The organism is Streptomyces sp. DSM 15324 (assembly GCF_001514285.1).
Classification (GTDB): Bacteria; Actinomycetota; Actinomycetes; order Streptomycetales; family Streptomycetaceae; genus Streptomyces.
This window is the reverse complement of sequence record NZ_KQ949027.1, coordinates 1-115,036: the sequence shown is the minus strand read 5'-3', so window position 1 is coordinate 115,036 and position 115,036 is coordinate 1. Positions and strand designations below refer to the sequence as shown.

The window sequence follows — 115,036 nt, the reverse complement described above, 5'->3', positions numbered from 1 at the left end:
ATCGCCCGCGGCCAGTTCACCGCGATCATGGGCCCCTCGGGGTCCGGCAAGTCCACACTGATGCACTGCCTCGCCGGTCTCGACACCGTGACGGGCGGTCAGATCTACCTGGACGACACCGAGATCACCGGCCTGAAGGACAAGAAGCTCACCCAGCTGCGCCGGGACCGGATCGGCTTCATCTTCCAGGCGTTCAACCTGCTGCCCACGCTCAACGCGATCGAGAACATCACGCTCCCCATGGACATCGCGGGCCGCAAGCCCGACAGGGAGTGGCTCGCGCGCGTGGTCGACACCGTCGGACTCTCCGACCGGCTCAAGCACCGGCCCACCCAGCTCTCCGGCGGCCAGCAGCAGCGTGTCGCCGTGGCGCGCGCCCTGGCGGCCCGCCCCGAGATCATCTTCGGTGACGAGCCGACCGGAAACCTCGACTCGCGCGCCGGCGCCGAGGTCCTGGGCTTCCTGCGCCGCTCCGTCGACGAGCTGGGCCAGACCATCGTGATGGTCACCCACGACCCGGTCGCGGCCTCCTACGCGGACCGCGTGCTGTACCTCGCCGACGGCCGGATCGTCGACGAGATGCTCAAGCCGACCGCGGACGCCGTCCTGGACCGCATGAAGGACTTCGACGCGCGGGGGCGTACGTCATGACCGTGATGAAGACCTCGATGCGCAACTTCTTCGCGCACAAGGGACGCATGGTCCTGTCGGCCGTCGCGGTCCTGCTCTCCGTCGCCTTCGTCTGCGGCACCCTGGTGTTCTCCGACACCATGAACACCACTTTCGACAAGCTGTTCGCCGCGACCTCCTCCGACGTCACGGTCAGCGCCAAGGACGCCTCGGACACCGGCCAGACCACCTCGGACAACGGCAGGCCGCCGGTCATGCCGGCCTCCGTGGTCAGCAAGGTGCGCGAGGCCAGGGGCGTGAAGACGGCCGAGGGGACCGTCTTCTCGACCTCGGTGACCGTCGTGGACGCCGACAAGGACAACCTCTCCCCGTCCAGCGGCGCCCCGACCATCGTCGGCAGCTGGAACGGCAACGACGCCCGCACCATGAAGATCACCTCCGGTACGGCGCCGAAGGGCTCCGGCCAGGTCATGGTCGACCAGGACACCGCCGACAAGCACCACCTGAAGCTCGGCGACGAGATCGGCGTCATCAGCGCGGTCGGCACGCACACCGCGCGGATCTCCGGCATCGCCGCCTTCCAGGTCACCAACCCCGGCGCCGCGATCTTCTACCTGGACACGAAGACCGCCCAGCAGACGCTGGTCGGCGAGCCGGACGTGTACACCAACGTCAACGTCACCGCCGCGGCCGGCGTCAGCGACGAGCAGCTGAAGAAGAACGTCACGGCGGAACTCGGCACGGCCGGCTACAAGGTGCAGACCGCCAAGGAGACGGCCGACGCCAACCGCGCGGACGTCGGCGACTTCCTGAACGTGATGAAGTACGCGATGCTCGGCTTCGCCGGGATCGCCTTCCTCGTCGGCATCTTCCTGATCATCAACACCTTCTCCATGCTGGTCGCCCAGCGCACCCGCGAGATCGGCCTGATGCGGGCCATCGGCTCCAGCCGCAGGCAGGTCAACCGCTCCGTCCTCGCCGAGGCCCTGCTGCTCGGTGTCGTCGGCTCGGTCCTCGGCGTCGGCGCCGGCATCGGTCTCGCCGTCGGCCTGATGAAGCTCATGGGCATGACGGGCATGAACCTCTCCACCGACGACCTGACGGTGGCCTGGACGACCCCGGTGGTCGGCCTCGCCCTCGGCGTGATCGTCACCGTCCTCGCGGCCTGGCTGCCCGCCCGCCGCGCCGGCAAGGTCTCCCCGATGGCCGCCCTGCGCGACGCGGGCGCCCCGGCCGACGCCAAGGCCGGTGCCGTACGGGCCGTCCTCGGCCTGCTGCTGACCGGCGCCGGCGGCTACGGCCTCTACCTGGCCTCCGCCGCCGACAAGGCCAAGGAGGGTTCCCTCTGGCTCGGCCTCGGCGTGGTGCTGTCCCTGATCGGCTTCGTCGTCATCGGTCCGCTGCTCGCCGGCGGTGTGGTCCGCGTCCTCGGCGCGGTCCTGCTGAGGGCCTTCGGCCCCGTCGGCCGCATGGCCGAACGCAACGCCCTGCGCAACCCGCGCCGCACCGGGGCCACCGGCGCCGCCCTGATGATCGGCCTCGCCCTCGTCGCCTGCCTGTCGGTCGTCGGCTCCTCGATGGTCGCCTCCGCGACCGACCAGCTCGACAAGACCGTCGGCACCGACTTCATCATCCAGAGCGACAACGGGCAGCTCATCACCCCGCAGGCCGTCCGCGCCGTCAAGGACGCCCCGGGCCTGGAGCGGGTCACCGAGTACAAGTGGACCAAGGCCGACTTCACCACGCCCGACGGCAAGACGCTCGACGGCACGGCCATCACCGCCGCCGACCCGAGCTACGCCACGGACCTGCGCACCGAGACGGTCGCCGGCAAGCTCGCCGACGCCTACGAGCCGGACTCGATGTCCGTCCACGAGACGTTCGCCAAGGACCACGACATCCACCTCGGGTCCAAGATCGCGGTGGCGTTCGACAACGGCTCCACGGCCCGCCTCACCGTCCGCGCGATCACCAGCAGTGACGTCGTCATCGACCAGGGCGCGATGTACACCTCCATCGCCACGATGAAGAAGTACGTCCCGGCCGACAAGCTCCCCCTCGACCAGCTGGTCTTCGCCTCGGCGAAGGACGGGCAGCAGGACGCCGCGTACACGTCCCTCAAGTCGGCCCTGCACGACTACCCCCAGTACGCCGTCCGTGACCAGACCGACTACAAGCAGGCCCTGAAGGACCAGATCGGCCAGCTCCTCAACCTGATCTACGGCCTCCTGGCGCTCGCGATCGTCGTCGCGATCCTCGGCGTGGTGAACACGCTGGCCCTGTCGGTGGTGGAACGCACCCGCGAGATCGGCCTGATGCGCGCCATCGGCCTCTCCCGCCGCCAGCTGCGCCGCATGATCCGCATGGAGTCGGTGGTCATCGCCCTCTTCGGCGCCCTCCTCGGTCTCGGTCTGGGCATGGGCTGGGGCGCCACCGCCCAGCAGCTCCTCGCCCTGGAGGGCCTGACCGTCCTCGAGATCCCGTGGCCGACCATCACCGGTGTCTTCATCGGCTCGGCCTTCGTGGGCCTGTTCGCGGCCCTGATCCCCGCCTTCCGCGCCGGCCGCATGAACGTCCTGAACGCGATCGCCACGGACTAGGCGGCGACAGCGACGGACCAGGCGGCGCTACGGGGGACACGACCCGGCACCGAGAAGTCACGGGGGGCTTCTCGGCGCCGGGTCGTCCGGCTGCGCGGTCCCGGCGCGGGCGACCCTCGTGCGCACCGGCCGGAACGCGCACCTCGTGCGCACCCCCTGGTGTCCGCACCCCGAGAAACCGGTACAGCGCACCCCGAGAAACCCGGTACGCGCCCCCTGAGAAACCCTGGTTGTCCACAGCCCCCGGCGAACCGCGGCGCCCCGTCGTACCCTGGACACCCCCGGCCCGTGACGCGTGTCGGGCCCTTCGCGTTGCCCACCCACCGACGAAAGCCGCCCCGAATGAGCCTGCACGGTCTGCTCGACGCCGTCGTCAAGGACACCGCCCTCGCCGAAGCGATCCCCGCGGCCGCAGACGGCAACCGCATGCACATCGACCTCGTCGGCCCCCCGGCGGCCCGCCCCTTCGCCATCGCCGCCCTGGCCCGCGAGACCGGCCGCACGGTCCTCGCCGTCACCGCCACCGGCCGGGAGGCCGAGGACCTGGCCGCCGCCCTGCGCTCCCTGCTCCCGCCCGACACGGTCGTGGAGTACCCCTCCTGGGAGACGCTTCCGCACGAACGCCTCAGCCCCCGCAGCGACACCGTGGGCCGCCGGCTCGCCGTCCTGCGCAGGCTGTCCCACCCGCGCCCGGACGACCCCGAGACCGGCCCCGTCTCCGTCGTGGTGGCACCGGTCCGCTCGGTGCTCCAGCCGCAGGTCAAGGGCCTCGGCGACCTGGAACCGGTGGCCCTGCGCACCGGCGGGCAGGCCGACCTGAACCAGACCGTCGCCGCCCTCGCCGCAGCGGCCTACGCGCGCGTGGAGCTCGTCGAGAAGCGCGGCGAGTTCGCCGTGCGCGGCGGCATCCTGGACGTGTTCCCGCCCACCGAGGAACACCCCCTGCGCATCGAGTTCTGGGGCGACGACATCGAGGAGATCCGCTACTTCAAGGTCGCCGACCAGCGCTCCCTCGAAGTCGCCGAGCACGGCCTGTGGGCCCCGCCCTGCCGTGAACTCCTGCTGACGGACGACGTCCGCGCGCGTGCGCGTGCCCTCGCCGAGCAGCACCCGGAACTCGGCGAACTCCTCCACAAGATCGCCGAGGGGATCGCGGTCGAGGGCATGGAGTCCCTAGCGCCCGTCCTCGTCGACGACATGGAGCTGCTGATCGACGTCCTGCCGAAGGGCGCCATGTCCGTCGTGTGCGACCCGGAGCGGGTCCGCACCCGGGCCGCCGACCTGGTGGCGACCTCGCAGGAGTTCCTCCAGGCGTCCTGGGCGGCCACGGCCGGCGGCGGTGAGGCGCCCATCGACGTCGGAGCGGCCTCCCTGTGGTCGATCGCGGACGTCCGCGAGCACGCGCGCGAGCGGGACATGATGTGGTGGTCGGTGTCGCCGTTCGCCGCCGACCTCGAACTGGAGGCTGACACCCTCCAGCTCGGCATGCACGCCCCCGAGACCTACCGCGGCGACACCGCGAAGGCCCTCGCCGACACCAAGGGGTGGCTCGCCGACGGCTGGCGCGTCGTCTTCGTCACCGAGGGCCAGGGCCCGGCGGCCCGCACGGTGGAGGTCCTCGGCGGCGAGGGCGTCGCCGCCCGCCTCGACACCGACCTCGCCTCGCTGAGCCCCTCCGTCGTCCAGGTGGCGTGCGGTTCCGTCGAGTACGGCTTCGTCGACCCGGCGCTGAAGCTGGTCGTCCTCACCGAGACCGACCTCTCGGGCCAGAAGGCAGCCGGCAAGGACGGCGCGCGCATGCCCGCGCGGCGCCGCAAGACGATCGACCCGCTCACCCTGGAGGCGGGCGACTACATCGTCCACGAGCAGCACGGCGTCGGCCGCTACATCGAGATGGTGCAGCGCACCGTGCAGGGCGCCACGCGCGAGTACCTGGTCGTGGAGTACGCCCCCGCCAAGCGCGGCCAGCCCGGCGACCGCCTCTACATCCCCACCGACCAGCTGGAGCAGATCACCAAGTACGTCGGCGGCGAGGCACCCACCCTGCACCGGCTCGGCGGCGCGGACTGGACGAAGACCAAGGCGCGTGCGAAGAAGGCCGTCAAGGAGATCGCGGCCGACCTGATCAAGCTGTACTCCGCGCGGATGGCCGCCCCCGGGCACGCCTTCGGCACGGACACGCCGTGGCAGCGCGAGCTGGAGGACGCGTTCCCGTACGCGGAGACCCCCGACCAGCTCACCACCATCGCCGAGGTCAAGGACGACATGGAGAAGACGGTCCCCATGGACCGCCTGATCTGCGGTGACGTCGGCTACGGCAAGACGGAGATCGCGGTCCGCGCCGCCTTCAAGGCCGTCCAGGACGGCAAGCAGGTCGCGGTCCTCGTCCCGACGACCCTGCTGGTCCAGCAGCACTTCGGGACGTTCAGCGAGCGGTACGCGCAGTTCCCGGTCAACGTCAGGGCGCTGTCCCGGTTCCAGACGGACACCGAGGCGAAGGCGGTCCTGGAGGGCCTGCGCGAGGGCGCGGTCGACGTCGTCATCGGCACCCACCGCCTGTTCTCCTCGGAGACGAAGTTCAAGGACCTCGGCCTGGTCATCGTCGACGAGGAGCAGCGCTTCGGTGTCGAGCACAAGGAGCAGCTGAAGAAGCTCCGCGCCAACGTCGACGTGCTGACCATGTCCGCGACCCCCATCCCGCGCACCCTGGAGATGGCGGTCACCGGCATCCGCGAGATGTCGACGATCACCACCCCGCCGGAGGAGCGCCACCCGGTGCTCACGTTCGTCGGCCCGTACGAGGAGAAGCAGATCGGCGCCGCCATCCGCCGTGAACTGCTGCGCGAGGGCCAGGTCTTCTACATCCACAACCGGGTCGAGTCGATCGACCGCGCGGCGGCCCGGCTGCGGGAGATCGTCCCCGAGGCGCGGATCGCCACCGCCCACGGCCAGATGTCCGAATCGGCCCTCGAACAGGTCGTCGTCGACTTCTGGGAGAAGAAGTTCGACGTGCTCGTCTCGACGACGATCGTCGAGTCCGGCATCGACATCTCCAACGCCAACACCCTGATCGTGGAGCGCGGCGACACCTTCGGCCTCTCCCAGCTGCACCAGCTGCGCGGCCGGGTGGGCCGTGGCCGTGAGCGCGGGTACGCGTACTTCCTGTACCCGCCGGAGAAGCCGCTGACGGAGACCGCGCACGAGCGGCTCGCCACGATCGCCCAGCACACCGAGATGGGCGCGGGCATGTACGTGGCGATGAAGGACCTGGAGATCCGGGGAGCCGGAAACCTGCTGGGCGGCGAGCAGTCCGGGCACATCGCGGGCGTCGGTTTCGATCTGTACGTCCGGATGGTCGGTGAGGCGGTCGCGGACTACCGGCGTCAGCTGGAGACCGGGGAGATCGAGGAGGAGCCGCCGCTCGAGGTCAAGATCGAGCTGCCGGTCGACGCGCACGTCCCGCACGACTACGCCCCCGGCGAGCGGTTGCGCCTGCAGGCCTACCGTGCCATCGCCTCGGCCACCTCCGAGGAGGACGTGAGGGCCGTACGCGAGGAACTCGTCGACCGCTACGGCAAGGTGCCCGAGCCGGTGGAGAACCTGCTCCTCGTCGCGGGGCTGCGCATGCTGGCCCGTGCGTGCGGGGTGGGCGAGATCGTCCTCCAGGGCACCAACATCCGCTTCGCGCCGGTGGAGTTGCGCGAGTCGCAGGAACTGCGGCTGAAGCGCCTGTACCCCGGCTCCGTCATCAAGCCGGCCGTCCACCAGATCCTCGTTCCCCGCCCGAAGACGGCGAAGGTCGGCGGCAAGCCGCTGGTCGGCCGGGAACTGCTGGGCTGGGTGGGGGAGTTCCTGGCGTCGGTGCTGGGGTCGTAGGCCGCCGGGACGTGCGGGAAGCCGCCCGCGGGAGGTGAGGCGGCGCGGACGGCTTCTCGTTTCAGGTGGTGTGCGGGTCCGGCCCGCGGGCCGGACGCTCTCCTCGCTGCCCGGCCCGGCCCCCACCGCACTGGTCGCTTCGGCAGCGGTCGCTGCGGCGATCGCGTCGGGCCCCGGGGAGGGCCGGGGTCACTGTCCCTCGGGCCGGTCGGGCCGTTCGCGGTCCATGCCGAGCGAGCCCTCGATCCTCTGCTGGGCTTCGTCGATCTGACCCTCGTACGTGTTGCCCGTCCTCTCGTTGACCTTCCGTTCGCCGGCGTCGGACATGTCCTTGGCCTTGTCCTGTGCCGCCCGGCTGTGCCTGAACCTGTCGAGGATGCCCATGCAGAGCTCCTTCCGGAGGTGACTCACCCTCGACGATATGCCGGGTGTGCGAGGTATGACCAGTTGAAGTCGTGGTGGTCTGGACCTCGCGAATGCCGCGGTGTACCCGATCGGTACGGTGTGCACCGACGCCCGCCGGGGAAACCGCCCCGTGCGGGGTGGCAGCGGGCAGGCAAGGGGAGGGGCGCGCGGGATGCGTCGGAGGGGTGGGGCGGCGACCGCCGCCATGCTGATGAGCGCGGTGGCCGTCATGGCGGTGGCCGGCTGTGACGGCCAGGGCGTCGGAGGGGGCCTCGGATCGGAGCCGGGTTCCGGTTCGGGGCCGAAGGCGGGCGGAGGGGCGGCCCTCACGGCCGCCGGGTCGCTCACCGTGAAGGGGCGCGCGCCCAAGACCGGCTACGCGCGGGACCGGTTCGGCGCCGCGTGGGCCGACACCGACTCCAACGGCTGTGACACGCGCGACGACATACTCAAGCGTGACCTGAAGGGGGTCAGGTTCACCGGCGGGGACTGCAAGGTGTCGTACGGCGTGCTGGAGTCGGATCCCTACTCCGGCAAGGACGTGACCTACCGGCGCGGTGCGAGCAAGGTCGACATCGACCACGTCGTCGCCCTGTCCGACGCCTGGCAGACGGGCGCGAAGTACTGGGACGCCGGCAAGCGGATAGCGCTCGCCAACGACCCGCTCAACCTCCTGGCCGTCGACGCGAGCACCAACCGTTCCAAGGGGGACGGGGACACCGCGACCTGGCTGCCGCCCAACAAGGCCTACCGGTGCACGTACGTCGCGGCGCAGGTGGCCGTCAAGAAGAAGTACGGGCTGTGGGTCACGGCGGCGGAGAAGTCCGCGATGCAGAAGGTCCTCACCTCCTGCCCCGGCCAGAAGCTCCCCACGGGCGGCAACCCCACGAAGGCGCCGGAGCGCTTCCACGCGGGCTGAGGCGGCGCGCCGGTGACGGTGTTCAGTGCCCTGCCGCGCGGCTGAGGGCCGCGGGAGCCGCCCCCGCGGGCGGGGCCGTACACACCTAGCGCCCGTACGGGTAGCCCTGCTGATACGGCTGCCCGTACACCGGCACGGGCGGTGCCGTCGGGGTCTTCTTGTCGAACACCCAGAAGAGCAGCAGCGCGGTCGCCACCAGCAGGGTCACGAACCAGGCGACGCCGAGGAACGCGTCACCGTCGTCGTTGTTGGAGGTCGCCGCCCACGGCAGTGTCACGCACTCGTACAGCACGAACGAGGCGCAGGCGCCCCAGTCGGAGGGGCGGCCGCGGCGCAGTGCCACATAGAGGAAGGGCACCCACACCAGGAAGCCCAGCGAGAACCATCCCAGGGCGGCCCAGGCCAGCCGCTGGAACCAGCCGCCCTCGAGCCGCTTCTGCGCACCCGTCGTTGTCGTCGCCATACTCATCCCGCCCCCAGGTCATCAGGGGGCAAGGGTAGGTCATCGCGGCCGGTTCCGGCCCTGCGCTCCCTTTACTGTGACATGAGCGAATCTTGTGGCTATGGGGAACAGGTGTTTCCCGATCGCGGGGGCGGCGCGCGTTACCGTGCGATCCGTTTGGTACGCACACACATACGCATCGACGATCGATCTCAGGAAAACGGGTGGGGTGGGGATGGCCGAGCACCGGCAGTCCAGGAAGCGCAGGTACATCACGTGGGGCGTGGCCGGGGCGGCCGTCGTCGCCGGTGCCGGGATCGCCGCCCAGCAGTCCATGGCGGCGACCACCTGGCCCGCGCAGAAGACCTATACGGGCCGCGCCTTCGACACGTGCACCGCGCCCTCCCTGTCCGCGATGAAGGCCTGGAAGACCGACGGCTTCTACGGCGCCGCCGCCGTCTACGTCGGCGGCAGGAACCGCGGCTGCAACCAGCCCAACCTCACCGCCTCCTGGGTCAAGTCGGTCGACTCCCTCGGCTGGAAGCTCATCCCGCTCTACGTCGGGGCCCAGCCGCCGTGCCAGACCGGCTCCAGCCCCGAGAAGATCACCGCCGCCACGGCCACCTCCCTGGGTGCCACGGACGCCGCGGACGCCGTCGCCAAGGCCTCCGCGCTCGGCATGAAGACCGGCAGCCCGATCTACCTCGACATGGAGGCGTACGACATCACGAACACGTCGTGCAACAACGCCGTGCTCGCGTACGTCCGCTCCTTCACCAAGACCCTGCGCGCCAAGACGTACCGCGCCGGCTACTACGGCTTCAGCAGCTCCAGCGCCAAGGCGATCGCCGACGCGACGGACAAGACGGACCTGCCGGGCAACCTGTGGTACGCGCTGTGGGACAAGACGAACACCACGACCACCGACTGGCCGTGGGGCGCCACGCAGTACACCGACCACAGCCGTGGCCACCAGTACCTGGTCAACAGCAAGGAGACCCGCGGCGGCTCCACCATCACCGTGGACCGCGACGCGTGGGACGCCCCGGTCGCCCTCGTGGGCTGACCCGGGGGCGGCGCGTCCCCGACGACGCACGCGCGCGTGAGCCACGCCCCGGTGACCGGGGGTGTCCTTCGACGCGGTGGGCGGCACCCGTGCGCGGGCGAACGTCAGCACGGCGGGCACCGGCGACGGCGTGCGCGCGGGAGTCGCCCACGCGATCGGCGACGCGGTGACCGCGGTACCGGGCTGATCCCTCGCACCGACGAGCGGGCCGGTCCGAGCGCGGCGGTGCCCGAAGTCCTGGTGAATCGTTGGTCGAATGGGTTGGCCCCAGGCGCCCCACTGCCTACCATCGATCACCGCAAGACTTTGTGCACCGTCGCACAATCTCCGACCGGGAGGTTCCCTTGCACCGCCGTCGCCGCCGCACCGCGTTCCTGCTGTCCGCCGCGATCGTGGCGGCCCCCCTCCTCACCGCCTGCGGGAACGACGCGCATCCCGGCGCGGCGGCCGTCGTCGGCGGTCAGCGGATCACCGTCGCCCAGCTCGAGAACCGGGTGAACGAGGTGCGCGAGGCCCAGCGGGCGGCCGTCCACGACGAGGCGCAGTACGCCCAGGTCCTCGCCCAGACGAGCACCCTCACCCGGGACACCCTGCACGGCATGGTCCTGGACGAGGTGCTGGACCGGGCTGCCGAGGACGCGGGCATCACCGTCACCCGTCGCGAGGTCCAGCAGGCGCGGGCCGGTCTGGAGGAGCAGGCGGGCGGCGCCCGGGGCCTGGAGACCTCCTGGCTCCAGCAGTACGGCGTCGCGCCCGAGCGCCTCGACGACAACCTCCGCCTCCAGGTGGAGGCCCAGAAGCTCGCCACCCGGCTCGGTACCACCACCGGTGACCCCGCGTTCTGGAGCGCGCTGTCGGTGACGTCGAAGAAGCTCGGCGTCGACCTCAACCCGCGCTACGGAACGTGGGACGTGCGCAAGGTCAGTCGCGTGGACGCGAAGACCCCCTGGGTCCGCGAGGTCACGGCGGCGGGCACGCAGCCGACCTGACCACAGGACGTATGACCACAGGACGTATGAAGGTGTGACCGTACGACGGTATGACCGGCCGCCCTGCCTGTGGACAACCGGGCGGAGCGGCCGGCGGCCGTGGGTTACGTTCGGTGTGTGAACGATGTGACCGCACCCACCGGCTCCGCGACGGGCCGAGTCGTCCTGCTGACCACCAGCCACCGGGTCGCCCCCGGCCTGCTGTCCTGGCCCGCCTGGCAGGCCCTGCGCGAGGCCGACCGGGTGCTGTGCGCCGACGGCGCCCACCCCCAGCTGCCGTATCTGCGCGAGGCGGGGATACAGGTGGAGGAGGCCTCCCCGACCGCCGAGGACCTGCTCACCTCCTGCGCGGGCGGACGCACGGTCGTGGTCGTCGCGACCGGCGAGGGCGAACCGGCCCTGACGGACGGACTGGCCCGGCTGGCCGGCTCCGGCCGGGTCGCGATGCCCGAGCTGGAACTGCTCCCCGCCTCCTACGACCTCCCCGGCGCCCGCCTCCTCGACCTGATCCAGGTGATGGACCGGATCCGCCGCGAGTGCCCCTGGTCCTCCCGGCAGACCCACCAGGGGCTCGCCAAGTACGGCATCGAGGAGGCGTACGAACTCGTCGAGGCCATCGAGGACGGCGACCGCGACGAGCTGCGCGAGGAACTGGGCGACGTCCTCCTCCAGGTCGTCTTCCACGCCCGGATAGCCGAGGAGGACGAGGACGCCCCCTTCTCCATCGACGACGTGGCCGCCACCATCGTCACCAAGCTCATCCACCGCCACCCGCACGTCTTCGGCGACGCCACGGCCACCACCCCGGAGGAGGTCAAGGCGCACTGGCTGCGCACGAAGGCGGTGGAGAAGCAGCGGGAGTCCGTCACGGACGGTATCCCCCTCCACCAGCCCGGCCTCGCCCTGGCCGCGAAGCTGTCGTCGAGGGTCCGCTCGGCCGGTCTCGACGTCCCCCTCCCCGCCGCCGAGGGCATCGGCTACCGGCTGCTCGCCCTCGCCGCAGGGGCGGAGGCGGAGGGTGTCGACCCGGAGGAGGCCCTGCGCGCGGCGGCCCGCGTCTACCGGGACGCGATCCGCGAGCGGGAGAAGCAGGAAGAGCGGTGAATCAGAAGGAGAAGCAGAAGCAGAGGGAGAAGAAGGAGAAGGCGCAGAGCGTGCACGCGAGGAGCAGGAAGCAGTGAGCAGCCGGCCCCACCCCCCGACCGTCCCGCCCGCCCCCGAGCTCTTCACCTGGGAGTTCGCCACTGACCCCTACCCGGCCTACGCCTGGCTGCGCGAGCACGCCCCCGTGCACCGGACCCGGCTGCCCAGCGGAGTGGAGGCCTGGCTGGTCACCCGGTACGCCGACGCGAAACAGGCCCTCGCCGACCAGCGGCTCTCCAAGAACCCCGCGCACCACGACGAGCCCGAGCACGCCAGGGGCCGGACCGGCATCCCGGGCGAGCGCAAGGCCGAGCTGATGACGCATCTGCTGAACATCGACCCGCCGGACCACACCCGGCTGCGGCGGCTGGTCAGCAAGGCGTTCACCCCGCGCCGGGTGGCCGAGTTCGCGCCCCGGGTGCAGGAGCTGACCGACGACCTCATCGACCGGTTCGCCGGCGCGGGCGAGGCCGATCTGATCCACGACTTCGCCTTCCCGCTCCCCATCTACGCGATCTGCGACCTCCTCGGCGTGCCCCGCGAGGACCAGGACGACTTCCGGGACTGGGCGGGCATGATGATCCGTCACGGCGGCGGACCCCGGGGCGGTGTCGCGCGGTCCGTGAAGAAGATGCGCGGCTACCTCCTGGAACTCATCCACCGCAAGCGCGCGGAGCTTCCCGAGCGGCCGGACCCCGGCGAGGACCTCCTCTCCGGTCTGATCCGCGCCTCCGACCACGGCGAGCACCTCACCGAGAACGAGGCCGCCGCGATGGCCTTCATCCTGCTCTTCGCCGGCTTCGAGACGACGGTCAACCTCATCGGCAACGGCACCTACGCCCTCCTCACCCACCCCGGCCAGCGGGAGCGGCTCCAGCGGTCCCTGGCACAGGGGGAGTGCGCCCTCCTGGAGACCGGCGTCGAGGAACTCCTGCGCTACGACGGCCCGGTCGAACTGGCCACCTGGCGCTTCGCCACCGAACCCCTCACCCTCGGCGGGCAGGACATCGCCCCCGGCGATCCCGTCCTCGTCGTCCTGGCCGCCGCCGACCGCGACCCCGCCCGCTTCACCGACCCCGACACCCTCGACCTCTCCCGCCGCGACAACCAGCACCTCGGGTACGGCCACGGCATCCACTACTGCCTGGGCGCCCCCCTTGCCCGGCTGGAGGGCCAGAGTGCCCTCGGCACCCTCCTCACCCGGCTGCCCGACCTCCGACTCGCGGCGGACCCGGCCGACTTGAGATGGCGCGGCGGGCTCATCATGCGCGGACTGCGCACCCTGCCGGTGGAGTTCACCGCGGTGCGGGGCCAGCAGGTGGACCACAGCGAGCTGACCTGAGGTCAGCCGCAGTGTGACCGTCCGATGGAGCAAAGGTGACCGACCCTCAAGTCTGTGATCTTCACGTGATCTGCGCGGCATTAACTTGTGACTACTGATCGTCTGCCGATACGTTCGGTCGTCAGCGCGGCGAACCCCTGTGCGCTCACGTCGTCCGTCGCGCCGGTCACTGCTGTCCAGAGAAAGGCCCTCGCATGCTCTCCGGGAACGGTCGGCACCGTCGCCCCCGTCAGGCTCCGGCCCTCCTCGTCGCGGCCGGAGTGACCGGCTCCGCCATCGCCCTCCCGCTCCTCGCCGCCAGCGGCGCGAGCGCGGCCGACGGCACGGTGTGGGACAAGGTGGCGCAGTGCGAGACCGGCGGCTCCTGGAGCGCCGACAAGGGTGGCGGCGAGTACGGCGGCCTGAGCCTCTCCCAGGAGGACTGGGAGACGTACGGCGGCCTCGACTACGCCCCCCACCCGGATCTGGCCAGCCGCAACCAGCAGATAGCCGTGGCCCAGCAGCTCCTGGCCAAGGAGGGCGTCGGCGCCTGGGGCACCTGCGGGCTGACGTCCGGGCTCACCCAGGTGAACGGCGCGGCGGACGGCGTGGACACCGGAGTGGCGGGCGACGAGTCCGACTCGCCCGTGTCATCCGGATTGTCCGACCTGTCCAAGGGGACGTCCGGCTCCGACGGCTCCGACGGGTCCGGCGACTCCGCCGCTGACGCCTCCACCCCCTCGGCCGATCCGTCCGCTTCAGCCTCGGAATCCCCTTCGTCCGCTTCCTCCTCCGAGGCGAACGACTCGGGCAAGTCCGACACTTCGGGTAAGTCCAAAGAGGACGCACAGGAGTCCGGCGGTCCGTCCACGGTCGAGCCGGAAGTGGACAACTCGGATAATTCGGTACAGGATGCCGGGACTTGGAGCCTGGTCGACACCAGCTCCCTCGGCTCCGGCCGGCATCGCGGCGCCACAGCCGACGAGGCCGCCACGGACGGCACCTCGACCGCCAGTGCCGGCCGGCATGCCGCCTCCACCTACACGGTCCGCGAGGGCGACACCCTCGCCTCCATCGCCGACTCCCTTGGCGTCGACGGCGGATGGCGCGCCCTTTACGCCGAGAACAAGGACCGTATCGGTGCCGACCCGGGCGCCATCATGCCCGGTCAGACCCTCGACACAGTGGTGCAATAAGGGCGGAACGCCCGTAAAAACACCGGGAGTTCACGTCCCACTTCGCGACGATTGTCCGGTTTGGTGAAAGTGTGGGATGAGTCTCAGAAGTCGTGATCGTCTTTGAAATTCCCGGGATGGGGTGTCTACGGTCAGGACCGCTCGGCAATCCGGGCCCCGGCCGCCGCAACGCCGAATCCTGCCAGTGGCGGCCCGGGAACAGTCGTCGCGTCAAGCGCCGTAGGCAGGAGCGGGGGACCCAAGGTAAGTGCCGGGCCCGGCGGTTGACCGCCGGAACCGGCTCGGGGTGAAGCCGCGCACCACGAGGTGCGCGGCCGGGCAACTCAACCGGCCCGAACCCGACAGCTCACCTCGCAGGCGTCGGTGAGGGGATGAACCATGCTGTTTTCCGGCAAGGGCAAGCACCGTCGTCCGTCCAAGGCCACCCGGGTCGCCGCTCTCGCGGGCGTCACCGGTGTCGCCATCGCCGCCCCGCTGATCGCGGCCGGCAGCGCCTCCGCCGCCACCGCCTCCGAGTGGGACGCGGTCGCCCAGTGCGAGTCGGGCGGCAACTGGTCCATCAACACCGGCAACGGGTACTACGGCGGCCTGCAGTTCTCGGCCTCCACCTGGGCCGCGTACGGCGGCACCGCCTACGCCGCCCGCGCCGACCTGGCCAGCAAGGAACAGCAGATCACCATCGGCGAGAAGGTCCTCGCGGGCCAGGGCAAGGGCGCCTGGCCGGTCTGCGGCACCGGCCTGTCCAGCACGCCGTACGGCGGCGGTTCCGGCTCCACCGGCTCCACCGGCTCCGGCAGCACCGGCTCCTCGTCGAGCTCCAGCAGCTCCAGCAGCTCCAGCAGCTCCAGCAGCTCGAACGGCTCGACCACCCGTTCCACCGAGCAGCAGACCGCCTCCCGCTCCGTCGAGCGCCCGGCCGCCTCCAAGACGGTCACCACCCCGACCGGCAAGAAGGTCAAGAAGGGCGACGGCGAGTACAAGGTCGTCAAGGGCGACTCCCTCAGCTCGATCGCCGAGAAGCACAAGGTCAAGGGCGGCTGGCAGAAGCTGTTCCAGCTCAACAAGGACATCGTCGAGGACGCGGACCTCATCTACCCGGGCCAGCAGCTGCACCTGAAGTGACACAGCCGCTGCCGTGCGGGGCCACAGGCCGCTCACATCGCGGCCCCGCACGCTGAGGACTCGTGAGGGTCACCCCCCGTCCCCGCGGGCTCCCCGCTCCGGTGCGTATTTCCCCCGTACGCACCGGAGCGGGGTTTTCTTTGCCCAGGTGTTCGTCTCTGCGCCACCCGTACACATTGTTCCGATGGGGAACAATGTGTACGGTCAGTTTGTCCACGGGGCGGTCGGTCGGCTGCCGCGGGCCCCGGGGCGGTTAGGCTCTAGGCGCAAGGCCCACCACAGGCCGCAAGGCCCCTGTGCCCCGCACAACCAGCGTCACATCCCAAGAAGGAGATGCTCGTGCCGTCCATCGACGTCGTCGTAGCCCGGGAAATCCTGGACTCCCGAGGCAACCCCACGGTCGAGGTCGAGGTCGGCCTCGACGACGGCAGCACGGGTCGTGCCGCCGTCCCGTCCGGCGCCTCCACCGGTGCCTTCGAGGCCATCGAGCTCCGTGACGGCGACCCCAACCGCTACCACGGCAAGGGTGTGGAGAAGGCCGTCCTCGCCGTCATCGAGCAGATCGGCCCGGAGCTCGTCGGCTACGACGCCACCGAGCAGCGCCTGATCGACCAGGCCATGTTCGACCTGGACGCCACCGACAACAAGGGCTCCCTCGGCGCCAACGCCATCCTCGGCGTCTCCCTCGCCGTCGCCCACGCCGCCTCCGAGGCCAGCGACCTCCCGCTCTTCCGCTACCTGGGCGGCCCCAACGCGCACCTGCTGCCGGTGCCGATGATGAACATCCTGAACGGCGGCTCGCACGCCGACTCCAACGTGGACATCCAGGAGTTCATGATCGCCCCCATCGGCGCGGAGTCCTTCTCCGAGGCCCTGCGCTGGGGCACCGAGGTCTACCACACCCTCAAGAAGGTCCTGAAGTCCAAGGGGCTGTCCACCGGCCTCGGCGACGAGGGCGGCTTCGCCCCGAACCTCGGCTCCAACCGCGAGGCCCTCGACCTCATCCTCGAGGCCATCAAGGAAGCCGGTTACCTCCCGGGCGAGCAGATCGCCCTCGCCCTCGACGTCGCCGCCTCCGAGTTCTACAAGGACGGCAAGTACCTCTTCGAGGGCAAGGACCGCTCCGCCGCCGAGATGACGGAGTACTACGAGGAGCTCGTCGCGGCCTACCCGCTCGTCTCCATCGAGGACCCGCTGTTCGAGGACGACTGGGCCGGCTGGAAGGTCATCACCGACCGCATCGGCGACAAGGTGCAGCTGGTCGGCGACGACCTGTTCGTCACCAACCCCGAGCGCCTCGCCCGCGGCATCGAGGAGGGCACCGCCAACGCCCTGCTCGTCAAGGTGAACCAGATCGGCTCGCTCACCGAGACCCTGGACGCCGTCGAGCTGGCCCAGCGCAACGGCTTCAAGTGCATGATGTCGCACCGCTCCGGCGAGACCGAGGACGTCACCATCGCCGACCTGGCCGTCGCCACCAACTGCGGCCAGATCAAGACCGGCGCCCCGGCCCGCTCCGAGCGCGTCGCCAAGTACAACCAGCTGCTGCGCATCGAGGAGATCCTCGACGACGCCGCGGTGTACGCCGGCCGCTCGGCCTTCCCGCGGTTCCGCTCCGCGAACCAGTAGCCAGGCACAGCCAGTCGGCAGAGCCGGCAGGCACAGTCAGTAGGCGAAGCGGCAGGCAGGACCCGTGGGCACAGGAGCGCGCAGTGCCCGAGGGCTGACCCGGCCCGGGTCAAGCGACAGCCAGTCGTACGTACGTCCCCGTACTCGGTCCCGTACCGTGTGCGGGGACGTACGCGCGTGTGAAAGGGGAGGCGCGAAGCCGATGGCCGCGAGGGACCGGGACCGTTTCTCCACCGCGACGAGACTGCGGGTGCTCGGCGAGCAGACCGCGGCCCGCGTCTACCGCTCCCAGACCAAGCGCCAGGCCCGCCGCTCCCGTCTGACCGGCCGCGCCGCGCTGCTCGCGCTGGTCCTGTGCACCCTGATCGTCGCTCTCGCCTACCCGATGCGGCAGTACGTCTCGCAGCGCGCGGACATCGCCGATCTGGAGCGGGAGAAGGCCGAGGCCACCCGACGGGTGGAACAGCTGCGCGACCTCAAGGCTCGCTGGCAGGACGACGCGTACGCCGAGCAGCAGATCCGGGAGCGCCTGCACTATGTGATGCCGGGGGAGACCGGCTTCATCGTGATCGACCCCGACGCGGTCAAGAAGGCCCGCGCCGACCTCGGGGCGGCCGACCGCCCCTGGTACTCCAACGTCTGGGACGGGGTCGACAAGTCCGACGCCTCCGACCAGTGAACCGACAGAGAGACAGTCCTCCAAGCATGGAAACGCCCCCGCCGACCACCCCGCGCACCGAGCCCACCGACGCCGACGTCGAGGCCTTCAAGCAGCAGCTCGGCCGCCCGCCGCGCGGACTGCGCGCGATCGCGCACCGCTGCCCGTGCGGTCAGCCGGACGTCGTCGAGACGGCGCCCCGGCTGCCCGATGGCACCCCCTTCCCGACGCTGTACTACCTGACGTGCCCCAAGGCGAACTCCGCGATCGGCACGCTCGAGGCGAACGGCGTGATGAAGGAGATGACGGAGCGGCTGCAGAGCGACCCGGAGCTCGCGGCCGCCTACCGCGCCGCCCACGAGGACTACGTCCGGCGCCGGGACGAGATCGAGGAGCTGAAGGGCTTCCCGAGCGCGGGCGGCATGCCGGACCGGGTGAAGTGCCTGCACGTGCTCGTGGCGCACTCCCTGGCGGCGGGCCCGGGGGTGAACCCGCTCGGCGACGAGGCGCTCGCCATGCTGCCGCAGTGGTGGGCCAAGGGGACGTGCGTCACCCTGCCCGGTGCGCCGTCCGGCGAGGGGTGGCAGGTGGAGACCTCCGAGGACGGCTCCGGTCACTTCGCCTTCAAGCCGGTGGACGGAGACGAGCGGTGACCCGTGTCGCCGCCATCGACTGCGGTACGAACTCCATCCGCCTCCTCGTCGCCGACGCCGACCCGGAGACGGGCGAACTGGTCGACCTCGACCGCCGTATGACGATCGTCCGCCTCGGCCAGGGCGTCGACCGCACCGGCCGGCTGGCGCCCGAGGCGCTGGAGCGGACCTTCGCCGCGTGCCGGGAGTACGCGGCGGTGATCAAGGAGCTGGGCGCGCAGCGGCTGCGGTTCGTCGCCACCTCCGCCTCCCGGGACGCCGAGAACCGCGACGAGTTCGTCCGGGGCGTGCTGGACATCCTGGGCGTCGAGCCCGAGGTCATCACGGGCGAGCAGGAGGCCGAGTTCTCCTTCACGGGCGCCACGAAGGAGCTCAAGGGCCGTACGGACCTCGCCCGCCCCTATCTGGTGGTGGACATCGGCGGCGGCTCCACGGAGTTCGTCGTCGGCGAGGAGCACGTACGGGCGGCCCGCTCGGTGGACGTCGGCTGTGTGCGGATGACCGAGCGGCACCTCGTGGTGGACGGCGAGGTCACCGACCCGCCGAGCGCGGAGCAGATCGCGGCGATGCGCGCCGACATCGAGGCGGCCCTGGACCTCGCCGAGGAGACCGTCCCGCTGCGCGAGGCGCACACGCTGGTGGGCCTCGCGGGCTCCGTGACGACGGTCTCGGCCATCGCGCAGGAGCTGCCCGCCTACGACTCGGTGGCCATCCACCACTCGCGCGTCTCCCACGCCGGGGTCCGGGAGATCACCGAGTGGCTGCTGCGCTCCACCCACGCCGAGCGCGCGGCGATCGGCTCGATGCACCCGGGCCGGGTGGACGTGATCGCGGCGGGCGCCCTCGTGCTGCTGTCGATCATGGAAAGGATCGGCGCGCGGGAGGTCGTGGTGAGCGAGCACGACATCCTCGACGGCATCGCGTGGTCGGTGGCGGGAGCCCCGGGGACCCTGTAGGGGGCACTCTGCTGAGCAGCCCGAATGACGTATGAGCGTGGCGGCGGGGTGCTCGTGGTGGCCCGAAACGGTTCTCCACGACACCCCTCCGGGAAAGTTCGTGAAGTTCTTCACAAGGAATTGGGCCCTGGTGGGCGCCCCATGAGGGCCGGTTGACCCTTCCGGGGGGCCAACACCCGTGTGAACGTGTTCAAAAGAGGCGCGCACGGACGTTTCGAGGAGGTCCGCCCCAGGGGTGTTTCCGACCCCTCACCCCACCCCCGGACACCCGGAGAGGCAGCTCACGCGGCATTGACAACGCCTCGCCCCGCCCGCTGGTTCCCCCTTGGCGCCATGATGTGGATCACGCGGGTCGCGGAGGATAGCACACACCCTCCACAAGCTTGTGAAGGGGCGCACGAGCGGCCCCCCTCGGGCGGGTGGATACTCGATGCCATGAGCACCACGGAGCGTCCCAGGATCCTCGTAGTAGGCGGTGGGTACGTAGGCCTGTACGCAGCTCGGCGCATCCTCAAGAAGATGCGCTACGGCGAGGCGACCGTCACGGTCGTCGACCCCCGGTCGTACATGACCTACCAGCCCTTCCTCCCCGAAACCGCCGCCGGCAACATCTCCCCGCGCCACGTCGTCGTCCCGCTGCGACGCGTGCTGCCCAAGGCGGAGGTCCTCACCGGCCGGGTCACCACCATCGACCAGGACCGCAAGGTGGCCACGATCTCCCCGCTGGTCGGTGAGGCGTACGAGCTGCCCTTCGACTACCTGGTGATCGCGCTCGGCGCGGTCTCCCGCACCTTCCCGATCCCCGGCCTCGCCGAGCAGGGCATCGGCATGAAGGGCGTCGAGGAGGCCATCGGCCTGCGCAACCACGTCCTCGAACAGCTCGACAAGGCCGACTCCACCACCGACGAGGAGATCCGCCGCAAGGCGCTCACCTTCGTCTTCATCGGCGGCGGCTTCGCCGGTGCGGAGACCATCGGTGAGGTCGAGGACATGGCCCGCGACGCGGCCAAGTACTACAAGACGGTGTCCCGCGAGGACATGCGGTTCATCCTCGTCGACGCCGCCGACAAGATCCTGCCCGAGGTCGGCCCCAAGCTCGGCCAGTACGGCAAGGAGCACCTCGAGGCCCGCGGCGTGGAGATCTACCTCTCCACCTCCATGGACTCCTGCGTCGACGGCCACGTCGTGCTGAAGAACGGCCTCGAGGTCGACTCCAACACCATCGTGTGGACCGCCGGCGTCAAGCCGAACCCGGTCCTGGCCCGCTACGGCCTTCCGCTCGGCCCCCGCGGTCACGTCGACACCGCCCCGACCCTCCAGGTCCAGGGCACCGACTACATCTGGGCCGCCGGCGACAACGCCCAGGTCCCCGACGTCGCCGCCCGCAAGGCCGGTGTCGAGAACGCCTGGTGCCCGCCGAACGCCCAGCACGCGCTGCGCCAGGCCAAGGTCCTCGGCGACAACGTGGTCTCCGGCATGCGGGGCTTCCCGCAGAAGGACTACGAGCACTCCAACAAGGGTGCGGTGGCCGGTCTCGGCCTTCACAAGGGCGTCGCGATGATCGTCATGGGCAAGATGAAGATCAAGCTCAAGGGCCGTCTCGCCTGGTACATGCACCGTGGCTACCACGGTCTGGCGATGCCGACCTGGAACCGCAAGATCCGCATCTTCGCCGACTGGACCCTCGGCATGTTCCTCAAGCGCGAGGTCGTCTCCCTCGGCGCGATGGAGAACCCCCGCGAGGAGTTCTACGAGGCCGCCAAGCCCGCCCCGGCCCCGGCCGCCGCCAAGCCGGAGAACGAGAAGGCCAAGGCCTCCTGATCTCCACCCCCTGAACGACCCGAAGGGGCCGCCCGCCATCCGTGGTGCGGGCGGCCCCTTCGGCCGTCCAGCCGTACCCGTGGCGTCCGCACCTCTTTTTGCCCGGACGTACCGGCCGCGCGGGACTGAACTCGGGCACCTTCCGTGTTTACGTGGAATCCGGACAGTCCGGGATCACCGTCACGGAGGTGTGCTCCATGGCCGATGCCGCGCCGCGGCTCCACGCGATCGTCGAACAGCTGCTGGGTGCCCCGCTCCCGATGCGCATCCGCGCCTGGGACGGTTCGCAGGCGGGTCCGCCCGGGGCGCCCGCGCTGGTCGTACGCAATCGCCGAGCCCTGCGCCGTATGGTGTTCAAGCCCGGTGAACTCGGCCTGGCCCGCGCCTGGGTCGCCGGGGACCTGGAGATCGAGGGCGACCTCTTCGTCGCCATGGACCTGCTCTCGGGGCTCGTCTGGGAGCGCGGCGACGACGCCCCCGGCCTCGTCCGGGCCCTGGGCGACCCCGGGTTCCGCGCGGCCGCCCTGGCGCTGCTGAAGATGGCCGGCCCTCCGCTGCCGCCCGCCCCGCCCCGCGAGGAGGTGCGCCGCACCCGGCACCGCCACACCCGCCGCACCGACCGACAGGCCATCAGCCACCACTACGACGTCGGCAACGACTTCTACGAGATCGTCCTCGGCCCGTCCATGGTGTACTCCTGCGCCTACTGGCCGGCCCCCGGCGCCACCCTCGAACAGGCCCAGCACGACAAGCTCGAACTCGTCTGCCGCAAACTCGCCCTGAAGCCGGATCAGCGTCTGCTCGACGTCGGCTGCGGCTGGGGGTCCATGGCCGTCCACGCGGCCCGCGAGCACGGCGTCCGGGTCGTCGGGATCACCCTCTCCCAGGAGCAGGCGGCCTACGCCCGCAAGCGCGTCGCCGACGCCGGCCTCACCGACCGGATCGAGATCCGGGTGCAGGACTACCGGGACGTCACCGACGGGCCGTACGACGCGATCTCCTCCATCGGCATGGCCGAGCACGTGGGCGCCGACAAGTACCTGGAGTACGCGAGCGACCTGTACGGCCTGCTCGCTCCCGGCGGGCGGCTCCTCAACCACCAGATCGCCCGCCGGCCCGAGCGCGACGAGGCCGCCTACGAACTCGACGGGTTCATCGACGCCTACGTCTTCCCGGACGGCGAACTGGCCCCGATCGGCACCACCGTGACCCAGCTCGAACGGGCCGGCTTCGAGGTCCGGGACGTGGAGTCCCTGCGCGAGCACTACGCCCTCACCCTGCGCCGCTGGGTGGCCCGCCTGGACGACGACTGGCGGCGCGCCGTACGGCTGAGCGGCGCCGGCCGGGCCCGGGTCTGGCGGCTGTACATGGCCGCCTGCGCCGTCGCCTTCGAACGCAACCGCATCGGCGTCAACCAGGTCCTCGCCGTCCGGCCCCCCGAGTCCGGGGAGTCGGGGATGCCCCTGCGCAGCCGCACCTGGAACTGAGCGCACGGGGACACAGGCGCACGGGGACACAGGCGCATGGGAACACAAGCGCACGGCGACATCGGCGCACGGCGGCATCAGCGCACCCGGACATGAAAAAGAGGGGCCCCGCGTCTCGTGACGCGGGGCCCCTTGCCGGTGCCGGCTACTCCGCCTTGATGGCCGCCAGCATGTTCAGCCGGGCCGCCCGCCGGGCCGGCCACAGCGCGGCGAGGACGCCCACCCCGGCGGCCAGCAGCAGGAACACGGCCATCCGGTCCCAGGGCAGGACGAGTTCGTACGTCGCCATCCTCGTGCCGAGCAGCTCACCGGCCGCCCAGCCGAAGAACACGCCCAGGCCGATGCCGAGCACACCGCCGAACAGGGAGATGACCAGGGACTCCAGCCGGACCATCCGCTTGACCGCGCGGCGGTCCAGGCCGATCGCCCGCAGCATGCCGATCTCCTGCGACCGCTCGAAGACCGACATCGCCAGCGTGTTGATGACACCGAGCACGGCGACGATCACCGCCATCGCGAGCAGGCCGTAGAGCATGTTCAGTATCAGGGTGAACATCTGAGCGATGGAGTCGGAGAGGTCCTGCTTGCTCTGCACCTTGACGCCCGGGTTGGAGCCGAGGGCCTTCTCCAGCCGGTCCTTGGCCGCGTCGGAGGCGCCGCCGGAGGTCTTCACCATGACCTGCATGTCGTCCGGGGAGTCCTGGTGCGGGGTGAGCGTCGCGGTGTCGAGCAGGATCCCGCGGAACAGCTCGTTGGCCCGGTAGACCCCGGAGACGGTCAGCCGCTGCTTCGCCCCGTCCTCGTACGCCACCTGGAACGCCGAACCGGCTTTCCAGCCGAACGACTTCGCGGTCTCCTCGTCGACGACGACCTTCGTGCCGCCCACCTCGAACCTGCCGTCGTCGACCGGCAGATCGGTCAGCTCGCCGAAGGCGGAGCCGTTCACGCCGGTGATGTTCTCGGTGCTGCCGTCGATCCGGGCCGGCGCGTTGCGCATCGGACTGCTGAGGGTCACGCCCCCGGCCGACGTCAGCTTCTTCTCGATGTCCGGGGAGAGCGGGTTGCCGTTCGCCATCGACACCACGTAGTCGGCGCGGATCGCCGAGGACGCCATCTTGTCGATCGACTTCTGCAGACTGCCCGCCATCACCGTCATCCCGGTGATCAGGGTGAGGCCGATCATCAGCGCCGAGGCGGTGGCGGCCGTACGGCGCGGATTGCGCACCGAGTTCTGCCGGGCCAGCCGGCCGGAGACCCCGAAGATCCTGAGGACCGGCGCGGCGGCCGCGATCAGCGGACGGGACAGCAGCGGGGTCAGGATGAACACACCGATGATGAGCAGGACCGCGCCGAAGCCCATCGGGGCCTGGCCGTCCGAGCCGTCCATCGTCGTCGCGTACAGGACGGTCGCCACGCCCGCCGCAGAGAACAGTGCGCCCAAGGTGTTGCGCAGCACCAGCGACTTGGTGGTCGCCTTGGCGTGCAGGCTGCTCATCGCGGCGACCGGCGGGATCTTCGCGGCGCGGCGGCCGGGCAGCCAGGCGGCCAGCACGGTGATGACCACACCGACGGCGAACGAGGCGGCGACCGTGCCCGCCGACACGATCAGCGGTCCGTCGGGGACGGACGCCCCAAGGGAGCCCATGAGGGTGCGCAGTCCGGCGCCGATGCCGATGCCGACCACCAGACCGGTCGCGCCGGCCACCAGGCCCACCACGAAGGCCTCGATCAGCACCGACCGGGTCACCTGGCGGCGCGAGGCGCCGACCGCGCGCAGCAGCGCCAGCTCCTTGGTGCGCTGGGCGACCAGCATGGTGAAGGTGTTGGCGATGATGAACGTGCCGACGAACAGCGCGATCCCGGCGAACACCAGCAGGCCCTGCTTGAGACCGCTCATCGAGGAGGCGATGAACTCGGCCTGCCGGTCGGCGAGCTGCCTGCCGGTCTCGGTGTCGACCCGGTCGCGCGGCAGCGCCGCGTCCAGGGCCCTGCGCAGCTCGGTCTGGGTGGTGCCGGCGGCGGCCTTCACGTCGATCTCGTCGTACGCGCCCGCCTTGCCGAACAGTTTCTGCGCCGTCGGGGTGTCGAACAGGGTGAGGCTGCCGCCGGCCGCGACATTGCCGTCGTCGGTCCGGAAGACGCCGGAGACGGTGGGCGTGAGCACCGGTCCGTCGACGGAGAGCCGCAGCCGGTCGCCGACCCGGTAGCCGGTGCGCTCGGCGGTCTTCCAGTCCAGGGCGACCTCGTCGGGGCCCTTCGGCGCCCTGCCCTCCGCGAGGGGGTAGCGGGGGTCGTCGGTGCCCCAGTAGTTGCCGCCCTGGGACTGGAAGCCGTCGCCGACGAGCTTGCCGTCCTTGTCGGCGACGGCGGTGAAGCCGGTGACGACCCCGATGGCGGACGCGGCGCCGGGCACCCGGGCGCTCTTCTCGCGCAGCGCCTCGGTCAGGTCGGGCGTCGCGACGATGCGGTCGCCGACGTCCGGCTGGGGCTGGGCGGTGACGGCCACGTCGACCTGGTCGAAGCCCTTGGCGGAGCTGTTCTGCAGGGCGTGGGAGAGGGTGTTGGTGAAGACGAGGGTCCCGGAGACGAAGGCCACGCCGAGCATCACGGCGAGCACGGTCATCAGGAGCCGGGTCTTGTGCGCGAGGACGTTGCGCAGGGCGGTGCGGAACATCAGCTGGTACGGCCCTTCGCGTCGAACTGCTTCATGAAGTCGAGGACCGTCTCCGCCGTCGGGCGGTACATCTCGTCGACGATCCGCCCGTCCGCGAGGAACACCACCCGGTCCGCGTACGCCGCGGCCACCGGGTCGTGGGTCACCATCACCACCGTCTGGCCCAGTTCCCGCACGGAGTTGCGCAGGAAGCCGAGGACCTCGGCGCCGGAGCGGGAGTCGAGGTTGCCGGTCGGCTCGTCGCCGAAGATGATCTCGGGCCGGGAGGCCAGGGCGCGGGCGACGGCGACGCGCTGCTGCTGTCCGCCGGAGAGCTGGGAGGGGCGGTGGTCCAGCCGGTCCTTCAGGCCCACCATCGCGATGACCGAGTCGAGCCACTCCTTGTCCGGTTTCCGCCCGGCGATGTCCATCGGGAGGGTGATGTTCTCCAGGGCGGTGAGCGTCGGCAGCAGGTTGAACGCCTGGAAGATGAACCCGATCTTGTCCCGGCGGAGCTTGGTGAGCTGCTTGTCCTTGAGCGAGCCGAGTTCCGTCTCGCCGATGCGCACCGAGCCGGAGGAGAAGGTGTCGAGGCCGGCGACGCAGTGCATGAGGGTGGACTTGCCGGACCCGGAGGGGCCCATGATCGCGGTGAACTCGGCCTGCCGGAAGTCGACGGAGACCCGGTCCAGGGCGACCACCTGGGTCTCGCCCTGCCCGTAGATCTTCGACAGGTCCGTGGCGCGTGCGGCCACGGCGGTGGACCGTTCGGCGAGGGGGCTGGTGGTCACGGGAACGCGCTCCTGTCGGGACGAGGGGTGTGGGGTCCTCGAGGACCTCAACCATCGTCGCGGGGCCCGGCGGCCCTGTAGTCAGTCGCTGTTCCGGTTCTGAAGGCAGACTCCGGTCGGACCGAGGACCGCCGTGTCATACCTGGGGATGACACCTGTCCCGGAGGGCGAGAGGCCTCGTCAGGAGGAGACGGATCGTCAAGAACCGGTGGAGCAACCTCGTTCGGGCGGTGAAATTCCGTCATTCCGCATGCGCAAGCGGTCGCCGCGCGCCAGGCTACTGGCAAGTGCGGATGGCGAGTTCCAGGTGCTGATGCTCCCTCAGACGTCAATAAAATAAGACAACATCGGTCCACTCTTCCGCTGTTCGGGGGACGGATCCCGATAGGGTCGGAAGCTCAACGCGGGGCCCAAGGCCTGCCCAGATGGTGGAATGCAGACACGGCGAGCTTAAACCTCGCTGCCCCTTCGCGGGCGTGCCGGTTCAAGTCCGGCTCTGGGCACTTCCTCGGTCACTTGGGGTGACCTGTGCATACGGTCGGTACAGGAAGGCGCGTGTCGGCGCCCCCTCCCGTTGACACCGGGTGCACCCGCGCGCAGACTCACCTGAGAAAAGTGAAGAAAATTTCACTGGACGAACAGATCGCCACTCCCCCTCCCCACCCTCATGTGATCCGCTGTCTGAAGGGAAGCCCGATGCGCACCACCGTCGGCATCATCGGCGCCGGCCCGGCCGGCCTCCTCCTCGCCCGCCTGCTGCACAACGCCGGCATCGACTCCGTCGTCCTGGAGAGCCGCGACCGGGCCTACGTCGAACACCGCCAGCGCGCCGGGATCCTGGAGCAGGGCACGGTGGACGTCCTGCGCGCGGCCGGCGCCGGGGAGCGCATGGACCGCGAGGGCCTGCGCCACGACGGCATCGAGCTGCGCTACGACAGAAAGCGCCACCGCGTCGACTTCCCCGCCCTCACCGGCGGCCGGTCCGTGACGGTCTACGCCCAGACCGAGGTGTGCAAGGACCTCATCGCCCTCCAGCTCAAGGAGGGCGGCCCGCTGCTCTTCGAGGCCGAGGCGCTGGCCGTGGAGGGCGCCGACAGCGACAGTCCGCGCGTGCGCTTCCGGCACGGGGGGGTCGAGGACGTCCTGGAGTGCGCGTACGTCGTCGGCTGCGACGGCTTCTGGGGGGTGGCCCGGAGCGCGATCCCGGCCGAACTGACCCGCGTCTTCGAACGGACGTACCCCTTCGGCTGGCTGGGCATCCTCGCCGACGTGCCGCCCTCGCACGACGAACTGGTCTACGCCCGCCACGACCGCGGCTTCGCTCTGCTGTCCATGCGCTCCCCGTCCGTCTCCCGCCTCTACCTCCAGGTGCCCGAGGGCACCGACGCCGACAGCTGGGGCGACGAGGAGATCTGGGACGAGCTGGAGCGCCGCTTCGAGACCGCGGACGGCTGGCGGCTGGAGCGCGGTCCGATCACCCAGAAGTCCGTCACCCCCATGCGGTCCTACGTCCACGAGCCGATGCGGTACGGCCGGCTCTTCCTCGCCGGGGACGCCGCCCACATCGTCCCGCCGACCGGAGCCAAGGGGCTGAATCTGGCCGTCGGGGACGTCGTCACGTTCGCGCGGGCCCTGGCGCACCGCGAGGAGACCGGATCGGACGAACTGCTCGACGCCTACTCGGCGACCTGTCTGGACCGGGTCTGGCAGGCCGAGCGGTTCTCGTACGACATGACGACCCTGCTGCACCGCGCACCGGGCGCCACCCCCTTCGAGGACCGGCTCCAGATCGCCCGGCTGGAGCGGATCGCCTCCTCGCGCGCCGCCGAGACCGACCTGGCGGAGGGGTACACCGGGTTCCCGTTCGGGTGAACGCGCGGCGACCTGGCGGCGGATCCGGGGCCGGTTGATCTCCGGCCGGTTCCGGGCATGTCCCAGCTTGGTCATGAAGGAGAGCCCGCCGTAGCGGGAATCCGCCCGCCGCGTAGCGTGTTGCGCAGCACGACGAGGGAAAGATCCTCCCCAAGCACTAGGGTCAATCCTTTGCCTACCTATTACTCTTGACGCCAAGGCCGCGCACGGCGGCCATGGAGGAGTGAAATGAGGAGCAGAAACCCGGTCTTCTCGCGACGGGGGTTCAGCCGCGACAACGGCTACGCGGGCTTCAACGCGACGCCGCAGGCCGGGGGACCCGCTGTCGGTACGCAGGCCAACCCGTACGCGCAGGGCAACCCGTACGCCCAGCAGGCGGGCAACCCCTACGCGCAGAACCCTTACGCCCAGCAGGTGGGCGCCCCGCCGCAGGCCCCGGTCACCCCGGGCGCCATGACCATGGACGACGTCGTCGCGCGCACCGCGACCACGCTCGGCGCCGTGGTCGTCACGGCGGTCCTGTCCTGGCTGCTGCTGCCCGTGGACGAGGCCAACCTCGGCAAGTCCTACGGCATCGGCGTCGTCGCCGGTCTGGCCGCGATGGTGCTGGCGTTCATCCAGTCCTTCAAGCGCCGCCCGGCCCCCGCGCTGATCCTGTCGTACGCCGCCCTCGAGGGCGTCTTCCTCGGCGTGATCTCGTCCGCGGTGTCGACGTACATCGCGGACGGCGTGGTCGCCCAGGCGGTCCTCGGCACCATGGCGGTCTTCGCCGGTGTGCTGGTGGCCTACAAGGCCGGCTGGATCCGCGTCAACCGCCGCTTCTACGGCTTCGTGATGGCCGCGGCGCTCGGCTTCGTCCTGCTGATGGCCGTGAACCTGCTGTTCACCGTCTTCGGCGGCGGCGACGGCCTCGGCTTCCGCAGCGGTGGCCTCGGTATCGTCTTCGGCATCATCGGCATCATCCTGGGTGCCTGCTTCCTCGCCCTGGACTTCAAGCAGGTCGAGGACGGCATCGCCTACGGCGCGCCGCGCGAGGAGGCCTGGCTCGCCGCCTTCGGCCTCACGATGACGCTGGTCTGGATCTACATGGAGTTCCTGCGACTCCTCGCCATCCTCAACCAGAGCGACTGAGCACGACCGCGGTCGTCACGGCCGTACGGCGAAAGGGCCCCGGGGTTCGCCCGGGGCCCTCTCTCATGTCCGGTGCGCGCTAGGCGAATTTGCGCGCGGCCCTCCTCAGCTCGTACTCGTGGATGATCGCCTTGGCGTGGCCGTACGCGAGGTTGTGCTCGTGGCGCAGCCAGCTGACCTTCTCCTCGAAGCGGAGAGCGGGGCCTTCGTCGACGGTGCGCAGCCAGTCGGAGACTTCACGGCCGGTGCAGTGGGGGATACGGGCGAGCATGTTGCGGTGGGTCTCCTCGGAGAGGACATGGGACATCGGCGCCTCCGGTTGCAAAGGGGATGTAAGCCGGTCCTTCAGGTCACGGTGCCTGAGCGTTCGCCCGTTGGCAACAGTGCGGGTACGGCGCGTACGCTCACGGCGTGGTGGATACGACGTCTCTGACCCGTGCGGTGGATCACTTCGCCGATCGTTTGCGTGCCGCTCCGCAGAGCCGCTTGCAGAGAGGGGCGGCGGCCGAGGCGCTGGGACTGGCCCGCGAGTTGGCCCGGTGGGCGCAGCGGATCGAGGAGCCCGGCGCGGAGCCCCGGGAGATGCCGGACGCGGGGATGTTCGCCGCCGCCGACCAGATCACCGTGGCCGTGCACGATCTGTCGGTCGTGCTGTCCGAGGACGCCCAGGTCGACGAGGCCGTGCGGTTGGTCGCGGAGGCGCAGAAGCGGGCGGGGGTCTGAGGCGCGGCGCGGTCCACCGCGCCCCGGGGCGGGTGCGGTCCGCGGCGCCTACAGGCTGGCGATGACCCGGTCCGCGAGGATGTAGACGTTCTCCTCGCCGCACGCGAACGTCAGGGTGTACGCGCCCGAGATGCCCGAGCCGCCGAGGAGGTACGGGGTCTCGCCCGCGGTGAGGGCGGCGGCGAGGCGGTCGGCCGTCTCGCGGTGGCCCGGCGTCATGCACAGGGTGGTGCCGTCGGCGAAGACGTAGACGTCGAGGGTGCCGAGCGGGCCCGGGCGCACGTCGGTCAGTTCGGTGCGGGACTCCGCCAGTTCCTCCAGGGCGGCGACCGTGCGCTCGTGGTCGTTCACGACCGGTGACTGGACCGGGACGAAGTCGGGGTGGGAGGGGTGACGGCGGCGGGCCGCGGCCAGTTCGGGGGAGTCCCCGGCGAACTCGTCGGCGTCCGCGGGCGGCTCGGTCACCGGCTCCAGCGGCTCCAGGCCCACGAAGTCGGACTGCCGGGGCAGGAACAGCTCGCTGTCCGGCAGGCCCAGCAGGGAGGGGGTTTCGGAGGCGTCACGGGTCTCCTGGGCGGCCCAGAAGGCGCGCGCCTCGGCCAGCTCCCGCTCCCGCTCCTCCGCGAGCGCCTCGGCCACGGCCGCGCGTATCTCGGCGGTGTCCGTGGTGCTGCGGGCGGCCGGCACGAAGCCCCGCCGCTCGGCCGCGAGGTTCTCGGCGAGCTGGACGTGCAGGGCGGCGACCTGCCGGCGCAGCTGCAAGAGGGTGCGCAGGACGGCGACGCCCACGGCGCCCGTGGCGGCCGTGGTGACCAGCAAGGCGATCGGCATGGCGCTCACTGACGTACTCCCGGTTTCAAAGTCGACCCCCGACTTCCTACATCAGCTTGAAGGGCGGACTATCCCGCTGTCAGTGCGTAACGTCACGAAACGGACAGGAAATTGGGTCGGTGGCGTGGCTGTGATCCGTGCTGAGCTGCGCAAATCCCTGACAGAGGGAGATAGGTCACATCCTGGGGGAGATTGGATCACAAATCGGCCCGGAGTCCAGGGGCTTCCCGGACTCCGGGCCGTGACGTGACGGCGGGTGCCGAAGCGGTGACGCAGAGCCGCCCGCGGGGGTCAGCTCAGGCGCTCGATGACCATCGCCATGCCCTGGCCGCCGCCGACGCACATCGTCTCCAGGCCGAACTGCTTGTCGTGGAACTGGAGGGAGTTGATGAGGGTGCCGGTGATCCGGGCGCCCGTCATGCCGAAGGGGTGGCCGACGGCGATGGCGCCGCCGTTGACGTTCAGCTTGTCGAGGTCGATGCCGAGGTCGCGGTAGGAGGGGATCACCTGCGCGGCGAACGCCTCGTTGATCTCGACCAGGTCGATGTCGTCGATGGTCAGACCGGCGCGGCTGAGGGCCTGCTTCGACGCCTCGACCGGACCGAGGCCCATGATCTCGGGGGAGAGGCCGGAGACGCCCGTGGAGACGATCCGGGCGAGCGGGGTCAGGCCCAGCTCGCGGGCCTTGGTGTCGGACATGATGACGACGGCGGCGGCACCGTCGTTCAGGGGGCAGCAGTTGCCGGCCGTGACCAGTCCGTCGGGGCGGAAGACCGGCTTCAGGCCGGACACGGCCTCCAGGGTGACGCCGGCGCGCGGGCCGTCGTCCTTGGAGACGACCATGCCGTCGGGGAGGGTCACCGGGGTGATCTCGCGCTCCCAGAAGCCGTTCTTGATGGCCTCTTCGGCGAGGTTCTGCGAGCGGACGCCGAACTCGTCCATGTCCTGGCGGGTGACGCCCTTGACGCGGGCCAGGTTCTCCGCGGTCTGCCCCATCGCGATGTAGGGGTCGGGGAGCAGACCGTCCTCGCGCGGGTCGTGCCAGGTGGAGCCCTCGGACGCGGCCGTGGCGGCGGTGCGGGCCTCGGCCTCGGCGAAGAGGGGGTTCCTGGTGTCCGGGAGGCCGTCGGAGCTGCCCTTGGCGAACCGGGAGACCATCTCGACGCCGGCCGAGATGAAGACGTCGCCCTCGCCGGCCTTGATGGCGTGCAGGGCCATGCGGGAGGTCTGGAGGGACGAGGAACAGTAACGGGTGATCGTGCAGCCCGGCAGGTGGTCCATGCCCATCTGCACGGCGACGATCCGGCCCAGGTTGTAACCCTGCTCGCCGCCGGGCAGGCCGCAGCCGAGCATCAGGTCGTCGATGTCCCGCGGGTCCAGCTCGGGGACCTTGGCCAGGGCGGCCTGGATGATCGTGGCGGTGAGGTCGTCCGGGCGCAGGTCCTTCAGGGAGCCCTTGACGGCGCGGCCGATCGGGGAACGGGCGGTCGAGACGATGACGGCTTCGGGCATCACGGCTCCAGTGGCGGAAGGGGTTCGTTCGGGCACGGCTGCTTGGGAAGTTACCTGTCCGTACTCTCGCGGTCATCCGTGTCGCGGTGTGACCCTGGCCGCACTTTCTAAGCGCTTGCTTGGTCTGGTGCGGGCCGGCTCGGTTCCGCCTCCTCGACCCGCCTCCTGCGGCGCCGCTTCAGCAGGGCCCAGGGACCGCGCGGGCCCGTCGGCATGGCGGCCGTGACCTCGGTGCCCGCCTCCGACGCCGCCTCGGCCGCGGCGCGGGCCACCGGCAGGAAGCCCTCGCGGCGGGAGACGTCCGGGCGCTCCTCCTCGGCCGGCCAGAGGCCGAGCGCGGCACAGAGCGTGGGCAGGACGGCCATCGCGGCGGTCGCGTACCCCTCCGCCGAGGGGTGGTAGTGGTCGGGGCCGAACAGCTCGCGCGGCCTCTCCTCGAACTCGGGACCCAGCAGATCCCCCAGCGACACCGTGCGTCCGCCCTGTTCGATCACGCCGATCGTCTGCGCGGCCGCCAGCTGACGGGAGGCCCTGCGGGCCAGCCAGCGCAACGGCTGCGGCACCGGCTCGATCGTGCCGAGGTCGGGACAGGTGCCGACCACCACCTCCGCACCGGCCGTGCGCAGCCGCCGTACCGCCGCCGACAGGTGCCGCACCGAACGGGTCGGCGGCATGCGGTGGGTGACGTCGTTCGCGCCGATCATGATCACGCAGATGTCGGGCACCTGATCGCAGCTGCCGAGGATCAGCGCGACCTGCCGGTCCAGGTCGTCGGACCGGGCGCCGGGCAGGGCGACGTTGCGCAGCTCCACCGGGCGTTCCGCGACCGCCGCGAGGCCGGAGGCCAGCAGTGCGCCCGGGGTCTGGCCGGAGCGGTGGACGCCCTGCCCGGCCGCCGTGGAGTCGCCCAGCAGGACCAGGCGCAGGGGCTCCGCGGCCGGGGTGCCGGGGGCGTCGTACGTCCGGCCGTAGCGGCCGTCCGCGTGCGGGACCCGGTGGTGCTCGCCGCCCCCGTTCACATGGCGCCGGGCCAGCTGCGCCTCCGCCAGCAGCAGTCCCACGACCGCCGCCCCGGCCAGGCCGATGCCGCCGCCGCCGTAGGCCGCGCCGGCCGCGATGCGCCGGGCCACTCTCGCCCTCGACATGCTCGTCATGCCTCGCCGCCACCTCCTCGTGTCCGTACACCCACTCCTTGCCCCGTACGGACCGTCGGCCAATCTCGGCGGGGAGTGAACCTCTCGGACGGGCCGTAGGCTGGCGTAACCACTACGACCACTGTTTTTTTGCAAGCAACCGGAGACAACGGTGCGATTCCACGACTCGATGATCAGCCTCGTCGGCAACACCCCGCTGGTGAAGCTCAACAGCGTGACCCAGGGCATCCAGGCCACCGTTCTGGCCAAGGTGGAGTACTTCAACCCGGGCGGTTCCGTGAAGGACCGCATCGCCCTGCGCATGATCGAGGCCGCCGAGAAGAGCGGGGAGCTCCAGCCGGGCGGCACGATCGTCGAGCCGACCAGCGGCAACACGGGCGTCGGGCTGGCCATCGTGGCGCAGCAGAAGGGGTACAAGTGCATCTTCGTGTGCCCCGACAAGGTGAGCACCGACAAGATCAACGTGCTGCGGGCCTACGGCGCCGAGGTCGTCGTCTGCCCGACCGCCGTGGACCCCGAGCACCCGGACTCCTACTACAACGTCTCCGACCGGCTGGTGCGCGAGACGCCCGGCGCCTGGAAGCCCGACCAGTACTCCAACCCCAACAACCCGCTCTCCCACTACCACTCCACCGGCCCGGAGCTGTGGGAGCAGACGGAGGGGAAGATCACGCACTTCGTGGCGGGCGTGGGCACCGGCGGCACGATCTCCGGCACCGGGCGCTATCTGAAGGACGCCAGCGACGGCCGTGTCCAGGTGGTCGGCGCCGACCCCGAGGGGTCCGTCTACTCCGGCGGCTCCGGGCGGCCGTACCTGGTCGAGGGCGTCGGTGAGGACTTCTGGCCGACCGCCTACGACCGGACCGTCGCCGACGAGATCGTCGCGGTCTCCGACAAGGACTCCTTCCAGATGACCCGCCGGCTGGCCAAGGAGGAGGGCCTGCTCGTCGGCGGCTCCTGCGGCATGGCGGTCGTGGCCGCGCTGCGGGTCGCCGAGCGGCTCGGCCCCGACGACGTCGTGGTCGTGCTGCTGCCGGACAGCGGCCGCGGCTACCTGTCGAAGATCTTCAACGACGAGTGGATGGCCGACTACGGCTTCCTGGAGGACGAGGGCCCGTCCGCGCGGGTCGGCGACGTCCTGAACGACAAGGAGCACGGCGCGATCCCGTCCCTCGTCCACATGCACCCGGACGAGACGGTCGGCCAGGCCATCGAGGTGCTGCGCGAGTACGGCGTCTCGCAGATGCCGATCGTGAAGCCGGGCGCCGGTCACCCGGACGTCATGGCCGCGGAGGTCGTCGGCTCGGTCGTCGAACGCGAGCTGCTCGACGCGCTGTTCACCCAGCGCGCCTCCCTGTCCGACCCGCTGGAGAAGCACATGTCGGCCCCGCTGCCGCAGGTCGGCTCCGGGGAACCGGTCGGCGACCTGATGTCCGTGCTCGGCTCGGCGGACGCCGCGATCGTGCTCGTCGAGGGCAAGCCCAAGGGCGTGGTCAGCCGTCAGGACCTGCTGGCCTTCCTGGCCAAGGGCGGCAAGTGACGGCGAACGTCCGGTGAACCGCCGGTGCCGGCGGCGAACTTCCGTTCACCTGCCGAAGTGAGGGACTTCGCGGAAGTGGTACGAGCGCGTCACGTCCGCGCAGCACCCGCTTAACACGGGTCCGGCAGATTAGTGGGTGTCGGCAGGGCGGGAGCGGCTCCCCGCCCAGGCCGGCAACCGAACGGCGTCACGGACCTCCGGAGCGGCTCCCGGACCTTCCACAGGCGCCATGGACGCGCAAGCCCGGCCTGACCCGGCCCGCGTCCTTCGCGGGGACCGCCGTCGTCCCGCCCCCCGGTAACGGGGGTGCGGCGGTCCCCGCGCACACCTTTTTCCGGCGGGCCGGTACGGGGGCTTTCCCGGCGGGCCGGTACAGGGGCTTTTCCCAGCGGGCCGGTACGGGGGCTTTCTGGGCGGGCCGGTACGGGGGCTTTCCCGGCGGTCAGGTACGGGGCTTTCCCGGCGGTCCGGTAGGGCTTTTCCTGCGGCCGTTGCCGGGTGAGAGCATCGCCGTATGGCCCTGCCCCCGCCCGATGACCTGACCTCGCTCGTTCTGCGCACCGACTTCTCCGACGACGCCGCCTGGCACGCGCTGCGCGCCGCGTACGACGCCCCGGACGGCGGCCCGTACGGCACCTGGGTCAGCGACCCGCGCTACGACGGGGCGGGCATCCCCGCGCTCCTGGAGGAGGACGGCGCGGCGGACGAGGAGGACCGGCTCACCTACGTGTTCCTCGCCGACGCCAAGGCGCTCGCCGACGGCCCGGAGCGCTTCCTGCTCGCCGTCGACCTCTACGACGAGCCGGGGCGCACGGTCCGGGTCCCGCCGGCGTGGTTCCCCGACCTGTCCGCGAACCTCTCGATCGCCAACCTCGACTTCGCGGACTTCGCCGACTGCGCCGACGCCACGGGCACGTTCCGCGGCTGGGACGGCTGAGGCCCCCAGAGGGCCGTCAGCCCTCCCAGTCGCCGTGCTCCGCGGGGCGGCGGCGGGAGCCGAAGAGGCCGGGGTTGCTGCGGGCCGCCTGGACGGCGTTGACGCCGACGATGCCCACCCAGGTGACGATCAGCCCGGGCAGGTGCGCGGTGCCCGCGCCGATCGCGGACAGCGGGACCGCCAGCACCAGCGAGACGATGCCGAAGCCGAACCGCTCGCCCCAGGAGTCGGTGGCCCTCGGGGAACGGGAGTCACGGGCCGTCGCCGTCTGCGCCTGCGCGAACCCCCTGCGCACCCGGCGCTCCACCGCCGCGTCGATGCGCTGGTCGACCTTCTCCAGGAAGGAGTCCACCAGCGCGGACTCGTACTCCTCGCCCAGCTCCCTGCGGGTCTGCAAGGTGGCGTCGAGTTCCTTCTTCAGGTCGCTGTCGCGCGCGTCCATGGTGGTCTCCCATCCCGTCATGGACCTCCACGGTAGGGAGCGCCGGCGGCCCGCGCACGGGGGTAAACCCCCGTCTTCCGGGTCGGGTTCACCGGGGTGGACCCGACCCGGCGCCTCGCCTACTTCGCCAGCCCGTGCTGCTTCGCGTACGCGTTCGCCACGTCCTCGGGGTCCTTCTTGTCGTTGTCGACCTGGCTGTTGAGCTGGGTGAGCTGCTCGGTGGTGAGCACGTTGCCGATCCGGGCGAGGGCCTTGCGGACCGTGTCGTCGGCCTTGCGGTCGGCGATGAGCGGGACGATGTGCTGGCTCGGGACGAGGTTCTTCGGGTCGGTCAGCACCACCCAGTCGTCGGCCTCGATGTCGGTGTCGGTGGTGAACAGGTTCGCCACGTCCACGTCGCCCTTCTTCAGCGCGCCCTTGACGAGCGGTCCGTCGGAGTCCAGCGACTTGAACTCCTTGAACTCGACGCCGTACACCTCCTTCAGGCCGACCACGCCCACCCGCCGCTTCTTCACCTCGGGCGCGGCGCCGATGACCAGCCTGCCGTTCTGCTTGGCCAGGTCGGCCAGCGAGGTCAGACCGTACTTCCGGGCGGTGGCCCGGGTGACGACGAAGCAGTCGGAGTCGGCCGCCTGCCCGTACGGCAGCACCTGGAGGCCGGCGGGCAGCGCCAGCGTGAGCGCGTTCTGCATGGTGCCGGGCTCGGCGGAGTCGTCCTTGGGCGCGAGGTAGTTGAGCAGGGCGCCCTGGTACTCGGGCAGCAGATCGATGTCGCCCGCCCTGAGCGCGGGGATCACGATCTCCCGGGTGCCGAGGTTGGGGCGGACCTTCACCTTGACGCCGGCCTGCTCCAGCACGGCCGCGTACAGGTAGCCGAGCACCTGGTTCTCGGTGAAGTTGGCGGTGCCGATGGTGATCCCGCCCTTGCTCGAACCACCGCCGGCGGTCGAGCCGTTCTGCTCGTTCAGGGAGGTGATGCCGCTGGAGCAGGCGGCGAGGGCGGGCACGGAGCCGGCGGCGAGCAGGCCACCGAGGAGGGTACGACGGTTCATGGGCGGTGTCCCTGGGCGGTGCGGTGGCTGAAGAGGAGGCGCTGGAGGCCGGAGAGCAGCAGGTCGAGCGTGACGGCGACCACGGCGACCAGTACGGCGCCGCCCATCACCTGCACGAGGTCGCGCTGGGCGAGGCCGTCGAAGACATAGCGGCCGAGGCCGCCGAAGGAGACGTACGCGGCGATGGTCGCCGTGGCGACGACCTGGATGAGCGCGAGCCGCACGCCGGTCATGATCAGGGGGAGCGCGAGGGGCAGCTCCACCTGGAGGAGGACCTGGTGGCCGCGCATGCCCTGTCCGCGTGCGGCGTCCTTCACCTCCGGGTCGACGGCCGCCATGCCCGCGTAGGTGTTGGTGACGATCGAGGGGACCGCGAGGGCGACCAGCGCGACGTACACCGGCAGCATCGACAGCCCGCCGGCCAGGAAGACCAGCACCACCAGGCCGACGGTCGGCAGGGCGCGCCCGAACGATGCCAGGTTGATGGCGAGGAAGGCGCCCTTGCCGGTGTGGCCGATGAGGAGTCCGAGGGGCAGGCCGATCGCGGCGGCGATGAGGGTGGCGAGCAGCGAGTACTGGAGGTGTTCGGCGAGCCGGTGGGCGATGCCGTCGGAGCCGGACCACTGGGTGCCGCTGGTCAGCCACGAGCCGAGGTTCGTGAAGAGTTCGTACATGTCAGGCTCGCCGCCTCTGCCACGGGGTCAGGACGTACTGGAGGGCGACCAGGGCCGCGTCCGCGACGACGGCGAGGAGGATCGTGAGGACCACGCCCGCGATCACCGGGGTCGGGAAGTCGCGCTGGAAGCCGTCGGTGAAGAGCTGGCCGAGGCCGCCGTCGCCGATGTAGGTGGCGACCGACACCAGGGAGATCGACATGACGGTCGCGATCCTGACGCCCGCCATGATCACGGGGAGCGCGAGCGGGAGCTCGACGGTCAGGAGGGTGCGCAGCGGGCGGGTGCCCATGGCCCTGGCCGCCTCCTTGGTCCGCGTGGGCACCGAGTCGAGGCCCTCGACCGTGTTCCGCAGCAGGACGACCAGGGTGTAGACGGTCAGGCCGATGACGGTCGTGGTGCGGGTGAGACCGCTGACCGGCAGCAGGAGCACGAAGATCGCGATCGACGGGATGGTGAACAGGACGTTCGAGAGCCCGAGGAGGAAGCCGCGCAGGGGGCGGATCCGGTGGGCGACCACGGCGAGCGGCAGCGAGATCAGCAGGCCGAAGAAGACGGCGGTCAGCGCGGCCTGGAGATGGGAGAGCGTGAGCGTGGTCAGGTCGTCGGTGTGGCCCGCTATCCAGGACCAGTCGATGCTCATGCGGCCACCCGGGCTTCCGCGTGGGCCTGGCCGGCGTGCTGGTGGACCTCGTCGCGGGAGGTGACGCCGGTGAGGACGCCGGCCTTGTCGACGCGGGCGACCAGACCGGTGGGGGAGGCGACGGACTCGTTGAGCGCCGACAGCAGGGAGTCGTCGTCGGTGAGCGGCCGTACGGGGAGCTCCGCGTCCCGGGAGGCCCAGTGGAGCGGCTTGCGGGCCTCGTCGAGGACGAGAGCCCAGGCGCCGCCCTCGGGGGCCGGGCCCTGGGGGACGCCCGCGAGGGTCTTCAGCGACAGCAGCTTCAGGCCGCGCTCGGCGCCGAGGAAGTCGGCGACGAAGTCGTCGGCCGGGCGGGCGAGCAGTTCGGCAGGCGAGGCGCACTGGACGAGGTGTCCGCCGGTGCGGAAGACGGCGATGCGGTCGCCGAGGCGGACGGCCTCGTCGATGTCGTGGGTGACGAAGACGATGGTCTTGCTCAACTCCTTCTGGAGGCGGAGCAGTTCGTCCTGGAGCTGAGTGCGCACGACGGGGTCGACCGCGCCGAAGGGCTCGTCCATGAGCAGCACCGGCGGGTCGGCGGCGAGCGCGCGGGCCACCCCGACGCGCTGCTGCTGCCCGCCGGAGAGCTGGTGCGGGTAGCGCTTCCCGGCGTCGGCGGAGAGGCCGACGGTCTCCAGGAGTTCGGCGGCGCGGGCGCGGGCTCGGCGGCGGCCGTGGCCGAGCAGCAGTGGCACGGTGGCGATGTTGTCGAGCACCGTGCGGTGCGGGAAGAGGCCGGCCTGCTGGATGACGTACCCGATGGAACGGCGCAGTTCGGCCGCGTCCTGTCGGGTGACGTCCCTGCCGCCGACCCTGATGGTTCCGGACGTCGGTTCCACCATGCGGTTGACCATGCGCAGGGTGGTGGTCTTGCCGCAGCCGGAGGAGCCGACCAGTACGGTCACGCCGCCTTCCGGCATGGTCAGGGTGAGGTCGTGCACTGCTGTCGTGCCGTTGGGGAAGCGTTTGTGGACCGCATCGAACTGGATCATGAGATGTCCCTTGCCCGGCTGTATAACGTCATGCAGAGTTCTTGGTGGCTGAATAGCTTGTCAACGGGTTGGCGTTAAACCGATGTAACGGATGTCCGCTGAACAAGATCGAGTGTCCGTATTAAGAAGGGTTTGGGGTCAATGTCGTCTCAGATCGTGGATGATCCGGGTGTCGTACACAGTGGCCTCGTCGTCCTAGACGGCGTCGCCCTCGGCGTCCCGGACGTCGTCCGCCTCGCCGACGGCACCGCCCGGCCGGTGCCCGGCACCGACGCGATGCGCCGGATGAGCGAGGTCTGGGATGCCGCCCGGCAGATCGCCGCCACCGGACGCGTCTACGGCCGCTCCACCGGAGTCGGCGCCAACCGGAACGAGGACGTGCCCACCGAGGAGGCCGCCGAGCACGGTCTGCGGCTGCTGCGCAGTCACGCCGGCGCCATCGGCGAGGAGCTCCCCGCCCGGCAGGTCCGCGCGATGCTCGCCGTCCGCGCCAACCAGCTCCTCGCCGGCGGCGCGGGCCTGCGCCCCGGCGTGGTCACCGCCCTGTGCGAGGCCCTGACCGGCGGCGCGCACCCGGTTGTCAACGAGTTCGGCTCGGTGGGCACCGGTGACCTGGCGGCCCTGGCCCAGGTGGGGCTGGCGCTGGCCGGGGAACATCCCTGGCGCGGAGCCGGCGCCCCCGCACCCCAGCAGCTCGACAACAACGACGCCCTCGCCCTGATCAGCAGCAACGCCCTCACCCTCGGCCAGTCCGCCCTCGCCCTCGACGAACTGCGCGGGCTGCTGGAGGCCACCCAGGTCGTCGCGGCGCTCTCGCTGCTCGCCGTCGACGGCTCGCACGAGGCGTACGCCGCCCCCGTGCACGTCGCCCGCCCCCACCGCGGCTCCCGCGAGGTCGCCCGCCGGATGCGGAAGCTGATCGGCGCCGAGGACCGGCCCACCCCTCCCCTCGGGCGCATCCAGGACCCGTACGGCTTCCGCTGCCTGCCCCAGATCCACGGCCCCGCGCACGATGCCGCCGACGCCCTGGAGGAGGTGCTCGGCATCGAGATCAACGCAGCCGCCGAGAACCCCCTCATCTCCCCCGAGGACCAGACCGCCTACCACCACGGGGGCTTCTACCAGGCCCAGCTCGCCCTCGCCCTGGACCACTTCAGGCTCTCGCTGGTGCAGGTGGCCCGGCTGTCCACCGCCCGGCTCTCCACCCTCAACGAGCCCGCCTACACCCGGCTGCGGCCCTTCCTCGCCGACGAGCGGCCGGCCTCCTCCGGAGTGATGATCCTGGAGTACGCCGCCGGCGCCGCCCTCGGCGACCTGCGGGCCTTCTCCGCGCCCGCGTCGCTCGGCCACGCTGTACTCTCCCGAGGCGTCGAGGAACAGGCCAGTTTCGCCTCGCTCGCCGCCCGGCAGACACTGAGGGCGTGCGCCGCGTACCGTCTCGTGGTCGGCTGCGAACTCGTCGCCGCCGTACGGGCGCTGCGCCAGCGCGAGCTGCGGCCCGGGCCGGGACTCCCGGCCGGGGCGGCGCTGGAGCTCGCCGAGGCGGCGCTCGACGCCGAACAGGCCGACCGGCCGCTCACCGACGACGTGAGCGCCGCGGCCCGGCTGCTGGACCGGTTCACGGACATCTGGAGGGGGAGCGGGGCATGAACGGGGAGACCGACATGGACGGCACGGGGGTGGCGGACACGCCCGCCGGACGGCTGCAGCGGCTCTTCGAGGGGCACCGGCTGACACCCACCCAGCGGCGCATCGCCCACAGCATGGTGCGGCGCGCCGCCGACGTGCCGTTCCTGTCCAGCGTCGAGCTGGCCGAGCTGGCCGGGGTCAGCCAGCCCTCCGTGACCCGGTTCGCCGTCGCCCTCGGCTTCGACGGCTACCCCGCGCTGCGCCGGCACCTGCGCGAGGTCGCGCCCGCCGACCAGCCCGCCGGCTCCGCCTCCTACAACGAGTACCAGCAGGCCGTCGAGGCCGAGATCGAGAACCTGCGGCATCTGGCCGAACTCCTCGCCGACCCGCGCCCGGTGCACCGCGCCGGTCGGCTGCTGGCCGCCTCCCGGCCCCTTGTGGTGCTGGGCCTGCGGGCCGCCGCCTCCCAGGCCTACGGCTTCGCCTACTTCGCCGCCAAGGTCCACCCCGACGTACGGCTGCTCAACGAGGGCGGCACGATGATCCAGGACCGGATCGACGCGGCCGTGCGCGCCGGTGCGAGCGCGCTGCTGTGCTTCGCCCTGCCCCGGCATCCGCGCGAGGTCCTCGACGCGCTGACCTGCGCGAAGGAGGCGGGGCTGACCGTCGTCACGGTCGCCGACTCCGCGTTCGCCCCGGTCGCCAAGGTCTCCGACCTGCTGCTGCCCGCCGCCGTCGGCACCGGTCTCGCCTTCGACACGGCGTGCGCGCCGATGCTGCTGGGCCGGGTCCTGCTGGAGGCGATGTGCGACGACCTGCCCGACGCGCAGGCCCGCCTGGAGGAGTTCGACACCCGGGCGGCGGCCCGCGGGCTCTTCGTCGAATAGCGCCGCTCGGTTCTCAGACTGGTCTCACGTTCGCTCACTAGCCTGACCGGTCACCAGAACGTGCCGGAGCGAGGAGGAGACGGACGTGGCGCGCGGAGGTCAAGGGCTGGCCCGGGTGGCCGTGGTCGTACGGGCCGGGGCCGCACCGCTGTGGTGGTGCGGGGTGTTCACGGCGGGGGTCGGCGTCCTGCCGCCCGGGATCACCGGCCGCCGGATCGGGGTCATGGCGGGGGCCGCGCTGTTCCTCGTGGGGGCGGCCGTGGTGGCGCTGTACGGCCGTAGGCGGTACACCGCGCTCGCGGGCGGTGCCGCCCGGGCCGGCAAGCACGATGTGCTCCAGGACCGGGCGGTCACCGTCCGCACGTGGCGGCGCGGCCACCGCTGGTGGCTGCTGCTCGCCTTCGCGGTCGCGCTGGCCGGCTCCTTCGCCGTGCCCGCCGCCGCCGGCATGCTCCTCGCCGGCTGCGGCACCGGGCTGCGGCTGAAGGCGGCCTGGCTCGGGCGGCGCGAGCGGGCCGGGGACGCGCTGCTGTGGGTGCGCGTCGACTGGCTCGGCCGGTACGGAGGCCGTCCGGCCGGAAAGGCGGTCAAGGCGTACCGCAGCACCGGCATCGGGGCGGGCGACGCGGCCCCGGGCGGCACCCGCCGCGGCACTCCCTCCTCCGTCTGACTCCGGGCTGTCCTAGACCTCCAGGTCCTCCTCGATCTTCCTGAGCTGGTGGCGGGCCATCGCGAGGTTGGCCCGCTTGGCGTCCAGCACGAGGTACAGGAAGAGCCCGTTGCCGCCGCGCCCGCTGATCAGACGGATCAGGTGGTACTGGTCGGACAGCGTGATCAGGATGTCCTCGATCTGGGCCTTCAGCCCGAGGTGCTCCATGGTGCGCATCTTGGCGCGCACCACGTCGGTGTTGCCGGCCGCGGCCACGTTGAGGTCGAAGGTCTTGGAGCCGCCCAGCGTGCCCAGCGCCATTCCGCTGGTGTAGTCGACCAGGGCGGCTGCCGACGCCCCCTCGATGGTGGCGAGCGCCTCTTTCAGTGCGGTTTCGGTGTTGGCCATGACGTGTTCCTCGGTTCCTCTCGACTTTCCGTGGTGGTGCGCGCGTCCGTGGTGGTGTCGCGCGCCGATCTGGTCCATGGGGGGGCGGCGGGGGGTCTGGCCGGCATCCGCACGGGCGGCTGGGCCGACGGCTTCGCGGGGGCGGCCTTCGGCTCACGCATCCGCGCCTCGCGCGCCCTCGCCTCGTACGCGTCGACCAGCTCACCGATCCGGGCCCCGGCCCGGCGGCCCTCCAGGTGGAGCCGACCGACGTTGACACGGTCCTGCGCGAGCACCGTCAGCACGGCGTGACCGCCGGCCGCGTACGTCGCGACATAGCCGTACCGACCGCGCACGAGCAGCTCGCGCAGATCGCCCTGCCCGGTGCTGTCCGTGAGCCGGACGGCGACGCCCAGGGCCGCGGCGGTCAGCGCGGCCACCCCCTCCGGCTCCACGCCGGGGGTGTCGTGGGCGAGGACGAGTCCGTCCACGCCGGCCGCCAGCGCACCGGTCAGCTGCGGCAACCGGGCCCGCAACCGGCGGAGCTCGTCGAGGATCTCCGGCCCGGCGGCCATCAGTTCGCTCCTCCCGTCGCGCGGTCGCTGCCGCTCAAAGGGCCTCCAGCGCATCTCTGAGCCTCTTCAGCAAGGTGATGTCGGGGTCGTTGACACGGGGCAGCGAGGCCGCGTGCGGGGGCTGGACGGTGGGCGGCACCCCGGGCGCGCCGGGCACAGCGGGCGCACCGGCCGTTCCCGGCGCCCCCCGGCCGCCGGGGCCGCCGGCCGGTGACGAGCCCGGTGCCCCCGCCGCTCCCGCCGTCCCTGCCGCTCCGGCCGTTCCTGCCGCCCCCGCCGTTCCTGCCGGGACGTACGGCGGGGGCGGCGGTGGCGGTGGGGGGAACAGCCCCGTCAGCAGCCCCGCCGCGGCCAGCCGGCGGACGTCCACCAGGGTGTGGAACGCCTGCCGGCCCAACGCACGGGCGATGTCCGACGCCGTGCGCACCCCGTCCACCAGCGCCAGCACGGCGCGCTGGCGCGCGGTCGGCGCCGGGGCGGCGAAGGCCTCGGCCCGCACCAGCGGCGCCCCGTCGGCCACCGGGTCCGGCCACAGCCGGTCCAGCAGCTCACGGCGGCGCAGCGTCTCGCGCTGCAGCGAACCCACCGGCACCGACCGCAGCCCGCCCAGGGGGTGGACCGCGCCGTAGCGGAAGCGGCCCGGGGCGCTGCTGGGCGCGAGCACGAAGTACGCCGCGTCGTACAGCGCCGCCAGCTGGCACAGCTCCAGCGCGCCGCGCGGGATCCGGCCGGCGTCCAGGAGCAGCCGCAGCGCGCCCTGCTCCGGGCCGGCGCGGTCCAGCGCCTGCTGCCAGGAGGCGCCGTCGAGGGTGCCGTGGGTCAGGAGGAGCACGTCGAGACCCGGAGCGAAGGGGCTCTCGGCGTGCACCACGCGGCCCTCGGCGAGGTAGAGCGAGCCGCGCTCGCGCTCCAGGACGCCGGTGGCCCGGTCCGCGGCGAGCCGGGTCAGCATCGGCGACAGCCCGCCTCCCGCCTCCCGGGCCGCCGATCTCTCCCGCACCGGAAGGCGGGGCGGCGGGGTCGTGCCCTTCGGTGTCGTCCCCACGAGCGTCACCCCAGCACCAGCCGTCCGGCCATCTCGCCCAGCCGGATCCGGGCCAGCGCGAGATTGCCGTCCGACCGGCTCAGCCACACGTGCAGGAAGACACTGCTGTCGAAGGACGTCGGCACGAACCGCAGCAGGTGGTAACTGTCCCGGTTGCTGATGATCAGATCCTCCACCGGGGGCTCGGCCGCCTCCTGCGTGGCACCGTCGCCGGAGGCGTCGTACCCCTCGGGGGTGAACGCGCGCTGCTCGGCCGTCAGCCGGGCGACCTCGGCGGCCTCGGCGGCCGCCGCCTCGTGGTCGCCGCCCGGGAACTCCCCGACGGCGCCCAGCGCCAGCCCGCTGGTCCAGTCGACCAACGCCGCTCCCCGGGCCCCGGGCAGCCGCATGGCCTCCAGTAGGCACTCGTCGATTCCGGGCACCGTTCGGCTCCCCTCCCGCCCGCGGTTCGGATGAGTGAGGGAGACGCTACGCAACGTATGCGCCACGGGTGAGGGATCTGGCATTTTCCAGCGGAACATGCGACCGACTGACTAACGTGGGTCGGCTGGCCCCGATTGGGGGCGCGACGCCCCATGCGTCCCTATCAACACCGTGAGCACGGTTTACGTCAACGGCGCGCCCTCCCGTCAGGGGTGGTGAACTCGGTGCCGCGCGCCCCTGTCCTGCCCCCAGCGCCCCTCCCCCCTTTTCGCGCGCGGCTTCGCCCCGGTGTATTGACTAGTTCTATTCAGGAGTCCAGGATGTGAATAGAGAGAGCAACAGTCCGTCGGGACGAACCGTCCGCAAGGAGGCAGACCATGTCAGGACCCCGCCCCGTACGAGCACAGCGCGGTACGGAACTGAGCGCCCTGGGATGGCAGCAGGAAGCCGCTCTGCGGATGCTGCAGAACAACCTCGACCCCGAGGTCGCCGAACACCCCGACAAGCTCGTCGTCTACGGCGGCACCGGCAAGGCCGCCCGCGACTGGCGCTCCTTCGACGCCATGGTGCGCACCCTGAAGGGGCTGAAGCAGGACGAGACGATGCTCGTCCAGTCCGGCCGCCCCGTCGGCGTCATGCAGACCCACGAGTGGGCCCCGCGCGTCCTCATCGCCAACTCCAACCTCGTCGGCGACTGGGCCAACTGGGAGGAGTTCCGCCGCCTGGAGGCCCTCGGCCTGACCATGTACGGCCAGATGACCGCCGGTTCCTGGATCTACATCGGCACCCAGGGCATCCTCCAGGGCACCTACGAGACCTTCGCCGCCGTCGCCGCGAAGAAGTTCGGCGGCAGCCTCGCCGGGACCATCACCCTCACCGCCGGCCTCGGCGGCATGGGCGGTGCCCAGCCCCTCGCCGTGACCATGAACGACGGTGTCGCGCTCTGTATCGACTGCGACCCGCGCGCCATCGAGCGCCGCATCGAGCACCGCTACCTCGACGTGAAGGCCGACTCCCTCGACCACGCCCTCCAGCTGGCCGTCGAGGCCCGTGACGCGCGCCGCCCGCTGTCCATCGGCGTCCTCGGCAACGCCGCCGAACTGGTCCCCCAGCTCCTCGCGATGGGCGCCCCCATCGACATCGTCACCGACCAGACCTCCGCCCACGACCCGCTGGCCTACCTGCCGGTCGGGGTGGCCTTCGAGGACATGGCCGACGCGGCCGCCAAGGACCCGGCCGGCTTCACCACGCGGGCCCGGGAGTCGATGGCCCGCCACGTCGAGGCCATGGTCGGCTTCCTGGACGCCGGCGCCGAGGTCTTCGACTACGGCAACTCCATCCGCGGCGAGGCCCAGCTCGCCGGCTACGACCGGGCCTTCGCCTTCCCCGGCTTCGTCCCCGCCTACATCCGCCCCCTGTTCTGCGAGGGCAAGGGCCCCTTCCGCTGGGCCGCCCTGTCCGGCGACCCCGCCGACATCGCCAAGACCGACAAGGCCATCCTCGACCTCTTCCCGGAGAACGAGTCCCTGGCCCGCTGGATCAAGCTGGCCGGCGAGCGCGTCCACTTCCAGGGCCTGCCCGCCCGGATCTGCTGGCTCGGCTACGGCGAGCGCGACAAGGCCGGCGAGCGCTTCAACGACATGGTGGCCTCCGGCGAGCTGGCCGCCCCGCTGGCCATCGGCCGCGACCACCTCGACTGCGGCTCCGTCGCCTCCCCGTACCGGGAGACCGAGGCCATGCTCGACGGCTCCGACGCGATCGCCGACTGGCCGCTGCTCAACGCCATGGTCAACGTGGCCTCCGGTGCCTCCTGGGTCTCGCTCCACCACGGCGGCGGCGTCGGCATGGGCCGCTCCATCCACGCCGGCCAGGTCACCGTCGCCGACGGCACCAAGCTGGGCGGAGAGAAGATCCGCCGCGTCCTGACCAACGACCCCGGCATGGGCGTCATCCGGCACGTCGACGCCGGCTACGACATCGCGGAGACCGTCGCCGACGAGCGGGGCGTGCGGGTGCCGATGCGCGAAGGTGACGACGCGTGACGTTCCACAGCATGTGGGCGGAGTTGCTGCCCGTCGGCCGTGACTCCGCCTCCCGCGGCTACCGCCGGTTCGCCTGGACCGCCGCCGACGCCGAGTGCCGGACCTGGTTCGAGGAGCAGGCCGCCGCGCGCGGTCTGGCCTACGAGCTGGACCGCAACGGCAACCAGTGGGCGTGGCTCGGCGACCCGGCCGCCGGGGACGCCGTCGTCACCGGCTCGCACCTCGACTCCGTGCCCGACGGAGGCGCCTTCGACGGACCGCTCGGAGTGGTCTCCTCCTTCGCCGCGCTCGACGAACTGCGCACCCGCGGCGCCGAGTTCACCAGGCCGCTGGCCGTCGTCAACTTCGGCGACGAGGAGGGCGCCCGCTTCGGTCTGGCCTGCGTCGGCTCCCGGCTCACCGCCGGAGCGCTCACCGCCGAGCAGGCGCACCGCCTCACCGACGCCGACGGGATCACCCTCCCGCAGGCCATGGAGGCCGCCGGCCACGACCCCGACGCCATCGGCCCCGACCCCGAACGGCTGGCCCGCATCGGCGCGTTCGTCGAACTCCACGTCGAACAGGGCCGCGCGCTGGACCTGTCCGGCGACCGGGTCGGCATCGCCAGCGCCATCTGGCCGCACGGCCGCTGGCGGTTCGACTTCCGCGGCGAGGCCAACCACGCCGGCACCACCCGCCTCGCCGACCGCCGCGACCCGATGCTGTCGTACGCCGAGACGGTCCTCGCCGCCCGCCGCGAGGCCGCGCTCGCCGGTGCCGTCGCCACCTTCGGCAAGATCTCCGTCGAGCCGAACGGCGTCAACGCCGTCCCCTCCCTGGTGCGCGGCTGGCTCGACTCCCGGGCCGAGGACCAGGCCACCCTCGACACCGTCGTCGGCGGCATCGAGAAGGCCGCCCGCGCCTACGCCGAGGAGCACGGCATCGACCTCGACGTCGTACGTGAGTCCTTCACCCCGGTCGTCGAGTTCGACCACGCCCTGCGCGACGAACTCGCCCGCATCCTGGGCCGGGACACCGACCTCAAGGTGCCCGTCCTCGGCACCGGCGCCGGACACGACGCCGGGATCCTCTCCGGACGCATTCCGACCGCCATGCTGTTCGTGCGCAACCCCACGGGTGTCTCGCACTCCCCGGCCGAGTTCGCCGCCGAGGACGACTGCGTGGCCGGGGTGCACGCCCTCGCCGACGTACTGGAAGGACTGGCCTGCAGGTGACCTCCACGCAGCGGACACGGACCTACTGGCTGGAGCACGCCTGGCTCGACCCGCGGGTGGAGCCGGGCGTCGCCCTGGACGTCACGGACGGCCGGATCACCGCCGTCCGCACCGGCGTCGACACCCCGCCCCCGGGCGCCGAGATCCTGCGCGGCCTCACCCTCCCCGGTCTGGCGAACGCCCACTCGCACGCCTTCCACCGCGCCCTGCGCGGCACCGTCCAGGTCGGCTCCGGCACCTTCTGGACCTGGCGCGAGATCATGTACTCCGTCGCCGACCGGCTGACCCCCGACACCTACCACGCCCTGGCGCGCGCGGTGTACGCCGAGATGGCGCTCGCCGGGATCACGGCCGTCGGCGAGTTCCACTATCTGCACCACGCCCCCGGCGGCACCCCGTACGCCGACCCCAACGCGATGGGCGAGGCCCTGATCGAGGCCGCCGCCGAAGCCGGCATCCGCATCACCCTCCTCGACACCGCCTACCTGTCCTCCGGCTTCGGACAGCCCCCCAAAGCCCACCAGCTCCGCTTCTCCGACGGCAGCGCGGACGCCTGGGCCGAACGCTCTTCACTTCTCAAGGAACGGGATCACGCACGGATCGGGGCCGCGATCCACTCGGTACGGGCCGTGCCCGCCGAGCAACTGGCGACCGTGGCCGGCTGGGCCGGGGAGCGCGGCGCGCCGCTGCACGTCCACCTCTCCGAGCAGACCGCCGAGAACGAGGCCTGCCACGAGGTCCACGGCTGCACCCCGACCCAGCTCCTCGCCCTGCACGGGGTCCTCGGCCCGCGCACCACCGGCGTCCACAACACGCACCTCACCGCCGAGGACATCTCCCTGCTCGGCGGCAGCGGCACCGGCACCTGCATGTGCCCCACGACCGAGCGGGACCTCGCGGACGGCATCGGACCGGCCGTCGCCCTCCAGAACGAGGGCTCACCGCTCTGTCTGGGCTCCGACAGCCACGCCGTGATCGACCTCCTGGAGGAGGCGCGCGCGATGGAGCTGAACGAACGCCTGCGCACCCGCACCCGCGGTCACTGGACGGCGGCCGCCCTGCTGCGCGCCGCCTCCGCCGACGGCCACGCGGCCCTGGGCCGCCCGGAGGCGGGCGCCCTGGAGACCGGCGCCCCCGCCGACTTCACGACGATCGCCCTCGACTCCGTCAGGACAGCGGGCCCGCTGCCCCGGCTCGGCGCCGAGACCGCCGTATTCGCGGCGACCGCGGCGGACGTGCGGCATACGGTCGTCGCGGGCCGGCACGTCGTACGCGACGGGGCCCACACGCTCGTACCGGACGTGCCGCAGGCGCTGGCCCGTGCGGTGGAAGCACTGCACGACTGACCCCCGCCCCCGCATCCGCCCGCGCCCCTGTGAGCCACGAGGACACGACGATGAGCAGCAGCACCGTCATCACCAACATCGCCACGCTGGTCACCAACGACCCCTCCCTCGGTGACGGTTCTCCCCTCGGTCTGGTCCGGGACGCGGCCGTCGTCGTCGAGGGCGACCGCGTCGTGTGGACCGGTGACTCCAGCAAAGCACCCGCCACTGACAACCGGGTCGACGCCGACGGCCGGGCGGCCCTCCCCGGCTTCGTCGACTCCCACTCCCACCTCGTCTTCGCGGGCGACCGCACCGAGGAGTTCAACGCCCGGATGTCCGGCCGCGGCTACACCGCGGGCGGCATCCGGACGACGGTGGCGGCGACCCGGGCGGCCAGTGACGAGCAGCTCGAGGCGAACCTCACCCGCTACCTCTCCGAGGCCCTCCACCAGGGCACGACCACCTTCGAGACCAAGTCCGGGTACGGCCTGACCGTCGCCGACGAGGCCCGCGCCCTGCGCATCGCCGCCCGCCACACCGACGAGGTGACCTACCTCGGCGCCCACATCGTCTCCCCGGACCTCGCCGACGACCCGGCCGCGTACGTCTCGCTGGTCACCGGCGAGATGCTGGACGCCTGCGCCCCGCACGCCCGCTGGATCGACGTCTTCTGCGAGAAGGGCGCCTTCGACGGCGACCAGGCCCGCGCGATCCTCACCGCGGGCAGGGCGAAGGGCCTGCACCCCCGCATCCACGCCAACCAGCTGTCCTACGGCCCCGGCGTCCAGCTCGCCGTCGAGCTCGACGCCGCGAGCGCCGACCACTGCACCCACCTCACGGACGCGGACGTGGACGCGCTCGCGAACAGCCGTACCGTCGCCACGCTCCTGCCCGGCGCCGAGTTCTCGACCCGTGCCGCGTGGCCGGACGCCCGCCGGCTCCTGGACGCGGGCGTCACGGTGGCCCTGTCGACGGACTGCAACCCCGGCTCCTCCTTCACCTCCTCGGTCCCCTTCTGCATCGCCCTGGCCGTCCGGGACATGCACATGACCCCGGACGAGGCGGTCTGGTCGGCCACGGCGGGCGGCGCGGCAGCCCTCCGCCGCACGGACGTCGGCCGCCTCACCCCCGGCGCCTACGCCGACCTGACCCTCCTGGACGCCCCGAGCCACGTCCACCTGGCCTACCGGCCCGGGGTCCCCCTCGTCTCGGGGGTGTGGAAGAGGGGCGTACGGGTGGTCTGAGCGGGGCCCGGCCTCATCGGAACGAGGGGGCGTACGGCCGGGACGCTGACGGGGCGCCCGGCGCAGGCCGCCGGCAGATGCGCCGGCGCTCCGGGTTCCTGGTCGGCGCGGGCCGGTCAGCGCGCGCCCGCCCGCCACCGCTGGTCCCCGCCGCCGTCCAGCGGCTCCAGTGACACCCCGCCGCCCGCGTCCGCCGTCAGCCCCGTGAGGATCGCGATCCGCGGGCGGATCGTCCCGTCGGGGTCCACGGTGAAGCGGAGGTTGTCGCCGTTGTCGCCCTCCACCGAGGCGCACTGCCAGACGCCGACCCCCTTGTCCACCGAGCCCCGGCTGTCCAGGCAGAAGTCGGTGTCGGCGGCCGACTGGAGCACCTCGCGGTCGGTGTCCACCCGCCAACGCTGGCTGGGCGACGACGTACACGGCACCGTCACCACGTCCGTGCCGTTGTCGAAGTCCCCCGCCACCTCCAGACAGCGGCCCGTCGCGACGTTCACGACCTGGGCGTACGTCCCACCCGGCGCACGGGTCGGGGAAGGGGACGGGGTCGGGGCCGGGGGCGGGGGTGCGGTGGTGCGGGAGGGCGACGGAGTCGCGCTCGGTGCCGGGGATCTGGTGGTCGGGGCGGGGGTGGGGGCGGACGCCGACACCGTCGCAGTCACCGTCACCCGAGGGGCCGTCGACGGGGCCGCGACGGCCGCGCCGGTCGGGGCTCCCCCGTCGTCCGAGGGCAGCAGGGTCAGCCCCAGGGGGAGCAGGGCCAGCGCTGCCGCCGCCGAGACCAGGACCGGACGGCGCCGCGGGAGCCGTCGTACCGGTGCCGTCACCGCAGCCGCCGGTTCCCGCTCCTCCCGCACGTACGCCGTCCCCGCCCACGGCAGCAAGCCCTCCGCGAGCGCCGTGCGCGGCGTGGCCCGCAGCGCGCGCTGTTCCTCGTACGCCGTCGCGCAGTGCGGGCAGTGCGCCCGGTGGGCCTCCAGGTCGGGGCTGCGGCGGGCGCCCTCCGGCCGTACGGACTCCTCGATCAGCCGCCGGAAGTCCCCGCAGCGGGGGTCGGCGGAGGCGGCCAGGCGCAGCCGGAGCGCCGCTCCCGCCAGTGCGTGGAGGGCGGGGGCGATTCCGTACGTCACGTCCTCGGGGGTCAGGCCGAGGAGTACGGCGATGCGGGCCGGCGGGTCCCGCTCCACCACGCCGTACCAGAGCAGGCCCTGCGTGCGGGACGGGAGGGAGTGGAAGGCCGGAGTGAGGGGAGGGAGCGGGGCGTGGGGGGCGGGGGCCGTGCGGAGGACCAGCAGCAGGCCCGCGTCCAGGCCGCTCGCCCGGTCGTCCCCGGCCCAGTCCGCCGCCACCCGTACCACCTGGAGCAGCAGCCGGTGCCGCCAGGCGCCGCCCGGTTCGCTGCCGCGCGCGGTCTCGCGGGCGGTGAGGGTGAACGCCTCCGCCGCCAGCCGGCGCGCGGCCGGTTCGCTGGTCGTGCACCGGCGGGCGTAGGCGAGGACGGCGCTTTCGTGGCGGGCGCGCAGCGCGCGCAGCGCCGGGTAGGCCCGGGCGGGCGCGCCGCGCAGCAGATCCGTCAGGCGGGTGTCGGAATCTCCTGAGGCATCGGCATCGGCATCGGCATGGGCATGGGCATCGGTATCGCCGGAAGTGGTGGGATCCTCTCCGCTCTCTCCAACCGCACGGACCACGACATCCGCCTCCTCGCCGTTGCTGACGTACCGGTCAGTCTGGGGTGGGGGTGACCCTAGTGGCGAGAGGGGGGTCGGGGGGAGGGGTTTCCGGGGGTAAGGTCCCCGGCCCCGGGGGCCGGGCGAGCGGCGCCGGACCCCGGGGCCGAGGGTCCTACTCCTCGACCGTCAGTCCCTTGCGCAGCCGCACCAGCGTCCGTGACAGCAGGCGGGACACATGCATCTGCGAGATGCCCAGTTCCTCGCCGATCTCCGACTGGGTCATGCCCGCGACGAAGCGGAGGGAGAGGATCTGGCGTTCGCGCGGCGGGAGTTCGGCGATCAGGGGTTTCAACGACTCGACGTACTCGATGCCTTCGAGTCCGTGGTCCTCGTAGCCGATGCGGTCGGCGAGGGCGCCCTCGGCGTCGTCCTCGTCCGGCTGGGCGTCCAGGGAGGACGCCGTGTAGGCGTTGGAGGCCACCATGCCCTCCACGACCTCCTCGTTGGTGATGCCGAGACGTTCCGCCAGTTCCGCCACGGTGGGGGAGCGGTCCAGCTTCTGGGCGAGTTCGTCACCCGCTCTGGCCAGGTCCAGGCGCAGCTCCTGGAGCCGGCGCGGAACGCGCACGGACCAGGACGTGTCGCGGAAGAACCGTTTGATCTCACCGACGATGGTCGGCATCGCGAAGGTGGGGAACTCGACGCCGCGGGACAGTTCGAACCGGTCGATCGCCTTGATCAGACCGACCGTGCCGACCTGGACGATGTCCTCCATCGGTTCGCTGCGCGAGCGGAAGCGGGAGGCGGCGAACTTCACGAGCGCCAGGTTCAGCTCGACGAGGGTGTTGCGCACGTACGCGTGTTCGTGCGTGCCTTCTTCGAGCGACTCCAGCCGCTCGAACAGCGTCTTGGACAGGGCCCGTGCGTCGACGGCCCCGATCTGCGCGATCTCCTCCTGGGGAGGGATCAGCTCGTCGTACGGAGGGGGCGCGTCGGGGTGACGGGGCCCGGGGAGCTCCGCGATGGGATTCAGCTGGTCCTGTACCGGTGGGGGTGTCGACGGCGCGGCCGGGGTGGGCGATGCGTCGAGCCGGGGTGACATGATGTCCTCCATCGTTCTCGGCATAAGGCTGCCGAAGCCAGTCAGCGCACTACGGTGTGCGGCGCCTCCAAAGCCGGCCGTGTCGGTTGCGTGTTCCTTACTAGCCCTACCGGCTTCACGGAGCCATCCGCAAGTGCGAATTGGTGGCTTATGTCCGTTTGTGTGCGATTGCTCGGGTGTTGGAGCGCGTGACGAAGGCGTAGTGTTCGAGGGCAGCCGGCGGCGACTTCGGCAGGCTGCCCGCAGGTGACCACCCAGCAGTGAGCGACCCCGGGAGAGAGACGCATGGACCGCGGGACGGTCGGCAGCGCACAGTCGGGCCGGCTTCTGGTCGAGGTGCGGGAGGAGGGCTCCAGCGCCGTCGTGACCCCGGCGGGCGAGCTGGACCACCACACCGCCGATCTGTTGCGTGACCCACTCGAGGACTGTCTCGCCAGGGGGTTCAGCAGGCTGGTCGTGGACTGCTCGCGGCTGGAGTTCTGCGACTCCACGGGGCTGAACGTCCTGCTCGGCGCCCGGCTGAAGGCGGAGGCGGCGGGGGGCGGGGTCCATCTGGCGGGAATGCAGCCCGTGGTGGCCCGGGTCTTCGAGATCACCGGGGCGGACGCGGTGTTCACCGTGCACGACAGCCTCGCGGCCGCGCTCGCCGACGAGGACGGCTGAGCGGGGCGGGCCGGGCGCGCCGGGCGGAACCGGTCACCCCGGCCGTGTCCGGTCGCAACCGCCCGAAACGGGGGGTGTTCCGTCGGTTCCGCCGGGCAGGAGACACCCTGGACCTGAACATGTCGAGGGCACGTTCGACGGAAACGCCGGTGTGCCACGTACTGAACTCCGTACGGCACTCTGTGCTGAAGTGAACGTTGAATTGTGAACCGGTGAATCGGTGAGGTGAAGCGCTGATGAGCACCACCCGGCCCTACTCGCCGGGCGACCGCGGTCCGGAGCAGGAGCCGGAGGCCGACGGCGCCACCGGAGCCCCGGCGGGTCGCGAGGTCCGCGGGCTGAGCTTCGACGGCGTCAGCGGGGTCGTCCCGGCGGCCCGCGACTTCGCCCGGCAGGCGCTGTACGCGTGGGGCTGGCTGCCCGCGGCCACCGCCGACCAGCGGGCCGCCGCCGAGGATGTGCTGCTCGTCGTCTCCGAGCTGGTCACCAACGCCTGCCTGCACGCCGAAGGGCCGGAGCGGATGGTCCTGGGCTGCGACAAGAAGGTGATCCGCGTCGAGGTCTCCGACCGCGGCACCGGCCAGCCGGCACCCCGCACCCCTCACCGCGCGGGCCGCCCCGGCGGCCACGGCATGTTCATCGTCCAGCGCCTCTGCCTGGACTGGGGAGTCGTCCGCGCGCCGGGCCTGAAGGGCAAGACGGTCTGGGCGGAACTGGGCGCACCGGCCTGACGGGGGCGGACCCGCCGGGCGAAGTGTTCCGGGAGACGGCTCGACGAAAACGCTCCGCGGCCCGGCGGCGCGGGCCCGGCCCGGCGGCTCGACGGAGGCGGCCCGGCTTGACGGTGGTGGCCCGGTTTGGCGGTGGCGGCCCGGTGTGGCGGTGGTGGCCCGGCCTGGCAGGGGTGGTCCTGCTCGATGGTGGCGGCCCGGTCTGGCGCGGGCGCTTCCGCTTGATGGGGGCAGCCCGGGTTCATGAGGCCGACGCGGCTTGGTGGCAGCGGCGGGGCTGCCACGGCTGACATGCACGGACGTCGCGGCTGCCCTGCACGCTATGCGCCTGTACGGCTGCCACGCCCGCCGAGGCCACCGCGCCTGCCGCCTGCGCCCGGGGCGGGGCGCGGACGGCACGTGTGTGGGGGCGTCACGGCGCGGGGGCTGGCCCCGCTCGCGGTGCGCTCCCGCCGCGCCACCCCACCGGGCTCCCCGCTGCCGGCGGCGCCACCGCAGGTCTCCCGCACGGACCCCACCGGGTACGCCCACCCAGGTACGGGCCCCCTCGCGGAACCCTCTGGTGCGGCCTCTCATGCCGGGCCCCGGCGCGGCCCCCTCCGCCTGCGCCCACCCCAAACCACCCCACCCCCAACCACCCCCGCACCGAACCCCCGCCCCGCCCCCACCCCACCCCCGGATCCCCCCAACTCCGGCCCTCCCCTTCTCTTCCCTCCTCAACCTGCCCGGCGTACCTTGACGGCTCGATCTGATGGCTCGTCAGGAATGGCCGGGAAGGGCCGGCAGGCGACCGGCAGGAATGAGGGGACCGTGTCGAACCGGAAGCGAAGTGCCGCGCTCATGTCCGCCGCGGCCCTGGCCGGGGCGGCGGTCTGGGTGTCCGCCCCCGTGGCCACGGCCGAGGTCGTCGACGTCAACTACACGTGCAAGACCCCCATCGGTGACAAGAGCGCGGTCTCGCCGATCGACATCAAGGGCGTCAAGAGCGGCAGCGGCTACAAGATCACCATGTCCTGGCAGAAGGGCGTCTCCTCCAGCCCGGTGGAGCTCGGCGCGGGCTCGATGGTCCCCAGCGCCACCATCGAACTCGGCGGCGCGGACAGCGGCACGATGAGCGTCACCGGCCCCGCCAACCAGGCCGCGATCCCCGAGAACACCCCCATCAAGATCAACGACCTGAGCGGCACGTACACCCCGAAGAAGACCGGCAAGGTCACCTTCACGGCCGCCGTCCTCACCATCAAAGCCCTCGGTACGACCACCACCTGCACGCCCGCCAACAGCCCCGGCCCCTCCCTGACCCTCGACGTGACCGCGTCGGGCGGCGGCAGCAGCAGCGGCGGAGGCACCGGCGGAAGCGGCAGCGGCAGCGGCGGTGGCAGTGGCGGCGAGCTTCCGCAGACCGGGCCCGAGGACTCCGCGATCGCCCTCGGCACCCTCGGCGGAACCGTCCTGCTCGCCGGCGCGGCGGGCGTCCTGTGGCTGACCCGGCGGCATCAGCAGCCCCGCTGACCCCCGCCGGCCCCCGCCACGCCCCCCTCCTCACCGGAGCCGCCGATGCCGCCGATGCCGTACGCCTGCGCCCCCGCCGCGCGCACCCTGCTGCTGACCCTGCCGCTGCTGGTGGCCGCCGCTCCCGCCGCCACCGCCGGCGGCTGGTCGGCCGCGCCCTCGGGCGGCGGGCGGCCCTCCTTCTCCGCGGAGGGGGTGCCCGGCGCGGTGCTCCAGGACACGGTCGCCGTCACCAACCCGGGCACCCGGCCGCTCACCGTACGGCTGCACGCCGCCGGCCCCGACGGGCTCCCGGTCACCTTCGCCCGGGCGGTCGTGCGGGTGCCCGCCCGCACCCGCGCCGAGGTGCCGTTCACGGTGACGCTCCCGGCGGACACACCCCCGGGCAACCGCGCCGGTGCGATCGTCGTACAGGAGTCGACGGGGCGGCGGGTCACCGTCCCGCTGCTGGTGCGGGTCGGCGGTCCCAGGCTCCCCGCGCTGAGCGTCGAGCACGTGGCCGTGCGCGGCGACCGCATCACGTACGAGCTGGTCGACCGGGGCACGACGAAACTCGTACCCCGGCTCGCGGTGCGCGCGGACGGGGTCCTCGGGACCGTACGGGACCGTGCCCCGCGCACCCTGCCCGTCCGGCGCCGGCGGGCGGGCGCGCTGTCCGCCCCGGCCGGGGCCCTGGCGGTCGTACGACGACGAAGGCGCGAGGCCGAAGCCGGAGCGAGGGGAGCGGGTACGTGAACGGCAGACCGCGGACCGCCGCACCGGTGTTCCTCCTCTTCCTGCTGTCTCTGGTGTCCCTGGTGGCGCTGCTCCTGTTCCCGGCGTCGCCGCTCGCGCCGGCCGGCACCGCGGCGGCGGCCGACCAACCCGCCGTCACCCTCTCCGGCGCCGAGGCCGGGACCGGTGCCTCGGTCACCGTCAGCGGCAGCGGCTGGCGGCCGCGCACCCTGCTGATGCTGCTGATCTGCGGCCGGGCCAGCCCCGCCCGGGGCCTGACCGGGGGCACCAACTCCTGCGCCAACGCCGACGGCAGGGCCGTCACCACCGACGCCCAGGGGCGGTTCACCCGCGCGCTCCCGGTGTCCGAGCCGCCCGATCCCTGCCCCTGCGTGGTGCACGTGGCCACCGCGACCGGGGCGAGGGCGCAGGTCGACGTGGTCTTCCGGGTGGCCGGGCACCCCGTCGAACCGCTGCCCGCCGCCTCCTCGTCCGGCGGCCGGCTCGCCGTGCTCACCGACACCCGCCTGGACGGCTCGGGCGGGCTGCTCACCTGGTTCGGCGCGCCGCCCGCCCGCACCCTCGTCCTCACCGTCGGCAACCTCGGCACCACGACCGTGAAGGACCCGGTGTTCGAGGTCGGCACCGCGCACGGGGTGTTCGCCCCGCAGTGGGACGAGCGGCAGTGGCGCGGCACGATCCCGCCCGGCGGGAGGGCGCGGGTGAAGCTCCCCGTCGAACTGTCCGCCGGCGCCCACGGCGCCTACACCGTCTCCCTGAAGTACGGCGGCCGGGTCCTCGCGGAGCAGCCCTGGGCCGTGGGCCGCCCCTGGGGCGTGACGCTGTTCTGGATCCTGCTCTGCCTGGTGGTGCCGGCCGCGGTGTTCCGGATCGGGATGGCGGTGGTGGACCGGGTGCGGCCGCGGAGCCGGCGGGCCCGCCCGACCCGCCGGTTCCGCCGGCCACGTACGGGGCCCGGACCGGACGGGCCCGGCGGCCGGGAGCCCTCAGCGGTCCCCGCCAGTACGTCCGCGATCCTGCCGTGGTTCACCCCGGGCACCGCCCCGGTCCCGGCGGACCGGCTCTCCGCACCGCACGACGACCGTCCGACGAGTCCCCGACTCCCGGCAGGAAGGGAACCAAGTGAGTGAGAGAGCCGTACCACCCCCGCGCGGGGCCGGGCGGAGGAGCGCGGCCGCGGCGGGCGCCGCCGTCCTGCTCGCCGGGGCCGCCGCGCTGCTCGGCGTGACCGCCGGGCAGGCCCAGGCCGCCGAGGTCTCGTACGCCACCCACTGCGTGCCGCCCCCGGGCGTGGGCCTGCCCGAGATCGACGGCACCAGCAAGGTCGACATCAGCGCGCCGGCCACCGCGAAGGTCGGCGACACCGTCGACATCGTCTGGACGTTCACCCAGGCCGCGTCGAAGAACCCGGACATCATCGACCTGCCCCCGAACTCGGTCCAGCCGTCCGGCACGTTGAAGGCGGCCGGCGCGCAGAGCGCGGACATCGCCCTGACGGGCCCGCGCGAGAACCCGGCGATCCCCAAGGGGGGCGCCATGGTGCTGTCCGCCATGAAGGGCACGCTGAAACTGACGGCGGCGGGCCGGGTGACGCTGACGCCGAACGCGTATGTCGTCAACGCGCTGGGCACGAACACCACCTGCACGCCGTCCGAGACCGTCCAGCCGGCCGCGACGATCACGGTGACGGCGGGGGAGGGCGGTTCGAGCGCGTCGCCCGATCCGTCGGGGAGCGCGAGTGCGAGCGCGAGCCAGTCCTCGTCACCGTCGGCCAGCGTGTCGGCCAGCGCGTCGGCCAGTGCGTCCGCGAGCGCGTCGCCCAGCGCGACCGACGACGGCCGAACCGACTTCACCGGCAAGGTCGTGGACATCCCCTACACCTGTGACTCCCCGCTCGGGGTGAAGAAGGCGACCTCGCCGATCCAGATCAACGCCAAGAAGGCCGGCGGGAGTTACGACCTCACCGTGCAGTTCAAGAAGTCGGTGATGGACAGCCCGATCGACATCCCGGCCGGCAAGGTGAAGCCGACCATGCAGGTCGTGCTGGGCGGCTCGGACACCGGCTCGGTGACGGTGGAGGGCCCGCTGAACACCGCGACGATCCCGCAGGGCAAGCCCATCGAGATCCCGGACCTCACCGGCACCTACAAGCCGGGCGCGACCGGCGAGTCCACGCTCTCCCCCGGCGTCCTCACCATCGAGGCCATGGGCACGACCACTACCTGCACCCCCGACAGCACCGCCGTCTCCCTCACCCTCGACACCGAGGAACAGGCGAGCGGGGCCTCAGGCGGTTCGTCCTCGTCGAGTACGTCGACCGGCGGCGGCCTCGCGGAGACGGGCGCCGGCGACCACGCCTCCCTCAAGGCCCTGGGCCTGGTGGCCGGCACGGTGGTCCTGCTGGGCGCGGCGGTGTTCACGTTCATGCCGGGCCGCAGACGTCTGCGGTGAGCACGGAGAGGGCCACCCCGTTCGACGAACACGGGTGGCCCTCTCCGTCAGACGCAGGAGACGCTCAGTGGACGTCCCCCATCAGCTCCCGGACCCTCTTGCGGTACATCCACACGGCTCCGCCGGCGATCACCGCGAGCACTGCCTGCAGCGCGACGATCCCCGTCTTGTTGAGGTCGACACCGGCGATGGCCAGCAGTCCGGTGGTCGCGTCACCCGCGGTGACCGCGAGGAACCAGACACCCATCATCTGCGAGGCGTACTTCGCGGGCGCCATCTTCGTGGTGACCGACAGACCCACCGGGGACAGCGTCAGCTCACCCACGGTCTGGACGAAGTAGATGCCGACCAGCCACATCGCGGCCGCCTTGTGACCGCCGTCGGCGATCGCCAGCGGGGCGAGGAACAGGAAGAAGGACGCGCCGATCAGCACCAGACCCATCGCGAACTTCACCGCGGTGCTCGGCTCCTTGCCGCGCCGGGCCAGCGCCAGCCAGGCCCAGGCGAAGACCGGCGCCAGCGCCATGATCATGACCGGGTTCACCGACTGGTACCAGGAGACCGGGAACTCCCAGCCGAAGATCGTGTTGTCGGCGGAGGAGTCCGCGAACAGGGACACGGTGGAACCACCCTGGTCGTAGATCATCCAGAACACGGCCGCGGCCACGAAGAACCAGATGTACGCCGACATCTTCGACTGCTCGGCGCGGTCGAGGTCCTTGTCCCGCTTGATGCGGCCGATGACGACGACGGGGATGACCAGACCGGCGAGGGTGATCGGGACCAGCAGCCAGTTCAGGGTGTAGTGGCCGGAGACGGCCACGACGGTGTAGAAGACGGCGGCGACGGCGGCCCACAGACCGGCCTTGCGCAGCGTGGCGGACTTCTCGGCCGCGGTCATCGGGGTGGGCACGACGTCCGAGCGGGAGTTCAGGTGACGGCTGCCGAGCAGGAACTGGGCGAGGCCGAGGGCCATGCCGAGCGCGGCGAGGGCGAAGCCCAGGTGCCAGTTGACGTTCTCGCCGACGGTGCCGATGACCAGCGGGGCGGCGAAGGCGCCGAGGTTGATGCCGATGTAGAAGACGGTGAAGCCGCCGTCACGGCGCGGGTCGTCCGGGCCGTCGTAGAGGTGGCCGACCATCGTGGAGATGTTGGCCTTCAGCAGACCGGAGCCCACGGCGACCAGGCCGAGGCCGGCGTAGAAGGTGCCGGAGTTCGGCAGGGCCAGGGTGAGGTGGCCGAGCATGATGATCGCACCGGCGACGGCGACCGTCCTGCGGGGGCCGAGGACACGGTCCGCGAACCAGCCGCCGGGCAGGGCGAGCAGGTAGACGAGCGACAGGTACACCGAGTAGATCGCGGTCGCGGTGGCCGCGCTCAGGTGCAGGCCGCCCGGGGCCACCAGGTACAGCGGGAGCAGGGCCTTCATGCCGTAGTAGGAGAAACGCTCCCACATCTCGGTCATGAAGAGGGTGGCCAGTCCGCGGGGGTGGCCGAAGAAGGTCTTCCCGGAGCCGGGGGTGGCCGGACGGACCGAGTCCTTCGTCAGGCTGGACGCCATGGTCGTTCCTTGCTGGTCGGGACGCGCTGCTTCAGCGTGCATGCCTGAGCGGTCACGCGCCCGGTGGGGGAGGGCCGGCACCGGCGGGTCGGTCCGTCCGCCCCACGCCCTCGGGGAGCCGCTCCGGGTCGCGGAGCGGTGGACGGCGACCACCGGGATCCACGCCTCTACGCGCGTTGCGCGAGCAGAGGCCCGGCCAGGGGTCATTCCTTTCGAGGCCGGCGGGGACGAGGCCCGCACCGGCCCGCACACGAAAGAGACCTTCGGCGTCAAGCGCGCCAAAGGTCCCCGCGGTGCTACAGGCGTTGTTTCACCATACGTCAGGAGAGTGCCGGAATTGAATAGGTTTGAGATACGGATCACAGGTGATCAAGGAACCGCGGTGACCTTTCGAAGGTCTGTACTATCCTGCCACCCCTCGACCATAGGTACATACCAAGATCGCCCCACGGGCGGCGGGTCGATTGTCCGGCATGTCCCTGGGTAAGAGACAGCCGCGCCGATCACACTTCGACCCGTGCCGCCTGCGGACTACCATCACCTCATGACCCGTGTACTGCTCGCCGAGGACGACGCGTCCATCTCGGAGCCGCTGGCCCGCGCACTGCGCCGGGAAGGGTACGAGGTCGAGGTGCGTGAGGACGGACCGACCGCGCTCGACGCCGGGATGCAGGGCGGCGTCGACCTGGTCGTGCTGGACCTCGGCCTGCCCGGCATGGACGGCCTCGAGGTCGCCCGCCGGCTGCGCTCCGAGGGCCACGCCGTGCCGATCCTCATCCTGACCGCGCGCGCCGACGAGGTGGACACCGTCGTCGGCCTCGACGCGGGCGCGGACGACTACGTCACCAAGCCCTTCCGTCTCGCCGAACTCCTCGCCCGCGTACGGGCCCTGCTGCGGCGCGGCGCCGCGGAGCCCGCGCAGCCGCCCGCCACCCACGGCGTGCGCATCGACGTCGAGTCGCACCGCGCCTGGATGGGCGACGAGGAACTCCAGCTCACGGCCAAGGAGTTCGACCTGCTGCGGGTTCTCGTACGGGACGCCGGCCGGGTCGTCACCCGCGACCAGCTGATGCGCGAGGTCTGGGACACCACCTGGTGGTCCTCCACCAAGACCCTCGACATGCACATCTCCTGGCTGCGCAAGAAGCTCGGCGACGACGCGGCGAACCCCCGCTACATCGCCACCGTGCGCGGCGTGGGCTTCCGCTTCGAGAAGAGCTGAGCCCCGACCGGTCCGGTGCCCGGCCGGACACCCGTCGGACGTCCCCCGCGGGCACCCGCCGGGCAGGGGGCCGGGCATCCGTTTGAACTCCCTTTGGACATGAGGACATGCGCCGCCGACTGATCCAGTCCACTCTCGCCGTCGTGCTCGTGGTGATCGCCGTCTTCGGCGTCTCCCTCGTCATCGTCGAGAGCCGCACGATCAGCAACAGCGCCCAGGAGCGGGTGGACTCCGAGGCGGTGCGGCTGGTCGGCATCGTGGACACCCGGCTGCTCGGCCGCGAGGACGTCACCGCGGAGATCCTGCGCGACCAGGTCACCCAGGACCGCTACGCCGTGATCCGCATCCCGGGACAGCAGCCGATCGCGGTCGGCACCAAGCCCGGCGGTGACGTCATCCACGCCGAGGAGCGGGGGGAGGGCGGCGAGACCGTCCGGGTCGAGGAGCCCCGCTCCACGATCACCCGTGAGGTCGGCCGCACCCTGCTGATCATCGGCCTGGTCGCGCTGCTCGCGGTCGTCGCGGCGGTCCTGCTGGCCATCCGCCAGGCGAACAAACTGGCCTCCCCGCTCACCGACCTCGCCGAGACCGCCGAACGCCTCGGCTCGGGCGACCCGCGCCCCCGCCACAAGCGCTACGGCGTCCCCGAACTCGACCGGGTCGCGGACGTCCTGGACTCCTCGGCGGAACGCATCGCCCGGATGCTCACCGCCGAGCGCCGGCTGGCCGCCGACGCCTCCCACCAGCTGCGCACCCCCCTCACGGCGCTGTCGATGCGCCTGGAGGAGATCACCCTCACCGACGACCCCGACACGGTGAAGGAGGAGGCGACGATCGCCCTGACCCAGGTCGAACGCCTGACGGACGTCGTGCAGCGCCTGCTCACCAACGCCCGCGACCCCCGCACCGGCTCCGCCGTCTCCTTCGACCTCGACGAGGTCATCCAGCAGCAGCTCGCCGAGTGGCGCCCCGCCTACCGCAGCGCCGGCCGCGCCATCGTCAGCTCCGGCAAGCGCCACCTGCGGGCGGTGGGCACCCCGGGCGCGGTCGCCCAGGTCCTCGCCGCCCTGATCGAGAACTCCCTGATGCACGGCGGCGGCACGGTCGCCCTGCGCACCCGGGTCACCGGCAACCAGGCGGTCATCGAGGTCACCGACGAGGGGCCCGGCGTCCCCGCCGACCTCGGCGCCCGCATCTTCGAGCGCACGATCAGCGGCCGCAACTCCACGGGCATCGGCCTCGCGGTGGCCCGGGACCTCGCTGAGGCCGACGGCGGCCGCCTGGAGATGCTCCAGGCCCAGCCCGCGGTCTTCGGTCTCTTCCTCTCCCGCACGGCACCGCGCAAGCGGACGCCGCAGGACGAGGAACCGATGGTCAGGTAGGACCGGCAACCGGCAACCGGCAACCGGTGACCGGTGACCGGCGCTTCCGCTTCAGCCGACGCGCTGGCGGGCCTTCGCCTTGCGGGCCTGCCCCCCGATCAGGGACTCCTCCGCGAGAAACGACTCGGCACTGGCCACGGCCTCTTTGGCGGGCAGGGCACGGAACACCCACGACCGGTACGACCAGAAGCGGAACAGCGTGGCGACACCGATGCCGAGGAACTTGAACACGTTGCTCTGCAGCGGGCTGTCCCAGCCGAAGCCGTAGGTCGCCGCGAACAGCAGACCGTTCTCGATCACCAGGCCGACCGCGCTGAACAGCAGGAACAGCGTCAGTTCCTTCGTGCGCCCGCTCTTGTCGCGGTCACGGTAGGTGAAGTACCGGAACCCGATGTAGTTGAAGACGATCGACACCACGGTCGCGATGACACTCGCGCGGACCACCGGCAGGTCCGTGAGATGGCGGACGAGGTTGAACACGCCGAGGTTGACCAGCAGCCCCGCGCCACCCACAGCCCCGAATTTGACCAGCTCACGGCCCACGCGCCGTAGCCGTCCTTGCCCCGAGGAACCATGCGCCATGGTCGTACAGGCCCCCGTCCGGGTCTCGGTTGAGTCAACCCAGCCATGCTAACCACCACTCTTGTCGGTTTCCTGTGCTCCGCCTCACGGGTCGGGAACGGGTCGGGAAGAACGCGGCAAACAACGGGTGTGAGCCGGGCAAGAGAGGCGGTGGGAGCCCCGGACGCCCGTCCCGGCGGGCGCGGGCTCCGGCCCAGGTGACGCGGCCGATACCCTGGGGGCGTGACGTTCCCGGTAGTCGGCATGGTCGGCGGAGGCCAGCTCGCTCGTATGACACACGAGGCGGGCATTCCGCTGGGCATCAGGTTCAAGCTCCTCAGTGACACCCCCCAGGATTCCGCGGCGCAGGTCGTGAGCGATGTCGTCATCGGCGACTACCGCGATCTCGACACGCTGCGGGACTTCGCGCGCGGGTGCGATGTGATCACCTTCGATCACGAACATGTCCCCACCGAGCACCTCAGGGCACTGGAGGCGGACGGCATCCCCGTCCGCCCCGGCCCCGACGCGCTGGTACACGCCCAGGACAAGGGCGTGATGCGCGCGAAGCTCGACGCGATCGGCGTGCCCTGCCCACGGCACCGCATCGTGACCGACCCGCAGGACGTGGTCCGGTTCGCGGCCGAGGGCGACGGCTTCCCCGTCGTCCTCAAGACGGTCCGCGGCGGCTACGACGGCAAGGGCGTGTGGGTGGTGGAGACCGCCGAGGAGGCGGCCGACCCCTTCCGCGCCGGCGTCCCCGTCCTCGCCGAGGAGAAGGTCGACTACGTCCGCGAACTCGCGGCCAACGTCGTACGCTCCCCGCACGGCCAGGCCGTCGCCTACCCGGTCGTGGAGTCCCAGCAGGTGGGCGGCGTCTGCGACACGGTCATCGCGCCCGCCCCCGACCTCGACCGCGCCCTCGCCCTGCGGGCCGAGGAGATGGCCCTGCGCATCGCCAAGGAACTCGGCGTCGTCGGCCACCTCGCCGTCGAGCTGTTCCAGACCCGCGACGGCCGCATCCTCGTCAACGAACTCGCGATGCGCCCGCACAACTCCGGCCACTGGACCCAGGACGGCGCGATCACCTCCCAGTTCGCCAACCACGTCCGCGCCGCCCTCGACCTCCCCCTCGGCGACCCGCGCCCGCGCGCGCCCTGGACGGTCATGGTCAACGTCCTCGGCGGCGACTTCCCCGACATGTACTCCGCGTACCTGCACTGCATGGCCCGCGACCCCCAGCTCAAGATCCACATGTACGGCAAGGACGTGAAGCCGGGCCGCAAGGTCGGCCACGTCAACACCTACGGCGACGACCTCGACGACGTGCTCGAGCGCGCCCGTCACGCAGCCGGCTACCTGAGAGGCACGATCACCGAATGAGCCCCGTTGTTGGCATCGTGATGGGTTCGGACAGCGACTGGCCCGTCATGGAGGCCGCCGCCCAGGCCCTGGACGAGTTCGAGATCGACTACGAGGTCGACGTCGTCTCCGCGCACCGCATGCCCCGCGAGATGATCGCGTACGGCGAGCAGGCCGCCGACCGCGGCCTGAAGGTGATCGTCGCCGGCGCCGGCGGCGCCGCCCACCTGCCCGGCATGCTCGCCTCCGTGACCCCGCTCCCGGTCATCGGCGTGCCCGTCCCGCTGAAGTACCTGGACGGCATGGACAGCCTCCTGTCCATCGTGCAGATGCCGGCCGGCGTCCCCGTCGCCACGGTCTCCGTCGGCGGCGCCCGCAACGCCGGACTGCTCGCCGCCCGGATCCTCGCCGCCCACGACGAGGACCTCCTCGCCCGGATGCGCGACTTCCAGCAGGAGCTCAACGACCAGGCCACCGAGAAGGGCAAGCGGCTGCGCGCCAAGGTCGAGGGCGCCGGCGCCGGCTTCGGCTTCGGGAAGTGACCGCCTTGAGCGCACTCGAGGCAGCCCGGGAACTCCTCGCCGAGTTCCCGGTCGTCGACGGCCACAACGACCTGCCCTGGGCCCTGCGCGAGCAGGTCCGCTACGACCTCGACGCCCGCGACCTCGCCGTCTCCCAGAACGCCCACCTGCACACCGACCTGCCGCGGCTGCGCGCGGGCGGGGTCGGCGCGCAGTTCTGGTCGGTGTACGTCCGCGCGGACCTGCCCGACCCGGTCCCGGCCACCCTGGAGCAGATCGACTGCGTACGGCAGCTGATCGACCGCCACCCGGCCGACCTGCGCGCCGCGCTCACCGCCGCCGACATGGAGGCGGCGCGCGCGGAGGGCCGTATCGCCTCCCTGATGGGCGCCGAGGGCGGCCACTCCATCGCCAACTCGCTGGGCACCCTGCGCGGCCTGTACGCGCTCGGCGTGCGCTACCTGACCCTCACCCACAACGACAACGTGGACTGGGCGGACTCCGCGACCGACGAGCCGAGGGCGGGCGGCCTCACCGCGTTCGGCCGCGAGGTGGTGCGCGAGATGAACCGGCTCGGCATGCTCGTCGACCTCTCGCACGTGGCCGCCACCACCATGCGCGACGCGCTCGACGCCAGCACCGCGCCGGTGGTGTTCTCGCACTCCTCGGCGCGCGCGGTCTGCGACCACCCCCGCAACATCCCCGACGACGTCCTCGAACGCCTTCCCGCCAACGGCGGCGTCGCGATGGTCACCTTCGTCCCGAAGTTCGTGCTCCAGGCGGCCGTCGAATGGACCGCGGCGGCGAGCGAGAACCTGCGCGCCCACGGCTTCCACGACCTGGCCACCACCCCCGAGGCGATGAAGGTCCACGAGGCCTTCCAGGAGACGCACCCCCGTCCGGTCCCCACGGCCGCGACCGTGGCCGACCACCTCGACCACATGCGCGCGGTGGCCGGCATCGACCATCTCGGCATCGGCGGCGACTACGACGGCACGGCCTTCACCCCCGAGGGCCTGGACGACGTCTCCGGCTACCCCAACCTGATCGCGGAACTCCTCGACCGCGGCTGGTCGAAGGCCGACCTCGCCAAGCTGACCTGGCAGAACGCCGTGCGCGTGCTGGGCGCGGCGGAGGACGTCTCCCGCGAACTGCGCACCCGGCGGTCCCCGTCCAACGCGACGATCGAGTCCCTCGACGGCTGAGCCGCGCCCCGGTGGGCGGGCCGTACCCCCGAACGCCCCGCCCACCAGGAAGCCGCCCCGCCCCCGTGCGACGGTGGCCGTACCGCCGAGCGACGTACGGAGACCGTCATGGCCGACCTCCAGGACGAACTGCACGACCCGCCCGAGGCCCATGAACCACCGGTTCCCGCCACGGACCCGTACACCCCCACCCCCGGCCCGAAGCGCCCACCGCGACCTGCCCCGCCCACCCCGGCCACCGGGCCCGCCCCCTCGTCCCGACCCGCCCAGGCCCCCCGCCCCCACCCGGACCCACGACCGTTCCCCCAGCGACCCCACCCCCACCCGGCCCCGCCCCGGCCGGGCCCACAGTCACCCGGGCACCCGGAGCCGCCCGTGGACGCGGCCCCGGGCGGCGGGCCCGGCGACGGCGACCCCCTGGAACGGGCGTGCGCGCTGCTCGGGCGGTGGCCCGTCGCCGACGGGTACAACGGGCTGCCGCGGGCGCTGCGGGAGCTGCCCTGGTACGACCTCCAGCTCGGGGAGAGCGCCGTCGACACCGATGTGCCCCGGTTGCGGCGCGGCCGGGTCGGCGCGCTGTTCTGCGCGCTGCACCTGCCCGAGGGCCCCGCGTCCGAGCGGGCCCTCCGCGCCACCCTGGAGCAGCTCGACCTCGCCCGCGCGGTCGTCGCCGCCCACCCCGAGGGGCTGCGGCTCGCCCGGACCGCGGGGGAGGTCCTCGACGCCCGCAACTGCGGCCGGGTCGCCGTCGTCCTCGGTCCGGCGACCGCGGCCGCCCTCGACGGCTCCCTCGCCGTCCTGCGCGTCCTGCACTCCCTGGGACTGCGCGTCCTCACCCTCGCCGGCACCCCCTGGGCCGGCGACACGGGGCTGACCCGGTTCGGCGAGGAGGTGGTACGGGAGATGAACCGGCTCGGCGTCCTCGCCGACCTCTCCGGCGCCTCCGAGGCCACCGCGGACCGCGCCCTCACCCTCTCCCGCGCCCCGGTGCTGGCCACCCGCTCCGCCGCCCGCGCCCTGTGCCCGCACCCCGACAACCTCCCCGACGCGACGCTCGCCGAGCTGGGCGCGGCGGGCGGCGTCTGCATGGTGCCGCTGACCGCCGAGCAGACCGGACCGACCCTGCGGGACGTCGCCGACCACCTCGACCACGTACGCGCCGTCGCGGGCCCCGGGAGCGTCGCCCTGTCCGGCGCGTACGACTCCGGCGCCGCCCACCCGCATGGCCTCGCCGACGCCTGCGGCTACCCCCGCCTCGTCGCCGAACTCCTCGACCGCGGCTGGCCGGAGCCCGACCTGGCCCTGCTGACCTGGGGAAACGTCCAGCGCGCCCTGCGCACCGCCGACTTCACCGCCCGCGCCGCACAGGAACGCAAGGCCCCCTAGGGGGGCTCGATCCGGCAGAGGCAGCCCTCTAGGGATGCTCGATCCGGCAGAGGCAGAAGGGATGGCCCGCCGGATCGGCGTACACCTGGAAGTCCTTCTTCTCCCGGTCCTCCAGATCCAGCGGACGCGCCCCCAGCGCCAGCACCCGCTCGTGCGCCGCGTCGACCTCCGCCCACGTCGCGCCCGCGTCGAGATCGAGGTGGAACTGCTGGGGGTTGTGGTCCGGGCGCGGCCACTCGGGCGGGGTGTACCCCTCGACCTCCTGGAACGCGAGCCGCGGACCGCCGGGGACCTCGAGGACGTACCAGTCCTCCTCGCCCTCCTCGGCCCAGGGCGTGCCGCCCAGCAGCCCCGCGTAGAACTCGGCGAGGGCGCGCGGGTCGGGACAGTCCAGCACGACGGAACGGAAACGCACGACGGATGCCATGGGGGACACGTTCCCGCGCCGCCGCCCCGCATGCCTCACAGGAGATCGACAGGCGGCCGGGCAGGGGGTTCGCGCCGCAGACGCCACCCGCGTACGGCACAATGCACTCAGACGCCGGTTCGGCCGACTGAGCCTCGGCCGAACCGGCGTCACCCTGCGCTCAGGCCGGACCGCTCACGCCGTGGGACGGCCCATCGCCCGGTAGGTCCAGCCCGCACCCCGCCACGCCACCGGGTCGAGCGCGTTGCGCCCGTCGAGGACCAGCCGGGTCGCCGCCACCTCACCCAGCGCCGCCGGGTCCAGCTCCCGGAACTCACGCCACTCCGTCAGGTGCAGGACCACGTCAGCGCCCCGCACGGCCTCCAGGGCCGAGTCGGCGTACCCCAGCGTCGGGAAGACCCTGCGGGCGTTCTCCATGCCCTTGGGGTCGTAGACGGTCACCTGGGCGCCCTGGAGGTGGATCTGCCCGGCCACGTTGAGCGCGGGGGAGTCCCGGACGTCGTCCGAGTCGGGCTTGAAGGTGGCGCCGAGCACCGCGACCCGCCGGCCGAGGAACGGGCCGCCGCCGAGGGCCTCCCGGGTCAGCTCCACCATCTGCCCGCGCTGGCGCATGTTGATGGAGTCGATCTCCCGCAGGAAGGTCAGCGCCTGGTCGGCGCCCAGCTCGCCGGCGCGGGCCATGAAGGCGCGGATGTCCTTCGGCAGACAGCCGCCGCCGAAGCCGATCCCGGCCCGCAGGAACTTCTTGCCGATGCGCTCGTCGTGCCCGATGGCCTCGGCCAGCTTGGCGACATCGCCGCCGGCCGCCTCGCACACCTCCGCCATCGCGTTGATGAAGGAGATCTTCGTGGCGAGGAACGAGTTCGCGGCGGTCTTCACCAGCTCGGCGGTCGGGAAGTCGGTGACGACGAACGGCGAGCCCTCCGCCACCGGGGTGGCGTACACCGTCCGCAGCAGCTTCTCGGCCCGCTCGCTGCGCACGCCGACGACGATCCGGTCGGGGTGCAGGGTGTCCTGGACGGCGAGGCCCTCGCGCAGGAACTCCGGGTTCCAGGCCAGCTCGGCGTCCGCGCCGACCGGCGCCAGCTCGGCGATGGTGCGGGCGAGGCGCTCGGCGGAGCCGACCGGCACCGTCGACTTGCCGACGACCAGGGCGGGCCGGGTCAGGTGCGGGGCGAGGGAGCCGACCGCGGACTCGACGTACGACATGTCGCAGGCGTACTCGCCGTGCTTCTGCGGGGTGTTCACACAGACGAAGTGCACATCGCCGAAGGCGCCGACCTCGGCCCAGTCCATGGTGAAGCGCAGCCGGCCGGTCGAGCCCTCGATACCGGCGACGTGCCGGCGCAGCAGCTCCTGGAGCCCCGGCTCGTACATCGGGGTCTCGCCGCGCTCCAGCTTCTCGATCTTCTCCTTGACCACGTCCAGCGCGAGCACCTCGAAGCCCAGCTCGGCCATGGCGGCGGCATGGGTGGCCCCGAGATAGCCGGTGCCGATCACGGTGATCTTGAGGCTCATGGATGCTCCAGGAAAGTAAGCCGGGGGTGCGCGCGCCCGAGCATATCCGGGCGGGTCGGAGCCCCTCACCGGGCGCTTTCCCACCCAGGCTTCCCCTTGTTGTCCAGCTCACGTGCCAGACGCGCGGCCGGGCCTCTAAAATTTGAGTTACTTAACGGTAATTAGCGTCGGTAACGCTAGCGTCTTTGGAGCGTGAGCAACCTTGGCCGGATCGGCTGACTTCGACCTGTACCGCCCGTCCGAGGAGCACGACATGCTCCGGGACACCGTCCGCGCGCTGGCCGAGGCGAAGATCGCGCCGTACGCCGCTGCCGTGGACGAGGAGGCCCGGTTCCCGCAGGAGGCGCTCGACGCGCTGGTCGCGAGCGACCTGCACGCGGTGCACGTACCCGAGTCGTACGGCGGCGCGGGCGCCGACGCCCTGGCGACCGTGATCGTCATCGAGGAGGTGGCCCGCGCCTGCGTGTCCTCCTCCCTCATCCCGGCCGTGAACAAGCTCGGCTCGCTGCCGGTCGTGCTCTCCGGTTCCGAGGACCTGAAGAAGAAGTACCTGACCCCGCTCGCCAAGGGCGACGCGATGTTCTCGTACTGCCTCTCCGAGCCGGACGCGGGCTCGGACGCGGCCGGCATGAAGACCAAGGCGGTCCGCGACGGCGACCACTGGATCCTCAACGGCGTGAAGCGCTGGATCACCAACGCGGGCGTCAGCGAGTACTACACCGTGATGGCGGTCACCGACCCCACCAAGCGCTCCAAGGGCATCTCGGCCTTCGTGGTCGAGAAGTCGGACCCGGGCGTCTCCTTCGGCGCCCCGGAGAAGAAGCTGGGCATCAAGGGCTCGCCGACCCGCGAGGTCTACTTCGACAACGTCCGCATCCCGGCGGACCGCATGATCGGCGAGGAGGGCACCGGCTTCGCGACGGCGATGGCGACCCTCGACCACACCCGCATCACCATCGCCGCCCAGGCGCTCGGCGTCGCCCAGGGCGCCTTCGACTACGCCAAGGGCTACGTCCAGGAGCGCAAGCAGTTCGGCAAGCCGATCGCCGACTTCCAGGGCATCCAGTTCATGCTCGCCGACATGGCCATGAAGATCGAGGCCGCCCGCCAGCTGACCTACGCGGCCGCCGCCAAGTCCGAGCGCGGCGACCGCGACCTCACCTTCCAGGGCGCCGCCGCCAAGTGCTTCGCCTCGGACGTCGCCATGGAGGTCACCACGGACGCGGTCCAGCTCCTCGGCGGCTACGGCTACACCCGTGACTACCCGGTGGAGCGCATGATGCGCGACGCCAAGATCACCCAGATTTATGAGGGCACGAACCAAGTTCAGCGGATCGTCATGGCCCGCAACCTGCCGTAACGCCCACGCGCGGGCAGCGCCTCGCCCCGGACCCGTCCGGCCCGGGGTGAGGCGTTGCCGCATCCCGGTGTCGCGGCGCGCCGGCGTGCGCCCCCGCAGCCGCCGCGGACACCGCGGACACCGCGGGCGCCCGGGCCTCGGTCCCGTCAGTCCTCGTACCCCTCCGCCAGACGGCGCTCGCGCAGTTCCCGGATGGCGCGGCGGCGGGCCAGGCGGTGGGTGCGGCGGATCTGGGCCTCCTGGAGGCGGCGGCGGTCGCGGTCGGTCTCCGGGAGGACCGGCGGGACCACCCGCGGCTTGCCGTCGGCGTCCACCGCGGCGAACACCAGATAGGCCGAGCCGACCTGGGTGGGCGGCGCCGACTCGTTCCAGCGTTCGGCCAGCACCCGGACGCCGACCTCCATCGAGGTCCGGCCGGTCCAGTTCACCTGCGCCTTGACATGGACCAGGTCGCCCACCCGCACCGGCTCCAGGAACGCCATCTCGTCCATGGACGCGGTCACGGCGGGCCCGCCGGAGTGCCGGCCGGCCACGGCGCCCGCCGCGTCGTCGACGAGCTTCATGATCACACCGCCGTGCACCGTCCCGAGGAGATTGGTGTCGTTGTGGGTCATGATGTGGCTGAGGGTGGTGCGCGACGCGGACGTGGGCTTGCCCGGGATGTCCGGGAGGTCCGAGTCCACTGCGGTGAACTGGTCTGTCATGGCCTCCACCTTATGCCGCAGGGGACAAGCCGGGACTTTGTGTCAGCTTGGCAACAGCGGAGCGCTGATTTTCCGACACCCCTTGTAAGGGACACAGCCGCGGCCTGCACACTGTTCGGCATGAACGAGTGGCCCGAGGGATGGTCCGGCGACGACCGAGGCTCCCGGTACGGAAACGGCAGCGCGAACCCGCAGCCCGAGAGCGCGCGCGTCATGCGGCAGGTCCGGCGCGGCCCCGCGGCCCCGCCGCAGAGCGCCGGCGTCCCCCAGCAGCCGTCGTACGTCAGCGGACAGGGACACGGCGACTACACCAACGCCCGGCAGTCCGGGTACGACAGCGGCTACAGCTCGGGCCAGGTCTACGGCGCACCGGGCGGCCCCGGCGGCACCGGCGGCCCCGGCGACGGGTTCCCGCAGGGCGCCCGTCCCGCGCCCGACTGGCGCCGCCGGATCAAGTGGACCGCGATCACGCTCGGGATCGTCCTCGTCGTGACCTCTGTCTCCACCTACTTCTGGGCGGACTCCAAGCTGCGCCGCGAGGTCGACCTCTCCAAGGTCATCGACCGCCCCGAGCAGGGCGACGGCACCAACTACCTCATCGTCGGCTCCGACAGCCGTGAGGGCCTGACCGCCGCGGACAAGAAGGAGCTGCACACCGGCTCCGCCGAGGGCAAGCGCACCGACTCGATGATGATCCTGCACGTCGGGTCCAGCGGGGACACCCTGATCTCGCTGCCCCGCGACTCGGACGTGGAGATCCCGACGTACGTCGGCTCGGAGTCGGGCAAGACCTTCAAGGGCACCGGCCGGCACACCAAGCTCAACGCCGCCTACGCCGAGGACGGCCCGACCCTGCTCGTGCGGACGATCGAGTACAACACCGGCCTGCACATCGACCACTACGTCGAGATCGGCTTCGCCGGCTTCGCGAACATCGTGGACGCGGTCGGCGGGGTCGACATCACCATCGACAAGGCCTTCAAGGACAAGTACTCGGGCGCCGACTTCAAGGCCGGCAAGCAGACGCTGAACGGTGAGGAGGCGCTCGCCTTCGTCCGTACCCGGCACGCCTTCGCCGCCTCCGACCTCCAGCGCACCAAGAACCAGCAGAAGTTCCTCGCCGCGCTGGCCCACCAGGTGGCCACCCCGTCGACGATCCTCAACCCCTTCAAGTTCTACCCGGTGATGGGCGCGGGCCTGGACTCCCTGATCGTCGACAAGGACATGGGGCTGTACGACCTCGGGTCCATGTTCTTCGCCATGAAGGGCGTCAACGGCGGCGACGGCGTCTCCATGAACATGCCGATCTCCGGCTCCACCGGCGGCAACCTGGTCTGGGACAAGACCAAGGTCAAGCAGCTGGTGAACGAACTGAACAACGACGAGAAGGTCACGGTGACCAGTGACTGACCAGGGTGGGGACAGAGCGGTCCCGGGCCGTCCTTACGACGCCGTCCTGTGCGACGTCGACAACGTGATACGCCACTTCGACTCCGCCCACCTGGAGGCGCTGGAGCGCGCCGCCGGGCTGGCGGAGGGCACCACCAAGAAGGTGGCGTTCTCCCCGGAGGTGGACGGGCCGCTGCTGCTCGGGCAGATCACCGAGCAGGAGTGGGTCGCCGCCGTCGCCGAGGGCCTGCGCGCGCTGGTGGAGGACGAGGAGACCGCCTGGTCGCTCGGCACCGCGCTGCTGGAGTCGCCCTTCCACGCCGACGACGAGGTGGTCGCCCTGCTGCGCCGGGCCCGCACCCGGGTCCCGCTGGTCCTGGTCAGCAACGCCACGAACGGCCTGGAGGCCGACCTCGCCGCGATGGGCCTGACCGACCTCGCCGACGACGTCGTCAGCAGCGCCCGGGTCGGCCTCGTCAAGCCCGATCCGCGGATCCTGGAACTCGGGGCGGCACGGGCCGGCGTACGGCCCGAGCGGTGTCTGTTCGTGGACGACACCGCGGAGAACGTGGAGGCGGCCGCCGCGCTCGGCATGCGGGCCGTCCACTACCGGCAGCCGGCCGACCTGGAGCGGGAGCTGGCACCGCTGTTCGACTGAGCGCACCGCGACGGTCGGGGGCACCCCGCGGGGCGCCCCCGACCGCGTTCAGGCGGGGGTCACATGTGGGCGCCCGCCATCGTCCGACAGGACTCGGCGCAGCGGCGACACGCCTGCGCACAGCGCATCATCTGCGGATCGTCCGGCATGGACATACACGCCTCGGCGCACATGTCACAGGCCCTGGCGCACATCGCGCACATCTCGGCCGACATGGGCGAGCGCCGCATCATCATGTCGGCGCACATGCGGGTCATCTCGGAGCAGTCCATCAGCGCGCGCATGATCTGCATCTGGGCCTGGCCGCCCATCTGCAGGCAGGAGCTCATGGTCTCCTCGCAGACGGTGTGGCAGTCCATGCACGCCTGGACGCAGTCCTGCATCTCCTTGCTCATCGCCGTCATGGACGACTGCTGCTGGGTCATGGCTCCTCCTGGAGGGGGTGAGGGGCCCGGGGCAGGCCCCGTGCACTACCGTCCTACGCCCCCGAGGCCCCGGCCGCCATCCGGGCTACGCCTCCGGGTGCACCCTCAGGCGCACCCCACCTCGTTCCCCCGCACCACCTCCGGCTCCGCGGCCACCGGCTCCGGGCCCCGGACCCGGCGCACCTCACGGAAGTCCGTGCCCGCCACGACCTTCAAGGTGGGGCCGAGGCCGGGGACGGCCCGCAGGGCGCTGCCGGGCAGGGCGTCGGCCAGGGATCGGGCCGAGCGGTCCCAGCGGGGGTCGTGGAGCACGACCGTGCGCCGTACGTCCCGGGTGGCGGAGTCGACCGGGCGGCGCGTGGTGCGGAAGCCGGCCGCCGCGAGGGCGTCGTCCACCCGCCGGCCCAGACCCTCGGTGGACGTGCCGTTCTCCACCTGGACGAGGATCTGCTGCGGCGCCACCTCCACCCGCGGCGCCCGGGGGCTCGGGCTCGGCTTCGGGCGCGGCGGGGCCGAGTCCAGCGGCTTGTCCTCGCGCAGCGCCCGGAAGACCCGCTCGGATCCCGCCGGGTCCCACTTCAGCGTCGAGCCGATGCCCGGCACCACGTACCCGAGCCGGCCGATCGGCACCGTGGTGAACTCGGAGGAGGCGGGCGAGAAGGTGCGCATCGCCCGGCTGAGGTCGAGGAGTTCGCCCGTGCCGAAGCCGCGGTCGGCCCGGACCGACCCCAGCACCGCCCGGCTCACGTCGCGGAACTTCAGCGGGTTCAGCAGGATGCCCGAGGACGTCGCCCGGTCCACCAGCGAGGCCAGGAACCGCTGCTGACGCTTCATCCGGCCGAGGTCCGAGGAGCCGTCCGCGTGCCGGGCCCGGACGTACTGGAGCGCCGCCCCGCCCTTCAGCGTGTGCTCGCCCGGGGCGAGATCGAGACCGGTGTAGGTGTCCCGCAGCGGCCGCGCGGTGCAGATCCTCACCCCGCCCAGCACGTCCACCGTCTTCATGAAGCTGGTGAAGTCGACCTCCAGGTAGTGGTCGATCTTCACGTGGGTCATGTTCTCCACGGTGCGCACGGTGAGCTGCGGACCGCCCTCGGCGTACGCCGCGTTCAGCTTGATCGGGTGCCCCCGGTGCTCCCGCCCGCCGCTTTGTTCGGTGTGCGGGGGCGTCTCGGCGTACGAGTCGCGCGGCAGGCTCACCACGCTGGCCCGCTCCCGGTCCTCCGAGATGTGCACGATCATGATCGTGTCGGTGCAGTGGCAGGGCGCCCCGCCGAGCCGGAACCGCCGCCGCTCGGTCTCCGTGACCTTGTCCCGGCCGTCGGTGCCGACCAGCAGCACATTCATCCCGTGCCCGGCCCGCGGCCGGTTCTTCATGTCCTTGAAGGGGTCGACCCGGGCGATGCCCGCGTCGAGGCCGGCGACCAGCGAGTGCCCGATCCCGGCGGAGGCCAGGACGACGACCGAGAGCGTGGTCGCCGCCCGCATGGCCCAGCGCGGACGCCTGCGCCGTACGGAGCGGACCGGGGGGCGCGGTGGACGGCGCCGGGTCCGGGGCGGTGTGATGGGCATACGGGACACCTCCGGGCGACGGCGAAGGAGCGGCCGTGAGTACGGTAGGCCCGTACGATCTGCCGCCCGGTGCAGGGCACCCGGCGGCGCGCACCGGTGTCCCCCGTTCGCGGTAACGTGAGCGTCCTATGAACGCCAAGCCCGACGTGCAGCTCCCCGCCGTGTCCGTCATCATGCCCGTCCTCGACGAGGAGCGGCATCTGCGCGGAGCCGTCCAAGCGATCCTCGCGCAGGAGTACGCCGGCGAGATGGAGGTCGTGATCGCCCTCGGTCCGTCCAAGGACCGTACGGACGAGATCGCGGCCGCGCTCGTGGCAGAAGACCCGCGCGTGCACACCGTCCCCAACCCCACGGGCCGTACGCCCGCCGCCCTCAACGCAGCGATCAAGGCCTCCCGCCATCCGATCGTGGTCCGCGTCGACGGGCACGGCATGCTCTCCCCGAACTACATCGCCACCGCCGTACGGCTGCTGCAGGAGACCGGCGCGCAGAACGTCGGCGGCATCATGCACGCCGAGGGCGAGAACGACTGGGAGCACGCCGTCGCCGCCGCCATGACCTCGAAGATCGGCGTCGGCAACGCCGCCTTCCACACCGGCGGGCAGGCCGCGCCCGCCGAGACGGTGTACCTGGGGGTGTTCCGCCGCGAGGCCCTGGAACAACAGGGCGGCTACAACGAGGAGTTCATCCGCGCCCAGGACTGGGAACTGAACTTCCGCATCCGCGAGGCCGGCGGGCTGATCTGGTTCTCGCCGGAGCTGAAGGTGTCGTACCGCCCGCGGCCCTCGGTGAAGGCGCTCGCCAAGCAGTACAAGGACTACGGCCGCTGGCGGCACGTCGTCGCCCGCTACCACGAGGGCTCCATCAACCTGCGCTACCTCGCCCCGCCCACCGCGGTCTGCGCGATAGCAGCCGGCCTGGTCGTGGGCGCCGTGCTCACCCCGCTCGGGTTCCTGGTCCCCGGCGGCTATCTCGCGGCGATCGTCGCCGGGTCGGTGCCGGCCGGCAGGGGGCTGCCGCTCAGGGCGCGGCTCCAGATCCCCGTCGCCCTGGCCACCATGCACATGTCGTGGGGGTTCGGCTTCCTGACCAGCCCCAAGTCGCTGGCCAGGAAGGTCATCGCCTCGCGCCGGCCGGCGGTCCTCAGCGGCTCGTCGAGCTGAGGCACCGCCGCGGGCGGCGGACGCGGACCCGGACTACCAGGAGTAGTTCGGGTCCACGTGCATGCACTGCGACTCGTCCGCGCCGTTCATCGCCTGGGCCGACTCGGGCGTCTTGTCGTCGTCCTTCTTCACGGGCGCCGTGTACTTGTTCCCCGACCGCCAGTCCCCGCCGACGTAGAGCGTGACCCCGGAGACGTCGGTGGACTTCTTCACCTGGCTCGTCGGGACGCCGAGGACCTTGGCCACCCGCAGGGCGTCGGCCTGGAGGTCGGCGCTCGGGTAGCGGATCACCGTGGTCTCCTCGGAGGTGGCAGCCGAGGCGTCCGCGACGGCCTCCTTGAAGCCCTTGGCCTGTAGCAGGCCGGTCACCGTGCTCGCGCGGCCGACGACCGGCGCGAGCGTGCCCGTACGGGTGCTGTTGTGGACCTGCACCGCGATCGCGTCGTCCGCCGCGGCCGTGCCGGTGACCGTGGGCGAGGGGCTGGCCGTGGTCTTCTTCTCGTCCTTGCCGTCGAGCGCGATGTCCTCGCGCACCAGCCGGAACAGCTTGGCGGCGTCCTCGGTGGGCACCACACGGCCGGTCTGGACCGTGTCGTACGCGTTCGGCATCGTCGTCATCGTGATGCGTTCGGTGGGCACCTTCTGCAACTCGGTGGCCAGGTCGTACATCTTGGTGATGGTGTCCAGGCCGTCGTCGACGGTGATCGCCTTCGTGGCGGCCTCGGCGAGCTTGCGCAGCTTGTTGGGGTTGGTCAGCTTGGCGTTGGCGCGCAGCTCGCGGACCATGGAGTTCATGTACATGTGCTGCGCCTTGGCGCGGGCGAGGTCGGTGTCGTCCTCGAAGCCGTAGCGGGTGCGCAGCCACTGGAGGGCCTGCTTGCCCTGGATGGAGTGGGTGCCCTTCTCCAGTTTCAGACCGGAGCCCTTGCCGGTGCTCGTGTGCGAGTAGACGCTGGCGTCCACGCACACCGGGACGCCGCCGATCGCGTCCGCCATCGACACCACACCCGAGAAGTCGATCATCATGAAGTGGTCGATGTGGATGTCGGTGAGCTTCTCCCAGGTGGCCACCGTGCAGCCCGGGCCGCCGCGGCCCAGCGACTCGTTGGTCATCGACCGGGTGCTCGCCGGGTATTTCTTCCTGGTGTCCGGGTCCGTGCACTTGGGGATGGTGACGAGTGTGTCGCGCGGCATGCTCACCACCGACATGTTGCTGCGGTCCGCCGAGATGTGCAGCAGCATCTGGACGTCCGCGAGCGGGGGACCCCCGTAGGTGTCCTTCGCGCCGCCCAGCTTCTGGTTCTCCTTGGTGTTCCGTGCGTCGGAGCCGATCAGCAGGATGTTCAGCGCGGTCTGGCCGGCCGCGTTCGCCTGCGTCTTCGCCGCCCGGTCCTTGGCGTCGCCCAGGTTGAGGTCGTCGCTCTTGATGTTGGCGTTCAGGTGCTCGTAGTAGAGGTAGCCGGCACCCGCGCCGCCGAGTATGACCAGGGTCAGGACCGTCGCCGACCAGCGCAGCACGCGCCGTCTGCGCCGTCCTTTGCCGGCGCCGGCGCCGGTGCCGGTGCCGTCGCCTCCGGCCTCGCCCTTGCCGCCGTCGCCTCCGGTGCCGCCCTTGCCGCCGTCGCCCCCGGCCCCGCCCCCGTCGTCGGAGGCGTCCTTGTCCACCGAGGTCAGGGACATCGTGTCCTCGACCGCGGGACCCTCACCCCGCATCCCGCTCTTGGTCGCCATTCCCCAGCCCTCCACGCCGTGCACCTGACACGGGCCCGTCCCGCGTCAAGTCAGACGCACGACGGGCCCGTAGGGTTACCTACTTCCGGTTACCTACTTCGCGCACTGGACCTTGTCCGCCGTGGACTTCTGGACCGAGTCCGGCACCTTCGTGGCCGCCGTGAGCGAAACGCCCGCGCCCTTGAAGTCCTTGCCCAGCGTCAGCGTCATCGTCGGCAGCCCCTGGGCGTTGGTGACGCTCTTCCCCGGCTTCAGCGCGGTGCCCGGCAGCCCCATGATGGCGGCCAGCCGGCGGGCCTGATCGGCCTGGTCGGGGGCGTACTCGAGCGTCGTGTTGCTCAGTGCCTGCGGCGCGTTGCCCGCGTTCTCGGACTTCGTCACGCCCTCATCATTCTGCAGCCAGTTGAGAGTCTCCTGTGCGCTGCCGGCCGGGGCGCCGCCGTTCATGACCTGCACCCGGACCGCGGAGGCGGCGGACTTGGGGCCCTTGAGCCGGGCGGCGGCCTCGGCGGCGGCCGCGCTCTTGGACTCCTTGGCCTTCTTCTTCACCTCGGTGAAGGAGACGTCTTCCTTGATCATCTGGAAGATGGTGGGAGCCGTGGAGGTGTTGAGGACGACCGTCGCCTTGACCTTCTCCGCCGGGTTGTCGAGCACCGGGACGGTGGTGAAGGTCAGGTTCTTCACATTGAGCTTGCCGAGCTCCAGGCCCAGGTCCTTGAGCTTGGTGATGCTGTCCAGCTGGGAGTCGACGGTCAGCGCCTCGGTGCCCGCCTCCGCCAGCTTGATCATCTTGGTGGGGCTGGTGAGGGTGTCGTTCGACTTCAGCTTGCGCATCAGCGAGCCGAGGAACTGCTGCTGGATCTCGATGCGGCTCAGGTCGCCGCCGAAGCCCACCGAGTGCCGGGTCCGCACGAAGGCCAGCGCCTGCTCGCCCTCGATGGTGTGCGTGCCCTTGGACAGCTTCAGGTGCGAGTCCCGGTCGTTGATGTCCTTCGCCAGGCACACGTCGACACCGCCGACCGCCGAGGTCAGCGTCTTGACGGCGTTGAAGTCGGCGACCATGAAGTTGTCCGCCTGGATCCCGGTCAGCTCGGTGACCGTGCGCACGGTGCAGCTCGGCGTGCGCTCCTCCTGGCCGAGGCTCGTGTTGAAGCGGACGCCGTCCTGGCCGGGGATGACCTTCTTGGTGCCGTCCGCCAGCGTGGTGGGGCAGTCCGGGATGTCCACGATCAGGTCGCGGGGGATGCTGAGCGCGGTCGCGTTCGTACGGTCCTTGGAGACGTGCAGCAGGATCGTGGTGTCCGCGTGGCCGACGCTGTCGGTGTCGCCGTAGCCCTTGTTGCCGGCGCCGGTGCGCTTGTCGGTGCCGATCAGCAGGATGTTGATCGCCTTGTCCTTGCTGAAGCCACCGGTGCTCGCGCCGTCGTCGGAGACGGCGGTGATGTTGTCGTTGAGGTGCTCGAGGTAGAGGTAGCCCGCGGCGGCCGTGCCCACCAGCACGAAGGCCATGACGCCGCCGGTCCACAACAGGACCTTCTTCGTCTTCGACTTCTTCTTCACCGGCCGGCGCCCGCGCCGGTTCGCCGGCTCCTCCGGCACCCCACGCTTGCGGCGCGGGGCGGGGACCCGTTCCGGGGTTTCCTCCTCCGGCGCCTGGCGCTCCGGGGCCGCCGTACGGCCGCGCGCCCCGCCGGACGCGCCGGCCGGGGCCGCCGCGCGGGAGGCCGCCCTACGGGGTCCGGGGACCGCCGACTGCGGTGCGGAAGTACTCAGTCGCAGTTCGTATTCGCCGGTGTCCGGATTGAGCACCCACTGGTCTGCGGGATCGATGTTGTCCGCCCGCCCACGGCCTTGCGCGTCCACGGTCTGTCGAATCCTCCGTCGGGGCCACGCGGCGCCTTTCCCCCTCCAGGCGCTCGGGTCGTCTCGGTCACTCAGTCACAAGTCGGTCACATCAGTGCACGACCTCAGGACAGACCAAGCGGCCGGGTGCACCGGATCGCTCACACTATCCGCCCGGTTCGACATGGGGCGACGGCCGTGACACATTCCACGTCCCTACAACCGGGCAATCCGTCCCAATTCCCTGGCCATGACTTACTCCAGGGGCCTGGACTTGGCAAGCGCTTTACCCGCAACCGCCCTCGGCGGCGGTGCTGCCGCGGAACGTCGGGGCCGGTGGGGACGGGGAGGGCCCCCTCCTGGCGGACGAACCCTGCGGGCCCGACTCCGCCGTCCCCGCATGCGTGGGAAGTTTCTCGGAAACCACGACGGGTCCGTCGGTGCGCAGTTGTTCGAAGAGTTTCTCCGCCGCCGGCTCGACCAGTTGGTCGCGGTTGGCGTCGTGGATGTACGACTCCCGCGGAACGGTCAGGAATTGCACGTGTTCGGCGGGAATGTCCCCCAGGCCGCGCACCAGTTCATAGAGTCCGCGCAGACTCGCCAGATCCGGGTCGGTGGTGAGCGCGGAGGTGGCCGCGTCCAGCAGCGGGTACAGCTTCACCGGATTCAGCAGGACGCCGTTGCCGCGCACCTTGTCCACGAGCGCCGCGAGGAACCGCTGCTGCCGGTCCATCCGCTCGGTGTCGCTGCCGTCTCCGAGGGACTTGCGGGCCCGGACGTACCCCAGTGCCCGCTCCCCGTCGAGCGTCACCTCCCCGGCGGGCAGCCGCAGCCCGGCGGCCTTGTCGGCGATCGGTTCGGCGACACAGACCCGCACGCCGCCCACCGCGTCGACCATGTCCTTGAACCCGCTGAAGTCGACGACGACGTGATGGTCGATCCGCACCCCCGTCAGCTTCTCCACGGTCCGCACCGTGCAGGCCGACCCTCCCGTCTCGAAGGCGTGGTTGAACATGGCAAACACCGGCCGGGTCCGCGACCCGTCCGGCCGCCGGCAGGCCGGCACGTCCACCATCAGATCCCTCGGCAGGGACACCGCGGTCGCCCGGTGCCGGCCGCCCGACAGGTGCAGCAGGATCGTGGTGTCCGACCGCTCGGTCCCGGAGTCCGTCCCGTACCGCCCGTTGCCGTCCCCGGCCCGCGAGTCCGACCCGATGACCAGGACGTTCTGCGCGTCCTTGACGAGGGCGGCGGGTCGCTCCCTCGCATACCGGGCGAGCTCGGCCGCGGCCGCCTCGTCGGGCGTGATGTTCCCGTCGAGCCGGGTGTAGAGCACCCACCCGACCCCGCCGCTGCCCGCCACCAGCAGGGCGAGCGCCCCGACCCCGTACGCCACCCACCGCCGTCGCCTCATCCGTCCCACCCCCTCCGGCGTCCGATCGGTGCGTACGAGAGCGCAGTGCCGCTCCTACGACGATGACGCGAGGGTGGCGGGGGTGCGGGCGGGGATGGGCCGAACGGGTGAGGGGCGCACGGCCCGTGGGGGCGGGCGGTTCCCTCGACGCCGGTCGGCTGCGTGCCGTTCCCTCACGCCGGTCGGCTGTTTCTTCTTTCCGTCCGCCCGGCGTTCGAGGACGAGGCCGTCCATACCCATCCCGGGGGCCGGAGGGCGGAGCCCTCGGTGCGGGAGGCGGATCCAGCCCCGCCTAGGGCCTGTCTGACAATTCCCGTCTGCCCGGCGACGCCATGCACGCCCTCTCGCCGCACCGGCCCCAGACCCGAGTACACCAGTACGCAGGCCTCGGGCCGGCACACCGAGAGCACGCACCTGACGCCGCCGGGCCGCCCTTCGGGCGACGACGCGAATTGTCAGACAGGCCCTAGCGGGCAACCGCCGTCACCCGCTCGCTCTCGATCCGCTGAGCCACCGTCTCCTCCCCGGCCTGCTCCAGGTTCCGGCACAGCACCACCGACCCCCCGCTGGCCAGCGGCGCGTACAGCCCCGCCGCGAGCCCCTCCCAGGTGTCGTACGGCAGCCCCGACAGCAACCGCGACCCGGGCCCCGTCAGCCCCAGCCCCGCCGCCCCGTCCCGGGCCCGCTCCACGATCTCCGCCCCGCTGTACTCCGCCCCGGCCACGATCAGCGCCGGCGCCTCGGGATCGACGGGCACGTACGCCGCGAACCGGTCGCCGTACGTCGGCACTTCCACGGCGTAGTCGGCGTACCCCTGCGGCGGCCCCGGCACGAACCGCCGCCCGAGCGGCGCGAGCGAGAGCGCGTACCGCTCCCCGCCGCAGGCGAGCCCCGCCTCGAACCGCTCCGGCCCGGCCACCACGAAGTCCGCCCGCGCCGGATCCCCGTCCACGTCCGCGACCACGCCCACCGACGCGCACGCCAGCAGCCACACCGCCGTCTGCCAGTGCGCGGGCAGCAGCAGCGCGACCCGGTCGCCGGGCTCGGCGGACATCCCGTCCTGGAGCAGGTTGGAGGTCTTGGCCACCCAGTTGGCGAAGGTGGCCACGGACAATTCGACCCGCTCGCCCGTGGCGTCGTCGTAGAAGGTCACGAGGGGACGCGCGGGATCCGCGGCGAGCGCGGAACGCAGCAGGTCGGCAGGGGTGCGATCGGTGACGTTCACCCGCGCAAGCGTACGCGCCGCGTCGGTGCCGCACCCGCCGCCGTGCCACCGGTTCGGCCGAACGCCCGGCCTGCGGGCGCCACCGGTTCGGCGGAACGCTCCCGACGGCCCGTCATATCCCCGATGGACAGATATGTATGACTCTGCCCAGGATCGTTCGCATGCGTGGATTGCTAGCTACTTCGATCGGTGTCACCTGTGCGGCCGCCTTCGCCCTGCCCCTGACGTCGCCCGCCACGGCGGCGGCGGTGCGACCGGCGCCGACCGCGGAGGCCGGCGCCGGGGCCGCCAGGGCGGCCGCCCTCCCCGGCAGCACCCAGTCACTGCCCCTCACCCCCCTCACCCGCGACCGCGCCCTCGGCTCCGCCGACCGGGGCACGCGGCGCACGGACGTCCACCGTTTCTCCCTCCTGGGCGTCGTCTGGGACGACCCGGACGCCGTACTGCACGGCCGCGTCCAGGTCCGCACCCGGCCGGCCGGCGGCGAGGCCTGGTCCGGCTGGCAGGACGTGGAGACCCACAACGCCGACCACGGCGCCGACCCGGGCACCGCCGAACGCACCTCGGGCCATGTCCGCGGCGCCACCGCCCCCCTGTGGGTCGGCGAATCCGACGGCGTCGAGATCCGCGTCCACCCCGACGCCTCCCTCCCCGCCGGCCTGCGCCTGGAGTTGGTCGACCCCGGGGGTGGCGCCGCCCCCGTGCACGTGCCCGTGGCGCCGCGCAGCCGAGCCCTGCCGGTCACCTCGACCGCGGAGCTGTCCCCGGCCGAGCGGTCGGCCTCCGCCGCCAACGCGCCCCTCGCCCGGCTGGGTGCCACGAAGATCACCGCCCTCGACCGCGAACGGACGAGACGCGGACTCGGCACGAAGAAGACGGGGAAGCACCGCGCGGCCCCCTACATCGGTCCCCGGCCGAGCATCGTCACCCGCCGCGGCTGGGGCGCGGACGAGAGCATGCGGGAGGCCGGCTTCCGCTACACCACCACGGTGAAGGCCGCCTTCGTCCACCACACGGCCACCGGCAACAACTACACCTGCGCACAGGCCCCGTCCGTGATCCGCGGCATCTACCGCTACCACGTCAAGAGCATGGGCTGGCGGGACATCGGCTACAACTTCCTCATCGACAAGTGCGGAACCATCTACGAGGGCCGCGCCGGCGGTGTCACCAAGGCCGTCATGGGCGCCCACACCCTCGGCTTCAACACCAACAGCATGGGCGTCGCCGTCCTCGGCACCTTCACCTCCGCCAAGCCGAACTCGGCCACCGTCACGGCCATCGCGCGTCTGACGGCATGGAAACTCGGTCTCTTCGGGGCGAATCCGAACGGAAAGACATACCTGAAGTCCGGGGGTGGGAATCTGTACGCCAAGGGAAAGAACGTACGACTCAATGTCATCTCCGGTCACCGTGACGGGTTCGCCACGGAATGCCCGGGCAAGCAGCTCTACGGCAAGCTCGGCACGGCCCGCTCGGCCGCGGCGACCTACCAGGGCCGCTGAGGGTGGACCGCGGCCGGATCGCTCCGGGGGCCAGGGGAGGTCCCCGGTACCGACCGCACCGGCCCGCACCGCACCGCACCCGAACCGCACCCGAACGGCGGGAGAACACATCCAGGTGGGGGCATGGTTCATCAGCCGTCGGGGGGACAGTCTCCTCGGGACCGGGACGGAACACCGCACGGCCTGGAAAGCGCCACACAACGGTCTGCATACACTGGCCGGTCGAATGACAGTTCGGCCGGTCCCGGCAGGAAGCAGAGACGAAGGTGACAGAAGCGATCCTCCTGGTCGGCGGCAAGGGCACCCGGCTGCGCCCGCTCACGGTGCACACGCCCAAGCCCATGGTCAGGGCGGCGGGGGTGCCTTTCCTCACCCACCAGTTGGCGCGGGCCAAGGCGGCGGGGGTGGACCACATCGTCCTCGCGACGAGCTATCTCGCGGAGGTCTTCGAGCCCTACTTCGGCGACGGCTCGTCCCTGGGCCTGCACATCGAGTACGTGACGGAGGACGAGCCCCTCGGCACGGGCGGCGCGATCCGCAACGTGGCGTCCCGCCTGCACTCGGCCCCCGACGACCCGGTACTGGTCTTCAACGGCGACATCCTCACGGGCCTGGACATCAGAAGGCTGGTGACCACCCACCAGGAGACGGCGGCGGACGTGTCGCTGCACCTGACGAAGGTGACGGACCCCCGCGCCTACGGACTGGTCCCCACCGACGGCACGGGCCGGGTCCTCGCCTTCCTGGAGAAGCCCGAGACCCCCGAGGAGATCGTCACCGACCAGATCAACGCGGGCGCCTACGTCTTCCGCCGCTCGGTCATCGACACGATCCCGCAGGGCCGCCCCGTCTCGGTGGAACGCGAGACGTTCCCCGGCCTGCTGGCGGCCGGGGCCCACCTCCAGGGCATGGTGGACTCCACCTACTGGCTGGACCTCGGCACCCCCGCGGCCTTCGTACGGGGCTCCGCCGACCTCGTCCTCGGACGCGCCCCGTCCCCCGCGGTCCCCGGCCGCTGCGGCGACCGGCTGATCCTGCCCACGGCCCGGGTCGCCGCGGACGCCAAGCTCACCGGCGGCACGGTGGTCGGCGAGGGCGCCTTCGTGGCGGAGGGTGCGCGGGTCTTCGGCTCCACGATCCTCCCCGGCGCCGTCATCGAACCGGGCGCCGTCATCACCGACTCCCTCATCGGCACCCGGGCCCGGATCGGCGAACGCTCCGTCCTCACCGGCACGGTCATCGGCGACGGCGCGGTCGTCGGCCCCGACAACGAACTCCGTGAGGGCGCCCGCGTCTGGTGCGACGCCCGCATCCCGGCAGGAGCGGTCCGCTTCTCCTCCGACCAGTAACCCGACCGCCGAAGGCGCCACCTCTCGATCGCCGGGCCCGGCACGTCAGCCGCCCGGCGCCCGAGGACGCGGCGCCCTCACAGGGGCGTCACTTCTGTGCGCCGGTCCGCCTTCCTCGGCCGTCCGGCGCTCGAGGACGCGGCCCGTCCCGGGCCGATCGGCGGTCCAGGGGGGCGCAGCCCCCTGGAACCTGGCCCGAAGGCCCCCTGGAATCGGGGCCGAAGAGGCGCCGGCCCCTTCACAGCGCCCCGATGTCCCCCCGCCGCATCCGCGGCGCCCTCCGCTCCGGCACCCGCCCGCTCAGCAGGATCAACCGGGCGGCCCGATGCCGCTGCCCCGCATACGGCTCCAGCAGCTCCAGCATCGCCGCGTCGTCCGCGTTCCGGTCCCCGGCCAACGCCCACCCCACGATCCCCGGCAGATGCAGATCCCCCACCGTCACCGCGTCCGCCGCCCCATGACTGCGCTGCACGGTCTCCGCCGAGGTCCACGGGCCGATCCCCGCCACCACCTCCAGCCGGGCCCGTGCCTCCTGCGCGGACATCCCCACCGCCTCCTCCATCCGCCGCGCCACCCGCACCGCCCGCAGGATCGTCGACGCCCGCTTGTTGTCGACGCCCGCCCGGTGCCACTCCCACGACGGAATCAGCGCCCAGGTCCGCGCCGGGGGCATCACCCACAGCCGTCCGCCTGCCGCGGGTCCCGGTGCCGGCTCCCCGAACTTGCGCACCAGCGACCGCCACGCCCGGTACGCCTCGTCGGTCGTGACCTTCTGCTCGAGAATCGACGGGATCAACGAATCCAGCACCAGCCCGGTCCGCGTCAGCCGCAGCCCCGGCCGCCGGTGCCACGCGTGCGCCACCACCCGGTGCCTCGGCACGAACGCCTCCGGCTCGTCGCGGGCGCCCAGCAGCTCGGGCAGCGCCTCCAGCAGCCACTCCGCCCCCGGCCCCCACGCCTCTCCCCGTACGACACCGGCGCCGGGCGCCACCGAGACCCGCAGGGTCCCCGCCCCGGCCGGGGTCAGACTGGCCCGCCACACCGACCCGTCCGGCATCGCCCGGAACGTCGGATCGTGGGCCCCCCGCCGCAACGGCCCCAGCACCAGCCCCAGATCGACCGGCCCCCGCGGCACCCACTCGCGCACCCGCCCCGGCCCGTCGGCGTCCCGCGCCGCCGTCCGCGCCGGCACGGGGACATGCCCGCCGCGCACGGTCGTACGCGTGGACCTGGGTGCGAAACGTCCTGCCACGATGCCGTCCCGAATCCGGAGAACCGATGGAAGCCCTGCCTGCCGACCCGCCTCTCACCTCACCTCGATGAACCCCTCCACCTCGCGCGCGCCCCGCTCCCGAGGCTCCTCGGCCGCGTGTCCGACCGCCACCGCACCCATCGGATCCCACTCCCGCGGCAGCCCGAGCACCTCCCGCACCACGTCCCGGCAGAACATCGTGGACGACACCCAGGCCGAGCCCAGCCGCTCCCCGGCCAGCGCCACCAGGAAGTTCTGCACGCCGGCCCCGGTCGCGACGACGAACATCTCCCGCTCGGCCCCGTCCCGCCGCGGGTCGCCGTAGGTGTGGGAGCCGTCCATCACCAGACAGGGGACCACCAGGTAGGGCGCGTTGCGCAGGACGTCCCCCCGCCGCACCCGCCTGGCGATCGACTCCTCGGACTTCCCGTCCCGCCGCAGATCCGCGATCCAGGCGTCCCGCATCGCGTCCAGCAGCCGGGTCCGTGACTCCGGCGACTCCATCAGCACGAACCGCCACGGCGTCGTGTGATGCGGCGCCGGCGCCGTGACCGCCGCGGCGACCGCCCGCCGGACCGCACCCGGATCCACCGGCTCGTCGGTGAAGGCCCGCACGGTCCGCCGCTGCGTCACCGCCAGCCGCACGGCCTCCGAGGTCCCCAGCCGGAACATGTCGTCCCGCGCACCGCGCACCAGCGCCGAAGCGCCCGCCTCGACACCGGAGCCGGCCGGGCCCGCGGATCCGTCGGAACCGGCCGGGCCCGCGGAACCCCCGGAGTTCCGGGAGCCGGCCGAGCCTTCCGCGGGTGCCACCACGACATGGGCCAGCCCCCGCACCACGGCCACCGGCAGCCCGGCCGCCTTGCCCTTCACCAGGTCGCCTGCCGCGGCCAGCTCGTCCGCGGTCGCGACGACCGTCGCGCTCAGCGGATTGCCGTACGCGTCCGTGCCCCCGCGCAGATCGTCCAGCACCCGCACCCCGGCGGCGCCGATCGCCACGTCCGTCAGCCCCGCCCGCCAGGGACGCCCGAAGGTGTCGGTGACGACGACCCCGACCTCGACGCCGAGCGAGTCCCGCAGCCCGTCCCGGATCGCCCGCGCGGACGCGTCCGGGTCCTCGGGCAGCAACAGCACGGTCCCCGAAGGGGTGTTGGAGGCGTCGACACCCGCAGCCGCCATGATCAGCCCCTGCCGGTTCTCCACGATCCGCAGCGTCCCGCGCCGCGCCACGACCCGTACGGTCTCGGCGTCGATCGCGGCCTCCCGGTCGTCCGCCCGGACGATCCGCCCCTCCGCCTTGGACACGATCTTCGACGTCACCAGGAGCACGTCCCCGTCGGTGAGACCGGGCTCGGCGGCGGCGATCAGCTTGGCGATGTCGTCGCCGCCGCGTACCTCGGGCAGCCCGGCGACCGCCCACACCCGGTAGCCCCGCTCACCGCTCACGCCGTCCGCACCTCCTCCGCCAGCTCCAGCGCCTCCCGGGCCATCCGCGCGGTCGCGTCGAGGTCGCTCATCATCAGGGGGACGGCACGGCAGCGGATGCCGGCCGCCTCGATCCGCTCCACCGACCCCGCGTCCACGGTGTCCACGAGCCAGCCGTCCAGCAGCCCCGAGCCGTAGTGCTCGGCGACCGCGGCGGCCGTCGACTCCACACCGACCGCGGCGAGCACCTTGTCGGCCATGCCCCGCACGGGCGCGTCCCCGACGATGGGGGACAGGCCCACGACCGGGACCCCGGCGCCGGCGATCGCCTCCCGGATGCCGGGCACGGCGAGGATGGTGCCGACGGAGACGACCGGGTTCGACGGCGGGAACACCACGACGTCCGCCGCGGCGATCGCCTCCAGCACGCCCGGCGCCGGCTTCGCCTGCTCCGCGCCGACCGGCACGACCGCCTCGGCCGGCACCGACGCCCGCAGCCGCACCCAGTACTCCTGGAAGTGCACGGCCCGGCGCTCGCCGTCGATCTCGACCGCGACATGCGTCTCGACCCGGTCGTCCGTCATCGGGATCAGCCGCACCCCGGGCTTCCACCGGTCGCACAGCGCCTCGGTCACCGCGCTCAGCGGGTACCCGGCGCCGATCATCTGGGTCCGCACGATGTGCGTGGCGAAGTCCCGGTCGCCCAGCCCGAACCACTCCGGCCCGACGCCGTACGCCGCGAGCTCCTCCTTGACCCGGAAGGACTCCTCCGCCCGGCCCCAGCCCTGCTCCTCGTCGATGCCGCCGCCGAGCGTGTACATCACGGTGTCGAGGTCCGGGCAGACCTTCAGCCCGAAGAGATGGATGTCGTCGCCGGTGTTGCCGATGACGGTGATGTCCGCGTCCGGCACGGCCCGCTTCAGACCGCGCAGGAACCGGGCACCGCCGATGCCGCCTGCCAGAACCACAATGCGCATGGGAGTCAGTCTCGCAGGCCCCGCCGGCGACCCGCCCGGCGGTTGTGGACAACCCCCCGCCTGTGGACAACCCGGCCACCCGTACGAGCACCGGCCCTCGCGCACCGGCCCTTTCGCACCGGCCCTCGCGCACCGGCCTACGCGCCGACGGCGTCCACCGTGTCGTACGTCTCCCGCGCCGTGCACGCCGTGTGGTGCATGGGCATCTCGGTGAGCCCGGGGAAGTACACGTGCAGGCTCACCGCCGGCTCCAGCGCGTCGTTGGTCACGTCGTGCGCGTACCCCGGCGCGAACACCCGCTGTGCGCCCGCCCCCAGCACCCGCTTGCCCCGCTCCGTGCGCTCGGTCAGCTCTCCGTCCAGGACGGTCAGCACCCCGCAGGAACGGCCGTGGTCGTGCAGGCCGCTGCCCTGACCCGGCACCCAGGACAGCAGCCACACCTCGTAGCCCGGGCCGGTGTGCAGCCGGTGGTACCAGCGGCTCGCCGCGTCGTAGCGGACGAGGTGCTCCCACGCGCCACGGTCGGCGGCGATCGAGCGGGCCAGACCGACGAACTCGGCCACGGTGGCCGGGTGCGCGCGGGGGGCCTGGAGGAGATGGGGGACTTCGAGGATGTCGCCGGCGATCTGGAGGTCGCTGTCGCTGTTCATGGAGTGGGGTGGTTCCTCGGCGGAAGAGTGGGGGGCGGCTGGGAGTCACGTACCGTCCACCCGGATCACGGGTGGATCAGGGGTGCCCTGATACGGGCCGAAGGGAAACAGCGGCCGGGACGCGGTGGACCCGGGAGGAGCAGCCGGAGCGCGGTGGGCTCAACAGCTGGAACAGCAACAACAGCTACAGCGAGCACGAGCAGCACCGTGGGACCCGGCGGAGCGGGTCGAGGTGAGTGCCGAGTTCGCGAGCATGCCCACAAGGACATCGGTTCACACCTGCCGGTGTCAACTCGACGCCCGGTATGTGGGACACGGTTCACCTCATCCGGTGCATCTGGAAGGTGAAAGGTTTGTGCACAAGTCCGCCGGGACACACGAGGCACAAGTCCGGACGCGTGAGCCGTTGCGACGCAACGGGATCGAACTTCTGGGCGTCTTTCCCCGCGGAAGCACTGTGCGGGGTCCGCCCCCTCCAGGGCCCCCTCTGCGTGTCAAGGTTTATGGCGATTTCAACACTTACCGCACGGCCTTGGTTCCGCAGAGTGAATAAGGGGCTCAATAGCAGATCTCGGCTTGACTCGCCCGGAGCAGCACACTTGTAATTTCACTCGTGTCGTTCAGCCGACATCGGTAATGGGCCAAGGCGCCGCCATTGGTGAACGGCCAGGTACACGGGGACGCGAAAGACAGAGCGAGGGGCGCACATGACCGAGCTGGTGCAGCAACTGCTGGTCGACGACGCGGGCGAAGAACTCGGCTGGCAGGAGCGCGCACTGTGCGCCCAGACCGATCCCGAGTCCTTCTTCCCCGAGAAGGGCGGCTCGACCCGCGAGGCCAAGAAGGTCTGTCTCGCCTGCGAGGTCCGCTCCGAATGCCTCGAGTACGCCCTCGCCAACGACGAACGCTTCGGCATCTGGGGCGGGCTGTCCGAGCGCGAGCGCCGCAGGCTCAAGAAGGCCGCCGTCTGACCGACGGGCCCCGCCCGGACGCGAGCCGCCCCCCGGGGCGCGCGGCGCCCGGACCGGGCGGACGTGGCGGTGAACGGCCCGTCGCAGGTGGGTTGTCCACAGGCGGCGGGCCGCCGTCCTGCCCAGCCGATAGTGTGGGCGCTCGTCCGAGACACCCCGCCGCCCACCCGCGGCGCAGGCGTCCACCACGTCCACCGAACCGGGGCCCGTACCTCGATGTCCGTGCACAGCCACACGGCAGGCCACCAAGGCGGCGCTGCCACACCTGAGTTTCCGCGTCATGTCGTCACCGCGGTCCTCGTCGCCCACGACGGTGCCCGCTGGCTGCCCGACGCGCTCGCCGGGCTGCTCGGCCAGGAGCGCCCCGTCCAGTCCGTCGTGGCCGCCGACACCGGCAGCTCGGACGACTCCGCCCGCCTCGTCACCGAGGCCCTCGGCGACGACCGCGTCCTGCACCTCGCCCGGCGCACCGGCTTCGGCCAGGCCGTCGAGGAGGCCAACCGCACCGCACCCGTCCTCACCCCCGAGGAACTGCCGTACCTGAAGCGGCCCAGCGGCTGGGACCCCGTCACGCGCACGTGGCGCGACGACGCCTACGACCTCCCCGACCTCCCGCACGGCGAACCGGTCCAGTGGCTGTGGCTGCTGCACGACGACTGCGCCCCCGAACCCGGCGCCCTCGCCGAACTCCTGCGCGTCGTCGACAACGAACTCGAACTCGGCCGCGACGACGTGGCCGTCGTCGGCCCCAAGCTCCGCGGCTGGTACGACCGCCGCCAGCTCCTCGAGGTCGGCGTCACCATCGCCTCCTCCGGCCGCCGCTGGACCGGCCTGGACCGCCGCGAACAGGACCAGGGCCAGCACGACCACGTCCGGCCCGTGCTGTCCGTGTCCACCGCCGGCATGCTGATCCGCCGCGACGTCTTCGAGGAACTCGGCGGCTTCGACCGCCGGCTGCCCCTGATGCGCGACGACGTCGACCTGTGCTGGCGCGTCACCGCCGCCGGCCACCGCGTCCTCGTCGCCCCCGAAGCCGTCGTACGGCACGCCGAGGCCGCCTCCCGCGAGCGCCGCGCCGTCGACTGCGCGGGCCGCACCACCGCCTCCCCGCACAAGGTCGACAAGGCCGGCGCCGTCTACACCCTCCTCGTCAACAGCCGTACCGCACAGCTGCCCTGGATCCTGCTGCGCCTCGTCCTCGGCACCCTGCTGCGCACCGTCGCCTACCTCGTCGGCAAGGTCCCGGGACAGGCCCTCGACGAGATCCGCGGCCTGCTCGGCACCCTGCTGCGTCCCGAGCGGATCATCGCCGGCCGCCGCAGGCGCGGCACACCCCGGATCGACAAGGGCGAACTGCGCCCCCTGTTCCCGCCGCCCGGCGCGACCGTACGGGCCACCGTCGAACAGGTCGCCGGCGACCTCTTCGGCTCCTCCGACACCGAGGCCCCCGGCGGCGCCGGACGGCACGGCGGCGGACTGGAGTCCGGCCCCGGCGGCGACGACGCCGACTTCCTCGAGATCGAGCAGTTCGCCCGCCTCAAGCGCATCGCCCGCAAACCCGGCCCGGTGCTCTTCCTGGTCCTGCTGCTCGTCTCCCTCGTCGCCTGCCGGGGCCTCCTCGGCGGCGGCGCCCTCGCGGGCGGCGCCCTGCTGCCCGCCCCCGCCGACGCCTCCGACCTCTGGTCGCGCTACCTCGACGCCTGGCACCCGGTCGGCGCCGGCGGCACCTCCGCCGCCCCGCCCTACCTCGCGATCGTCGCGACCCTCGCCACCCTGCTGCTCGGCTCCACCGGCCTCGCCCTCACCCTGCTCCTCGTCTGCTCGGTGCCCCTGGCCGGCCTCACCGCCTACTTCGCCTCCCGCCCCCTCGTCGAGTCCCGCCTCCTGCGCGCCTGGGCCGCCGTCGTCTACGCCTTCCTGCCCGCCGCCACCGGCGCCCTCGCAGGCGGCCGCGTCGGCACCGCCGTCCTCGCCGTCCTGCTGCCGCTCATCGCCCGCGCGGGAGCCGCCGCGAGCGGCCTGACGCACCCCTCCGGCGCCCGCGGCAGCTGGCGCGCCACCTGGGCGTACGCCCTGCTGCTGACGATCACCACCGCGTTCACGCCGATCGTCTGGCCCCTCGCGCTGGTCCTCGGCCTCGCCGTGCTGGCCGTGCGCCGCACCGACATCACCGCCTACGGCCTGCGCTTCCTCGCCCAGCTCGGCACCCCGCTGCTGGTCCTCGCGCCCTGGTCGCTGTCCCTGCTCCCGTTCGGCTTCTTCACCCAGGCCGGACTCGACTACGCCCCGTCCACCGCCTCCGCCCTCGACCTGCTCGCCGCCAGCCCCGGTGGACCCGGCACCGTCGACGGGCTGATGCTCATCGGCGTCGTCCTGGCCGCGCTCGCCGCCCTGCTGCGCGGCGAGCGCCAGTCCGGCATTTGGACGGCCTGGGCGGTCGCCCTGGTGGCGCTCGTCCTCGCGGTCCTGTCCAACAACTCCACCTGGGCCGGACCCGCCACCCTCGTCTACGGCATCGCGCTCCTCGCCGCCGCCGTCCTCGGCGCCGACGGCGCACGCACGCGTGTCGCCGAACAGAGCTTCGGCTGGCGCCAGCCCGTCGCCGCCCTCATCGCCTTCGCCTCCGCCGCCGGCCCCCTGCTGCTCGCCGCGGGCTGGATGATCGGCGGCGCCGACGGCCCCCTGGAGCGCCGCGACCCCGTCCAGGTCCCCGCGTTCGTCGCCGAGGAGGCCGGCAACCGCGACCAGTCCCGCACCCTCGTCCTCGACAGCGACTCCACCGCCCACGTCGACTACATGCTGGTCCGCGGCTCCGGCGCCCGCCTCGGCGACGCCGAACTCGCCGCGGCCGACGGCGAGAACCCGCAGCTCGACAAGGTCGTCGCCAACCTCGTCGCCGGCTCCGGCGCCGACCAGGCCGACCAGCTCGGCAAGTTCGCCGTGGGATACGTCCTCGTCCACAAGGGCGCCCCCCGAGACGTCACCCGCGTCCTGGACGCCACCCCCGGCCTGAAGCGACTCAGCCAGCAGGACGGCAGCGCCCTGTGGAGGGTCGGCCAGGAGGTCTCCCGCGCGGCCGTCGTCACCGAGTCCGGCAAGGGCACGGCGACCCCGGTAGCCGCCGGCCCGGTCGACATCCACACCACGATCCCGTCGGGCTCCGAGGGCCGGATCCTGCGCCTGGCCGACGCCGCGGCCGAGGGCTGGACCGCCACCCTGGACGGCAAAGAGCTCACCCGCACCACCGTCGACGGCTGGGCCCAGGGCTTCGAACTGCCCGCCTCCGGCGGCAGGCTGGACGTCACCTACGACGACCCGTTCACCCACACCGCCTGGCTGTGGGCGCAGGGCATCCTGGCCCTCGTCCTCGTCGTCCTCGCCCTGCCCGGCCGCCGCCGCGACGTCGACGACGACCTCCCCGAGGAGGAGCTCGCCCAGGACCGGCCCGCCGAGGGCGAGGGCCGCCGCGCCCGCAGGCTGCGCGCCCAGGCCGAGGAGACGGAGGAACCCGCCCCGCAGGAGGACGACGTCCCGTCCCCGCAGGACGACTTCCCCACCCCTCCCCAGGAGGAGACCCCGCAGGACACGCCCGACCAGGCCCCGGTCGACATCCCGCAGCAGCAGTCGTACGGCGACTGGGACCAGCCGAGCTACGCGGGCGCCGAGTACGGCGGCTACCAGGGCGAGCAGTACCAGGGCGCCCAGCAGTACCCGGCGGGCGGCTACGACCAGCAGTCCTACGACCCCTACCAGGCCGGCCAGTACGACCCCTACGCCTACGACGGCCAGGGCGGGCAGGCGCCGTACGAGCAGACGTACGGCTACGACCAGGGCTACGGCAACCAGGGCTACGACCCCGCCTACGACCCGGCGCAGCAGCACCCCCACGGCACCGGCAGCGAGCGTCCCGACGGGAGCCAGCAGTGAACCGCACCACCCTGTCCCTGATCGCCGGCACGGCCGCGCTCGCCGCCGTCACCGGGTTCGCCACGCTCAACGAGCCCAAGGGCGCCGGCGCGGACGACCCGGCCAAGGCCGCCGCCGTGCTGCCCGTGGAGCGGACCAGCCTGCTCTGCCCGGCGCCCAGCACCTCCGACATCGCCCAGACGTCCTACACGTCGTTCACCCCCGTCACCAAGGGCACGGGCAGCGACGGCACGGCCGAACTCGCCGCCGCCACCGAGGAGTCGGCGGACCCGGCCGACGACACGTCCGACAAGGACAAGAAGACGGACGGCACCGGCAAGACCGGCGAGACCGACAAACCCGACAAGGCTGATAAGACCAACAAGGACGACAAGAGCGGCAAGGGCGACAAGGGCGGCAAGAAGGCGGAGAAGTCCGTCGTCACCCCCAAGGAGCCCGGCACCCCGGCCACCGGTGACACCGACGGCGGGGACTCGCCCGCGCTCGTCGGCACCGCCGAGGGCAAGTTCGCGCCCGGCTGGACGGTCCAGGAGACCACCGAGGTCGCCGCGGGCTCCGGCCGCGGTCTGCTGGGCGTGACCTGCACCCCGGCGGACACCGAGTTCTGGTTCCCCGGCGCCAGCACGGCGGCCGACCGCACGGACTACGTCCACCTCACCAACCCGGACGACTCCGCAGCCGTCGCCGACATCGAGCTCTATGGCAAGGACGGCGCCCTGCAGACCACGGTGGGGGAGGGCATCACGGTCCCGCCGCACTCCAGCGAGCCGATCCTGCTGTCCACGCTCACCGACGCCAAGGAGGACGACCTCACCGTCCACGTCAACGTCCGCGGCGGCCGCGTCGGCGCGGCGGTGCAGGCCCTGGACGACAAGCTCGGCGGCGACTGGCTGGCCGCCGCCACCGACCCGGCGGCCGACCTGGTCGTCCCCGGCATCCCCAAGGACGCCACCGCGGTCCGGCTCGTCGTCTACGCACCGGGGGACGCCGACGCCGACCTGAAGATCCAACTCGCTTCCCCGAGTGGACTGATCACCCCGGCCGGGCACGAGACCGTGCACGTCAAGGGCGGCATGACGACCGCTGTCGACCTCGGCGACGTCACCCGGGGCGAGGCGGGCTCGATCGTCCTGACGCCCACCGACCGGCCGGTTCCGGTCGTCGCGGCCGTACGGGTGCTGCGCGGCAAGGGCGGCGACCAGGAGTCGGCGTTCATCCCCGCCTCCGCGCCGGTCGGCACGCGCGCGTCCGCCGTCGACAACACCGCCAAGGGCGCCACCCTCTCCCTGACGGCCCCCAAGGGCACCGCCAAGGTCAAGGTCACCGCGTCCGCGGGCAGCGAGGGCGGAACGGCCGCCTCCAAGACGTACACGATCAAGTCCGGTACGACCCAGGACGTCGAACTCCCCGTCCCCACCGGCCTGAAGGGCACCTTCGCCCTGACCGTCGAACCCCTCACCGACACTCCCGTCTACGCCGCCCGCACCCTGGCGGCGACCGAGGAGGGCGTCCCGGGCTTCACGATCCAGACCCTGCCGGACGACCGGGGCACGGTCGAGGTCCCGCAGGCGGACGAGAACATGGCGGTGCTGCAGAAGTGACCCGACCGGGTCACACCATCACCTCGGTCACCGCTTCCACGTCCTCGGGGGTGAGGTGCGACCAGGTCGGCAACCACAAAGCAGTCCTGGACACCTTCGACGCCTGCGGGCAGGGCAGACGAGCGTAGGGGCGGTACAGGGGAAGATCGCTCAGGGCAGGCCAGATCGCACGGGCGTCGACGCCGCGGTGGCGCGCCCGCTTCACCACGGCGTCCCGTTCCGGTGAGGTCACGCAGTACAGCCAGCACGAAGGCAACACCCCTGTGCGCTGTGGCCTGGGGGAGAAGCCGAGGCCGTTGAGCCGGGCGTCGTAAAGACGGGCCGCCTCCCGGCGACCGGCCACCAACTCGTCCCAGCGTGCCATCTGGGCTGTGCCGATGGCGGCGCTGAGATTCGTCATCCGCCCGTTGCGACCGGCCACGGTGTGGTGATACCGGTGGTGTGGCGACATGCCGTGGTGAGCGAGGAGCCGGACCTTCTCGGCCAGTTCCTCGTCGTCGGTGAGGACGGCCCCGCCCTCTCCCGAGGTGATGGCCTTGTTCACATGGAAACTGAAGATGGACGCGACCCCGAAGCTCCCGGCCGGTCCCTTCCCGGTCCGCGCCCCATGGGCCTGCGCCGCGTCCTCGACCATGGATATCTCCAGCTCGGCGAGTCGTTCGTAGTCGCAGGGATGACCCATGAGATCGACGGTGATGATCGCTTTGGTGCGAGGGGTTCTCAGAGCCCGGGCGGCCTCGACATCGATGGTCCAGGTCTCGGCGTCGATGTCGCACAGCACCGGTACCGCTCCCACCGTGAGAACCGCAGCCGCCGGCGCGGCGAAGGTCAGAGCCGGGACGAGGACTTCGTCGCCCGGGCCGACGCCGAGAGCCGACAGGGCGATTTCGAGCGCTGTCGTGCCACTGGAGACGACCGTCGCGAACGCTCTGCCGATCCGCTGTTCCAACGAGCGCTCGAAAGCACTGACGTACGAGCCGGTGCCGGAGATCCAGCCCCATGCCATCGCGTCCCGCACGTTCTCGGACTCCTGATCCCCCAAGGTCGGCCGGGACAACGGGAATCTCATCCACACCTCACAGACCGTTCTCGGACACCCCAGGTCAGGGTTTTGCGGCTGCACTGCTGGCGGTGGGCGCGAGACGTTGCTCAAGGCGCACTTCCGCATATGCCTCCGCCAGGACGTCGGCGAGGCTGGTGACCAGCGGGACAGAAGCCCGCCACCCTGCCAGAGCAAGGACTTTGCCGGGATCCCCGACCACCGTCGGCACGTCTTCCCTCCGCACCAACGCGGATTCCTGGAAGTACTCCAGGCGGCCGCCCCCGAGAGAGATCGTCGTCTCGACGATGGTGCGGACCGAAACGGCGACTCCCGTGCACAGGTTGTAGATGTCCCCGGGCTCTCCGCCCGCCATCAGCATGTGCAGCCCCTGCACAACATCCCGCACGTCCAGGAAGTCCCTGAACGTCTCCAGGTTCCCGATGGGAACGCGCTCCGTCCCCGACCGGACGGCGGTCGCTATACGACGAGCGAGGGCCGGAACCAGGTAGCCCCCGCCCTGACCCGGCCCGATCACGTTAAAGGGCCGCACGAGAACCACGCGGAGGCCATAAGCGGCGACATAATGACGCGCCGCCGACTCGACCGCCAGCTTGCTCGCCCCGTACGGCGAGAGCGGGGCGGGTGTCCGGTCCTCACCGACGGGCTCGTCGATCCGGGCTCCGTCGAACACGCTGGCGCTGCTCATGACGATGGTTTTCGCTGCGGGGCACGCTGATCGGACGGCTTTCAGGACGGACAGGCTGCCCCACGCGTTCGAGCGCCAGGTGCTGACCGGGTCCTGCCAAGAAATCCCCACACCGGCCTGGGCCGCCAGATGGTAGATGTGATCGGGTTCCGCCTCGCCCAGTACCCGTGTCAGATGCGGGGTGTCGACGATGTCGCAGTGCGGGAGGTCGACTTCTGTGACGTGGTCTCCCCGAGACCTCAGGAAGGCGCAGAGGTGGGATCCCATGAACCCCGACGCGCCCGTCACAACGACTCTCATCGAAAGCCACCACGGAAGAACATGTTCCTCCAGTCCGCGCTCGTCAGACAGACCAGGAATCATAGAGCGCTCTGACGGTGATCAGTCAACAGGGCGTCGAGATAGGGCGAGTGACGAGCCGTTGGAGATCTGCACCGCCCGCTTCAGCAGCCGGTATCTTCGGCATGGGCCGACACTGCGGCCCATGTGCCGCCGCTGTCGGAGGAGCCAGTCGTGGACCATCAGTTCGCAGTGCTCGCTGATGTCAGTGACGTACCGGAACCCCCAGCCCCCGATCGCTTCCGTATCAGTGGCTGTTCCGTCGTCGTCTATTTCGCCCACCGCCTCACCGAGGGAGTGGACTTCTCGCGCGCTTTCGCATCCGGCGGCTTGCCGGAAATAGACGACGACCGCTCCTACCAGACCAAGGTGCGGCCCGGCTCCGGTCTTATGTACTCCGCCTTGTTCGACTGCGGACCCCTGCCCGCGGCCCTCGCCCGTGTGGTGGGCAGCAGCCACGCCGCCGGGCTGCGACAGGCAGCGATCTCCCTGGGCGGAGAGTACGTCCTGACGGCCCTGCCCCTGCTCCTGTCCGTGCCCGGCTCGATCACCGACGAGACCACAGCGATCGAGCTGACTGCTCCCCTGACCACAGACATCCTGCTGCGCTTCGTCTCCCTGCTCGGCGCTCCCGACGTCTCCCGCACCCTGCGGGAGCAGTCCGCCGAAGCGCTGGCACGAGTGGCCAGCCTGGAGCCCGGCTGTATCGAGAGGACATGGTCCGTCGAAGGTTCCGCCGCCCTGCAGGTGTGGAACCTCGACGGTACGCAGAACCGGGTGAGCACCAGCCTGTACGCGGGGGTCGAAGAGTCCGCCAAGTATGCCTGGGAGATCGCGGCCCTCCTCTCCTACGCGACGGATCACCTTCTGGAGGACGGCCTGTGGCTCCGGCGGAGCCCCCAAAGCGTCTTCGGTCACGTGCGCACCGGCATGGCGTTCTTCGACGACCACATGGTGTTCGTAAACTCCGAATGCTGTCTGGAGATGGCACACCTGCCGGCCTGGTTGCGGGGCAGGTCGCAGTTCCGGCTCTCGCACTACGGGTACGACTCCTCGTCCATCTTCGTCTGGACGGTGGGAATTCTGCGCAGGATTGTTTGCGACGACCTGGGTTCCCGCTACCGTGCGGTCCTCACGGATCTTTCCATGCGAAACGAGATATCCCCCGGTGAACAGTCTCTCCTGACCCGCCGCAGGGTCCAGCATGCGGCACTCCTGGACAAGTGCACTGGATTTCGGGAGAAGTTGCTCGAAGGGAGGAACCGAAGCCTGGACGAATGGACGGTGCGAGAACGGCCGGCCAGAGAGGTACTTGCCACTCTCAGCCGGGACATGGAGAAATGCGAAACCGTATCGCTCAGCCTTCTGAGAGTGCGAGAGGAACGGGAGAAAGGCCGACGTGATTCTCTCATCGCCGTCATGGGCGTCGTCCTGGCCGCGGTCCAGATTCCTGGTTTCGTGGAGCAGGTGGCGGACTGGTCGCACGGACGGCGCTGGTGGCTGATGGGCGTCTCGGCGCTGCTGATCGTCGTACCTCTCGCGGTGCTCCTACGTGTGAGAAGGCGTAGGTCACGGTGATGTCTGCCACGACCGCGAGCCGCCCGGACGACTGTGAGCCGGAAATGACGTGAACGTGAAGAGGGAAAATGGGCGAAATTCTACAGAATGCGATCCTGGCGGTCGATGAGCGGATCACCCGCGCCGCCGTCACCTGGTCGGACACGGCTGAAGGCGTCGGGGGACGCGAGACCGCAGAGGCGGAGGACGTCTACCTCGTCGCCGCGATGGCGTCCGCGGCACTGGCGGCGGCCGAGGCCCCTGCGGGGTTCGCCCACGGCATGTCGTTGAACGAGCGCAAGGTCACCGTCGACGGCGCGGCCACCGAGGCCGCGGAGAAGATCCTTCGGCAGGCCCCCTTCGGCATCCGGGTCGCCGCGGGAGAAGGCGAACGCGACGACAGCCCGGGTGCCCACAGCGGTCAGTGGCTCGGCGCCCCCGACACCGGCGCCGCGCACGTCGTCGACGGTGTCTTCGACTATGTGGACGGCACCGAACTGGCCGCGACGGCCCAGCCGGGAGCTCTGACCCTGGGGGGCTTCGGCAGCAGCGTCCGGCCGGTCCCCGATCTGCAGGCCTTCGCCGTAATGGCGCCGATCGGCCTGTTGCCCGACCTCGACCTCATGGCCAGGCCGGAGGACGGCGTCGTTCAGCTCCTGGATCGCATTGCCGAGTCAGTGGGCAGGAGGCCCGAGGACCTGACGGTGTCGACCCACTCAGTGGCCTCGAAGCCGATGCACCGCACCCTCATCGACCTCATGCGGGGTCACGTTCGCGAGGTACTCGTTCCGGAAAGCGTCACCGTCGAGCCGCCCTACCTTCTGTCGCTCGTGGGTCTCTCCGAGCCCCGGATCGATAGCATGATCGGTGCAATCGGCCTCTCTGAACTCGCTTTCGCTGCCGGTCTCGTGGACCTCGTCGCACCAGCGTTGGGCTTCGCGTTCCGGCTTGCGTCCGTTTCGGGACCACGTGCCGAGCCGGGCCTGACGTGCCTTGACGCGCTGTTCAAATTTTCCGAGGATGAGGAGGCCGCGCTGAGGTCCAGCGGCTGGAGCAAAGACCGCCAATACACAAGCGCCGAGCTGGTCCGGCCGGGAACGAGTCGGGCCGCGGCTCTGTTCGCCGTCACGGACAACCCGGCTCTCCGCATTCGTGGACCGGAACCACAGGGAGAAGGCGTGGCCCATGTCGAGGGTTTCCTGGTCAAACCATCGGCGAGGATCGGCAGAATCAGGCTCGACTACCGAAGGTGAATTCACCCTCGGTCACGGATCGTATGAGGAAAAGGATGGCGCATTGGTACTGTCGACTCGCATTGTGGTGTTCGACCTGGACGACACGCTCGCCCTGTCCAAGGCGAAGATCACTCCTCGTATGGCCCAATGCCTGCTGCGCCTTCTCGCGGTCAAGAATGTCTGCATCATCTCCGGTGGCCGATATGAACAGTTCCAGACCCAGGTCCTCCAGGAACTGCCGCTCAAGCCTGAACTCGCGGAACGCCTTCACCTCATGCCCACCTGCGGCACGCGCTACCTCAGATGGGAAGCGAATGGCTGGCAGGACATCTACTGCGAGAACCTCTCCGACGGCGAGAAGCAGCTCAGCATCACGGTTCTGACCGAAGGGGCGAAATCCCTGGGGCTGTGGGAGGAGAAGACGTGGGGCGAGGTCATCGAGGACCGGGGCAGCCAGGTCACCTTCTCCGCCCTGGGGCAGCAGGCACCTCATCACGCGAAGGCGGCCTGGGATCCTGATGGCTCCCGCCGCAGGGCCCTGTGGGCGTACGCGGTGGATCGCCTGCCCGACCTGGAGGTCCGCAGCGGGGGTTCCACCTCCATCGATGTCACGAAGAAGGGCATTGACAAGGCCTACGGCATGCAGCGGCTGCTGGAACACCTGGACCTGCGTGTCGAGGACGTCCTCTTCATCGGGGACCGACTCGATGAGGGGGGCAACGACTACCCGGTTCGGCAGATGGGCGTGCCGTGCGTGGCCGTCACCGGGTGGGAGCAGACTGCCGACTACATCGAGGCTCTTCTCGCACCGGAGTCCGAGCAGGTCGCACCCCCGCTGCTGGCCCCACTGGAGCTGCGTTGAGCGAACCTCGGCCGTCGGCAGGGCCGGTACCGGACTGGGAGGAGCTCTCCCGGACCACCGTGTACGAGGCCCATGGCCGTTCCGTGGTCGAGGTGACCTACCGCCTTCCGTCCGGTGCGGTGGAGATCTTCAGCGTCCGCGAGGACCGGCCGAGCGTTGCCGTGCTGGCCCTGACCACGACCGGTGAGACCCTCGTCACTCGCCAGTTCCGGCCCGGACCCGAACAGCTCGTGTACGAGCTGCCGGGGGGCTACCTCGACGACGGGGAGACCCCCTTGGCCGCAGCCGCGCGCGAGCTGCTCGCGGAGACCGGGTACGGCGGGGACCTGAAGGTCGTGGGCCGGTGCTTTGGCGACTCGTACAGCTCGTCGGTGAAATACTGCGCCGTCGGCCTGAACTGCAGGCGTCGAGGACCGGCCCAACCGGACGACACCGAGTTCATCGAGGTGTTGAGCGTTTCACCGCAGGAGCTTCGCCAATTGCTCCGCTCCGGGGATGTGACCGATGTCGACCTCGCCTACCTGGGCCTCGATGCGCTGGGCCTGTTGTGACACCGAGGCGGCCGGCCGTCAGTCCTCGTCGCCGTAACGCGGATCCACCGTCTCCGGGGTCAGCCCCAGCAGCTCCGCCACCTGTTCCACGACCACCTCGTGCACCAGCGCGGCCCGTTCGTCGCGCCCTTTGGTGCGGATCTCGACCGGGCGCCGGTAAACGACCACCCGCGCCCGCCGCCCCTCCCGGGCGGGAACCGTCCCGCCGAGGGGCACCGCCTCGTCGTTCCACGGCTCGTCGGCCGCCGCCGGGCGCGGCACCTCGAGCACCATGAAGTCGATCTCGGCGAGCTGGGGCCAGCGCCGCTCCAGCCGCTCCACGGAGTCCTGCACCAGATCGGCGAACGCGTCGGCGCGGCTGGCGGCCAACGGCACCTGAGGGGGCGCGATCGGTCCCCGCATCCCCCGGCCGTGGCGATCACGGCGGCGGGGTCCGGGGCCTGCGGCACGGGGCGGTACGGGGCTGTCCATAACTACTGAAGGGTAGACCCCGGCGCGACCGGCCGCCCGGCCCCGCGCCGTATACCGGACGGCTCCCGACCGGCCCGCGCCCCAGGGCGCAGGATGACCAATCCAGCCAAAGGTTGGGCTCGATTCTGTATCTCTCCGAGACCGGTGAAGTCATGACAATTGATCCTGTTTGTACCGCCTGGTGACCGTGAGGCTTCGGCTTCTTCTTGCCAATGACTGGTGTTCGCCCAGGTCAGCGGGGTATGACTGGAGAGGCCCGTGGGGCGTTTCACAACACGACACGGTGGAGTGACCTGGTGGAGAGTCGTCGCGGCCCGCTCAAGAGTGCGGTACCGTCCAACGTCGTGAGCCCTGTACGTCGCTGTTCGCGCACCGCCTGCGGCCGACCCGCCGTCGCGACGCTGACGTACGTCTACGCCGACTCGACCGCGGTCCTCGGCCCGCTCGCCACGTACGCCGAACCCCACTGCTACGACCTGTGCGCCGAACACTCCGAGCGCCTCACCGCCCCGCGCGGCTGGGAGGTCGTACGCCTCCTGGACGGCTCAGCTCCCGCACGGCCCAGTGGTGACGATCTGGAAGCGCTTGCCAACGCCGTCCGTGAGGCGGCCCGCCCGCAGGAACGCGCGGCACAGGCCGGCGGCGGCGGACGCGGCGCGGACCCGATGGAGGTCGCCCGCCGCGGCCACCTGCGCGTCTTGCGTTCCCCCGAGCCCTGAACCCTTCAACGGCAGGTCGCCGGCCGACTCGTGTGCAGACACCGCCGTCGATCCGGGCGCCCACGCAAGCCTTTGCTTTCTCCAGCTATAGGCTGACAGAAACCGCCAATCTGCGTTTGACCCGCGAAGGACACACCGCGATGCCGCTTGTGGAAGCCAGCCTGCTTGACATCCTCGCCTGCCCCGCCTGCCACGCCCCCCTCAAGGAGCATGACGCGGAGCTGATCTGCACCGGCCAGGACTGCGGTCTGGCGTACCCCGTCCGCGACGGCATCCCCGTCCTCCTCGTCGACGAGGCCCGCCGCCCCGCGTAACGACGAGGCCGCGCCACCCCGCGCGACCACGCCCCGCGACGCCGGCCCACCCGCGCCGCCCGGCCCGGGCCGCCGGCACCGCCGTACCACCACGACCGGCACCCCGGTCCCCAACCGCGGCACGACGACACCAACCGGCACCCCGGTCCGCGACCGCAGTACGACGACACGAACCGGCACCCCGGTCCGCGACCGCGGCACGACGACACGACCGGGACCGGCTCCGCAACCGCGGCACCACCACCCGAACCGGCACCACCGCGCATCCACCCCGGCACCCCGACGACCCCCCGGCGATCGGAGACCCCCGCCATGCTCGACGACTCACTGCTCGACACGCCGGAGGCCCTCGCCGAGGCCGACCGCCGAGCCCTCCTGCGCGGCGCAGCCGAAGCCGGCGCCCGCGTCCGCACCGCCGCCCGCCACGCCGCCGAAGCCGGAGTGAACAACCTCAAGCCCGACGGCCGCCCCCGAGCCATCCTCATCGCGGGCCCCGGCGCCGCCGCCACCTCCGTCGCCGACTTCCTCGGCACCCTCGCCGGCGCCGCCTGCCCCGTCATCCGGCTCGCCCCCAGCGGCGTCGCCCCCGCCGCGGGCGCCCTGCGCTGGGAACTCCCCGGCTGGGCCGGCTCCGTCGACCTCCTCCTCATCGCCACCCCCGACGGCACCGAACCCGGCCTCGCCCTCCTCGCCGAGCAGGCCTACCGCCGCGGCTGCACCGTCGTCGCCGTGGCCCCCGCCCGCACCCCCCTCACCGACGCCGCCGACGCCGCGCACGGCCTCTTCGTACCGATGGCGACCGCCCCGTACGAACACGACGAACAGCCCCCCGTCGCCGCCTCCGCCCCCGGCGTCCTGTGGGCCCTGCTCACCCCCCTCCTCGCGCTCCTCGACCGCATCGCCCTGCTCTCCGCCCCCGCCGACGCCCTCGAAAAGGTCGCCGACCGCCTCGACCAGGTCGCCGAACGCTGCGGCCCCGCCATCGCCACCTACAGCAACCCGGCGAAGACCCTGGCCGCCGAACTCGCCGACGCCCTCCCGGTGATCTGGACCGAAGGCGTCTCCGCCGGCCCCGCCGGCCGCCGCTTCGCCTCCGCCCTCGCCGAACTCGCCGGCCGCCCCGCCCTCGTCGCCGAACTCCCCGAGGCGCTCGCCGAACACAGCGCCCTCCTCGCCGGCCCCCTCGCCGCCAGCGCCGACCCCGACGACTTCTTCCGCGACCGCGTCGAGGAAGCCCCCGCCCTGCACGCGCGCGTGGTGCTCCTGCGCGACCGCCCCCTCGGCGGTCTCACCGCCGCCCCCTCCGCCCGCGACCTGGCCCTCAGCCACGACACCCCGATCAGCGAACTCGAACCCGACGACGGCGACGAACTGGTCACCCTCGCCGAACTGATCGCCACCACGGATTTCGCCGCCGTCTACCTGGCGCTCGCCACCCAGGCCTGACCGCCGCACAGACACGACAGACGACAAGACAGGCAGAGAACCCGATGGACCGCCTCGACAACACCATCCGCCCTTACGCCTGGGGTTCCCCCACCGCCATCCCGCACCTCCTCGGCACCGAACCGACCGGCGAACCCCAGGCGGAGATGTGGATGGGCGCCCACCCCGGCGCCCCCTCCCGCACCGAACGCGGCACCCTCGTCGAGGTGATCGACACCGACCCGCAGCGCGAACTCGGCGACCGCGCGGTAGCCCGGTTCGGCCCCCGCCTGCCCTTCCTCCTCAAGCTCCTCGCCGCCGGCGCCCCCCTCTCCCTCCAGGTCCACCCCGACCTCACCCAGGCCAAGGAGGGCTACCAGGACGAGGAACGCCGCGGCATCCCCGTCGACGCCCCCCACCGCACCTACAAGGACGCCAACCACAAGCCCGAACTCATCTGCGCCCTCACCGAGTTCGAGGGCCTGTGCGGCTTCCGGCACCCTTTGAGGGCCGCCGCCCTCCTCGACGGCCTCGACGTCGACTCCCTCAAGCCGTACGTCGACCTCCTGCACGCCCACCCCGAAGAGGCCGCCCTGCGCGAGGTCCTCACCGCCGTCCTCACCGCCGACCCCGACGACATGGCCCGCACGGTCACCGCCGCCGCGGCCGCCTGCGACCGCCTCGGCGGCGACTACGCCCCCTACGCCGGCATCGCCCACCACTACCCCGGCGACCCCGGAGTCATCGCCGCCATGCTCCTCAACCACGTCCGGCTCCAGCCCGGCGAGGCCCTCTACCTCGGCGCCGGCATCCCGCACGCCTACCTCAGCGGCCTCGGCGTCGAGATCATGGCCAACTCCGACAACGTCCTGCGCTGCGGCCTCACCCCCAAGCACGTCGACGTCCCCGAACTCCTGCGCATCGTCCGCTTCGAGCCCGGCGACCCCGCCGTCCTGCGCCCCGAGGCCTCCCCCGACGGCGAAGAGGTCTACGAGACCCCCATCGACGAGTTCCGCCTCTCCCGGTACGTCCTCCCCGAGGGCTCCGACACCCACGACCTCACCCGCGACACCCCGCAGATCCTCCTCTGCACCGCCGGCACGGTACGCGCCGGAGAACACCCACTCGCCCCCGGCCAGTCGGTCTTCGTCCCCGCCGGCGAGAAGACCGAGGTGTCCGGCACCGGAACCCTCTTCCGCGCCACGGTGATTGTCTGACCGCAGGTGTGGATACCTGACGAACCGCCGCCGGACCGGGCTGCAACAATGACCCACCGGCAAAGGCCGGGCAAAGAGGCCTTGGACGGCGAACAGGACGTACGACCCACGTACGCGAGGCGAAGGGACAACGCGAACACATGAGCGCGTCAGGCGGCACCAGGGCGATCGTGGCGGCACTCGGCGCCAACCTCGCCATCGCGGCATCCAAATTCGTGGCGTTCGCCTTCAGCGGCTCCTCCTCGATGCTCGCCGAAGGCGTCCACTCACTCGCCGACTCCGGCAACCAGGCCCTCCTCCTCGTCGGCGGCAAGAAGGCCCAGCGCGAAGCAACCCCCCAACACCCCTTCGGCTACGGCCGCGAGCGCTACATCTACGCCTTCCTCGTCTCCATCGTCCTCTTCTCCGTCGGCGGCATGTTCGCCATCTACGAGGGCTACGAGAAGATCAAGCACCCCCACGAGATCGAGCACTGGTACTGGCCGGTCGGCGTCCTCGTCTTCGCGATCATCGCCGAGGGCTTCTCCTTCCGCACCGCCATCAAGGAGTCCAACGAACTCCGCGGCTCCCTCTCCTGGTCCCAGTTCATCCGCCGCGCCAAGGCCCCCGAACTCCCCGTCGTCCTCCTCGAGGACTTCGGCGCCCTCATCGGCCTCGTCCTCGCCCTCGGCGGCGTCGGCCTCGCCCTCCTCACCGGCGACGGCATCTGGGACGGCATCGGCACCGTCTGCATCGGCGTCCTCCTCGTCCTGATCGCCCTCGTCCTCGCCGCCGAGACCAAGTCGCTCCTCCTCGGCGAGGCCGCCGGCCTCGAAGACGTACAGAAGATCGAAACCGCCATCGTCGACGGCCGCACCGTCACCGGCATCATCCACATGCGCACCCTCCACCTCGGCCCCGAGGAACTCCTCGTCGCCGCCAAGATCGCCGTACGGCACGACGACACCGCCGCCGAGGTCGCCACCGCCATCGACGCCGCCGAGGCCCGCATCCGCGCAGCCGTCCCCATCGCCCGCGTCATCTACCTCGAACCCGACATCTACAGCGAGAGGGAAGCCGCCAAGGGCCCCGACCCCGAAGCCACCCCCGGCGGCCCCGACCGGCACCCCGCCGACCACTGACCACCCCCGACACCTCCCCGGCAGGGCCCGCCGCACCCCGGCGGGCCCTGCCGCCTTCCCCGCCCGCCCACCCCGAACGGCGCGATCCGATCGCAGACGGACTGGGGCCGCCCGCCACCTCCGGTGTAGCTTGGACGGGAGCCAGACGTCGCTGCTGATGGCGGTCGGGCGGTCCCGAAGCGGACCGACCGAGGGAGAGAGGGCCTCCGACGGACTGCGCTGCGCGCACGCGGGCATGCCTGTGTCCCCCCGAGGGCACCCCTGTGTCCGCCGCCGCGCAGACCAGCCCTACCCACACCTCGAACCAACCACCGAGGAGCAGCTCACCATGACGACTGTCGACAACCGACAGGACTTCAAGGTCGCCGACCTCTCCCTGGCCGCCTTCGGCCGCAAGGAGATCACCCTCGCCGAGCACGAGATGCCCGGCCTCATGGCCATCCGCAAGGAGTACGCCGAGGCCCAGCCCCTCGCCGGCGCCCGCGTCACCGGCTCCCTGCACATGACCGTGCAGACCGCCGTCCTCATCGAGACCCTGGTCGCCCTCGGCGCCCAGGTCCGCTGGGCCTCCTGCAACATCTTCTCCACCCAGGACCACGCCGCCGCCGCCATCGCCGTCGGCCCCCACGGCACCGTGGACAACCCCCAGGGCGTCCCCGTCTTCGCCTGGAAGGGCGAGACCCTGGAGGATTACTGGTGGTGCACCGAGCAGGCCCTGACCTGGCCCGACAGCCCCACCGGCGGCCCGAACATGATCCTCGACGACGGCGGTGACGCCACCCTCCTCGTCCACAAGGGCGTCGAGTACGAGAAGGACGGCAAGGTCCCCTCCGTCGACACCGCCGAGAACGACGAGCACCGCGTCATCCTCGAACTCCTGAACCGCACCATCACCGACGGCTCCCAGAAGTGGACCCAGCTCGCCTCGGAGATCCGCGGCGTCACCGAGGAGACCACCACCGGCGTCCACCGCCTGTACGAGATGCAGCGCGACGGCGCCCTCCTCTTCCCGGCGATCAACGTCAACGACGCCGTCACCAAGTCGAAGTTCGACAACAAGTACGGCTGCCGCCACTCCCTCATCGACGGCATCAACCGCGCCACCGACGTCCTCATCGGCGGCAAGACCGCCGTCGTCTGCGGCTACGGCGACGTCGGCAAGGGCTGCGCCGAGTCCCTGCGCGGCCAGGGCGCCCGCGTCATCGTCACCGAGATCGACCCCATCTGCGCCCTCCAGGCCGCGATGGACGGCTACCAGGTCACGACCCTCGACGAGGTCATCGACAAGGCCGACATCTTCATCACCACCACCGGCAACAAGGACATCATCATGGCCGCCGACATGGCCAAGATGAAGCACCAGGCCATCGTCGGCAACATCGGCCACTTCGACAACGAGATCGACATGGCCGGCCTCGCCAAGATCCCCGGCATTGTCAAGGACGAGGTCAAGCCGCAGGTCCACACCTGGACCTTCCCCGACGGCAAGGTGATCATCGTCCTGTCCGAGGGCCGCCTGCTGAACCTGGGCAACGCCACCGGCCACCCCTCGTTCGTGATGTCCAACTCCTTCGCGGACCAGACCCTGGCCCAGATCGAGCTGTTCACCAAGCCCGACGAGTACCCGGTCGGCGTCTACACGCTGCCCAAGCACCTCGACGAGAAGGTCGCCCGCCTCCACCTCGACTCCCTCGGCGTCAAGCTGACGACGCTGCGCCCGGAGCAGGCCGCCTACATCGGCGTCCAGGTCGAAGGCCCGTACAAGTCGGACCACTACCGCTACTGATCCGGCAGCGGGCCCCCGGCCCGCGGCCGCACCAGCGAGCAGCAGCACCTCAGAGACAGGCCCCCGCACCCCCGTGCCGGGGGCCTGCCCCTTCGGCCCCTCGGCCGGACCGCCGCGGCGCCCCGACCAACCCGTCACACCCCAGGACCCCCATGCCCCGCGGCCGCTATGCACTCCACGATCCCCACGATCACACCCTCCTCGCACACGAACACTTCCAGTGCGCCCCCGGCCCCTCCGGCTGGCGCTACGTCTCCCAGCTGACCACCCCCACCGGCGCACACACCGGCTCCGTCGACCTCACCCTCGACGACCTCGGCCGCCCCCTCCGCCTGGAACTCCACGCCAGCAGCTGGCAGGTCCGAGGCGCCGCCCTGGACGGCGTCACCTGGGTCCGCACCGACCCCACCGGCACCGAGGCCACCGAAGGCAACACCCCCGCCCACGCCTTCACCGGCACCTCACCCGCGTTCCTCGTCGCCACCACCCGCCTCCTGCGCCTCACCCCCTCCACAGCGGCCACCCGCGTACGTCTCGTCGCCTTCACCGACCCGGTCCTCGCCCCCCGCACCGTCGACCAGTCCTGGGCTCTCGTGAACAGCGAAACACACCCCACTGACAACGCCCCCCTGACCGTGGACGAATACCAGGTCACAGCGCTGGACACCGGCGAACAGCACACCGTGCACCTCGCCGGCGACGTCGTCCTCGCAGCCCCCGGCATCGAACTCGAAGACCTCGAATCACCCCCGTCGACGTTCACCTGAACCCGACGCCCGCCCCCCTACGCGGGCGGCACGAACCCGGTCCCCGACCCCTCACCCCGACCACGGTCCCCACCCTCCACGACCGGATCACCCGAAGAAGAGGCCCCTCCAGGCGCAGCAGGCCCGTACGACGGCGACCGGGACCCTGGCCTCCCCGACTGCGGCCCAGAACCGAGGCCTCCGCCCACGACAGGTCCCCCACCAGCAGCACCCCCACCGGCCGGACCGCCCCCGAACATCCGCCGCGCCTCCCTTACCTGCCGCTCCTGCACCACCGCCGCCAGATACGCGGCCGGCGGCACGCCCGGCGGCATCGGCACCCCCGTCCACCCGGCCAGCTCCTCCGCCAGCCGCCCCGCCATCGCCCCGCCGACCTGCGGATCCAGCTGGCCCATCCGCCCCAGGTACTGGCGGATCGCCAACCACAGCCCGTCCGGCACCGCCGAGAGATCAAGCTCCTGGAACCGCCCGGCCAGCCACGGCGGAGGCAGCGGCACGAAACCACCCCGAGCCGCCGGCACCCGCTCGCGCACCACCAGAGTCCCGGCGAACACGTCACCGAGCCGCCGCCCCCGCGCCGACACCAGCGACGCGACACACGCCACCACCCCGAACGTCAGCAGGATCTCCACCAGCCCGAGCGCACCGCGCACCAGCGCGTGCCGGAACCGGATCGGCCCACCGTCGTCCCGCACCACCCGCAACCCGCACGCCGACTTCCCCAGCGACCGCCCATGGCTGAGCGTCTCCACCGCGATCGGCCCACCCACCAGCACCAGCAGGAACGTGGCGATCGACACCGCAGTCCGCGCCGCGTCGTCCAACGAGGCCGTCGACAGCACCAGAACGACACTCACGACCACATAGACGACCAGCACCACGACCAGGTCCAGCAAGAGCGCCAGCGCCCTGCTGGGCAGCCTGGCGGGCTGCAGCTCCAACGCCACCGCCTCACCCGTCACCAGCTCACTCACGCCCGCCGCCCCTTCCCGACCTGCCCCTGGAGCAGCCAGTCTGCCAAGCTGAGCGCACATCGCGACGCAGTACGACAACCTGACACCCACACCGGCAGCCGACGCACAGCCGAGGAGCAGGCACACCGATGGACCTCGACGTCTTCGTCTCCGCCCACCGGGCCGAATGGGACCGCCTCGACGCCCTCCTACGGCGCCGCCGCCACCTCACCGGCGCCGAGACGGACGAACTCGTCACCCTCTACCAGCGCACCGCCACCCACCTCTCCCTGATCCGGTCGACCGCCCCCGACCCCCAGCTGACCGGCAGGCTCACCCAGCTCGTCGCACGCGCGCGTAGCGCCGTCGTCGGAACCCGCCGCGCCTCCTGGCGCGATGTCACCCGCTTCCTCACCGAAGGCTTCCCCGCCGCCGTCTACCGCGCGCGCCACTGGTGGGTCGCCACCGCCCTCCTCTCCACCGCCGTCGCCGCCCTCCTGGGCTGGTGGATCGGCACCCATCCGGAAGTACAGGCCTCCATAGCGGCCCCCGACGAGCTGCGCGAGCTCACCCGGCCCGGCGGCCGGTACGAGACGTACTACTCCAGCCACCCGGCCGCCTCGTTCGCCGCCCAGGTCTGGACGAACAACGCCCAGGCCGCCGCGATGTGCCTGGTCCTGGGCGTTTTCCTGGGTCTTCCGGTGCTCTGGATCCTCTTCCAGAACATGCTCAATCTGGGGATCGGCGCCGGCCTCATGTTCTCGGCGGGCCGGCTCGACACGTTCCTCGGCCTGGTGCTCCCGCACGGCCTGCTCGAACTGACAGCGGTCTTCGTCGCCGCCGGCACCGGACTCCGCCTCGGCTGGACGGTCATCGACCCCGGCCCGCGCTCCCGCCGTACGGCCCTCGCCGAAGAGGGCAGGGCCGCGATCGCGATGGCGATCGGCCTCGCCCTGGTCCTCTTCGTCTCCGGCGTCATCGAAGGCTTCGTCACCCCTTCGGACCTGCCCACCTGGGCCCGCATCACCCTCGGCATCGCCGCCGAGCTGGCCTTCCTCGCGTACGTCTTCGTCCTAGGCGGCAGGGCGGCACGCGCCGGTGGCACGGGCGACGTGGAGGCGGCCGAGCGCAGCGCGACCGTGCCGACAGCCGCCTGATGTGCGAACCGCCCCGCTGAACTGCTACTGTCCTCCTCGTTCCCGCAAAAGCCGTTGACACGGAGTGCGCGGGGAGGTAGATTCGAACAGTTGCCTGGAACTGGATGAGATCCGGTCGGCAGCAGGGAAAATCTATCGGCAGCTCGGAACATCGATTCCGCAGAAGCCCCCGATGATTCGGAAAACCAGCGCCGGTCAGACCGGCCCGGAACTTCTGATAAAGTCGGAACCGCCGGAAAGGAAACCGCGAAACAAAAGCGGGAACCTGGAAAGCGCCGAGGAAATCGGATCGAGAAAAGATCTGATAGAGTCGGAAACGTAAGACCGAAGGGAAGCCCGGAGGAAAGTC

At 71.7% G+C, this 115,036-nt stretch carries 100 protein-coding genes, 1 tRNA gene and 1 riboswitch (1 of these 102 cut by a window edge); of the genes, 63 read left to right on the top strand and 38 right to left on the bottom strand.

Translation table 11 applies throughout. The features are described from left to right. The 3 genes from AQJ58_RS17285 to mfd all read left to right on the top strand — a co-directional run. Window positions 1–651, top strand: the 3' portion of a protein-coding gene (locus AQJ58_RS17285) for an ABC transporter ATP-binding protein (RefSeq protein WP_067251097.1). Its footprint begins 138 nt before the window's first position; 651 of the gene's 789 nt are visible here — the last part of the coding sequence; the start codon falls outside the window, past its left edge; its stop codon occupies window positions 649–651. Further along, on the top strand, window positions 648–3,230 hold the full coding sequence (locus AQJ58_RS17280) for an ABC transporter permease (RefSeq protein ID WP_067251095.1): 2,583 nt from the start codon (window positions 648–650) through the stop codon (window positions 3,228–3,230). Before AQJ58_RS17285 ends, AQJ58_RS17280 begins: the two co-directional genes overlap by 4 nt. Before the next feature lie 342 nt (window positions 3,231–3,572). Next, window positions 3,573–7,106, top strand: a complete 3,534-nt coding sequence (gene mfd / locus AQJ58_RS17275; RefSeq protein ID WP_067251093.1) for a transcription-repair coupling factor — start codon at window positions 3,573–3,575, stop codon at window positions 7,104–7,106. Window positions 7,107–7,295: 189 nt separating this feature from the next. On the opposite strand, the gene AQJ58_RS17270 is transcribed toward mfd, so the two are convergent. Continuing rightward, a complete protein-coding gene (locus tag AQJ58_RS17270; protein ID WP_067251091.1) occupies window positions 7,296–7,490 on the bottom strand; it encodes an antitoxin in 195 nt (64 codons plus the stop codon). A gap of 193 nt (window positions 7,491–7,683) precedes the next feature. Between AQJ58_RS17270 and AQJ58_RS17265 the strand changes: the two genes are divergently transcribed. After that, window positions 7,684–8,430, top strand: a complete 747-nt coding sequence (locus AQJ58_RS17265; protein WP_067251090.1) for an HNH endonuclease family protein — start codon at window positions 7,684–7,686, stop codon at window positions 8,428–8,430. Between the two features lie 85 nt (window positions 8,431–8,515). Here the strand turns inward: AQJ58_RS17265 and AQJ58_RS17260 are convergent, their stop codons facing one another. Continuing rightward, entirely contained in the window at window positions 8,516–8,893 is a 378-nt protein-coding gene (locus tag AQJ58_RS17260; protein WP_234360074.1) for a hypothetical protein, read from the bottom strand. Window positions 8,894–9,107: 214 nt separating this feature from the next. Here AQJ58_RS17260 and AQJ58_RS17255 point away from each other — a divergent pair, with 214 nt between their 5' ends. From AQJ58_RS17255 to AQJ58_RS17200, 13 genes are all read left to right on the top strand, one after another. Continuing rightward, window positions 9,108–9,938: a glycoside hydrolase domain-containing protein gene (locus AQJ58_RS17255; protein WP_067251087.1), complete on the top strand. Its 831-nt coding sequence runs from the start codon at window positions 9,108–9,110 to the stop codon at window positions 9,936–9,938. 61 nt (window positions 9,939–9,999) lie between these two features. Beyond that, the gene (locus AQJ58_RS45365; RefSeq protein ID WP_267892062.1) at window positions 10,000–10,125 is read left to right on the top strand and encodes a hypothetical protein; all 126 of its coding nucleotides are present in this window, start codon (window positions 10,000–10,002) and stop codon (window positions 10,123–10,125) included. 157 nt (window positions 10,126–10,282) lie between these two features. Further along, window positions 10,283–10,927, top strand: a complete 645-nt coding sequence (locus tag AQJ58_RS17250; RefSeq protein ID WP_067251085.1) for a SurA N-terminal domain-containing protein — start codon at window positions 10,283–10,285, stop codon at window positions 10,925–10,927. Between the two features lie 117 nt (window positions 10,928–11,044). After that, window positions 11,045–12,031 (top strand): nucleoside triphosphate pyrophosphohydrolase, encoded by a 987-nt coding sequence (locus AQJ58_RS17245; protein WP_067251083.1) that lies wholly within the window; start codon window positions 11,045–11,047, stop codon window positions 12,029–12,031. A 73-nt stretch (window positions 12,032–12,104) separates the two neighbouring features. After that, a complete protein-coding gene (locus tag AQJ58_RS17240; RefSeq protein ID WP_067251081.1) occupies window positions 12,105–13,412 on the top strand; it encodes a cytochrome P450 family protein in 1,308 nt (435 codons plus the stop codon). A gap of 194 nt (window positions 13,413–13,606) precedes the next feature. Then, entirely contained in the window at window positions 13,607–14,587 is a 981-nt protein-coding gene (locus AQJ58_RS17235) for a LysM peptidoglycan-binding domain-containing protein (RefSeq protein WP_067251079.1), read from the top strand. Window positions 14,588–14,792: 205 nt separating this feature from the next. After that, window positions 14,793–14,962: riboswitch (cyclic di-AMP (ydaO/yuaA leader) on the top strand. Between the two features lie 3 nt (window positions 14,963–14,965). Next, window positions 14,966–15,709: a LysM peptidoglycan-binding domain-containing protein gene (locus tag AQJ58_RS17230; RefSeq protein ID WP_067251077.1), complete on the top strand. Its 744-nt coding sequence runs from the start codon at window positions 14,966–14,968 to the stop codon at window positions 15,707–15,709. Window positions 15,710–16,048: 339 nt separating this feature from the next. Then, window positions 16,049–17,338, top strand: coding sequence for a phosphopyruvate hydratase (eno, locus tag AQJ58_RS17225; protein ID WP_067251076.1), 1,290 nt, complete (start codon window positions 16,049–16,051; stop codon window positions 17,336–17,338). 202 nt (window positions 17,339–17,540) lie between these two features. Beyond that, on the top strand, window positions 17,541–18,017 hold the full coding sequence (locus tag AQJ58_RS17220) for an FtsB family cell division protein (RefSeq protein WP_055631708.1): 477 nt from the start codon (window positions 17,541–17,543) through the stop codon (window positions 18,015–18,017). 26 nt (window positions 18,018–18,043) lie between these two features. After that, complete coding sequence (locus AQJ58_RS17215) at window positions 18,044–18,649, top strand: DUF501 domain-containing protein (RefSeq protein ID WP_067251074.1); 606 nt, start codon at window positions 18,044–18,046, stop codon at window positions 18,647–18,649. Then, window positions 18,646–19,605, top strand: coding sequence for a Ppx/GppA phosphatase family protein (locus AQJ58_RS17210; protein WP_067251072.1), 960 nt, complete (start codon window positions 18,646–18,648; stop codon window positions 19,603–19,605). The genes AQJ58_RS17215 and AQJ58_RS17210 overlap by 4 nt, the downstream gene beginning before the upstream one ends. A gap of 435 nt (window positions 19,606–20,040) precedes the next feature. After that, window positions 20,041–21,426 (top strand): NAD(P)/FAD-dependent oxidoreductase, encoded by a 1,386-nt coding sequence (locus AQJ58_RS17205; protein WP_067251070.1) that lies wholly within the window; start codon window positions 20,041–20,043, stop codon window positions 21,424–21,426. 197 nt (window positions 21,427–21,623) lie between these two features. Further along, complete coding sequence (locus AQJ58_RS17200) at window positions 21,624–22,913, top strand: class I SAM-dependent methyltransferase (RefSeq protein WP_067251782.1); 1,290 nt, start codon at window positions 21,624–21,626, stop codon at window positions 22,911–22,913. 145 nt (window positions 22,914–23,058) lie between these two features. On the opposite strand, the gene AQJ58_RS17195 is transcribed toward AQJ58_RS17200, so the two are convergent. Together AQJ58_RS17195 and AQJ58_RS17190 are read right to left on the bottom strand one after the other, a co-directional pair. After that, window positions 23,059–25,587 (bottom strand): ABC transporter permease, encoded by a 2,529-nt coding sequence (locus AQJ58_RS17195; protein WP_067251068.1) that lies wholly within the window; start codon window positions 25,585–25,587, stop codon window positions 23,059–23,061. Further along, window positions 25,587–26,357 carry an ABC transporter ATP-binding protein gene (locus AQJ58_RS17190; protein ID WP_067251067.1) on the bottom strand — a complete coding sequence of 257 codons (771 nt, stop codon included), beginning with the start codon at window positions 26,355–26,357 and terminating at the stop codon, window positions 25,587–25,589. Before AQJ58_RS17190 ends, AQJ58_RS17195 begins: the two co-directional genes overlap by 1 nt. A 419-nt stretch (window positions 26,358–26,776) precedes the next feature. Between AQJ58_RS17190 and AQJ58_RS17185 the strand changes: the two genes are divergently transcribed. The 3 genes from AQJ58_RS17185 to AQJ58_RS17175 all read left to right on the top strand — a co-directional run bounded on the left by AQJ58_RS17185 (window position 26,777) and on the right by AQJ58_RS17175 (window position 29,360). Next, window positions 26,777–26,860, top strand: a tRNA-Leu gene (locus tag AQJ58_RS17185). A gap of 193 nt (window positions 26,861–27,053) precedes the next feature. Next, window positions 27,054–28,229, top strand: a complete 1,176-nt coding sequence (locus tag AQJ58_RS17180) for a 4-hydroxybenzoate 3-monooxygenase (protein WP_067251065.1) — start codon at window positions 27,054–27,056, stop codon at window positions 28,227–28,229. A 228-nt stretch (window positions 28,230–28,457) separates the two neighbouring features. After that, entirely contained in the window at window positions 28,458–29,360 is a 903-nt protein-coding gene (locus AQJ58_RS17175; protein WP_067251064.1) for a Bax inhibitor-1/YccA family protein, read from the top strand. 79 nt (window positions 29,361–29,439) lie between these two features. Here the strand turns inward: AQJ58_RS17175 and AQJ58_RS17170 are convergent, their stop codons facing one another. After that, complete coding sequence (locus AQJ58_RS17170; protein ID WP_067251062.1) at window positions 29,440–29,667, bottom strand: DUF4287 domain-containing protein; 228 nt, start codon at window positions 29,665–29,667, stop codon at window positions 29,440–29,442. A 104-nt stretch (window positions 29,668–29,771) separates the two neighbouring features. Here AQJ58_RS17170 and AQJ58_RS17165 point away from each other — a divergent pair, with 104 nt between their 5' ends. Further along, entirely contained in the window at window positions 29,772–30,083 is a 312-nt protein-coding gene (locus tag AQJ58_RS17165) for a hypothetical protein (RefSeq protein ID WP_199844602.1), read from the top strand. 48 nt (window positions 30,084–30,131) lie between these two features. Here AQJ58_RS17165 and AQJ58_RS17160 read toward each other — a convergent pair whose 3' ends face one another. The 3 genes from AQJ58_RS17160 to AQJ58_RS17150 all read right to left on the bottom strand — a co-directional run bounded on the left by AQJ58_RS17160 (window position 30,132) and on the right by AQJ58_RS17150 (window position 33,580). Then, on the bottom strand, window positions 30,132–30,923 hold the full coding sequence (locus AQJ58_RS17160; RefSeq protein WP_067251060.1) for a hypothetical protein: 792 nt from the start codon (window positions 30,921–30,923) through the stop codon (window positions 30,132–30,134). Between the two features lie 282 nt (window positions 30,924–31,205). After that, window positions 31,206–32,426, bottom strand: coding sequence for an acetyl-CoA C-acetyltransferase (locus AQJ58_RS17155; protein ID WP_067251059.1), 1,221 nt, complete (start codon window positions 32,424–32,426; stop codon window positions 31,206–31,208). 107 nt (window positions 32,427–32,533) lie between these two features. After that, window positions 32,534–33,580: an SGNH/GDSL hydrolase family protein gene (locus AQJ58_RS17150; RefSeq protein ID WP_199844601.1), complete on the bottom strand. Its 1,047-nt coding sequence runs from the start codon at window positions 33,578–33,580 to the stop codon at window positions 32,534–32,536. 151 nt (window positions 33,581–33,731) lie between these two features. On the opposite strand from AQJ58_RS17150, the gene AQJ58_RS17145 reads away from it, so the two are divergent. After that, window positions 33,732–35,120: a cystathionine beta-synthase gene (locus AQJ58_RS17145; protein ID WP_067251056.1), complete on the top strand. Its 1,389-nt coding sequence runs from the start codon at window positions 33,732–33,734 to the stop codon at window positions 35,118–35,120. A gap of 514 nt (window positions 35,121–35,634) precedes the next feature. Then, on the top strand, window positions 35,635–36,057 hold the full coding sequence (locus AQJ58_RS17140) for a DUF6924 domain-containing protein (protein WP_067251055.1): 423 nt from the start codon (window positions 35,635–35,637) through the stop codon (window positions 36,055–36,057). Between the two features lie 16 nt (window positions 36,058–36,073). Here AQJ58_RS17140 and AQJ58_RS17135 read toward each other — a convergent pair whose 3' ends face one another. The 5 genes from AQJ58_RS17135 to AQJ58_RS17115 form a co-directional block, all read right to left on the bottom strand. Next, window positions 36,074–36,499, bottom strand: a complete 426-nt coding sequence (locus AQJ58_RS17135) for a hypothetical protein (protein ID WP_067251781.1) — start codon at window positions 36,497–36,499, stop codon at window positions 36,074–36,076. A gap of 119 nt (window positions 36,500–36,618) precedes the next feature. Further along, window positions 36,619–37,551 carry an ABC transporter substrate-binding protein gene (locus AQJ58_RS17130; protein WP_067251053.1) on the bottom strand — a complete coding sequence of 311 codons (933 nt, stop codon included), beginning with the start codon at window positions 37,549–37,551 and terminating at the stop codon, window positions 36,619–36,621. After that, window positions 37,548–38,225, bottom strand: coding sequence for an ABC transporter permease (locus AQJ58_RS17125; protein WP_067251052.1), 678 nt, complete (start codon window positions 38,223–38,225; stop codon window positions 37,548–37,550). Before AQJ58_RS17125 ends, AQJ58_RS17130 begins: the two co-directional genes overlap by 4 nt. A 1-nt stretch (window position 38,226) precedes the next feature. After that, window positions 38,227–38,868, bottom strand: coding sequence for an ABC transporter permease (locus AQJ58_RS17120; protein WP_067251050.1), 642 nt, complete (start codon window positions 38,866–38,868; stop codon window positions 38,227–38,229). Beyond that, window positions 38,865–39,899 (bottom strand): ABC transporter ATP-binding protein, encoded by a 1,035-nt coding sequence (locus tag AQJ58_RS17115; RefSeq protein ID WP_067251049.1) that lies wholly within the window; start codon window positions 39,897–39,899, stop codon window positions 38,865–38,867. The genes AQJ58_RS17120 and AQJ58_RS17115 overlap by 4 nt, the downstream gene beginning before the upstream one ends. 141 nt (window positions 39,900–40,040) lie before the next feature. Here AQJ58_RS17115 and AQJ58_RS17110 point away from each other — a divergent pair, with 141 nt between their 5' ends. The 3 genes from AQJ58_RS17110 (at window position 40,041) to AQJ58_RS17100 (ending at window position 43,085) form a co-directional block, all read left to right on the top strand. Then, complete coding sequence (locus AQJ58_RS17110; RefSeq protein WP_067251048.1) at window positions 40,041–41,549, top strand: aromatic amino acid ammonia-lyase; 1,509 nt, start codon at window positions 40,041–40,043, stop codon at window positions 41,547–41,549. 14 nt (window positions 41,550–41,563) lie between these two features. Then, a complete protein-coding gene (locus tag AQJ58_RS17105; protein ID WP_107122084.1) occupies window positions 41,564–42,415 on the top strand; it encodes a MurR/RpiR family transcriptional regulator in 852 nt (283 codons plus the stop codon). 85 nt (window positions 42,416–42,500) lie between these two features. After that, window positions 42,501–43,085 carry a hypothetical protein gene (locus AQJ58_RS17100; protein ID WP_067251045.1) on the top strand — a complete coding sequence of 195 codons (585 nt, stop codon included), beginning with the start codon at window positions 42,501–42,503 and terminating at the stop codon, window positions 43,083–43,085. A 12-nt stretch (window positions 43,086–43,097) separates the two neighbouring features. Here the strand turns inward: AQJ58_RS17100 and AQJ58_RS17095 are convergent, their stop codons facing one another. From AQJ58_RS17095 to AQJ58_RS17080, 4 genes are read right to left on the bottom strand one after another with little or no spacing between them, the layout of a single operon-like run. Next, a complete protein-coding gene (locus AQJ58_RS17095; RefSeq protein WP_059203185.1) occupies window positions 43,098–43,472 on the bottom strand; it encodes a roadblock/LC7 domain-containing protein in 375 nt (124 codons plus the stop codon). Continuing rightward, entirely contained in the window at window positions 43,448–44,026 is a 579-nt protein-coding gene (locus AQJ58_RS17090; protein ID WP_067251044.1) for a roadblock/LC7 domain-containing protein, read from the bottom strand. The genes AQJ58_RS17095 and AQJ58_RS17090 overlap by 25 nt, the downstream gene beginning before the upstream one ends. A gap of 34 nt (window positions 44,027–44,060) precedes the next feature. Then, complete coding sequence (locus tag AQJ58_RS17085) at window positions 44,061–45,080, bottom strand: hypothetical protein (RefSeq protein ID WP_067251043.1); 1,020 nt, start codon at window positions 45,078–45,080, stop codon at window positions 44,061–44,063. Further along, window positions 45,077–45,493 (bottom strand): hypothetical protein, encoded by a 417-nt coding sequence (locus tag AQJ58_RS17080; RefSeq protein ID WP_067251041.1) that lies wholly within the window; start codon window positions 45,491–45,493, stop codon window positions 45,077–45,079. The genes AQJ58_RS17085 and AQJ58_RS17080 overlap by 4 nt, the downstream gene beginning before the upstream one ends. A 378-nt stretch (window positions 45,494–45,871) precedes the next feature. Here AQJ58_RS17080 and hutU point away from each other — a divergent pair, with 378 nt between their 5' ends. From hutU to hutI, 4 genes are read left to right on the top strand one after another with little or no spacing between them, the layout of a single operon-like run. Continuing rightward, window positions 45,872–47,536, top strand: a complete 1,665-nt coding sequence (gene hutU, locus AQJ58_RS17075; RefSeq protein ID WP_067251039.1) for a urocanate hydratase — start codon at window positions 45,872–45,874, stop codon at window positions 47,534–47,536. Then, window positions 47,533–48,750, top strand: coding sequence for an allantoate amidohydrolase (locus AQJ58_RS17070; RefSeq protein WP_067251037.1), 1,218 nt, complete (start codon window positions 47,533–47,535; stop codon window positions 48,748–48,750). Before hutU ends, AQJ58_RS17070 begins: the two co-directional genes overlap by 4 nt. Then, a complete protein-coding gene (locus tag AQJ58_RS17065; protein WP_107122069.1) occupies window positions 48,747–50,096 on the top strand; it encodes a formimidoylglutamate deiminase in 1,350 nt (449 codons plus the stop codon). The genes AQJ58_RS17070 and AQJ58_RS17065 overlap by 4 nt, the downstream gene beginning before the upstream one ends. Before the next feature lie 50 nt (window positions 50,097–50,146). Then, complete coding sequence (gene hutI, locus AQJ58_RS17060; protein ID WP_067251033.1) at window positions 50,147–51,322, top strand: imidazolonepropionase; 1,176 nt, start codon at window positions 50,147–50,149, stop codon at window positions 51,320–51,322. A gap of 116 nt (window positions 51,323–51,438) precedes the next feature. Here the strand turns inward: hutI and AQJ58_RS17055 are convergent, their stop codons facing one another. Together AQJ58_RS17055 and AQJ58_RS17050 are read right to left on the bottom strand one after the other, a co-directional pair. After that, on the bottom strand, window positions 51,439–53,007 hold the full coding sequence (locus AQJ58_RS17055) for a ricin-type beta-trefoil lectin domain protein (RefSeq protein WP_079078988.1): 1,569 nt from the start codon (window positions 53,005–53,007) through the stop codon (window positions 51,439–51,441). Between the two features lie 154 nt (window positions 53,008–53,161). Further along, window positions 53,162–54,091: an RNA polymerase sigma factor SigF gene (locus tag AQJ58_RS17050; protein ID WP_067251777.1), complete on the bottom strand. Its 930-nt coding sequence runs from the start codon at window positions 54,089–54,091 to the stop codon at window positions 53,162–53,164. A gap of 285 nt (window positions 54,092–54,376) precedes the next feature. Between AQJ58_RS17050 and AQJ58_RS17045 the strand changes: the two genes are divergently transcribed. The 6 genes from AQJ58_RS17045 (at window position 54,377) to AQJ58_RS17020 (ending at window position 60,183) form a co-directional block, all read left to right on the top strand. Then, entirely contained in the window at window positions 54,377–54,754 is a 378-nt protein-coding gene (locus AQJ58_RS17045; RefSeq protein WP_067251031.1) for an STAS domain-containing protein, read from the top strand. 236 nt (window positions 54,755–54,990) lie between these two features. Continuing rightward, on the top strand, window positions 54,991–55,485 hold the full coding sequence (locus AQJ58_RS17040) for an ATP-binding protein (RefSeq protein WP_067251030.1): 495 nt from the start codon (window positions 54,991–54,993) through the stop codon (window positions 55,483–55,485). An 810-nt stretch (window positions 55,486–56,295) separates the two neighbouring features. After that, the gene (locus AQJ58_RS17035) at window positions 56,296–56,997 is read left to right on the top strand and encodes an LPXTG cell wall anchor domain-containing protein (RefSeq protein ID WP_199844600.1); all 702 of its coding nucleotides are present in this window, start codon (window positions 56,296–56,298) and stop codon (window positions 56,995–56,997) included. 45 nt (window positions 56,998–57,042) lie between these two features. After that, the gene (locus tag AQJ58_RS17030) at window positions 57,043–57,732 is read left to right on the top strand and encodes a COG1470 family protein (protein ID WP_324613767.1); all 690 of its coding nucleotides are present in this window, start codon (window positions 57,043–57,045) and stop codon (window positions 57,730–57,732) included. Between the two features lie 26 nt (window positions 57,733–57,758). Next, window positions 57,759–58,862: a hypothetical protein gene (locus tag AQJ58_RS17025; RefSeq protein WP_067251774.1), complete on the top strand. Its 1,104-nt coding sequence runs from the start codon at window positions 57,759–57,761 to the stop codon at window positions 58,860–58,862. A 64-nt stretch (window positions 58,863–58,926) separates the two neighbouring features. Continuing rightward, window positions 58,927–60,183: a hypothetical protein gene (locus tag AQJ58_RS17020; RefSeq protein ID WP_067251773.1), complete on the top strand. Its 1,257-nt coding sequence runs from the start codon at window positions 58,927–58,929 to the stop codon at window positions 60,181–60,183. 64 nt (window positions 60,184–60,247) lie between these two features. Here the strand turns inward: AQJ58_RS17020 and AQJ58_RS17015 are convergent, their stop codons facing one another. Next, a complete protein-coding gene (locus tag AQJ58_RS17015) occupies window positions 60,248–61,744 on the bottom strand; it encodes an oligopeptide:H+ symporter (RefSeq protein ID WP_067251027.1) in 1,497 nt (498 codons plus the stop codon). 544 nt (window positions 61,745–62,288) lie between these two features. Here AQJ58_RS17015 and AQJ58_RS17010 point away from each other — a divergent pair. Beyond that, window positions 62,289–62,966: a response regulator transcription factor gene (locus tag AQJ58_RS17010; RefSeq protein ID WP_067251025.1), complete on the top strand. Its 678-nt coding sequence runs from the start codon at window positions 62,289–62,291 to the stop codon at window positions 62,964–62,966. 107 nt (window positions 62,967–63,073) lie between these two features. Then, the gene (locus AQJ58_RS17005) at window positions 63,074–64,348 is read left to right on the top strand and encodes an ATP-binding protein (protein WP_067251024.1); all 1,275 of its coding nucleotides are present in this window, start codon (window positions 63,074–63,076) and stop codon (window positions 64,346–64,348) included. 51 nt (window positions 64,349–64,399) lie between these two features. On the opposite strand, the gene AQJ58_RS17000 is transcribed toward AQJ58_RS17005, so the two are convergent. Beyond that, the gene (locus AQJ58_RS17000) at window positions 64,400–64,930 is read right to left on the bottom strand and encodes a GtrA family protein (RefSeq protein ID WP_067251022.1); all 531 of its coding nucleotides are present in this window, start codon (window positions 64,928–64,930) and stop codon (window positions 64,400–64,402) included. A gap of 222 nt (window positions 64,931–65,152) precedes the next feature. Between AQJ58_RS17000 and AQJ58_RS16995 the strand changes: the two genes are divergently transcribed. The 4 genes from AQJ58_RS16995 to AQJ58_RS16980 all read left to right on the top strand — a co-directional run bounded on the left by AQJ58_RS16995 (window position 65,153) and on the right by AQJ58_RS16980 (window position 69,383). Further along, on the top strand, window positions 65,153–66,292 hold the full coding sequence (locus AQJ58_RS16995; RefSeq protein WP_067251020.1) for a 5-(carboxyamino)imidazole ribonucleotide synthase: 1,140 nt from the start codon (window positions 65,153–65,155) through the stop codon (window positions 66,290–66,292). Continuing rightward, complete coding sequence (gene purE / locus AQJ58_RS16990) at window positions 66,289–66,813, top strand: 5-(carboxyamino)imidazole ribonucleotide mutase (RefSeq protein ID WP_079078987.1); 525 nt, start codon at window positions 66,289–66,291, stop codon at window positions 66,811–66,813. The genes AQJ58_RS16995 and purE overlap by 4 nt, the downstream gene beginning before the upstream one ends. Before the next feature lie 5 nt (window positions 66,814–66,818). After that, entirely contained in the window at window positions 66,819–67,997 is a 1,179-nt protein-coding gene (locus tag AQJ58_RS16985; RefSeq protein ID WP_079079041.1) for a dipeptidase, read from the top strand. Between the two features lie 108 nt (window positions 67,998–68,105). Further along, a complete protein-coding gene (locus tag AQJ58_RS16980) occupies window positions 68,106–69,383 on the top strand; it encodes a dipeptidase (protein WP_079078986.1) in 1,278 nt (425 codons plus the stop codon). 28 nt (window positions 69,384–69,411) lie between these two features. On the opposite strand, the gene AQJ58_RS16975 is transcribed toward AQJ58_RS16980, so the two are convergent. Together AQJ58_RS16975 and AQJ58_RS16970 are read right to left on the bottom strand one after the other, a co-directional pair. After that, on the bottom strand, window positions 69,412–69,810 hold the full coding sequence (locus tag AQJ58_RS16975) for a VOC family protein (RefSeq protein ID WP_067251012.1): 399 nt from the start codon (window positions 69,808–69,810) through the stop codon (window positions 69,412–69,414). A 174-nt stretch (window positions 69,811–69,984) separates the two neighbouring features. Then, window positions 69,985–71,328: a UDP-glucose dehydrogenase family protein gene (locus tag AQJ58_RS16970; RefSeq protein ID WP_067251010.1), complete on the bottom strand. Its 1,344-nt coding sequence runs from the start codon at window positions 71,326–71,328 to the stop codon at window positions 69,985–69,987. A 202-nt stretch (window positions 71,329–71,530) separates the two neighbouring features. On the opposite strand from AQJ58_RS16970, the gene AQJ58_RS16965 reads away from it, so the two are divergent. After that, the gene (locus AQJ58_RS16965; protein ID WP_067251008.1) at window positions 71,531–72,688 is read left to right on the top strand and encodes an acyl-CoA dehydrogenase; all 1,158 of its coding nucleotides are present in this window, start codon (window positions 71,531–71,533) and stop codon (window positions 72,686–72,688) included. 146 nt (window positions 72,689–72,834) lie between these two features. Here the strand turns inward: AQJ58_RS16965 and AQJ58_RS16960 are convergent, their stop codons facing one another. Next, window positions 72,835–73,392, bottom strand: coding sequence for an acyl-CoA thioesterase (locus AQJ58_RS16960; RefSeq protein ID WP_067251007.1), 558 nt, complete (start codon window positions 73,390–73,392; stop codon window positions 72,835–72,837). A gap of 120 nt (window positions 73,393–73,512) precedes the next feature. Here AQJ58_RS16960 and AQJ58_RS16955 point away from each other — a divergent pair, with 120 nt between their 5' ends. Beyond that, window positions 73,513–74,802 (top strand): LCP family protein, encoded by a 1,290-nt coding sequence (locus AQJ58_RS16955; RefSeq protein ID WP_067251005.1) that lies wholly within the window; start codon window positions 73,513–73,515, stop codon window positions 74,800–74,802. Continuing rightward, a complete protein-coding gene (locus tag AQJ58_RS16950) occupies window positions 74,795–75,439 on the top strand; it encodes an HAD family hydrolase (protein WP_067251003.1) in 645 nt (214 codons plus the stop codon). The genes AQJ58_RS16955 and AQJ58_RS16950 overlap by 8 nt, the downstream gene beginning before the upstream one ends. Window positions 75,440–75,498: 59 nt before the next feature. Here AQJ58_RS16950 and AQJ58_RS16945 read toward each other — a convergent pair whose 3' ends face one another. Both AQJ58_RS16945 and AQJ58_RS16940 read right to left on the bottom strand, forming a co-directional pair. After that, window positions 75,499–75,864 (bottom strand): four-helix bundle copper-binding protein, encoded by a 366-nt coding sequence (locus AQJ58_RS16945; protein ID WP_067251001.1) that lies wholly within the window; start codon window positions 75,862–75,864, stop codon window positions 75,499–75,501. Window positions 75,865–75,969: 105 nt separating this feature from the next. Further along, window positions 75,970–77,433, bottom strand: coding sequence for an LCP family protein (locus tag AQJ58_RS16940; protein WP_079078985.1), 1,464 nt, complete (start codon window positions 77,431–77,433; stop codon window positions 75,970–75,972). Window positions 77,434–77,561: 128 nt separating this feature from the next. Between AQJ58_RS16940 and AQJ58_RS16935 the strand changes: the two genes are divergently transcribed. Beyond that, entirely contained in the window at window positions 77,562–78,596 is a 1,035-nt protein-coding gene (locus tag AQJ58_RS16935; RefSeq protein ID WP_067250998.1) for a glycosyltransferase family 2 protein, read from the top strand. A gap of 33 nt (window positions 78,597–78,629) precedes the next feature. Here the strand turns inward: AQJ58_RS16935 and AQJ58_RS16930 are convergent, their stop codons facing one another. The 4 genes from AQJ58_RS16930 to AQJ58_RS16915 all read right to left on the bottom strand — a co-directional run bounded on the left by AQJ58_RS16930 (window position 78,630) and on the right by AQJ58_RS16915 (window position 84,808). Next, window positions 78,630–80,327 (bottom strand): LCP family protein, encoded by a 1,698-nt coding sequence (locus tag AQJ58_RS16930; RefSeq protein ID WP_234360072.1) that lies wholly within the window; start codon window positions 80,325–80,327, stop codon window positions 78,630–78,632. Window positions 80,328–80,420: 93 nt separating this feature from the next. After that, the gene (locus AQJ58_RS16925; RefSeq protein WP_067250997.1) at window positions 80,421–82,190 is read right to left on the bottom strand and encodes an LCP family protein; all 1,770 of its coding nucleotides are present in this window, start codon (window positions 82,188–82,190) and stop codon (window positions 80,421–80,423) included. A 265-nt stretch (window positions 82,191–82,455) separates the two neighbouring features. Further along, window positions 82,456–83,583 carry an LCP family protein gene (locus AQJ58_RS16920; RefSeq protein ID WP_067250995.1) on the bottom strand — a complete coding sequence of 376 codons (1,128 nt, stop codon included), beginning with the start codon at window positions 83,581–83,583 and terminating at the stop codon, window positions 82,456–82,458. A 466-nt stretch (window positions 83,584–84,049) separates the two neighbouring features. Next, window positions 84,050–84,808 (bottom strand): TIGR03089 family protein, encoded by a 759-nt coding sequence (locus tag AQJ58_RS16915; protein ID WP_067250994.1) that lies wholly within the window; start codon window positions 84,806–84,808, stop codon window positions 84,050–84,052. Window positions 84,809–84,969: 161 nt separating this feature from the next. On the opposite strand from AQJ58_RS16915, the gene AQJ58_RS16910 reads away from it, so the two are divergent. Beyond that, window positions 84,970–86,313, top strand: coding sequence for a peptidoglycan recognition protein family protein (locus AQJ58_RS16910; RefSeq protein WP_199844599.1), 1,344 nt, complete (start codon window positions 84,970–84,972; stop codon window positions 86,311–86,313). Between the two features lie 266 nt (window positions 86,314–86,579). Further along, the gene (locus AQJ58_RS16905) at window positions 86,580–87,662 is read left to right on the top strand and encodes a mannose-1-phosphate guanylyltransferase (protein WP_067250992.1); all 1,083 of its coding nucleotides are present in this window, start codon (window positions 86,580–86,582) and stop codon (window positions 87,660–87,662) included. Between the two features lie 238 nt (window positions 87,663–87,900). Here the strand turns inward: AQJ58_RS16905 and AQJ58_RS16900 are convergent, their stop codons facing one another. The 4 genes from AQJ58_RS16900 to AQJ58_RS16885 form a co-directional block, all read right to left on the bottom strand. Continuing rightward, complete coding sequence (locus AQJ58_RS16900; RefSeq protein WP_067250991.1) at window positions 87,901–88,914, bottom strand: DNA-3-methyladenine glycosylase family protein; 1,014 nt, start codon at window positions 88,912–88,914, stop codon at window positions 87,901–87,903. Between the two features lie 54 nt (window positions 88,915–88,968). Further along, window positions 88,969–90,360: a coenzyme F420-0:L-glutamate ligase gene (locus tag AQJ58_RS16895; RefSeq protein ID WP_067250989.1), complete on the bottom strand. Its 1,392-nt coding sequence runs from the start codon at window positions 90,358–90,360 to the stop codon at window positions 88,969–88,971. Beyond that, window positions 90,357–91,316 carry a 2-phospho-L-lactate transferase gene (gene cofD / locus AQJ58_RS16890; RefSeq protein WP_067250988.1) on the bottom strand — a complete coding sequence of 320 codons (960 nt, stop codon included), beginning with the start codon at window positions 91,314–91,316 and terminating at the stop codon, window positions 90,357–90,359. Before cofD ends, AQJ58_RS16895 begins: the two co-directional genes overlap by 4 nt. A gap of 137 nt (window positions 91,317–91,453) precedes the next feature. Next, window positions 91,454–91,966, bottom strand: coding sequence for a cysteine dioxygenase (locus tag AQJ58_RS16885; RefSeq protein ID WP_067250987.1), 513 nt, complete (start codon window positions 91,964–91,966; stop codon window positions 91,454–91,456). Window positions 91,967–92,673: 707 nt separating this feature from the next. On the opposite strand from AQJ58_RS16885, the gene AQJ58_RS16880 reads away from it, so the two are divergent. The 3 genes from AQJ58_RS16880 (at window position 92,674) to AQJ58_RS16870 (ending at window position 98,465) form a co-directional block, all read left to right on the top strand. Then, on the top strand, window positions 92,674–92,937 hold the full coding sequence (locus tag AQJ58_RS16880; RefSeq protein WP_030792866.1) for a WhiB family transcriptional regulator: 264 nt from the start codon (window positions 92,674–92,676) through the stop codon (window positions 92,935–92,937). Between the two features lie 216 nt (window positions 92,938–93,153). Then, window positions 93,154–96,864: a glycosyltransferase family 2 protein gene (locus tag AQJ58_RS16875; RefSeq protein ID WP_079078984.1), complete on the top strand. Its 3,711-nt coding sequence runs from the start codon at window positions 93,154–93,156 to the stop codon at window positions 96,862–96,864. Then, the gene (locus tag AQJ58_RS16870; protein WP_067250986.1) at window positions 96,861–98,465 is read left to right on the top strand and encodes a DUF5719 family protein; all 1,605 of its coding nucleotides are present in this window, start codon (window positions 96,861–96,863) and stop codon (window positions 98,463–98,465) included. The genes AQJ58_RS16875 and AQJ58_RS16870 overlap by 4 nt, the downstream gene beginning before the upstream one ends. Window positions 98,466–98,475: 10 nt before the next feature. Here the strand turns inward: AQJ58_RS16870 and AQJ58_RS16865 are convergent, their stop codons facing one another. Together AQJ58_RS16865 and AQJ58_RS16860 are read right to left on the bottom strand one after the other, a co-directional pair. Beyond that, a complete protein-coding gene (locus AQJ58_RS16865; protein ID WP_159056257.1) occupies window positions 98,476–99,618 on the bottom strand; it encodes a DegT/DnrJ/EryC1/StrS family aminotransferase in 1,143 nt (380 codons plus the stop codon). After that, the gene (locus AQJ58_RS16860) at window positions 99,569–100,513 is read right to left on the bottom strand and encodes a GDP-mannose 4,6-dehydratase (RefSeq protein WP_159056256.1); all 945 of its coding nucleotides are present in this window, start codon (window positions 100,511–100,513) and stop codon (window positions 99,569–99,571) included. The genes AQJ58_RS16865 and AQJ58_RS16860 overlap by 50 nt, the downstream gene beginning before the upstream one ends. Before the next feature lie 213 nt (window positions 100,514–100,726). Here AQJ58_RS16860 and AQJ58_RS16855 point away from each other — a divergent pair, with 213 nt between their 5' ends. The 4 genes from AQJ58_RS16855 to AQJ58_RS16840 all read left to right on the top strand — a co-directional run bounded on the left by AQJ58_RS16855 (window position 100,727) and on the right by AQJ58_RS16840 (window position 104,757). Next, window positions 100,727–102,130: a hypothetical protein gene (locus AQJ58_RS16855; RefSeq protein WP_067250983.1), complete on the top strand. Its 1,404-nt coding sequence runs from the start codon at window positions 100,727–100,729 to the stop codon at window positions 102,128–102,130. 68 nt (window positions 102,131–102,198) lie between these two features. Further along, on the top strand, window positions 102,199–103,362 hold the full coding sequence (locus AQJ58_RS16850) for a fructose-bisphosphatase class II (protein WP_067250982.1): 1,164 nt from the start codon (window positions 102,199–102,201) through the stop codon (window positions 103,360–103,362). A 43-nt stretch (window positions 103,363–103,405) separates the two neighbouring features. Then, window positions 103,406–104,206, top strand: a complete 801-nt coding sequence (locus AQJ58_RS16845) for an HAD-IIB family hydrolase (RefSeq protein WP_067250981.1) — start codon at window positions 103,406–103,408, stop codon at window positions 104,204–104,206. A gap of 83 nt (window positions 104,207–104,289) precedes the next feature. Further along, a complete protein-coding gene (locus AQJ58_RS16840) occupies window positions 104,290–104,757 on the top strand; it encodes an NUDIX hydrolase (protein ID WP_159056255.1) in 468 nt (155 codons plus the stop codon). Window positions 104,758–104,775: 18 nt separating this feature from the next. Here the strand turns inward: AQJ58_RS16840 and AQJ58_RS16835 are convergent, their stop codons facing one another. Then, window positions 104,776–105,228, bottom strand: a complete 453-nt coding sequence (locus AQJ58_RS16835) for a metallopeptidase family protein (RefSeq protein ID WP_079078980.1) — start codon at window positions 105,226–105,228, stop codon at window positions 104,776–104,778. Window positions 105,229–105,524: 296 nt separating this feature from the next. On the opposite strand from AQJ58_RS16835, the gene AQJ58_RS16830 reads away from it, so the two are divergent. The 7 genes from AQJ58_RS16830 (at window position 105,525) to AQJ58_RS16805 (ending at window position 112,577) form a co-directional block, all read left to right on the top strand. Then, window positions 105,525–105,947, top strand: a complete 423-nt coding sequence (locus AQJ58_RS16830; RefSeq protein ID WP_067250975.1) for a DUF3499 domain-containing protein — start codon at window positions 105,525–105,527, stop codon at window positions 105,945–105,947. Window positions 105,948–106,087: 140 nt separating this feature from the next. Continuing rightward, entirely contained in the window at window positions 106,088–106,261 is a 174-nt protein-coding gene (locus AQJ58_RS40810) for a Trm112 family protein (RefSeq protein ID WP_079078979.1), read from the top strand. Window positions 106,262–106,573: 312 nt separating this feature from the next. Then, window positions 106,574–107,707 (top strand): SIS domain-containing protein, encoded by a 1,134-nt coding sequence (locus tag AQJ58_RS16825; RefSeq protein WP_067250973.1) that lies wholly within the window; start codon window positions 106,574–106,576, stop codon window positions 107,705–107,707. A 44-nt stretch (window positions 107,708–107,751) separates the two neighbouring features. Beyond that, entirely contained in the window at window positions 107,752–108,903 is a 1,152-nt protein-coding gene (gene manA / locus AQJ58_RS16820) for a mannose-6-phosphate isomerase, class I (protein ID WP_067250971.1), read from the top strand. A gap of 140 nt (window positions 108,904–109,043) precedes the next feature. Beyond that, the gene (locus tag AQJ58_RS16815) at window positions 109,044–110,024 is read left to right on the top strand and encodes a cation diffusion facilitator family transporter (RefSeq protein ID WP_067250969.1); all 981 of its coding nucleotides are present in this window, start codon (window positions 109,044–109,046) and stop codon (window positions 110,022–110,024) included. A gap of 328 nt (window positions 110,025–110,352) precedes the next feature. Then, window positions 110,353–111,810 (top strand): adenosylhomocysteinase, encoded by a 1,458-nt coding sequence (gene ahcY / locus AQJ58_RS16810; protein WP_067250965.1) that lies wholly within the window; start codon window positions 110,353–110,355, stop codon window positions 111,808–111,810. A 152-nt stretch (window positions 111,811–111,962) separates the two neighbouring features. Then, the gene (locus tag AQJ58_RS16805) at window positions 111,963–112,577 is read left to right on the top strand and encodes a hypothetical protein (RefSeq protein ID WP_067250963.1); all 615 of its coding nucleotides are present in this window, start codon (window positions 111,963–111,965) and stop codon (window positions 112,575–112,577) included. 17 nt (window positions 112,578–112,594) lie between these two features. Here the strand turns inward: AQJ58_RS16805 and AQJ58_RS16800 are convergent, their stop codons facing one another. Next, window positions 112,595–113,551 (bottom strand): RDD family protein, encoded by a 957-nt coding sequence (locus tag AQJ58_RS16800; RefSeq protein WP_067250961.1) that lies wholly within the window; start codon window positions 113,549–113,551, stop codon window positions 112,595–112,597. A gap of 128 nt (window positions 113,552–113,679) precedes the next feature. On the opposite strand from AQJ58_RS16800, the gene AQJ58_RS16795 reads away from it, so the two are divergent. Continuing rightward, entirely contained in the window at window positions 113,680–114,687 is a 1,008-nt protein-coding gene (locus AQJ58_RS16795) for a stage II sporulation protein M (protein WP_067250960.1), read from the top strand. Window positions 114,688–115,036 lie beyond the last annotated feature (349 nt).

Coding starts and splice junctions, on each gene's coding strand:
- AQJ58_RS16910 (WP_199844599.1), top strand. CDS start 84,970: ATGCGTGGATTGCTAGCTACTTCGATCGGTGTCACCTGTGCGGCCGCC.
- AQJ58_RS17135 (WP_067251781.1), bottom strand. CDS start 36,499: ATGGACGCGCGCGACAGCGACCTGAAGAAGGAACTCGACGCCACCTTG.
- AQJ58_RS16885 (WP_067250987.1), bottom strand. CDS start 91,966: ATGAACAGCGACAGCGACCTCCAGATCGCCGGCGACATCCTCGAAGTC.
- AQJ58_RS16955 (WP_067251005.1), top strand. CDS start 73,513: ATGAACGAGTGGCCCGAGGGATGGTCCGGCGACGACCGAGGCTCCCGG.
- AQJ58_RS17050 (WP_067251777.1), bottom strand. CDS start 54,091: ATGTCACCCCGGCTCGACGCATCGCCCACCCCGGCCGCGCCGTCGACA.
- AQJ58_RS17195 (WP_067251068.1), bottom strand. CDS start 25,587: ATGTTCCGCACCGCCCTGCGCAACGTCCTCGCGCACAAGACCCGGCTC.
- AQJ58_RS16945 (WP_067251001.1), bottom strand. CDS start 75,864: ATGACCCAGCAGCAGTCGTCCATGACGGCGATGAGCAAGGAGATGCAG.
- AQJ58_RS16930 (WP_234360072.1), bottom strand. CDS start 80,327: ATGGCGACCAAGAGCGGGATGCGGGGTGAGGGTCCCGCGGTCGAGGAC.
- AQJ58_RS16815 (WP_067250969.1), top strand. CDS start 109,044: ATGAGCGCGTCAGGCGGCACCAGGGCGATCGTGGCGGCACTCGGCGCC.
- AQJ58_RS16860 (WP_159056256.1), bottom strand. CDS start 100,513: ATGAGAGTCGTTGTGACGGGCGCGTCGGGGTTCATGGGATCCCACCTC.
- AQJ58_RS17010 (WP_067251025.1), top strand. CDS start 62,289: ATGACCCGTGTACTGCTCGCCGAGGACGACGCGTCCATCTCGGAGCCG.
- AQJ58_RS17215 (WP_067251074.1), top strand. CDS start 18,044: ATGGAAACGCCCCCGCCGACCACCCCGCGCACCGAGCCCACCGACGCC.
- AQJ58_RS17200 (WP_067251782.1), top strand. CDS start 21,624: ATGGCCGATGCCGCGCCGCGGCTCCACGCGATCGTCGAACAGCTGCTG.
- AQJ58_RS17040 (WP_067251030.1), top strand. CDS start 54,991: ATGAGCACCACCCGGCCCTACTCGCCGGGCGACCGCGGTCCGGAGCAG.
- hutI (WP_067251033.1), top strand. CDS start 50,147: ATGAGCAGCAGCACCGTCATCACCAACATCGCCACGCTGGTCACCAAC.
- AQJ58_RS17125 (WP_067251052.1), bottom strand. CDS start 38,225: ATGTACGAACTCTTCACGAACCTCGGCTCGTGGCTGACCAGCGGCACC.
- AQJ58_RS17015 (WP_067251027.1), bottom strand. CDS start 61,744: ATGGCGTCCAGCCTGACGAAGGACTCGGTCCGTCCGGCCACCCCCGGC.
- AQJ58_RS17230 (WP_067251077.1), top strand. CDS start 14,966: ATGCTGTTTTCCGGCAAGGGCAAGCACCGTCGTCCGTCCAAGGCCACC.
- manA (WP_067250971.1), top strand. CDS start 107,752: ATGGACCGCCTCGACAACACCATCCGCCCTTACGCCTGGGGTTCCCCC.
- AQJ58_RS17280 (WP_067251095.1), top strand. CDS start 648: ATGACCGTGATGAAGACCTCGATGCGCAACTTCTTCGCGCACAAGGGA.
- AQJ58_RS17120 (WP_067251050.1), bottom strand. CDS start 38,868: ATGAGCATCGACTGGTCCTGGATAGCGGGCCACACCGACGACCTGACC.
- AQJ58_RS17220 (WP_055631708.1), top strand. CDS start 17,541: ATGGCCGCGAGGGACCGGGACCGTTTCTCCACCGCGACGAGACTGCGG.
- AQJ58_RS16975 (WP_067251012.1), bottom strand. CDS start 69,810: ATGGCATCCGTCGTGCGTTTCCGTTCCGTCGTGCTGGACTGTCCCGAC.
- AQJ58_RS17140 (WP_067251055.1), top strand. CDS start 35,635: ATGGCCCTGCCCCCGCCCGATGACCTGACCTCGCTCGTTCTGCGCACC.
- AQJ58_RS16940 (WP_079078985.1), bottom strand. CDS start 77,433: ATGCCCATCACACCGCCCCGGACCCGGCGCCGTCCACCGCGCCCCCCG.
- AQJ58_RS17155 (WP_067251059.1), bottom strand. CDS start 32,426: ATGCCCGAAGCCGTCATCGTCTCGACCGCCCGTTCCCCGATCGGCCGC.
- AQJ58_RS16795 (WP_067250960.1), top strand. CDS start 113,680: ATGGACCTCGACGTCTTCGTCTCCGCCCACCGGGCCGAATGGGACCGC.
- AQJ58_RS17265 (WP_067251090.1), top strand. CDS start 7,684: ATGCGTCGGAGGGGTGGGGCGGCGACCGCCGCCATGCTGATGAGCGCG.
- purE (WP_079078987.1), top strand. CDS start 66,289: ATGAGCCCCGTTGTTGGCATCGTGATGGGTTCGGACAGCGACTGGCCC.
- AQJ58_RS16980 (WP_079078986.1), top strand. CDS start 68,106: ATGGCCGACCTCCAGGACGAACTGCACGACCCGCCCGAGGCCCATGAA.
- mfd (WP_067251093.1), top strand. CDS start 3,573: ATGAGCCTGCACGGTCTGCTCGACGCCGTCGTCAAGGACACCGCCCTC.
- AQJ58_RS16880 (WP_030792866.1), top strand. CDS start 92,674: ATGACCGAGCTGGTGCAGCAACTGCTGGTCGACGACGCGGGCGAAGAA.
- AQJ58_RS17205 (WP_067251070.1), top strand. CDS start 20,041: ATGAGCACCACGGAGCGTCCCAGGATCCTCGTAGTAGGCGGTGGGTAC.
- AQJ58_RS40810 (WP_079078979.1), top strand. CDS start 106,088: ATGCCGCTTGTGGAAGCCAGCCTGCTTGACATCCTCGCCTGCCCCGCC.
- AQJ58_RS16835 (WP_079078980.1), bottom strand. CDS start 105,228: ATGGACAGCCCCGTACCGCCCCGTGCCGCAGGCCCCGGACCCCGCCGC.
- AQJ58_RS16875 (WP_079078984.1), top strand. CDS start 93,154: ATGTCCGTGCACAGCCACACGGCAGGCCACCAAGGCGGCGCTGCCACA.
- AQJ58_RS17030 (WP_324613767.1), top strand. CDS start 57,043: ATGCCGCCGATGCCGTACGCCTGCGCCCCCGCCGCGCGCACCCTGCTG.
- AQJ58_RS17130 (WP_067251053.1), bottom strand. CDS start 37,551: ATGAACCGTCGTACCCTCCTCGGTGGCCTGCTCGCCGCCGGCTCCGTG.
- AQJ58_RS16970 (WP_067251010.1), bottom strand. CDS start 71,328: ATGAGCCTCAAGATCACCGTGATCGGCACCGGCTATCTCGGGGCCACC.
- AQJ58_RS17005 (WP_067251024.1), top strand. CDS start 63,074: ATGCGCCGCCGACTGATCCAGTCCACTCTCGCCGTCGTGCTCGTGGTG.
- AQJ58_RS17255 (WP_067251087.1), top strand. CDS start 9,108: ATGGCCGAGCACCGGCAGTCCAGGAAGCGCAGGTACATCACGTGGGGC.
- AQJ58_RS17115 (WP_067251049.1), bottom strand. CDS start 39,899: ATGATCCAGTTCGATGCGGTCCACAAACGCTTCCCCAACGGCACGACA.
- AQJ58_RS16805 (WP_067250963.1), top strand. CDS start 111,963: ATGCCCCGCGGCCGCTATGCACTCCACGATCCCCACGATCACACCCTC.
- AQJ58_RS16825 (WP_067250973.1), top strand. CDS start 106,574: ATGCTCGACGACTCACTGCTCGACACGCCGGAGGCCCTCGCCGAGGCC.
- cofD (WP_067250988.1), bottom strand. CDS start 91,316: ATGCGCATTGTGGTTCTGGCAGGCGGCATCGGCGGTGCCCGGTTCCTG.
- AQJ58_RS17150 (WP_199844601.1), bottom strand. CDS start 33,580: ATGACGAGCATGTCGAGGGCGAGAGTGGCCCGGCGCATCGCGGCCGGC.
- AQJ58_RS17235 (WP_067251079.1), top strand. CDS start 13,607: ATGCTCTCCGGGAACGGTCGGCACCGTCGCCCCCGTCAGGCTCCGGCC.
- hutU (WP_067251039.1), top strand. CDS start 45,872: ATGTCAGGACCCCGCCCCGTACGAGCACAGCGCGGTACGGAACTGAGC.
- AQJ58_RS17090 (WP_067251044.1), bottom strand. CDS start 44,026: ATGGCCGCCGGGCCGGAGATCCTCGACGAGCTCCGCCGGTTGCGGGCC.
- AQJ58_RS17260 (WP_234360074.1), bottom strand. CDS start 8,893: ATGGCGACGACAACGACGGGTGCGCAGAAGCGGCTCGAGGGCGGCTGG.
- AQJ58_RS16850 (WP_067250982.1), top strand. CDS start 102,199: ATGGGCGAAATTCTACAGAATGCGATCCTGGCGGTCGATGAGCGGATC.
- AQJ58_RS16920 (WP_067250995.1), bottom strand. CDS start 83,583: ATGAGGCGACGGCGGTGGGTGGCGTACGGGGTCGGGGCGCTCGCCCTG.
- AQJ58_RS16960 (WP_067251007.1), bottom strand. CDS start 73,392: ATGACAGACCAGTTCACCGCAGTGGACTCGGACCTCCCGGACATCCCG.
- AQJ58_RS17175 (WP_067251064.1), top strand. CDS start 28,458: ATGAGGAGCAGAAACCCGGTCTTCTCGCGACGGGGGTTCAGCCGCGAC.
- AQJ58_RS17110 (WP_067251048.1), top strand. CDS start 40,041: ATGTCGTCTCAGATCGTGGATGATCCGGGTGTCGTACACAGTGGCCTC.
- AQJ58_RS17170 (WP_067251062.1), bottom strand. CDS start 29,667: ATGTCCCATGTCCTCTCCGAGGAGACCCACCGCAACATGCTCGCCCGT.
- AQJ58_RS17105 (WP_107122084.1), top strand. CDS start 41,564: ATGGACGGCACGGGGGTGGCGGACACGCCCGCCGGACGGCTGCAGCGG.
- AQJ58_RS17045 (WP_067251031.1), top strand. CDS start 54,377: ATGGACCGCGGGACGGTCGGCAGCGCACAGTCGGGCCGGCTTCTGGTC.
- AQJ58_RS17270 (WP_067251091.1), bottom strand. CDS start 7,490: ATGGGCATCCTCGACAGGTTCAGGCACAGCCGGGCGGCACAGGACAAG.
- ahcY (WP_067250965.1), top strand. CDS start 110,353: ATGACGACTGTCGACAACCGACAGGACTTCAAGGTCGCCGACCTCTCC.
- AQJ58_RS16935 (WP_067250998.1), top strand. CDS start 77,562: ATGAACGCCAAGCCCGACGTGCAGCTCCCCGCCGTGTCCGTCATCATG.
- AQJ58_RS17180 (WP_067251065.1), top strand. CDS start 27,054: ATGCGCACCACCGTCGGCATCATCGGCGCCGGCCCGGCCGGCCTCCTC.
- AQJ58_RS17095 (WP_059203185.1), bottom strand. CDS start 43,472: ATGGCCAACACCGAAACCGCACTGAAAGAGGCGCTCGCCACCATCGAG.
- AQJ58_RS17000 (WP_067251022.1), bottom strand. CDS start 64,930: ATGGCGCATGGTTCCTCGGGGCAAGGACGGCTACGGCGCGTGGGCCGT.